This is a genomic window from Geodermatophilus nigrescens (assembly GCF_900129495.1).
Classification (GTDB): Bacteria; Actinomycetota; Actinomycetes; order Mycobacteriales; family Geodermatophilaceae; genus Geodermatophilus; species Geodermatophilus nigrescens.
The window spans coordinates 847,014-957,570 of sequence record NZ_FQVX01000001.1 but is presented as its reverse complement, the minus strand read 5'-3'; the positions used below and the strand labels follow the sequence as shown (position 1 = coordinate 957,570).

General features: G+C 76.0%; 125 protein-coding genes, 1 other RNA gene and 1 pseudogene (2 of these 127 only partly in view). 47 read left to right on the top strand and 80 right to left on the bottom strand.

What is annotated here, in order from left to right:
• The 3 genes from BUE37_RS04770 to BUE37_RS04760 all read right to left on the bottom strand — a co-directional run.
• Positions 1-297, bottom strand: the 5' portion of a protein-coding gene (locus BUE37_RS04770; protein WP_073419571.1) for a DsbA family protein. Its footprint begins 465 nt before the window's first position; the window shows 297 of its 762 coding nt (coding positions 1-297); the start codon lies at positions 295-297; the stop codon falls past the left edge of the window.
• On the bottom strand, positions 290-778 hold the full coding sequence (locus tag BUE37_RS04765) for a MauE/DoxX family redox-associated membrane protein (protein ID WP_073418924.1): 489 nt from the start codon (positions 776-778) through the stop codon (positions 290-292). Before BUE37_RS04765 ends, BUE37_RS04770 begins: the two co-directional genes overlap by 8 nt.
• 114 nt (positions 779-892) lie before the next feature.
• Positions 893-1,456 (bottom strand): YceI family protein, encoded by a 564-nt coding sequence (locus BUE37_RS04760; RefSeq protein ID WP_073418922.1) that lies wholly within the window; start codon positions 1,454-1,456, stop codon positions 893-895.
• Positions 1,457-1,544: 88 nt separating this feature from the next.
• On the opposite strand from BUE37_RS04760, the gene BUE37_RS04755 reads away from it, so the two are divergent.
• The 3 genes from BUE37_RS04755 (at position 1,545) to BUE37_RS04745 (ending at position 4,005) form a co-directional block, all read left to right on the top strand.
• Positions 1,545-2,054 (top strand): MarR family winged helix-turn-helix transcriptional regulator, encoded by a 510-nt coding sequence (locus BUE37_RS04755; RefSeq protein WP_073418921.1) that lies wholly within the window; start codon positions 1,545-1,547, stop codon positions 2,052-2,054.
• An 80-nt stretch (positions 2,055-2,134) separates the two neighbouring features.
• Complete coding sequence (locus BUE37_RS04750) at positions 2,135-3,319, top strand: sensor histidine kinase (protein ID WP_073418919.1); 1,185 nt, start codon at positions 2,135-2,137, stop codon at positions 3,317-3,319.
• The gene (locus BUE37_RS04745; protein ID WP_073418918.1) at positions 3,316-4,005 is read left to right on the top strand and encodes a response regulator transcription factor; all 690 of its coding nucleotides are present in this window, start codon (positions 3,316-3,318) and stop codon (positions 4,003-4,005) included. Before BUE37_RS04750 ends, BUE37_RS04745 begins: the two co-directional genes overlap by 4 nt.
• 18 nt (positions 4,006-4,023) lie before the next feature.
• On the opposite strand, the gene BUE37_RS04740 is transcribed toward BUE37_RS04745, so the two are convergent.
• Together BUE37_RS04740 and BUE37_RS04735 are read right to left on the bottom strand one after the other, a co-directional pair.
• Positions 4,024-4,476 carry a hypothetical protein gene (locus BUE37_RS04740; protein ID WP_073418916.1) on the bottom strand — a complete coding sequence of 151 codons (453 nt, stop codon included), beginning with the start codon at positions 4,474-4,476 and terminating at the stop codon, positions 4,024-4,026.
• Positions 4,467-4,904, bottom strand: coding sequence for a hypothetical protein (locus BUE37_RS04735; RefSeq protein WP_139252816.1), 438 nt, complete (start codon positions 4,902-4,904; stop codon positions 4,467-4,469). The genes BUE37_RS04740 and BUE37_RS04735 overlap by 10 nt, the downstream gene beginning before the upstream one ends.
• A gap of 153 nt (positions 4,905-5,057) precedes the next feature.
• Here BUE37_RS04735 and BUE37_RS04730 point away from each other — a divergent pair, with 153 nt between their 5' ends.
• On the top strand, positions 5,058-5,831 hold the full coding sequence (locus tag BUE37_RS04730; protein WP_245794283.1) for an ABC transporter ATP-binding protein: 774 nt from the start codon (positions 5,058-5,060) through the stop codon (positions 5,829-5,831).
• Between the two features lie 3 nt (positions 5,832-5,834).
• Positions 5,835-8,300: an ABC transporter permease gene (locus BUE37_RS04725; protein WP_073418912.1), complete on the top strand. Its 2,466-nt coding sequence runs from the start codon at positions 5,835-5,837 to the stop codon at positions 8,298-8,300.
• Positions 8,301-8,311: 11 nt separating this feature from the next.
• Here the strand turns inward: BUE37_RS04725 and BUE37_RS04720 are convergent, their stop codons facing one another.
• Genes BUE37_RS04720 through BUE37_RS04710 form a run of 3 tightly spaced genes read right to left on the bottom strand, consistent with a single transcriptional unit; the run spans position 8,312 to position 11,408 of the window.
• Positions 8,312-9,199, bottom strand: coding sequence for an enoyl-CoA hydratase-related protein (locus BUE37_RS04720; RefSeq protein ID WP_073418910.1), 888 nt, complete (start codon positions 9,197-9,199; stop codon positions 8,312-8,314).
• Complete coding sequence (locus tag BUE37_RS04715) at positions 9,196-10,188, bottom strand: acyl-CoA dehydrogenase family protein (RefSeq protein WP_073418908.1); 993 nt, start codon at positions 10,186-10,188, stop codon at positions 9,196-9,198. The genes BUE37_RS04720 and BUE37_RS04715 overlap by 4 nt, the downstream gene beginning before the upstream one ends.
• Entirely contained in the window at positions 10,185-11,408 is a 1,224-nt protein-coding gene (locus BUE37_RS04710) for an acyl-CoA dehydrogenase family protein (protein WP_073418907.1), read from the bottom strand. Before BUE37_RS04710 ends, BUE37_RS04715 begins: the two co-directional genes overlap by 4 nt.
• 119 nt (positions 11,409-11,527) lie before the next feature.
• Between BUE37_RS04710 and BUE37_RS04705 the strand changes: the two genes are divergently transcribed.
• From BUE37_RS04705 to BUE37_RS04685, 5 genes are all read left to right on the top strand, one after another.
• Positions 11,528-12,181 (top strand): TetR/AcrR family transcriptional regulator, encoded by a 654-nt coding sequence (locus BUE37_RS04705; RefSeq protein WP_217651125.1) that lies wholly within the window; start codon positions 11,528-11,530, stop codon positions 12,179-12,181.
• A 34-nt stretch (positions 12,182-12,215) separates the two neighbouring features.
• A complete protein-coding gene (locus BUE37_RS04700; RefSeq protein WP_073418904.1) occupies positions 12,216-13,052 on the top strand; it encodes a class I SAM-dependent methyltransferase in 837 nt (278 codons plus the stop codon).
• A gap of 58 nt (positions 13,053-13,110) precedes the next feature.
• Positions 13,111-14,682 (top strand): long-chain-fatty-acid--CoA ligase, encoded by a 1,572-nt coding sequence (locus BUE37_RS04695; protein ID WP_217651124.1) that lies wholly within the window; start codon positions 13,111-13,113, stop codon positions 14,680-14,682.
• Positions 14,683-14,797: 115 nt separating this feature from the next.
• Positions 14,798-16,543 (top strand): class I adenylate-forming enzyme family protein, encoded by a 1,746-nt coding sequence (locus BUE37_RS04690; RefSeq protein ID WP_073418903.1) that lies wholly within the window; start codon positions 14,798-14,800, stop codon positions 16,541-16,543.
• 66 nt (positions 16,544-16,609) lie between these two features.
• Positions 16,610-17,635 (top strand): potassium channel family protein, encoded by a 1,026-nt coding sequence (locus BUE37_RS04685; RefSeq protein ID WP_245794282.1) that lies wholly within the window; start codon positions 16,610-16,612, stop codon positions 17,633-17,635.
• Between the two features lie 30 nt (positions 17,636-17,665).
• Here the strand turns inward: BUE37_RS04685 and BUE37_RS04680 are convergent, their stop codons facing one another.
• The 8 genes from BUE37_RS04680 to BUE37_RS04650 form a co-directional block, all read right to left on the bottom strand.
• Positions 17,666-18,265 (bottom strand): hypothetical protein, encoded by a 600-nt coding sequence (locus tag BUE37_RS04680; protein ID WP_073418902.1) that lies wholly within the window; start codon positions 18,263-18,265, stop codon positions 17,666-17,668.
• Positions 18,262-19,218 carry a hypothetical protein gene (locus tag BUE37_RS04675; protein ID WP_073418901.1) on the bottom strand — a complete coding sequence of 319 codons (957 nt, stop codon included), beginning with the start codon at positions 19,216-19,218 and terminating at the stop codon, positions 18,262-18,264. Before BUE37_RS04675 ends, BUE37_RS04680 begins: the two co-directional genes overlap by 4 nt.
• Positions 19,215-20,078: an ABC transporter ATP-binding protein gene (locus BUE37_RS04670; RefSeq protein ID WP_073418900.1), complete on the bottom strand. Its 864-nt coding sequence runs from the start codon at positions 20,076-20,078 to the stop codon at positions 19,215-19,217. Before BUE37_RS04670 ends, BUE37_RS04675 begins: the two co-directional genes overlap by 4 nt.
• Complete coding sequence (locus BUE37_RS04665; protein ID WP_073418899.1) at positions 20,075-20,929, bottom strand: zf-HC2 domain-containing protein; 855 nt, start codon at positions 20,927-20,929, stop codon at positions 20,075-20,077. Before BUE37_RS04665 ends, BUE37_RS04670 begins: the two co-directional genes overlap by 4 nt.
• Positions 20,926-21,468, bottom strand: coding sequence for an RNA polymerase sigma factor (locus BUE37_RS04660; RefSeq protein ID WP_073418898.1), 543 nt, complete (start codon positions 21,466-21,468; stop codon positions 20,926-20,928). Before BUE37_RS04660 ends, BUE37_RS04665 begins: the two co-directional genes overlap by 4 nt.
• Before the next feature lie 120 nt (positions 21,469-21,588).
• A complete protein-coding gene (locus BUE37_RS04655) occupies positions 21,589-23,106 on the bottom strand; it encodes an adenylate/guanylate cyclase domain-containing protein (RefSeq protein ID WP_217651123.1) in 1,518 nt (505 codons plus the stop codon).
• 36 nt (positions 23,107-23,142) lie between these two features.
• Positions 23,143-23,319, bottom strand: coding sequence for a hypothetical protein (locus tag BUE37_RS23670; protein WP_175562787.1), 177 nt, complete (start codon positions 23,317-23,319; stop codon positions 23,143-23,145).
• 176 nt (positions 23,320-23,495) lie between these two features.
• Positions 23,496-24,350: an SDR family oxidoreductase gene (locus BUE37_RS04650; protein ID WP_073418897.1), complete on the bottom strand. Its 855-nt coding sequence runs from the start codon at positions 24,348-24,350 to the stop codon at positions 23,496-23,498.
• Positions 24,351-24,437: 87 nt separating this feature from the next.
• Here BUE37_RS04650 and BUE37_RS04645 point away from each other — a divergent pair, with 87 nt between their 5' ends.
• Positions 24,438-24,818: a winged helix-turn-helix transcriptional regulator gene (locus tag BUE37_RS04645; protein ID WP_073418896.1), complete on the top strand. Its 381-nt coding sequence runs from the start codon at positions 24,438-24,440 to the stop codon at positions 24,816-24,818.
• A gap of 15 nt (positions 24,819-24,833) precedes the next feature.
• On the opposite strand, the gene BUE37_RS04640 is transcribed toward BUE37_RS04645, so the two are convergent.
• Complete coding sequence (locus BUE37_RS04640; RefSeq protein WP_217651122.1) at positions 24,834-25,514, bottom strand: TetR/AcrR family transcriptional regulator; 681 nt, start codon at positions 25,512-25,514, stop codon at positions 24,834-24,836.
• Positions 25,515-25,608: 94 nt separating this feature from the next.
• On the opposite strand from BUE37_RS04640, the gene BUE37_RS04635 reads away from it, so the two are divergent.
• Positions 25,609-26,310 carry a DUF4386 domain-containing protein gene (locus tag BUE37_RS04635; RefSeq protein ID WP_073418895.1) on the top strand — a complete coding sequence of 234 codons (702 nt, stop codon included), beginning with the start codon at positions 25,609-25,611 and terminating at the stop codon, positions 26,308-26,310.
• 43 nt (positions 26,311-26,353) lie between these two features.
• On the opposite strand, the gene BUE37_RS04630 is transcribed toward BUE37_RS04635, so the two are convergent.
• Positions 26,354-27,421: an alpha/beta fold hydrolase gene (locus BUE37_RS04630; RefSeq protein ID WP_073418894.1), complete on the bottom strand. Its 1,068-nt coding sequence runs from the start codon at positions 27,419-27,421 to the stop codon at positions 26,354-26,356.
• A 102-nt stretch (positions 27,422-27,523) separates the two neighbouring features.
• On the opposite strand from BUE37_RS04630, the gene BUE37_RS04625 reads away from it, so the two are divergent.
• A complete protein-coding gene (locus BUE37_RS04625) occupies positions 27,524-28,945 on the top strand; it encodes a thioredoxin family protein (protein WP_217651121.1) in 1,422 nt (473 codons plus the stop codon).
• Positions 28,945-29,478: pseudogene (locus BUE37_RS24760) on the top strand (UGSC family (seleno)protein). Before BUE37_RS04625 ends, BUE37_RS24760 begins: the two are co-directional and overlap by 1 nt.
• A 57-nt stretch (positions 29,479-29,535) precedes the next feature.
• On the opposite strand, the gene BUE37_RS04610 reads toward BUE37_RS24760, so the two are convergent.
• Positions 29,536-30,957, bottom strand: a complete 1,422-nt coding sequence (locus BUE37_RS04610) for a tannase/feruloyl esterase family alpha/beta hydrolase (protein WP_083628279.1) — start codon at positions 30,955-30,957, stop codon at positions 29,536-29,538.
• Positions 30,958-31,165: 208 nt separating this feature from the next.
• On the opposite strand from BUE37_RS04610, the gene BUE37_RS04605 reads away from it, so the two are divergent.
• The 4 genes from BUE37_RS04605 to BUE37_RS04590 all read left to right on the top strand — a co-directional run bounded on the left by BUE37_RS04605 (position 31,166) and on the right by BUE37_RS04590 (position 34,423).
• Complete coding sequence (locus tag BUE37_RS04605) at positions 31,166-31,543, top strand: cupin domain-containing protein (protein ID WP_073418887.1); 378 nt, start codon at positions 31,166-31,168, stop codon at positions 31,541-31,543.
• A gap of 141 nt (positions 31,544-31,684) precedes the next feature.
• Positions 31,685-32,623, top strand: a complete 939-nt coding sequence (locus tag BUE37_RS04600; protein ID WP_073418885.1) for a helix-turn-helix domain-containing protein — start codon at positions 31,685-31,687, stop codon at positions 32,621-32,623.
• Between the two features lie 166 nt (positions 32,624-32,789).
• A complete protein-coding gene (locus BUE37_RS04595) occupies positions 32,790-33,506 on the top strand; it encodes an SDR family oxidoreductase (RefSeq protein WP_217651120.1) in 717 nt (238 codons plus the stop codon).
• Complete coding sequence (locus BUE37_RS04590; RefSeq protein ID WP_073418881.1) at positions 33,503-34,423, top strand: SDR family oxidoreductase; 921 nt, start codon at positions 33,503-33,505, stop codon at positions 34,421-34,423. Before BUE37_RS04595 ends, BUE37_RS04590 begins: the two co-directional genes overlap by 4 nt.
• 45 nt (positions 34,424-34,468) lie before the next feature.
• On the opposite strand, the gene ssrA is transcribed toward BUE37_RS04590, so the two are convergent.
• From ssrA to BUE37_RS04505, 17 genes are all read right to left on the bottom strand, one after another.
• Positions 34,469-34,842, bottom strand: a transfer-messenger RNA (tmRNA) gene (gene ssrA / locus BUE37_RS04585).
• A gap of 82 nt (positions 34,843-34,924) precedes the next feature.
• Entirely contained in the window at positions 34,925-36,064 is a 1,140-nt protein-coding gene (locus BUE37_RS04580; protein ID WP_073418879.1) for a magnesium and cobalt transport protein CorA, read from the bottom strand.
• A 253-nt stretch (positions 36,065-36,317) separates the two neighbouring features.
• Entirely contained in the window at positions 36,318-37,922 is a 1,605-nt protein-coding gene (locus tag BUE37_RS04575) for an SLC13 family permease (RefSeq protein ID WP_073418877.1), read from the bottom strand.
• Between the two features lie 45 nt (positions 37,923-37,967).
• Positions 37,968-38,525: a carboxymuconolactone decarboxylase family protein gene (locus BUE37_RS04570; RefSeq protein ID WP_217651119.1), complete on the bottom strand. Its 558-nt coding sequence runs from the start codon at positions 38,523-38,525 to the stop codon at positions 37,968-37,970.
• The gene (locus BUE37_RS04565; RefSeq protein WP_073418875.1) at positions 38,522-39,400 is read right to left on the bottom strand and encodes an SCO6745 family protein; all 879 of its coding nucleotides are present in this window, start codon (positions 39,398-39,400) and stop codon (positions 38,522-38,524) included. The genes BUE37_RS04570 and BUE37_RS04565 overlap by 4 nt, the downstream gene beginning before the upstream one ends.
• 10 nt (positions 39,401-39,410) lie before the next feature.
• Positions 39,411-39,851: a GNAT family N-acetyltransferase gene (locus tag BUE37_RS04560; protein ID WP_175562785.1), complete on the bottom strand. Its 441-nt coding sequence runs from the start codon at positions 39,849-39,851 to the stop codon at positions 39,411-39,413.
• On the bottom strand, positions 39,848-40,873 hold the full coding sequence (locus BUE37_RS04555; protein WP_083628278.1) for a GNAT family N-acetyltransferase: 1,026 nt from the start codon (positions 40,871-40,873) through the stop codon (positions 39,848-39,850). Before BUE37_RS04555 ends, BUE37_RS04560 begins: the two co-directional genes overlap by 4 nt.
• A gap of 11 nt (positions 40,874-40,884) precedes the next feature.
• Entirely contained in the window at positions 40,885-41,292 is a 408-nt protein-coding gene (locus BUE37_RS04550) for a VOC family protein (RefSeq protein WP_217651118.1), read from the bottom strand.
• A gap of 9 nt (positions 41,293-41,301) precedes the next feature.
• Entirely contained in the window at positions 41,302-41,730 is a 429-nt protein-coding gene (locus BUE37_RS04545; protein ID WP_073418873.1) for a GNAT family N-acetyltransferase, read from the bottom strand.
• Positions 41,730-42,623 carry an amidohydrolase family protein gene (locus BUE37_RS04540; protein WP_073418872.1) on the bottom strand — a complete coding sequence of 298 codons (894 nt, stop codon included), beginning with the start codon at positions 42,621-42,623 and terminating at the stop codon, positions 41,730-41,732. Before BUE37_RS04540 ends, BUE37_RS04545 begins: the two co-directional genes overlap by 1 nt.
• A gap of 10 nt (positions 42,624-42,633) precedes the next feature.
• A complete protein-coding gene (locus BUE37_RS04535; RefSeq protein WP_073418871.1) occupies positions 42,634-43,557 on the bottom strand; it encodes an NADP-dependent oxidoreductase in 924 nt (307 codons plus the stop codon).
• Positions 43,554-44,030, bottom strand: a complete 477-nt coding sequence (gene smpB, locus BUE37_RS04530; RefSeq protein WP_073418869.1) for an SsrA-binding protein SmpB — start codon at positions 44,028-44,030, stop codon at positions 43,554-43,556. Before smpB ends, BUE37_RS04535 begins: the two co-directional genes overlap by 4 nt.
• 9 nt (positions 44,031-44,039) lie before the next feature.
• Positions 44,040-45,053 carry an acyl-CoA dehydrogenase gene (locus BUE37_RS04525; RefSeq protein WP_073418867.1) on the bottom strand — a complete coding sequence of 338 codons (1,014 nt, stop codon included), beginning with the start codon at positions 45,051-45,053 and terminating at the stop codon, positions 44,040-44,042.
• 52 nt (positions 45,054-45,105) lie between these two features.
• Positions 45,106-45,990, bottom strand: coding sequence for a permease-like cell division protein FtsX (ftsX, locus tag BUE37_RS04520; RefSeq protein ID WP_073418865.1), 885 nt, complete (start codon positions 45,988-45,990; stop codon positions 45,106-45,108).
• Positions 45,991-46,030: 40 nt separating this feature from the next.
• A complete protein-coding gene (gene ftsE, locus BUE37_RS04515) occupies positions 46,031-46,720 on the bottom strand; it encodes a cell division ATP-binding protein FtsE (RefSeq protein WP_073418863.1) in 690 nt (229 codons plus the stop codon).
• A gap of 138 nt (positions 46,721-46,858) precedes the next feature.
• A complete protein-coding gene (prfB, locus tag BUE37_RS04510) occupies positions 46,859-47,971 on the bottom strand; it encodes a peptide chain release factor 2 (RefSeq protein ID WP_073418861.1) in 1,113 nt (370 codons plus the stop codon).
• A 27-nt stretch (positions 47,972-47,998) separates the two neighbouring features.
• On the bottom strand, positions 47,999-48,412 hold the full coding sequence (locus tag BUE37_RS04505; protein WP_073418859.1) for a hypothetical protein: 414 nt from the start codon (positions 48,410-48,412) through the stop codon (positions 47,999-48,001).
• Between the two features lie 89 nt (positions 48,413-48,501).
• Between BUE37_RS04505 and BUE37_RS04500 the strand changes: the two genes are divergently transcribed.
• A complete protein-coding gene (locus tag BUE37_RS04500; protein ID WP_073418857.1) occupies positions 48,502-48,789 on the top strand; it encodes a DUF6343 family protein in 288 nt (95 codons plus the stop codon).
• Positions 48,790-48,797: 8 nt separating this feature from the next.
• Here the strand turns inward: BUE37_RS04500 and cutA are convergent, their stop codons facing one another.
• Positions 48,798-49,118 (bottom strand): divalent-cation tolerance protein CutA, encoded by a 321-nt coding sequence (gene cutA, locus BUE37_RS04495; RefSeq protein WP_073418855.1) that lies wholly within the window; start codon positions 49,116-49,118, stop codon positions 48,798-48,800.
• Positions 49,119-49,167: 49 nt separating this feature from the next.
• On the opposite strand from cutA, the gene BUE37_RS04490 reads away from it, so the two are divergent.
• Complete coding sequence (locus BUE37_RS04490) at positions 49,168-49,404, top strand: hypothetical protein (RefSeq protein WP_073418853.1); 237 nt, start codon at positions 49,168-49,170, stop codon at positions 49,402-49,404.
• A 49-nt stretch (positions 49,405-49,453) separates the two neighbouring features.
• Here the strand turns inward: BUE37_RS04490 and BUE37_RS04485 are convergent, their stop codons facing one another.
• Complete coding sequence (locus BUE37_RS04485) at positions 49,454-50,491, bottom strand: esterase/lipase family protein (RefSeq protein ID WP_073418835.1); 1,038 nt, start codon at positions 50,489-50,491, stop codon at positions 49,454-49,456.
• 115 nt (positions 50,492-50,606) lie between these two features.
• Here BUE37_RS04485 and BUE37_RS04480 point away from each other — a divergent pair, with 115 nt between their 5' ends.
• The gene (locus BUE37_RS04480) at positions 50,607-51,200 is read left to right on the top strand and encodes a pentapeptide repeat-containing protein (RefSeq protein WP_073418833.1); all 594 of its coding nucleotides are present in this window, start codon (positions 50,607-50,609) and stop codon (positions 51,198-51,200) included.
• 18 nt (positions 51,201-51,218) lie between these two features.
• Here the strand turns inward: BUE37_RS04480 and BUE37_RS04475 are convergent, their stop codons facing one another.
• Positions 51,219-52,034, bottom strand: coding sequence for a trypsin-like serine protease (locus BUE37_RS04475; protein WP_073418831.1), 816 nt, complete (start codon positions 52,032-52,034; stop codon positions 51,219-51,221).
• Between the two features lie 160 nt (positions 52,035-52,194).
• On the opposite strand from BUE37_RS04475, the gene BUE37_RS04470 reads away from it, so the two are divergent.
• From BUE37_RS04470 to BUE37_RS04460, 3 genes are all read left to right on the top strand, one after another.
• Entirely contained in the window at positions 52,195-53,421 is a 1,227-nt protein-coding gene (locus BUE37_RS04470) for a hypothetical protein (RefSeq protein WP_073418829.1), read from the top strand.
• 76 nt (positions 53,422-53,497) lie between these two features.
• A complete protein-coding gene (locus BUE37_RS04465) occupies positions 53,498-53,692 on the top strand; it encodes a hypothetical protein (RefSeq protein ID WP_073418828.1) in 195 nt (64 codons plus the stop codon).
• Positions 53,693-53,758: 66 nt separating this feature from the next.
• Positions 53,759-55,312 (top strand): LCP family protein, encoded by a 1,554-nt coding sequence (locus BUE37_RS04460; RefSeq protein WP_083628274.1) that lies wholly within the window; start codon positions 53,759-53,761, stop codon positions 55,310-55,312.
• Positions 55,313-55,318: 6 nt separating this feature from the next.
• Here BUE37_RS04460 and BUE37_RS04455 read toward each other — a convergent pair whose 3' ends face one another.
• The 8 genes from BUE37_RS04455 to BUE37_RS04420 all read right to left on the bottom strand — a co-directional run bounded on the left by BUE37_RS04455 (position 55,319) and on the right by BUE37_RS04420 (position 60,531).
• Entirely contained in the window at positions 55,319-55,720 is a 402-nt protein-coding gene (locus BUE37_RS04455; protein ID WP_139252815.1) for a hypothetical protein, read from the bottom strand.
• An 83-nt stretch (positions 55,721-55,803) separates the two neighbouring features.
• A complete protein-coding gene (locus BUE37_RS04450; protein WP_073418825.1) occupies positions 55,804-56,280 on the bottom strand; it encodes a hypothetical protein in 477 nt (158 codons plus the stop codon).
• 126 nt (positions 56,281-56,406) lie between these two features.
• Positions 56,407-56,874, bottom strand: a complete 468-nt coding sequence (locus tag BUE37_RS04445; protein WP_073418823.1) for a hypothetical protein — start codon at positions 56,872-56,874, stop codon at positions 56,407-56,409.
• On the bottom strand, positions 56,871-57,269 hold the full coding sequence (locus tag BUE37_RS04440; protein WP_073418821.1) for a TadE/TadG family type IV pilus assembly protein: 399 nt from the start codon (positions 57,267-57,269) through the stop codon (positions 56,871-56,873). The genes BUE37_RS04445 and BUE37_RS04440 overlap by 4 nt, the downstream gene beginning before the upstream one ends.
• Complete coding sequence (locus BUE37_RS04435) at positions 57,262-57,471, bottom strand: hypothetical protein (protein ID WP_073418819.1); 210 nt, start codon at positions 57,469-57,471, stop codon at positions 57,262-57,264. The genes BUE37_RS04440 and BUE37_RS04435 overlap by 8 nt, the downstream gene beginning before the upstream one ends.
• 29 nt (positions 57,472-57,500) lie before the next feature.
• Positions 57,501-58,442: a type II secretion system F family protein gene (locus BUE37_RS04430; protein WP_073418817.1), complete on the bottom strand. Its 942-nt coding sequence runs from the start codon at positions 58,440-58,442 to the stop codon at positions 57,501-57,503.
• Positions 58,439-59,296: a type II secretion system F family protein gene (locus BUE37_RS04425; protein ID WP_073418816.1), complete on the bottom strand. Its 858-nt coding sequence runs from the start codon at positions 59,294-59,296 to the stop codon at positions 58,439-58,441. The genes BUE37_RS04430 and BUE37_RS04425 overlap by 4 nt, the downstream gene beginning before the upstream one ends.
• Entirely contained in the window at positions 59,293-60,531 is a 1,239-nt protein-coding gene (locus BUE37_RS04420) for a TadA family conjugal transfer-associated ATPase (RefSeq protein WP_217651117.1), read from the bottom strand. Before BUE37_RS04420 ends, BUE37_RS04425 begins: the two co-directional genes overlap by 4 nt.
• A 358-nt stretch (positions 60,532-60,889) precedes the next feature.
• On the opposite strand from BUE37_RS04420, the gene BUE37_RS04415 reads away from it, so the two are divergent.
• Positions 60,890-61,741: a hypothetical protein gene (locus tag BUE37_RS04415; RefSeq protein ID WP_073418812.1), complete on the top strand. Its 852-nt coding sequence runs from the start codon at positions 60,890-60,892 to the stop codon at positions 61,739-61,741.
• 18 nt (positions 61,742-61,759) lie between these two features.
• On the opposite strand, the gene BUE37_RS04410 is transcribed toward BUE37_RS04415, so the two are convergent.
• The 4 genes from BUE37_RS04410 to BUE37_RS04395 all read right to left on the bottom strand — a co-directional run bounded on the left by BUE37_RS04410 (position 61,760) and on the right by BUE37_RS04395 (position 67,439).
• The gene (locus tag BUE37_RS04410; protein ID WP_073418810.1) at positions 61,760-64,477 is read right to left on the bottom strand and encodes a putative bifunctional diguanylate cyclase/phosphodiesterase; all 2,718 of its coding nucleotides are present in this window, start codon (positions 64,475-64,477) and stop codon (positions 61,760-61,762) included.
• 75 nt (positions 64,478-64,552) lie between these two features.
• Positions 64,553-66,103: an acetolactate synthase large subunit gene (locus tag BUE37_RS04405; protein ID WP_073418808.1), complete on the bottom strand. Its 1,551-nt coding sequence runs from the start codon at positions 66,101-66,103 to the stop codon at positions 64,553-64,555.
• Complete coding sequence (locus BUE37_RS04400; RefSeq protein ID WP_073418806.1) at positions 66,100-66,420, bottom strand: EthD family reductase; 321 nt, start codon at positions 66,418-66,420, stop codon at positions 66,100-66,102. Before BUE37_RS04400 ends, BUE37_RS04405 begins: the two co-directional genes overlap by 4 nt.
• An 83-nt stretch (positions 66,421-66,503) precedes the next feature.
• Positions 66,504-67,439 carry an NADP-dependent oxidoreductase gene (locus tag BUE37_RS04395; RefSeq protein WP_073418804.1) on the bottom strand — a complete coding sequence of 312 codons (936 nt, stop codon included), beginning with the start codon at positions 67,437-67,439 and terminating at the stop codon, positions 66,504-66,506.
• A 101-nt stretch (positions 67,440-67,540) separates the two neighbouring features.
• On the opposite strand from BUE37_RS04395, the gene BUE37_RS04390 reads away from it, so the two are divergent.
• From BUE37_RS04390 to BUE37_RS04375, 4 genes are all read left to right on the top strand, one after another.
• Positions 67,541-68,044 (top strand): toxin-antitoxin system HicB family antitoxin, encoded by a 504-nt coding sequence (locus tag BUE37_RS04390; RefSeq protein ID WP_073418803.1) that lies wholly within the window; start codon positions 67,541-67,543, stop codon positions 68,042-68,044.
• A 117-nt stretch (positions 68,045-68,161) separates the two neighbouring features.
• On the top strand, positions 68,162-68,953 hold the full coding sequence (locus BUE37_RS04385; RefSeq protein ID WP_073418802.1) for a DUF4097 family beta strand repeat-containing protein: 792 nt from the start codon (positions 68,162-68,164) through the stop codon (positions 68,951-68,953).
• A 12-nt stretch (positions 68,954-68,965) separates the two neighbouring features.
• Positions 68,966-69,901, top strand: coding sequence for an ATP-binding cassette domain-containing protein (locus tag BUE37_RS04380; RefSeq protein ID WP_073418801.1), 936 nt, complete (start codon positions 68,966-68,968; stop codon positions 69,899-69,901).
• Positions 69,898-70,689 (top strand): ABC transporter permease, encoded by a 792-nt coding sequence (locus BUE37_RS04375; protein WP_073418800.1) that lies wholly within the window; start codon positions 69,898-69,900, stop codon positions 70,687-70,689. Before BUE37_RS04380 ends, BUE37_RS04375 begins: the two co-directional genes overlap by 4 nt.
• Positions 70,690-70,741: 52 nt before the next feature.
• Here BUE37_RS04375 and BUE37_RS04370 read toward each other — a convergent pair whose 3' ends face one another.
• From BUE37_RS04370 to BUE37_RS04355, 4 genes are all read right to left on the bottom strand, one after another.
• Complete coding sequence (locus tag BUE37_RS04370) at positions 70,742-71,938, bottom strand: acyl-CoA dehydrogenase family protein (RefSeq protein ID WP_073418799.1); 1,197 nt, start codon at positions 71,936-71,938, stop codon at positions 70,742-70,744.
• A 184-nt stretch (positions 71,939-72,122) separates the two neighbouring features.
• Positions 72,123-73,076 (bottom strand): HpcH/HpaI aldolase/citrate lyase family protein, encoded by a 954-nt coding sequence (locus BUE37_RS04365; RefSeq protein ID WP_073418798.1) that lies wholly within the window; start codon positions 73,074-73,076, stop codon positions 72,123-72,125.
• 63 nt (positions 73,077-73,139) lie between these two features.
• The gene (locus BUE37_RS04360) at positions 73,140-74,075 is read right to left on the bottom strand and encodes a DMT family transporter (protein WP_073418797.1); all 936 of its coding nucleotides are present in this window, start codon (positions 74,073-74,075) and stop codon (positions 73,140-73,142) included.
• Positions 74,072-74,935, bottom strand: a complete 864-nt coding sequence (locus BUE37_RS04355; protein WP_083628455.1) for a PhzF family phenazine biosynthesis protein — start codon at positions 74,933-74,935, stop codon at positions 74,072-74,074. Before BUE37_RS04355 ends, BUE37_RS04360 begins: the two co-directional genes overlap by 4 nt.
• 25 nt (positions 74,936-74,960) lie before the next feature.
• Between BUE37_RS04355 and BUE37_RS04350 the strand changes: the two genes are divergently transcribed.
• The 3 genes from BUE37_RS04350 to BUE37_RS04340 are packed head-to-tail and all read left to right on the top strand — an operon-like array spanning position 74,961 to position 77,249.
• Positions 74,961-76,199 (top strand): magnesium transporter MgtE N-terminal domain-containing protein, encoded by a 1,239-nt coding sequence (locus tag BUE37_RS04350; protein WP_073418796.1) that lies wholly within the window; start codon positions 74,961-74,963, stop codon positions 76,197-76,199.
• Complete coding sequence (locus BUE37_RS04345; RefSeq protein ID WP_073418795.1) at positions 76,192-76,734, top strand: DUF1003 domain-containing protein; 543 nt, start codon at positions 76,192-76,194, stop codon at positions 76,732-76,734. Before BUE37_RS04350 ends, BUE37_RS04345 begins: the two co-directional genes overlap by 8 nt.
• A 38-nt stretch (positions 76,735-76,772) precedes the next feature.
• On the top strand, positions 76,773-77,249 hold the full coding sequence (locus BUE37_RS04340) for a methylated-DNA--[protein]-cysteine S-methyltransferase (RefSeq protein WP_073418794.1): 477 nt from the start codon (positions 76,773-76,775) through the stop codon (positions 77,247-77,249).
• 5 nt (positions 77,250-77,254) lie between these two features.
• Here the strand turns inward: BUE37_RS04340 and BUE37_RS04335 are convergent, their stop codons facing one another.
• The 3 genes from BUE37_RS04335 to BUE37_RS04325 are packed head-to-tail and all read right to left on the bottom strand — an operon-like array spanning position 77,255 to position 78,592.
• Positions 77,255-77,584 (bottom strand): chorismate mutase, encoded by a 330-nt coding sequence (locus BUE37_RS04335; RefSeq protein ID WP_083628271.1) that lies wholly within the window; start codon positions 77,582-77,584, stop codon positions 77,255-77,257.
• Between the two features lies 1 nt (position 77,585).
• Positions 77,586-77,903 (bottom strand): AzlD domain-containing protein, encoded by a 318-nt coding sequence (locus tag BUE37_RS04330; RefSeq protein WP_073418793.1) that lies wholly within the window; start codon positions 77,901-77,903, stop codon positions 77,586-77,588.
• Positions 77,900-78,592: an AzlC family ABC transporter permease gene (locus BUE37_RS04325; protein WP_073418792.1), complete on the bottom strand. Its 693-nt coding sequence runs from the start codon at positions 78,590-78,592 to the stop codon at positions 77,900-77,902. The genes BUE37_RS04330 and BUE37_RS04325 overlap by 4 nt, the downstream gene beginning before the upstream one ends.
• Positions 78,593-78,813: 221 nt before the next feature.
• Here BUE37_RS04325 and BUE37_RS04320 point away from each other — a divergent pair, with 221 nt between their 5' ends.
• On the top strand, positions 78,814-79,974 hold the full coding sequence (locus tag BUE37_RS04320) for an Mrp/NBP35 family ATP-binding protein (RefSeq protein ID WP_073418791.1): 1,161 nt from the start codon (positions 78,814-78,816) through the stop codon (positions 79,972-79,974).
• Positions 79,975-80,028: 54 nt separating this feature from the next.
• On the opposite strand, the gene BUE37_RS24755 is transcribed toward BUE37_RS04320, so the two are convergent.
• From BUE37_RS24755 to sigE, 5 genes are read right to left on the bottom strand one after another with little or no spacing between them, the layout of a single operon-like run.
• Positions 80,029-80,592, bottom strand: a complete 564-nt coding sequence (locus tag BUE37_RS24755; RefSeq protein ID WP_073418790.1) for a mycothiol-dependent nitroreductase Rv2466c family protein — start codon at positions 80,590-80,592, stop codon at positions 80,029-80,031.
• Positions 80,593-80,626: 34 nt separating this feature from the next.
• Positions 80,627-81,004, bottom strand: coding sequence for a twin-arginine translocase TatA/TatE family subunit (locus BUE37_RS04310; protein ID WP_073418789.1), 378 nt, complete (start codon positions 81,002-81,004; stop codon positions 80,627-80,629).
• Positions 81,005-81,058: 54 nt separating this feature from the next.
• On the bottom strand, positions 81,059-82,693 hold the full coding sequence (locus BUE37_RS04305; RefSeq protein ID WP_073418788.1) for a trypsin-like peptidase domain-containing protein: 1,635 nt from the start codon (positions 82,691-82,693) through the stop codon (positions 81,059-81,061).
• Positions 82,694-82,735: 42 nt separating this feature from the next.
• Positions 82,736-83,326 carry an anti-sigma factor family protein gene (locus BUE37_RS04300; RefSeq protein WP_245794281.1) on the bottom strand — a complete coding sequence of 197 codons (591 nt, stop codon included), beginning with the start codon at positions 83,324-83,326 and terminating at the stop codon, positions 82,736-82,738.
• Entirely contained in the window at positions 83,323-83,925 is a 603-nt protein-coding gene (gene sigE, locus BUE37_RS04295; RefSeq protein WP_073418786.1) for an RNA polymerase sigma factor SigE, read from the bottom strand. Before sigE ends, BUE37_RS04300 begins: the two co-directional genes overlap by 4 nt.
• Before the next feature lie 189 nt (positions 83,926-84,114).
• On the opposite strand from sigE, the gene BUE37_RS04290 reads away from it, so the two are divergent.
• A complete protein-coding gene (locus tag BUE37_RS04290) occupies positions 84,115-84,774 on the top strand; it encodes an O-methyltransferase (protein WP_139252814.1) in 660 nt (219 codons plus the stop codon).
• Here BUE37_RS04290 and BUE37_RS04285 read toward each other — a convergent pair.
• Together BUE37_RS04285 and glgC are read right to left on the bottom strand one after the other, a co-directional pair.
• Positions 84,771-85,295, bottom strand: coding sequence for a 2'-5' RNA ligase family protein (locus BUE37_RS04285; protein ID WP_073418785.1), 525 nt, complete (start codon positions 85,293-85,295; stop codon positions 84,771-84,773). The genes BUE37_RS04290 and BUE37_RS04285 overlap by 4 nt on opposite strands.
• Entirely contained in the window at positions 85,292-86,512 is a 1,221-nt protein-coding gene (glgC, locus tag BUE37_RS04280) for a glucose-1-phosphate adenylyltransferase (protein WP_073418784.1), read from the bottom strand. Before glgC ends, BUE37_RS04285 begins: the two co-directional genes overlap by 4 nt.
• Positions 86,513-86,585: 73 nt before the next feature.
• On the opposite strand from glgC, the gene glgA reads away from it, so the two are divergent.
• From glgA to BUE37_RS04255, 5 genes are all read left to right on the top strand, one after another.
• Positions 86,586-87,758, top strand: coding sequence for a glycogen synthase (gene glgA, locus BUE37_RS04275; RefSeq protein WP_073419556.1), 1,173 nt, complete (start codon positions 86,586-86,588; stop codon positions 87,756-87,758).
• A gap of 48 nt (positions 87,759-87,806) precedes the next feature.
• Positions 87,807-88,910, top strand: a complete 1,104-nt coding sequence (locus BUE37_RS04270) for a hypothetical protein (RefSeq protein WP_245794280.1) — start codon at positions 87,807-87,809, stop codon at positions 88,908-88,910.
• 31 nt (positions 88,911-88,941) lie between these two features.
• The gene (locus BUE37_RS04265) at positions 88,942-89,688 is read left to right on the top strand and encodes a GAF domain-containing protein (protein WP_139252813.1); all 747 of its coding nucleotides are present in this window, start codon (positions 88,942-88,944) and stop codon (positions 89,686-89,688) included.
• A 71-nt stretch (positions 89,689-89,759) separates the two neighbouring features.
• On the top strand, positions 89,760-90,875 hold the full coding sequence (locus BUE37_RS04260) for a spore photoproduct lyase family protein (RefSeq protein WP_073418783.1): 1,116 nt from the start codon (positions 89,760-89,762) through the stop codon (positions 90,873-90,875).
• Complete coding sequence (locus tag BUE37_RS04255) at positions 90,875-91,849, top strand: MsnO8 family LLM class oxidoreductase (RefSeq protein WP_073418782.1); 975 nt, start codon at positions 90,875-90,877, stop codon at positions 91,847-91,849. Before BUE37_RS04260 ends, BUE37_RS04255 begins: the two co-directional genes overlap by 1 nt.
• 1 nt (position 91,850) lies before the next feature.
• On the opposite strand, the gene BUE37_RS04250 is transcribed toward BUE37_RS04255, so the two are convergent.
• Both BUE37_RS04250 and BUE37_RS23665 read right to left on the bottom strand, forming a co-directional pair.
• Positions 91,851-92,534 carry a DUF6766 family protein gene (locus tag BUE37_RS04250; RefSeq protein ID WP_073418781.1) on the bottom strand — a complete coding sequence of 228 codons (684 nt, stop codon included), beginning with the start codon at positions 92,532-92,534 and terminating at the stop codon, positions 91,851-91,853.
• A gap of 85 nt (positions 92,535-92,619) precedes the next feature.
• Positions 92,620-92,997: a hypothetical protein gene (locus BUE37_RS23665; RefSeq protein WP_073418780.1), complete on the bottom strand. Its 378-nt coding sequence runs from the start codon at positions 92,995-92,997 to the stop codon at positions 92,620-92,622.
• A gap of 129 nt (positions 92,998-93,126) precedes the next feature.
• On the opposite strand from BUE37_RS23665, the gene BUE37_RS04240 reads away from it, so the two are divergent.
• Both BUE37_RS04240 and BUE37_RS04235 read left to right on the top strand, forming a co-directional pair.
• Complete coding sequence (locus BUE37_RS04240; protein WP_073418779.1) at positions 93,127-94,629, top strand: phytoene desaturase family protein; 1,503 nt, start codon at positions 93,127-93,129, stop codon at positions 94,627-94,629.
• Positions 94,630-94,673: 44 nt separating this feature from the next.
• Complete coding sequence (locus BUE37_RS04235; protein ID WP_073418778.1) at positions 94,674-95,183, top strand: DinB family protein; 510 nt, start codon at positions 94,674-94,676, stop codon at positions 95,181-95,183.
• Positions 95,184-95,186: 3 nt separating this feature from the next.
• On the opposite strand, the gene BUE37_RS04230 is transcribed toward BUE37_RS04235, so the two are convergent.
• The 5 genes from BUE37_RS04230 to BUE37_RS04210 all read right to left on the bottom strand — a co-directional run bounded on the left by BUE37_RS04230 (position 95,187) and on the right by BUE37_RS04210 (position 99,723).
• Positions 95,187-95,804: a DUF4232 domain-containing protein gene (locus BUE37_RS04230; protein ID WP_217651115.1), complete on the bottom strand. Its 618-nt coding sequence runs from the start codon at positions 95,802-95,804 to the stop codon at positions 95,187-95,189.
• Between the two features lies 1 nt (position 95,805).
• Positions 95,806-97,260 carry a hypothetical protein gene (locus BUE37_RS04225; protein ID WP_073418777.1) on the bottom strand — a complete coding sequence of 485 codons (1,455 nt, stop codon included), beginning with the start codon at positions 97,258-97,260 and terminating at the stop codon, positions 95,806-95,808.
• A 7-nt stretch (positions 97,261-97,267) separates the two neighbouring features.
• Positions 97,268-98,785 (bottom strand): leucyl aminopeptidase family protein, encoded by a 1,518-nt coding sequence (locus BUE37_RS04220; RefSeq protein WP_245794279.1) that lies wholly within the window; start codon positions 98,783-98,785, stop codon positions 97,268-97,270.
• Between the two features lie 98 nt (positions 98,786-98,883).
• Positions 98,884-99,051: a DUF3117 domain-containing protein gene (locus tag BUE37_RS04215; protein ID WP_012947303.1), complete on the bottom strand. Its 168-nt coding sequence runs from the start codon at positions 99,049-99,051 to the stop codon at positions 98,884-98,886.
• Positions 99,052-99,168: 117 nt separating this feature from the next.
• A complete protein-coding gene (locus BUE37_RS04210) occupies positions 99,169-99,723 on the bottom strand; it encodes a DNA-3-methyladenine glycosylase I (RefSeq protein WP_245794278.1) in 555 nt (184 codons plus the stop codon).
• 159 nt (positions 99,724-99,882) lie between these two features.
• On the opposite strand from BUE37_RS04210, the gene BUE37_RS24335 reads away from it, so the two are divergent.
• Positions 99,883-101,217, top strand: coding sequence for an HNH endonuclease signature motif containing protein (locus BUE37_RS24335; protein ID WP_083628269.1), 1,335 nt, complete (start codon positions 99,883-99,885; stop codon positions 101,215-101,217).
• 95 nt (positions 101,218-101,312) lie between these two features.
• Here BUE37_RS24335 and BUE37_RS04195 read toward each other — a convergent pair whose 3' ends face one another.
• The gene (locus tag BUE37_RS04195; protein WP_073418774.1) at positions 101,313-102,203 is read right to left on the bottom strand and encodes a DMT family transporter; all 891 of its coding nucleotides are present in this window, start codon (positions 102,201-102,203) and stop codon (positions 101,313-101,315) included.
• 72 nt (positions 102,204-102,275) lie between these two features.
• Between BUE37_RS04195 and BUE37_RS04190 the strand changes: the two genes are divergently transcribed.
• Positions 102,276-102,617, top strand: coding sequence for a hypothetical protein (locus BUE37_RS04190; RefSeq protein WP_073418773.1), 342 nt, complete (start codon positions 102,276-102,278; stop codon positions 102,615-102,617).
• Here the strand turns inward: BUE37_RS04190 and BUE37_RS04185 are convergent.
• On the bottom strand, positions 102,601-103,449 hold the full coding sequence (locus tag BUE37_RS04185) for an ABC transporter permease (protein WP_073418772.1): 849 nt from the start codon (positions 103,447-103,449) through the stop codon (positions 102,601-102,603). The two genes, BUE37_RS04190 and BUE37_RS04185, sit on opposite strands and share 17 nt — an antisense overlap.
• Entirely contained in the window at positions 103,446-104,474 is a 1,029-nt protein-coding gene (locus BUE37_RS04180; protein WP_073418771.1) for an ATP-binding cassette domain-containing protein, read from the bottom strand. The genes BUE37_RS04185 and BUE37_RS04180 overlap by 4 nt, the downstream gene beginning before the upstream one ends.
• A 36-nt stretch (positions 104,475-104,510) precedes the next feature.
• Here BUE37_RS04180 and BUE37_RS04175 point away from each other — a divergent pair, with 36 nt between their 5' ends.
• Positions 104,511-105,146 (top strand): TetR/AcrR family transcriptional regulator C-terminal domain-containing protein, encoded by a 636-nt coding sequence (locus BUE37_RS04175; protein WP_083628267.1) that lies wholly within the window; start codon positions 104,511-104,513, stop codon positions 105,144-105,146.
• Positions 105,147-105,171: 25 nt separating this feature from the next.
• Complete coding sequence (locus BUE37_RS04170; RefSeq protein WP_073418770.1) at positions 105,172-105,804, top strand: LysE family translocator; 633 nt, start codon at positions 105,172-105,174, stop codon at positions 105,802-105,804.
• Here the strand turns inward: BUE37_RS04170 and BUE37_RS24750 are convergent.
• Positions 105,790-106,605 (bottom strand): MerR family transcriptional regulator, encoded by an 816-nt coding sequence (locus BUE37_RS24750; protein WP_073418769.1) that lies wholly within the window; start codon positions 106,603-106,605, stop codon positions 105,790-105,792. The two genes, BUE37_RS04170 and BUE37_RS24750, sit on opposite strands and share 15 nt — an antisense overlap.
• A 108-nt stretch (positions 106,606-106,713) precedes the next feature.
• Here BUE37_RS24750 and BUE37_RS04160 point away from each other — a divergent pair, with 108 nt between their 5' ends.
• Both BUE37_RS04160 and BUE37_RS04155 read left to right on the top strand, forming a co-directional pair.
• Complete coding sequence (locus BUE37_RS04160) at positions 106,714-107,175, top strand: DUF2243 domain-containing protein (protein WP_073418768.1); 462 nt, start codon at positions 106,714-106,716, stop codon at positions 107,173-107,175.
• Positions 107,172-107,894 carry a cytochrome c oxidase assembly protein gene (locus tag BUE37_RS04155; RefSeq protein WP_073418767.1) on the top strand — a complete coding sequence of 241 codons (723 nt, stop codon included), beginning with the start codon at positions 107,172-107,174 and terminating at the stop codon, positions 107,892-107,894. The genes BUE37_RS04160 and BUE37_RS04155 overlap by 4 nt, the downstream gene beginning before the upstream one ends.
• Here BUE37_RS04155 and BUE37_RS04150 read toward each other — a convergent pair.
• The 4 genes in view from BUE37_RS04150 to dapE are tightly spaced (at most 8 nt apart) and all read right to left on the bottom strand, a layout consistent with a single transcriptional unit that may run on beyond the window.
• Positions 107,882-108,346 carry an SRPBCC family protein gene (locus tag BUE37_RS04150; protein ID WP_073418766.1) on the bottom strand — a complete coding sequence of 155 codons (465 nt, stop codon included), beginning with the start codon at positions 108,344-108,346 and terminating at the stop codon, positions 107,882-107,884. The two genes, BUE37_RS04155 and BUE37_RS04150, sit on opposite strands and share 13 nt — an antisense overlap.
• Positions 108,339-108,773, bottom strand: a complete 435-nt coding sequence (locus BUE37_RS04145; protein WP_139252810.1) for a DivIVA domain-containing protein — start codon at positions 108,771-108,773, stop codon at positions 108,339-108,341. Before BUE37_RS04145 ends, BUE37_RS04150 begins: the two co-directional genes overlap by 8 nt.
• 8 nt (positions 108,774-108,781) lie before the next feature.
• Positions 108,782-109,624 carry an LOG family protein gene (locus BUE37_RS04140; protein WP_073418765.1) on the bottom strand — a complete coding sequence of 281 codons (843 nt, stop codon included), beginning with the start codon at positions 109,622-109,624 and terminating at the stop codon, positions 108,782-108,784.
• On the bottom strand, positions 109,621-110,557 hold the 3' portion of the coding sequence (gene dapE, locus BUE37_RS04135) for a succinyl-diaminopimelate desuccinylase (RefSeq protein WP_073418764.1). The gene runs 170 nt beyond the window's last position; only the last 937 of its 1,107 coding nucleotides appear in the window; its start codon lies beyond the right edge, outside the window — the gene reads right to left on this strand; its stop codon occupies positions 109,621-109,623. The genes BUE37_RS04140 and dapE overlap by 4 nt, the downstream gene beginning before the upstream one ends.

The window sequence follows — 110,557 nt, the reverse complement described above, 5'->3', positions numbered from 1 at the left end:
GTAGGGACACAGGGGGTCCTCGTAGACGTCCACGGTCACCGGGGCGTCGTCCGGGCCGAGGGCGACGGCCGTGCCGCCGTCGGTGGTGCCGGCCGGGACGGCGGCGGCCGGGGACGTCTGCGTGCGCTGGGTCTGCACGACCACCACCACGACGACAGCGACCAGGACGAGCACCGCCGCGACGACCCCGCCGACGACGGTGCGCCGGCGCCGGAGCGCGGCCGCCCGCGCCGCCGCCTCCGCGGCCCGCCGTTCCGCGATGCGCCGCCGCGCCGAGGTGCGCCGGGGATCAGACACGGGCGGGCTCCCGGACGCCGGCCGCCGGGCCACCGAGGGCCAGCCGCGACCGTGGCCACCGCGCGAGGGCGAGCGCCACGAGCAGCAGCGCGACGTCGCGGGCCACCTCGGCCGGGTAGCCGGTCTCCCCCGCGGCCACCTCCCCGCCGCCACCGAAGCAACCGCAGTCGATCTGCAGGCCCCGCGCCCAGGCGGAGGCCACCGCGGCGGTGAACACCGCCATCAGCACGGCGGCGGCCAGCGCGGCCGTCCGCAGGAACACCCCGGCCAGCAGCGCGAGGCCGACGGCGACCTCGACCACCGGCAGCCCGAAGGCCACCGGCCCGACGAGCCCCTCGGGCAGCAGCCGGTAGGCGCGGACGGCGCGCACCGCCTCGGCCGGGTCGGGCAGCTTGAGGGCGCCGGCGACGACGAGCACGCCGCCGAGCAGGAGGCGGGCGGCGGTCGACAGCCACGGCTGGGCTCTGCGGACGACGGTCACGTCCCTGTGGTCGCCTCCGGGGCGCCCCTGGTTCCCGGGACGCGCGAGGGCCCCGGACGCGGGGTGCGTCCGGGGCCCCTCGGTCGGGTCCGCCGCGGGTGCGGCGTCCGGGGATCAGGCGGTGCGGAGCACGGCCTCGATCTCGAGCTCGACCTCGATCTTGTCGCCGACGACGACGCCGCCGCCGTCCATCGGCATGTCGATGTCGACGCCGTAGGCCTTGCGGGAGATGGAGGTCTTGGCGCTGAAGCCGGCGCGCGTGCCACCGTAGGCGTCGGGGCCGAAGCCGTTGACCTCGAGGGCCAGGGTGACGGGCTTGGTGATGCCCTTGATGGTCAGGTCGCCCTGGACGGTCCAGTCCTCACCGTCGGCGACGACGCCGGTGGAGCGGAAGGTCATGACGGTGTGGTTGCCGACGTCGAAGAAGTCCGCGGAGCGGATGTGCGCGTCGCGCTGCTCCTGGCGGGTGTCGATCGAGTCCATGTCGATCGTGGCGTTCACGGTGGACTGCGCCGGGTCCTCGGCGGTGACGATCTCGCCGGAGAACTGGGTGAAGTAGCCGCGGACCTTGCTCACCATCATGTGGCGGACCGAGAAGCCGACGGTGGAGTGGCTGGCGTCGATGTCCCAGGTGCCGGCGACGTAGCCGGGGATCTGGACGGCGGTGGTGCTTGTCATTGCTGGCTCCCAGGTGGTTGAGCGTTGTACTTCCGTGCCGCCGGTAGCGTAGTTGAGCGCTTGACTATTCCGCCAGTACCCTGAGGGCATGACGACGCAGGTGTCCCCTCCCGGCGAGGGAGACGTCGAGCACCCCGCGGGCGGGACGCGCTGGCTCGACGCCGAGGAGCAGCGCGCCTGGCGGGCGTGGCTCTACAGCACGCAGCTGCTCAACGACCGGCTCGAGCGCGAGCTCATGCGCGCCACCGGCATCCCGACCGCCTACTACGAGATCCTCGTGCAGCTGTCGGAGACGCCGAGCCGGCAGATGCGCATGAGCGAGCTGGCCGACCGCTGCCTGTCCTCCCGCAGCCGCCTCTCGCACGCGGTGTCGCGGCTCGAGGAGCGCGGTTGGGTGCGCCGCCAGGAGTGTGCCGAGGACGGCCGCGGCCTGCTCGCCGTCCTCACCGACGAGGGCTTCGCCGCCCTGGAGGCAGCCGCGCCGGTGCACGTCGAGGGCGTGCGCACCCACCTGTTCGACCAGCTCACCCCGGAGCAGGTCGAAGCGATGCGCGACCTCGGCGAGACGCTGCTGCGCCACCTCGACCCCTCGCGCTGAGGGTCCGCCCGCGGCACGACACGGGGTCCTCCCGCGGGTGGACGACGGGACGCCCGGCGCTGCCTAGGGTCGGTCCCGACATGGACGGACCCCTGCTCGACCAGTTCGCCGCACGCCTGCGCGACCGGCCCTTCGAGGTCGACGTCGCCCTCGCCTGCCTGGTGGGGCTGGTCACCGTCGTCGCCCCGGCCTCCTCCTACTACGGGTCGGAGGGCGTCGCCTTCGTCCTGGGCCTCGCGCTCGTGGCCCCGCTGGCCTGGCGGCGGCGCGCGCCGGTCGCGGCCGCGGCGGTCGTCACCGTCGCGGGCCTCGCGGAGTTGGTCCTCGGCACCGACTTCCTCGCCGCCAACGTGTCGGCGCTGCTGATGGTCTACGCCCTGGCCGCGTACGCCGAGCGCTGGGCCTCGCGGGCCGGGCTGGCGCTGGGGCTGTTCGGCGCGGTCCTCGCCTCGCTGCGCTGGTACTCGGCGAACTCCAGCGACGCGCTGCTCGTCACGGTGAGCGCGATCGGCGTCTCCGTCGTCGCGGCATGGGCGCTGGGCCGCGTGCGCCGCTCGCGGCTGGGCGAGGTCGCAGGCCTGGCCGAGCGGGCGCGCCTGCTGGAGGTCGAGCGCGAGCAGGAGATGCGGCTGGCCGCCACCGCCGAGCGCGCCCGGATCGCCCGGGAGATGCACGACGTCGTCGCGCACTCCCTGTCGGTCGTGATCGCGCAGGCCGACGGCGGCCGCTACGCCGGGCGCACCGACCCGGAGGCCGCCACCGGCGCGCTGGAGGCCATCGCCGCCACCGGCCGGCAGGCGCTCACCGACATGCGGGCGCTGCTCGGGGTGCTGCGTGAGGGCCCGGGCGAGGAGTACGCGCCGCAGCCCGACGTCGCGGCCGTCCCCGCGCTCGTCGAGGACGTGCGGGCCAGCGGGCTCGACGTCGACCTGCTGGTCGAGGGCGAGCCGCGCCCCATGGCCGCCGGTCCGCAGCTGGCGGCCTACCGGATCGTGCAGGAGTCGCTGACCAACGTGCTCAAGCACGCCGGCCCCAACGGCCGGGCGTGGGTGCGGCTGCACTGGCGGCCGGACTCCCTCGAGCTGTCGGTGCTCGACGACGGGCGGGGCGCGGCCGCCGCCGTGGCGGAGAGCGACGGACGGGGTCAGGGGCTGCGCGGGATGCACGAGCGCGCGCAGCTGCACCGCGGCCGCATGGAGGCCGGCCCGCGGGCCGGCGGCGGGTGGCGCGTGCACGCCGTCCTGCCCCTGGGAGGTGCACGGTGACGATCCGGGTGGCCCTGGTCGACGACCAGCAGATGGTGCGGGCCGGGTTCCGCATGGTGATCGACTCCCAGCCCGACCTCACCGTCGTCGGCGAGGCCGGTGACGGCGCCGCCGCGGTGGCGATGCTGCGCTCGACGCCGGCCGACGTCGTCCTGATGGACGTGCGCATGCCCGGCACCGACGGCATCGAGGCGACCCGCCAGGCGACCGCGCTGCCCGACCCGCCGCGGGTGGTCGTGCTGACCACCTTCGACCTCGACGAGTACGTGGTCGCGGCGATCGGCGCCGGCGCCAGCGGGTTCCTGCTCAAGGACGCCCCGCCCGAGGAGATGCTCGCCGCGGTGCGCACGGTGCACGCCGGTGACTCGGTGATCGCCGCCAGCTCCACCCGGCGGCTGCTGCAGCACGTGGCGCCGATGCTGCGCGGCTCGGCGGCGGCCCCGGCCGGCGGCGGGGGCGCGGAGCTCGGCGAGCTCACCCCCCGCGAGCGCGAGGTGCTCGTGCAGATGGCCCTGGGCGCCACGAACACCGAGATCGCCGGGCGGCTGTTCGTCAGCGAGGCGACGGTGAAGACGCACGTCGGCCGGGTGCTGGCGAAGACCGGCTCGCGCGACCGCGTGCAGGCCGTCGTCCTCGCCTACCGGACCGGCCTGGTCTCCCCCGCCGACCTGCTCCGCGACGCCTGATCTCCCGAGGCAGCACCGTCACGGGCAGTCGCTCGGGTAGCCGCTCCACTCGACGCACCCGCGCGGCGGCTCGGGCTCGGGCGGGTCGGGGGTCACGGCGTCGTGCATCCCGAGGCCGAGGACCAGGCACAGCAGCACGCCGCCGCCGAAGACGGTCGCGGACAGCCCCCGGCGGCGCACCAGTGCGACGGCGAGCCCGATCCAGGGCAGGACCGTCCCCCAGACCGTCGCCAGCCGGGCGTGGCGCTGGGCCTCGGACCGCTCCGCCCAGCCCGTCGGTCGCTCGCCGCCGCCGATCGTCCAGTCCGGGACGGCGTGGTCCACGACCTCGCCCAGCCACTGCAGCCCGTGCCAGGCCGTCGCCACGAGCCAGGCCACGGTGAGCACGGCGAAGAGCAGGTGCTCGGTGCGCGGGCCCGCCCGGCGGCCGGCCTCGTCCCCGGGCCCGTGCAGCGTCCCCGTCACCGGCACCGGGGCTCGCGCGGGCCGTCCACCGGGCAGACGACCAGGCCCACCTCCTGCTCCGGTGCGGCGGGCCGGTCGTCGGGGAGCGCCAGCGCGTAGAGCCCGATACCGGCGGCCATGCCGAGCGCGGCCAGGCCGCCGAACACCGCCGCGACCACCCGCCGCCGCCCGCGCAGGGCCAGCAGCGCCCCGGCCACGGGCAGCACGGCGGCCAGCGCCGTCGCCTGGAGAGCCGCACCCTGCGCGCGACCCCGCCAGACGTCCGCCGCCGGTGTCGCCTCGTCCTGCCAGGCGGCCGCGGGGTCGAACCGGATCGACCCCAGGGCGTCGAGGAGGGACACCGGCACCACGAGCGCCCAGAGCACCCCCACCGCGGCCAGCACGAGGACCGGCCCGAGGCTCGTCCTCGCCCGTCGCCGGTCCGTCCCCTTCACGCGTCCTCCCCGTGTCCGACCGGAGGATGACAGGCCCTCCGCCCGCGGGCGCAGCGGCGCGGCCGCGGGAACCGGTCCCCGCTCCGACGCGGGAGGACGCCGCCGGGCGCGAGGGTCGTCAGCGTCCCCAGAAGCGATCCGCGGAGGTCCGCAGTGTCCGTCCCCGTCATGACCGTCCCCGGCGAGCCGCCGGCGCCGGTGTCGTCCGCCGCCGTCCGCGCCACCGGCCTGACCAAGGTCTACGGCTCCGGTGAGACGGCGGTGCACGCGCTGGCCGGCGTCGACGTCACCTTCGAGCGCGGCGGCTTCACCGCGATCATGGGCCCGTCCGGTTCCGGCAAGTCGACGCTGATGCACTGCCTCGCCGGTCTCGACGCCGCCACCTCCGGGCAGGTGTGGCTGGGCGGCACCGAGCTCACCCGGCTGCGCGACGACCAGCTGACCCGCCTGCGCCGCGAGCGCATCGGCTTCGTCTTCCAGGCGTTCAACCTGCTCCCGGTGCTCGACGCGCGGGAGAACATCGTGCTGCCGATGCAGCTGGCCGGCCGCCGTCCCGACCCGGCCTGGTTCGACGCCGTCGTCGCCCGGCTCGGCCTGCGCGAGCGGCTGCGGCACCGCCCCTCGGAGCTCTCCGGCGGCCAGCAGCAGCGGGTGGCCATCGCCCGGGCGCTGCTCCCCCGCCCCGACGTCGTCTTCGCCGACGAGCCCACCGGCAACCTCGACTCCCGCGCCGGCGCCGAGGTGCTCGACCTGCTGCGCAGCAGCGTCCGCGAGACCGGCCAGACCGTCGTCATGGTCACCCACGACCCCACCGCGGCCTCCTACGCCGACCGCGTGGTGCTGCTCGCCGACGGCCGCCCGGCCGGCGAGATCGACCGGCCCACCGCCGCGTCCGTGCTCGAGGCGCTCCGCGGGCTCGGGGGCTGACCGGTGCTGTCCACCACCCTGGCCGGCCTGCGCGCGCACCTGCCGCGGCTGGTCGCGGCCACGCTCGCGGTCGTCATCGCCACCGCGTTCGTCGCCGCCACGCTCGTGCTCAACGAGACGGCCCGCGCCACGCTGCTGCGGGCCGCCGGCGCCCAGTACGTCGGCGCCGACGCCGTGGTCACCGCCCGCGACGGCGGCTCCCTGGCCGGCGACGTCGCGACCCTCACCGCGCTGCCCGGCGTGGCCGCGGTCGACCCCACCGCCACCGCCGACGTGCAGGCCGCCCTCCCCGGCCGGTCGGCCGCCTACCTGCAGGTCGGCAGCGTCGCCGCCGACCCGGAGCTGCGCTGGCAGCGGGTGACCGCCGGCGCCCTGCCCGACCGTCCCGGCGAGCTCGCCCTGGGCCTGCCGACCGACGCCGAGGTCGGCGACGTCGTCGCGGTGTCCGTGCTCGACCCGGCCACCGGCGACGTCACCGCCACCGCCGAGGCCACCGTCACCGGGCTGGTCGACCTGGCTGGCGACCCGGCCGCGGGTGTGTACGCCCACGGGTACGCCGTGCCCGCCCAGGTGTCCGCCTGGGGCGCCACCGACCCGACGGAGCTGCGCGTCGCCGCGGCACCCGGCACCGACCCCGCCGGCCTGGTGGCGACCGTCGCCGCGGCCCTCGACGGGCGCGACGTCACCGTGAGCACCGGGGAGGAGGCCGCGGCGTCCGCCGTCGCGTACGTGACCGGCAACCGGCTCGCGCTCACCGCCGTCCTGCTGGTGTTCGCCACCGTCGCGGTGCTCGTGGCGGGGCTGGTCATCGCCAACACGCTCGCCGTGCTGGTCGCCCAGCGCACCCGCGACCTCGCGCTGCTGCGCTGCGTGGGCGCCACCTCGCGGCAGGTCCGGCGCAGCGTGCTCGCCGAGGCCGCGGTCACCGGGCTGGTCGCGTCCACGGTGGGGGTCGGCGCCGGCATCGGGCTGGCCGCCGTCGTCTCCGCGCTCGTCGGCACCGACTCCCCGATCCCGCTGGAGGGCGTCACGGTGCCGCTGTACGCCGTCGCCGCGGGGCTCGCCGTCGGCACGCTCACCACGCTGGTCGCGGCGCTCGGCCCGGCCCGGGCGGCCACCCGGGTGGCGCCGCTGGCCGCGCTGCGGCCGGCCGACCCCGCCCCGCTGCGCAGCCGCGGCGGCCTGCTCCGCTTCGCCACCGGCCTCGTGCTGGTGCTCGGCGGGTCGGCGCTCATGGCGCTGGGCGTGGTGATGGCGCAGATCTACCCGGCGCTGGCCGGCGGGGCGGCGAGCTTCCTCGGCGTCGTCCTGCTCGCCCAGCGTGCGGTGCCCCCGGTGGTCGCCGCCGCCGGGCGGGCGCTGGGCCGCGCCGGCGGCCTGCCCGGCCGGCTGGCCGCCGGGAACGCCAGCCGCAACCCGCGCCGGACGGCGGCGACGGCGACCGCGCTGCTCATCGGCGTCACGCTGACCACCGCGATGGTCGTCGGCGCGGCCTCCACCCGGGCGACCGCGCAGGCGGGCCTGGACTCCGCCTACCCGGCCGACGTGGAGATCGGCGCGTACGGCGAGCTGCCGTCGTCGCTGCTGCCGCAGCTGGAGGAGGTCGACGGCGTGGCCGGCGGCACGGCGCTGGCCGGCGCCGACCTGACCGGCCCCGACGGGCAGCCGACCTGGGTCCAGGGCGTGGACCCGGCCGACGCGGGCGCGGTGCTGCGCAGCACCGCCGACCTGCCGCTGCCCGCGCTCGGCGAGGTGGTGCTGCCGCCGTGGGCGGCCGAGGTGTGGTCGGTGCGCGACGGCGACGAGGTGACGCTCACCGCCGGGGCGAACAGCCGCACGCTGACCGCCACCGTCGGCGGGGACGCCAGCACGCCGCTGCTGTACGCGGCCGACCTGCGCGGCCTGGTGCCCGACGCCCCGGCGGCGACGCTGTGGCTGCGGCTGGCCGACGGCGACGGCCAGCGGGACGCCATCGCGGAGGTCACCGAGCTCACCGGCGCGGCCGCCCCCGACGCCTACGTCACCGGCCTGGCCAGCGAGCGCGCCGCGATCGACCAGGTGCTCGACGCGATGCTCCTCGTGGTCACCGGCCTGCTCGGCGTCGCGGTGCTCATCGCCCTGATCGGGGTGGGCAACACGCTGGCGCTGTCGGTGGTCGAGCGGCGGCAGGAGAACGGGCTGCTGCGGGCGCTGGGGCTCACCCGCGGGCAGATGCGCGGGCTGCTGGCGTGGGAGGCGCTGCTCGTGGCCGGCGTCGCGGCGGTGCTCGGTGTGCTGGTCGGCGGGGCGTACGGGCTGATCGGCACCGCGTCGCTGCTCGGCGGGCAGGACGTCGTGGTGGTCGACGTCCCGTGGGTGCAGGTCGGCGGGATCGTCGTCGTCGCGACGGTCGCCGGGCTGCTGGCCAGCGTGCTGCCCGCGCGCCGGGCGGCCCGCACCGCGCCGGTCGCGGCGATCGCGGCGGTCTGAGGCGGACCGGCTCAGACCGGGTCGGTGACGTCGCCGGGGGGCGCGGGCCAGCGCGCCACCCCGGCGACGTCGCCGTCACCGACCGGGGCCCGGAAGTCCGGGGCGCGCTTGTCGAGGAAGGCGGCCACGCCCTCGGCGGCGTCGGGTCCGCCGGCCAGCTCGGCCAGCGCCCGGGACTCCGCGCGGTGCGCGTCCCACGGCGAGGGCTGCCCGAGCATCGACCACAGCAGCTGACGCGCGGCGGCCACCGCGACGCCGGAGGTGTTGCCGGCGATCTCCCGGGCCAGCGCGTAGGCGGTGGGGAGCAGCTCCTCGTCGGGGACGACGCGGGAGACCAGCCGGCCGCGCAGCGCCTCGCCGGCGTCGAACACCCGCCCGGTGGCCACCCACTCCATCGCCTGGCTGATGCCGACCACCCGCGGCAGGAACCACGACGACGCCGCCTCCGGGGTGATCCCGCGGCGGGCGAAGACGAACCCGAAGCGCGCGGACTCCGCGGCGATCCGCACGTCCATCGGCAGCACCATCGTGGCGCCGATCCCCACGGCCGGGCCGTTGACCGCGGCGATCACCGGCTTGCGCAGCGCGGCGAACGGCAGCGAGGCCATGCCGCCCCAGTCGCGCGGGACCCCACCGACGGCGCCGCGGGCCGGGGCGTCCTCCCGCCCCCGGCCGGCGAAGGTGCCCGCGCCCGCCCCGAGGTCGGCGCCGGCGCAGAAGCCCCGCCCCGCACCGGTGACGACGACGACCCGCACCCCCTCGTCGGCATCCGCCGCCGCGGCGGCCCGCGCGAGCTCGACCGCCATCCGCGGCGTGAAGGCGTTGAGCCGCTCGGGGCGGGACAGGGTGATCGTGGCGACGCGGTCGGCGACGTCGTACCGGAGCTGCTCGAACGTCATCCCAGGGCGCCGGCCTCCGCGAGCCGGGCGACCGCGTCGAGGTGCTCGGCGGCGTCGCCCAGCAGCAGCCGGTCGGTCTTGGCGCGGCGCCAGTACAGCTGCGCGTCGTGCTCCCAGGTGAACCCGATCCCGCCGTGCACCTGCACGACCGTCTCCGCGGCCCGCTCGAACACCTCGGCGGCGTAGGCCTTGGCGGCCGCGGCGGCCAGCGGCAGCTCCTCCGGCGCCGAGTCCGCCGCCCACGCCGCCCACCACACCAGCGAGCGCAGCTGGTCCACGCCCACCCAGGCGTCGACGAGCATGTGCTTGACCGCCTGGTAGGAGCCGATGACCCGGCCGAACGCCTCGCGCTGCCGCGCGTACTCCACGCCCATGAGCACCGCGCGGTCGGCGGCGCCGAGGTCCTCGGCGGCCATCACGACGGCGCCCACCCGGCGGGCCCGCGCCCACAGCGCGCCGGCGTCCTCGGCGAGCACGCGGCGGGAGGTCAGCCGCACCCGGGCGAGGCCGCGGGTGGCGTCCAGCGGCCTCCCGGGCACCACCTCGCCCTCCCCCGCGACGAGCGTGTCGCCGTCGAGGGCGAGGAACAGCGTCGCGTCGGCGGCATCGACCGACGGCGCCGAGCCGGTCGGCGGGCCGTCGAGCACGGCGACCGCGGCCGACCCGTCGGCGAGCTGCGCGGCGAGGTCGGGCGCGCCCTCGAGCAGCACCGCGGCGCGCGCGGCGGTGACCAGCGAGGGCCCGGCCAGCACCGCGCCGCCCTGCTCGGCGACGACGGCGAGGTCGAGCACGCTGCCGCCCGCGCCCCCGGCCGACTCGGGCACGGTGATGCCGAGGAAGCCGATGTCGGCGAGCGCCTTGCGGCCGGGTGCGGGGGCGCCGTCGCCGTCGAGCGCGCCGCGCGCGGCCGACAGCGGGACCGAGCCGGTGAAGAACTCGCGGGCGCCGGCGGCGGCGTCGCGCTGGTCGTCGGACAGGTCGAAGTTCACCGGCGGCCTCCGGAGGAGGAGAAGGGGGCGGTCTTGTCGGTGCGCGGCTCGGCGGGCAGGCCCAGCACCCGCTCGCCGAGGATGTTGCGCAGCACCTGGTCGGTGCCCCCGGCGATGGCGATGCCGGGCACGTACGCCTGCGCCTTCTGCCAGGTCTCGTCGCCGTCGGCGGTGGCACCGAGGACGGCGTCGTCGCCGAGCAGCCGGACGCCGGCGTCGGCCACCAGCCGGGCCGCGGCGGTGCCGCCGAGCTTCCCGGCGCTGGCCTCCGGCCCCGGCACGCCGCCCTGCGACAGCGTGGTGAAGCGGCGGTAGCCGGTGTAGCGGGCGGCGAGCGCGGCGACCAGCGCCCGCCCCACCGCCTGGCGGGCCAGCGCCTGCCGCTCGGGGTCCAGGTGCGGCAGCCGGTCGCGGGCGTGCGCGGCCAGCGACTCGGCGGACTGGCCGATGTCGCTGCCGGCGCCGCCGATGGCCACCCGCTCGTTCATCAGGGTGGTGAGCGCGACCCGCCAGCCCTCGCCGGGCTCGCCGAGCCGCTCGGAGTCGGGGATGCGGACGTCGTCGAAGAACACCTCGTTGAAGTCCGCGCCGCCGCTCATCTGGCGGAGCGGCCGCACGGTGACGCCGGGCGCGTGCATGTCGACGACGAACATCGTCAGCCCCGCGTGCTTGGGCCTCTCCGGGTCGGTGCGGGTGAGCAGGATGCCGAAGTCGGAGACGTGGGCGAGCGTCGTCCAGACCTTCTGCCCGTTGACCACCCAGTCCTCGCCGTCGCGGACGGCGGAGGTGCGCAGCGCGGCGAGGTCGGAGCCCGACGCCGGCTCGCTGAACAGCTGGCACCAGACGTCGTCGGCGCGCAGCAGCCGGGCGAGGTAGCGGGAACGCTGGTCGTCGCTGCCGTGCGCGATGACCGTGGGGCCGCACATGCCGATGCCGATGTGGTTGATCAGCGTGGGCACCCGGGCGCGGGCGAGCTCCTGCGCCACGATCGCCTGCTGCACCAGCGTGCCGCCCTGCCCGCCGTACTCGCGCGGCCAGGTCACGCCGACCAGGCCCTCCTCGGCGAGCACGCGCTGGGTGGCGCGCAGGTCGGCCTCCCGGCTGCGCGCGTCGACCGGCTCGCCGGGCGCCACGTGCAGCAGGTCGCCGGCCCGGTCGGCGAGCACGGTGCGCACCCGCTCCCGGTAGGCGGCCTCGTCGGGGGTGTCGTCGAAGTCCACGCCGGTCCTCCGCGTCGTCGGGGTGTGGGTCGGGCGGTCCGGGCGCAGCGTGGCACCGGTCACCCGGAACGGTCAACGGTGACTGTTCGAGGCGGGCGCGGCGGCCTACCCTGCGCCGGGTGACCGCCGATCCCGTGGACAGCGCCGCCGTGCACGGGCCGCGCACCCGCTCCGCGCGGACGGCCGACAGCCGCGCGCTCATCCTCGACGCCGCCGTCGCCTGCCTGGTCGAGGACGGCTACGCCGGCGCCTCGACGCTCGCCGTCCAGGCCCGCGCCGGGGTGTCCCGCGGCCGGCTGCTGCACCACTTCCCGTCCCGCGCCGAGCTGCTGGTGGCCGCGGCGGGGCACCTGTCGACGACGCTGCTCGCCGAGGTGGAGGAGCGCGCCGCGGCGCTCATGGCCGACCAGCCGCCGGGCCAGGAACGGGTCGACCGCGCCATCGACCTCATGTGGGCGACGTTCCAGGAGCCGCCCTTCTGGGCGGCGATGGAGCTGTGGACCGCGGCCCGCACCGACCCCGGGCTGCGCTCGGCGCTGCGGGTGGAGGAGCGGCGGCTGCGCGCGGCGATCCGGCGGGTGGCCGACGGCATCTGGGGGCCGGAGATCGCCGCCGCCCCGCTGTACGCGGAGCTCTGCGAGCTGCTGTTCACGAGCATGCGCGGGGTGGCCTGCGTGTACGCCTTCACCGAGCGGCCGGCGGCCACCGACCCGCACCTGGCGCTGTGGCGGCGGCTCGCCGCGCGGATGCTCCTCGCGCGCCCGGAGGACTGACGCCGGGCGGCCGCGCGGGCCACGATGACCGGGCATGGACGACCGTGCGGCCGCCGCCCCCACCGGCTACGTGCTCGGCGACGACGACCCCGAGATGGCCCGGCTCGACGCCCTCTCCTCGCTCTACGGTCCGGCCACGGGGGCCTGGCTCGACACCGCGGGCCTCGCGCCCGGCATGGCGGTGGCCGACCTCGGCTGCGGCCCGGGCGCGGTCACCCTCGCGATCGCGGACCGCGTCGGCGCGGGCGGGCGGGTGACCGGCGTCGACGCCGCGCGGCGCCCGCTGGAGGTGGCCCGGCGCCGCGCCGCCGGGCGGCCCGGCGTCGCCTTCGTGCAGGCCGACGTCACCACCTGGGAGCCGCCCGGCCCGCTCGACGCGGTGGTCGGCCGGCTGCTCCTGCTGCACCTGCCCGACCCGGTCGCCCTCGTCGCCCGGGCGGCGTCGCTGGTGCGGCCCGGCGGGGTCGTCGCGTTCGCCGACGTCGTCCTGCCCACCCGGGCGGCGCACCCGCCACTGCCGCTGCTGGACGCGTTCAACGGCTGGCTGCTGACGGCGTTCGGCCGGCTCGGCGTCCCCGTCGACGCCGGGCTGCGGCTGACCGCCGTCTACCGCTCGGCCGGCCTGCCCGACCCCGTGCTCACCTGCGGCCAGCCGCTCGAGCGGGGCGGTGGCGCGACGGGCTGGGCCGTCGTGGCCGGCGACGCGGTCAGCCTGCTGCCGGCCTTCGAGCGCACCGGCACGGCGACCGCGGCCGAGGTGGGCGCCGCCGACCTCGGGCGGCGGCTGCGCGCGCAGGCCGCTGCGGCCGACGCCGTGCTGGTCAACCCGCTGCTCGTCGGGGCCGTCGCGAGACGCCCCGGTCAGGGTTGACCGCCGCGTCAGGTCGCCACCAGCATGACGCGGGTCACACCCCGACCGAGGAGGACCCGTGAGCGTGCCGATCCCCACCCTCCAGGGCCGCGGCATGACCGCCGCCGACCAGCTCGCACGCTGGGCCCGCCGGACCCCGGACACGTGGGCGCTGCGCTTCGACGGCGGCGGTCGCACCTACGCCGAGCTGGACGAGCGGGTCACCCGGCTGGCCAACGCGCTGGCCGGCCGCGGGGTGGGCACCGGCGACCGGGTGGCGGTGCTCGGGCTCAACTCGATGGAGGTGTGGGAGGCCTACCTGGCCGGCGTCCGGCTCGGCGCGGTCGTCGTCCCGGTCAACTTCCGGCTGGTCGCCGACGAGGTCGCCTACGTGCTCACCGACTCCGGCGCCACCGCGCTGCTGGTCGACGCCGCCCTCGCCGAGGTGGCCACCAAGGCCCGCGAGCAGGCGCCGGAACTGGCCACGGTCCTCACGCTCGGCGGGGACCTCGAGGACGCCATGGCCGCCGCCTCGCCGGAGCCGCCCGGCGTCGAGGTCGACGAGACCGCGCCCGCGTTCATCATGTACACGTCGGGCACCACCGGCCGCCCCAAGGGCGCCGTGCTCACCCACCGCAACCTGCTCATGCACGTGTTCAGCCAGGTCACCCACCTCGGCTGGGGCGACGACGACCGGGTCGGCGTCCCCGGCGCCCCGCTGTTCCACATCGCGGGCCTCGCCGGCGGGCTGCCGCCGCTGCTGCTCGGCGGCACGCACGTGATCCTCAAGAGCGGCGGGTTCGACCCGGTCGCCACGCTCGACCTCATCGAGCGCGAGCGGGTGAGCAGCATCTTCCTGGTGCCCGCCATGTGGGCCGCCGTCGTCGCGGTGCCCGGCATCGCCGACCGCGACCTCTCCAGCCTGCGGCGCATCTCCTGGGGCGCGGCGCCGGCGTCGACGACGCTGCTGCGCACGATGATCGACACGTTCCCGCAGGCGGAGGTCATCACCGCCTTCGGCCAGACCGAGTGCAGCCCGGTCACCTGCTTCCTGCGCGGCGAGGACTCGGTGCGCAAGATCGGCTCGGTGGGCACCCCGATGCTCAACGTCGAGGTCCGGGTGGTCGACGACGCGATGCAGGACGTCCCGGTGGGCGAGGTGGGCGAGATCGTCTACCGCAGCCCGATGGTGATGGCGGAGTACTGGGGCAAGCCCGAGGCGACGGCGGAGGCGTTCGCCGGCGGCTGGTTCCACTCCGGCGACCTGGTCCGGGAGGACGAGGACGGCTACTACTACGTCGTCGACCGCAAGAAGGACATGATCATCACCGGCGGCGAGAACGTGTACTGCGCCGAGGTCGAGGACGTGCTGGCCGCCCACCCCGGCGTGGCCGAGGTCGCGCTGATCGGCGTCCCCGACGCCCGCTACGGCGAGGCGCCGCTGGCGGTGATCGCGCCGCGGGCCGCCGACGCGCCGCCCACGCCCGAGGAGCTCACCGCCTGGTGCCGCGAGCGGCTGGCCCGCTACAAGCACCCGCGCGAGTACGCGTTCGTGCCCGCGCTGCCGCGCAACCCCAGCGGCAAGGTGCTCAAGACGTCGCTGCGCACCGAGCACCGGGCCGGCTCGCTGGTGAGCGACCCCGCCGTCTGAACCGCTGTGCACCGAGCACCGTCGGAGGGCCTCCGGTCGCTGCACGGCGCACCTCGACAGCCGGTGTGACGTGGGACACGCTGTCGTGGCCCAGGACCCGACAGGGAGGACCCGCATGACCGCCACGCAGTCCGCACCGAGCCCGACGGCCGCCAGCTGGCCGCCCGGGCTGCCGCGCTCGCTCGAGTACCCGTCGGTCCCCGTCGGCTCGATCCTGCGGGCCGCGGTGCGCCGGTGGGGCACGCGCACGGCGTTCGTCGACCACGACGTCGAGCTCTCCTTCGAGGAGCTCGGCGCGCGGGCGGCCGCGGTGGCCAACTGGCTGGCCGACGCCGGGGTGGGCCAAGGCGACGTCGTGGCGGTGCACATCCCGAACTGCCGCCAGTACCCGGCCGTCTACTACGGCGTGATGATGGCCGGCGCCGTCTTCTCCCCCACCAACCCGCTGCTACCGGCCGCCGACCTCGCCGCCCAGCTCTCCGACGCCGGTGCCACCGTGCTCGTCACCTGGGACCAGGTGCTGCCGTTCGTCCGCTCGGCGCTGGCGGCCACGCCGGTGCGCACTGTCGTCGTCACCGGTGAGGCGCACACCCTCGACTTCGCCGCCCGTCTCGAGGGCCTCGAGGACGGCGACGTCGACCTCGCCGACCTGCTCGCCGCCGACCCCACCGACCGGCACCTCGACGCCGGCGTCGACCCCGCCGCCGACCTCGCCCACCTGGCCTACACCGGCGGCACCACCGGGGTGAGCAAGGGCGTGGAGCTGCCGCACCGCAACGTCGTCACCAATGTCCTGCAGTCGGCGTGCTGGACGTCGGGGTCGCTGCCCGAGCTCGACGAGGCCGGCGACGTCACCGTGCGGCAGGTGCTCGGCGAGGACGAGTACCCGATCCGGCTCGGCCAGGCGCGGCTGATCAACCTCACGCCCTGGTTCCACGCGATGGGCGCGATCGGCTACCTCAACGGGATGGTGCTCGGCGGCACCACGACCGTCATCCACATGCGGTTCGACCCGGTGCGGTACGTCGAGGACGCCAAGCGGTACGAGGTCACGAGCATCGGCGGGGCGCCGCCGGTGTTCGTCGCGCTGCTGCAGGTGCCCGGCTTCACCGAGCAGGACTGGTCGCACGTGCGCGGCGTCTCCAGCGGCGCCGCGCCGCTGCCGGTGCCGCTCATCGAGAAGCTGCAGGCCGTCCTGCCCAACGCCGTGATCGGCGAGGGCTACGGCCTCACCGAGGTGACCATGCAGGCCACCGGCAACCCGTCGTTCCGGTCGGGCACCCGCAAGGCCGGGTCGGTCGGCGTCCCGGTGTTCGACACCGAGATCACCATCCGCCCGCTCGGCGGCGGCGAGCCGCTGCCCGTGGGCGAGCGCGGCGAGGTGTGCATCCGCGGGCCGCAGGTCATGCGCGGCTACGCCCATCGGCCCGACGCGACCGCCGAGAGCATTGACCCCGACGGCTGGTTCCACACCGGCGACGTCGGCGTGCTCGACGAGGACGGCTACCTGTCGATCGTCGACCGCACCAAGGACATGCTGCTCTACAAGGGCTACAACGTGTTCCCGCGCGAGCTGGAGGAGGTCCTCTTCGGCGTGCCGGGCGTGGCCGGCGCGGCCGTCGTCGGCCGGCCCGACGAGGCCGCCGGGGAGCTGCCGGTCGCCTACGTCGTGCGCAAGGCCGACGACGCCGGCGCTGCGCTGACCGCCGAGTCGGTGATGGCCGCGGTCAACGACCGGGTCACGCACTACAAGCGGCTGCGCGACGTCGTCTTCATCGACGCCATCCCGGTGTCGGCGGCGGGCAAGGTGCTCAAGCGCGAACTGGCCGCCCGCGAGCGCGAGGCCGCGGCCCAGGGCTGACCCGATCGGGGGCGGTGCGCACCGGCATCCCGGTGGGCGCCGCCCCCGCTCGCTATCGTCCGCGACGTGATCGGCGGACACGGGGCGAACGAGGACCCGCACACCGGGGTGCAGATCGCCCACGAGGAGCCCTCCCCCGTCCGCCAGGTGTGGCAGCGGGTGGTGCTCGCGGCGTTCTTCCTCGCGCTGACCGTGCTCATCGTGTGGCTCGACCGCGACTCCTACCGCGACGGCGACGAGGTCGGCATCTCGCTGCTCGACGCCATCTACTACTCGACGGTCACGCTCTCGACCACCGGCTACGGCGACATCACCCCGATCACCGAGGGCGCCCGCCTGGTCAACATCCTGTTCATCACGCCGCTGCGCGTGCTGTTCCTCATCGTGCTCATCGGGACCACGCTCGAGGCGCTGACGACGCGCTCGCGCGAGGAGTTCCGCATCCGTCGCTGGAGGTCCCGCGTGCGCCAGCACGTCATCGTGTGTGGCTACGGCACCAAGGGCCGCAGCGCCGTCCGCTCGCTGCAGGCCACCGGCACGCCGCTGGAGCACATCGTCATCGTCGACGCCGACCAGCGCGCCATCGACGAGGCCAACTCGATCGGCCTGACCGGCATCGTCGGCGACGCCGGGCGCACCGACGTGCTGCGCCGCGCGCACGTGGAGCGGGCCCGGGCGGTGATCGTGGCGGCCAACCGCGACGACGCCGCGGTGCTCATCACCCTCACCGTGCGCCAGCTCAACCCGACCGTGCCGATCACCACCAGCGTGCGCGAGGAGGAGAACGCGAGCCTGCTGCGCCAGTCCGGCGCCGACACGGTCATCACCACCTCGGCGACGTCGGGCCGGCTGCTGGGCCTGTCCACCGACAGCCCGCGGGTGGTCTCGGTGGTCGAGGACCTGCTCACCGGCGGCCAGGGTCTCGACCTCTCCCAGCGGGTGGTCACCTCCGGCGAGGTGGGCCTGGGCCCGCGCGACCTGCGCGACATCGTGCTGTCGGTGACCCGCGGCGGCCGCACGCTGCGCTTCGACGACCCGCTCATCGGCACGCTGCAGAGCGAGGACGTCCTGGTGGTCGTCCGCAGTCACTGAGCGCGGCCGGGTCGTCCCCTCCCCGCGCGGTCAGGCCGCGCGGTCGCGCGTCGCCCGCGCGAGGACCACCGCGGAGACGGCGAGCGCCCAGGCCACCCGCTCGGCCGTCGAGTCCCAGGGCGGCAGCCCCGTCACCGACGCCGGCAGGAGCGGGACGGCGAGCAGGCCGGCACCGAGGACGGCGGCCGCGGCCGGCGGGCCCGGGACCGCCGCCGCGCTGCGTGCGGCAGCGGCGCCCACGGCGGTCGCGACGGCGGCGAGCGACACCCACAGCAGGACCGGCCCGCGCCCCGGCGCGGCACCGGCGAGGACCGCCTGCACCCACACGCCCGCGAGCGCGGCGGCCGACACTGGCAGGACCAGCAGCAGCCGGGCCGCCAGCCGGCGCCGAGGCCCCACGGGCGCCACCTCGGCCACGGCGGCCGAGGGGTCCTCGCCGGCGACGGCGACGCCGGTGACCAGCACCAGCACGCCGAGCACCAGCAGGAGCCCGTCACCCCCGGGCGGCACGACGGCCATCGCCCCTGCCGTCGCCAGGCCGGCACCGCCCGCCGCCAGGACCGGGCCCCAGGGGAGCACGGTGCCGGTGGCGGCGAGCAGCGCCGGCCAGCGCACGACGGCGGAGCTCACAGGGACCCCATCCACGTGCCCGCTCCGTCGTGCACGAGGAACTGCCCGGCGACGCCCAGCACGACGAGGAGCAGGCCGGCGACGAGCACCGCACGCGTCCGCCGGTCCGGGCCGCTGCGTGCCAGCGCCACCCCGGCGAGGAGCACCACCAGCCCCAGCACGTAGGTCAGGTGCAGGCCGTGGAAGCCGAGGTCGCGGGAGCCGGCGAGGTAGGTCTCCGCGAACGCGCCCGGCGGGTCCACTCCGTCCCACCGGGCCAGCTCCGCCGTCGACGGGTCCCGTCCGAGGTCGGCCGTCACGACCGAGGACCGCGAGACCGCGAAGACCCCGAACGGCGCGGTGAACCAGATCCAGAAGAACACGTACAGGAACGCCCAGCCCACGAAGCCGAGCACGCTGCCGATGGCCCGGGACCGCACCACGCGGGCCATCGCGACGCCCGCCACGAAGGCGCAGGCCACCGCCAGCGGGGCGCCCACCAGCTCCAGGGGCGTCGGGGTGACGGTGCTCGACCACCGGCCCTGCCCGATGCGGACCCCACCCTGGGCGACCACCGCGGTCCATTGCGCCGCCATGAGCACCAGCGCGAGGATCGCGGGCACCCCGGCCGCGGCGAGCAGGCCGAGTGTCCGGTCCCACCGCCGGGCGGGGGTGCTCGTGAACATCTCCGCCGTGGTGGCCGGCCGCTCCCGGAGGGCCGCCCAGTTGCCCACCAGGAAGGCGGCGAGCGCGAGCGGAGCGGCGGCCAGCTCCCAGGTCCCGTAGCCGTCGGTGACCGACCGGCCCTCGGTGAAGGTCCCGTCGGTGCTCACGTACCAGGTGCCCACGGCCGACAGTGCGGCCCCGGCCCAGAGGACCGGGTTGCGCGCGGTGTAGCGCACCTCCGCGCGGGCCATCGCGGCGACGGTGTCCCGTCCGACGACGACGTCGCGGCCGGCGACCGCCGCGGTCACGACGCCACCTGCTCGGCGGCCGTGGAGCCGGTGAGCAGCAGGTACCCGTGCTCCGGCCCGGCCGGCACGAGGGCGGCCCCGGGCGGTGGGGAACCCACGTTGCGGAAGCGGCCCTCCGGAGTGCGCCACGAGACGGCGGCACGTGGGTCGGGCGCCTCGGCGTCCCACACCCGCCCGTCGGCCAGGGCGGCCAGGGCCGTGGTCTCGCCGTGGAAGAGCACCCGGCCGGAGTCGAGGACGACGACGGTGGGACACAACGCGGCGACGTCCTCGGTCAGGTGCGTGGACAGCAGCACCGTCGCGTCGTCGGGCAGCCCGGCCAGGACCTCTCGGAAGCGCAGCCGCTGCTCGGGGTCCAGGCCCACCGTCGGCTCGTCCAGGACCAGCAGGTCCGGGTGGCCGAGCAGCGCCTGGGCCAGCCCCACCCGGCGACGCATCCCACCCGAGAGCGCGCGGATGCGCTGGTGCGCACGGTCCCCGAGGCCGACGGCGTCGAGCACGCGGCGGACCTCCGCGTGCCGGGCCGACCGGTCGGTCATCTCCTTGAGCACCGCGACGTAGTCGACGAAGGAGAAGGCCGTGAAGCCGCTGTAGGCGCCCGACTCCTGCGGCAGGTAGCCCAGCCGCCGCCGGATGGCGAGCCGCCCCGCGGGATCCGCCGGGTCCGCGCCGAGCACCCGCACCGTCCCGGCATCGGGTGACAGCGCGGTCGCCACGATCCGCAGCAGGGTGGTCTTCCCAGCCCCGTTCGGGCCGAGCAGCCCGGTCACACCGGGCCGGAGCTCCAGCGTGACGTCCTGCAGCGCGGTCGTGCCGCGGAAGCGCTTGCCGACGCCGGCGAGCGCGACGGGGAGGGTCATCTCCTGCTCCTGTCCTCGAAGGTGGTGCGGCGGGTGACGGCGGCCAGGGCGGCCAGCACGGCGACGCAGAGCAACGCCGCCTGGCCGGCCGGGCGGAAGGCGAGGGAGCGGTCGAGCACCCCGTCGACCGCGAGGGGGAGGCGCGAGGGGCGCAGCACGTTCCAGGAGACGGCCAGCCACAGCAGCGTCAGGACGGCCGCGACCCGGCGAGGATCGGCACGGGCCGAGAGCGCCAGGGTGAGCGCGCAGAGCGCGAGCGCGGGGGCCAGCCAGAGGGTGGCGGCACGGGAGCCCCCCGGCAGCGCCAGGGCCAGCACCGCGGTGACCGGCAGGGTGACCGCCGCGACGGCCACCGTCCGCAGGAGCAGCAGCCGGAACCGTGGGTACGGCGTCGTGGTGGCCACGTCGCCGGCGAGGTCGTCGACGGCGGCGTAGGCGAGGGCCACCCCGCCCAGGGGCAGCAGCGGCGCGGTCACCACGAACAGGGCCGTCCCCACCGTGCCGGTGCCCAGGTGGGCGGCGAGCAGGGCCAGTGCCAGCAGCGCGGTCCCCGCGGCCCACCAGGCCCGCCGCAGGGCGGGCGCGGCCGCCAGCAGCCGGACCACGTGCGGCGGCAGCACCCGCCCCAGCAGCCCCTCGACCGCGGACGCCGGCTCCCGGTCGACAGCGGAACCCAGTGCGTCCCAGCTGCGCTCGTGCAGGGCCCGTTCCTCCGGCGTGGCACCGGAGGCGGGCACCTCCCGGCAGGCCGCGCACGCGAGGAGGTGCGTCTCGACGGAGGCCGCCGCGGCGTCGGACAGGGCACCGGCGCGGTACCCGGTCCACGTCCTCGCGTCGACGTGCCAGCTCATGGGAGTGCCTCCTGGGTCAGTGCCGCCTGCATCTGGGCGCGCGCCCGGGCCATCCGCGTGCGGACGGTGCCGGGCGGGACCCCCAGCAGCCGGGCCGCCTCGCGGCTGGTCAGTCCGTCCAGGACCACGGCGCGCACGACGGCGCGCAGCTCCGGCGAGAGGCCGTCGACCGCGGAGGCGAGGTCGCCGTGCTCGACGGCGACGAGCACCTCGTCCTCCGCCGACGGCGCGGGGGGCGGGACCAGCAGACGCAGTGGCAGCGGACGACGCGGCCGGACGGCGGCCAGCAACCGGCGGATCCCGATGCCCCACAGCCAGGCGGGGACGTCCCCGGAACCCCGGTAGCCGGTCGGGGTGCGCCAGACCGCGAGGAACGTGTCCTGCAGGACCTCCTCCACCACGCCCGGGTCGCCGCACCGGCGGGCCAGCCGTGCCCGCAGCCAGGGGGCGTGCCGGTCGTACAGCTCGCGCAGCGCCGACCGGTCCCCGTCGGCGACGGCCCGCAGCAGGTCCCCGTCCGAGCGCGGTTCCTGCCTCATGCTGCACCTGTAGCTCCGGAGGCCTCGAGCTGTTCACCGGTCCGGCAGCAGCTCCGGTCCCGGAGTGTCCCGGCGCCGGCGCCCTCCAGGAAGTGCCGGCGCACCGGGGTGCGTGCCTCGTCAGGTCCGGCGCACCCAGGTGCGGGTCGGTTCGCCGCGACCGCGCAGCTCCACCTCCGCGGCGGGCCGCCAGTGCGCGGCCTCGCCGCCGGCCGCCCGCACGACGGCCTCGCTGGCCACCGCCCGGCCCGGGTCGTCCTTGGCGAGCTCGGTGAGCCGCGCTGCCTCGTTCACCGGATCGCCGATCACCGTGTACTCCAGCCGGCTGGCGGTGCCGACCTGTCCGGCCCACACCGGCCCGCACGCCACCCCCACCCCGACGTCGACCTCGCCGGCCGCCCGGACGGCGTCGCAGATCCGCCGGGCCGCCCGCAGCGCGGCGCCCGGCGGGTCGGGGTGGGCGGTGGGCGCGCCGAACACGCACAGCGCCGCGTCGCCCTCGAACTTGTCGACCAGCCCGCCCTCGGCCTCGATCGCCTCGACGACGACGGCGAAGAACCGGTTGAGCAGGCCGACCATCTCCTCCGGGCCGGTGCGCCGCACCAGCGAGGTGGAGCCCGCGATGTCGACGAACAGCGCCGCCACCGTGCGCAGCTCGCCGCCCAGCGACGCACCCTCGGCCAGCGCCCGCGCGGCCACCGGGGTGCCCACGTGCCGGCCGAACAGGTCGCGCAGCCGTTCCCGCTCGGCCAGCCCCGCGGCCATCGTGGCGACGCCCGCCTGCAGCAGCCCGATCTCGCCGGCGTCGTCGACGGTCACCGCGGCCGCGTAGTCGCCGTCCCCCACCCGCTGCACCGCCTCGCGCAGGTCGCGCAGCGGCGCCCCGACGGCGCGGGCGAGCAGCACGGTGGCCAGCCCGCCGACCAGCAGCGCGACGACGGCGAGGAAGACCACCGCGGTGCGCCCGGGGCCGCCGGGGTTGCTCGGGTCGACGAACAGCAGGACCACGCCGAGCAGCGGCACGGCGCTGGTGAGGCTCCAGGTGAGCAGCAGGCGGGGGCGCACGCCGAGGGCGAGCCGCCCCGACGGCGGGTGCGCGGCCAGCGCGCGGGTGGTGACGCCGCGCGCGGCGCGCGCGACGAGCAGGTAGACGACGCCGGCGGTGGCCGCGCCGCCGAGCAGGGTGGCGACGCCGACCCGCAGGCCGACCAGCGGTTCGGGGAAGGTGAGCGCGGCGACGACGCCGACGAGCACCGCACCGAGCAGCCAGACCGAGCCGGCGATCAGCGCGGTGTCCACCGGCAGGCGCAGCGCGGAGGCCGCCTCGGCGGGGGTGGGCGTGCGGCGGGCGACCAGCCAGGCGGTCGTGGCGCGCTGGCGGCGCAGGCCGGCGAGGGTGGCCAGCGGGAGCGCGAGGAGCAGGTAGCCGAGCGCGGCGAGCAGCACCGGCGCGCGGCCGGCGCTCGCCCCGTCGTCGGAGACGCCGAGCAGCAGCAGGGTGACGGTGCCGACGCCGACGAGGTCGGCGACGACGACCAGCGCCACGATGAGCGGGACGGCGACCCGGCCGCTCGGCGCCCAGGCCAGCACGTCGTCGGCCCGCCGGAGGGCGGTGCTGCGCGTGCCGGTCGGGACCACGACCGGCTCAACGACCCCGCGCGGGCGGGGACACGGTCAGACCGGCAGCTCGGCCAGCGCCTCGGCGACGAGACCGTCGGCGAGCACGAGGTCGACCGCGGTGGAGTGCCAGCCGGCCACGAGCAGCAGCGGCCAGGGGCGCTCGTCGTCGGCCGAGGCGGTGGCGGCCACCAGGCCGGCCTGCGCCACGGCGCGGCACGCGATGGGGTTCATGAGGGGGACCTCCTGTCGTCCGTGCACAGGAGATCGGCAGGTGGGTGTGGTCGCTCCAGCCAGGCGGCGCATCTCACCCCTCCGAGGGGGGACGGCGGATCCTGCCGCGCGCGCGGGCGGGCCCTGCGGTAGCGCGCGGCCGCCCGGGGGCTGAGCCCGGGCGGCCGCGTCCGGGCTCAGCCGCGGGCCGCGCGCAGCGCGTCGGCCAGCGGGGTCGCCGGGCGGCCGAGCAGGGCGGCGAGGTCGGCGTCGCCGGTGTCGAGGTCGCCGCGGGCGATCGAGGCGTCGATGCCGGCGACGAAGCCCGCCGTCCCCTCGTCGAGACCGGCGGACCGCAGCGCGGCGGCGTACTCGTCCACCGGCAGGTCGCGGTACGCGACCGGCGTGCCGGTCACCTCGGTGACGGCGGCGGCGAGGTCGGCGAGCGTGACGCCGGGCCCGCCGACCTCGTGGACGCCGCCGTCGCCGTCGGCGAGCAGCGCGGCCGCGGCGGCGACGGCGAAGTCCTCGCGCGCGGCGATCGAGACCCGGCCGTCGCCCGCGGCGCCGAGGACCTCGCCGGTGGCCAGGTACTGGTCGACCTGGGCGGCGTAGTTCTCGGCGTACCAGCTGTTGCGCAGCACCGTCGCCGGGACGCCGGAGCGGGCGAGCACCCCCTCGGTCTCGCGGTGCTCGGGGGCCAGCGGGTTCGTGGACGTGTCGGCGTGCGCGATCGAGGTGTAGACGATCCGCTGCACGCCGGCCGCCGCGGCCGCGTCGATCACGGCGGTGTGCTGGGCGACCCGCTGCCCCGGCTCGCTGCCGGAGACCAGCAGCAGCCGGTCGACGCCGGCCAGCGCGGCGGGCAGCGTGCCCGGCTGCGAGTAGTCGCCGTGGCGGACCTGCACGCCGCGGCCGGCCAGGTCGGCCGCGGCCTCGGGACGGCGGGCGACGGCGACGACGTCGCCCGCCGGCACGCCGCGGTCGAGCAGCTCCTGGACGGCGCGGCGGCCGAGGTGGCCGGTGGCTCCGGTGACGGCGTAGGTGGTCATGCGGGGACTCCTCGATCGGGAACTCGGTCGGGGGCACTAACCAGGAGAAAGTGCCCTCCATTCCGCCGGTGGTCCTACGCTGGCGGCATGAGCGAGCCGGGCCCCTCCCCCGCGCTGGTCGCCGACGTCTTCGCCCGCGACTGCACGTCCCGCTCGGCGTTCGAGGACGTCACCGCCAAGTGGGCGTCGCTGACCCTGATCGCGCTGCACGAGGGTGGGTACCGGTTCAACGCGCTGCGCCGCCGGGTCGACGGCGTGAGCGAGAAGATGCTGTCGCAGACGCTGCAGGCCCTCGAGCGCGACGGCATGGTCAGCCGCGACGTCGTCACCACCATCCCGCCGCGGGTCGAGTACGCGCTCACGCCGCTCGGCGCCCGGGTGGCCGCGCGCCTGCGCGACCTCGCCGACGTGCTCGAGGAGGCCGTGCCCGAGGTCGAGCGGGCCCGGGAGGACCACCGTCCGCGCTGACGCCGGGCGGGCCGCTCAGGCCGAGCGCCAGCCGCGGCCGTGCAGCCGCGCGACGCCGTCGAGCAGCAGGTCCAGGGCGAACTCGAACTCGAACTGCTCGTCGCACCCGCCGCCGACGGCGGACAGGTCCCCGCCGGTCGCCGCGGTGGCGATCTCCAGGACGTGCGGGAAGCGCCGGGCGAACTCCTCGGCCGTCGCCCGCTGCTGCTCCGCGGGAGGCGGCGGCGCCGACGGGTCGGCCGGCGCGTCGAACAGCTCGGGGCTGAACCCCCAGATGCGGTTGCCCAGCGCGTGCATCACGTGGTGGGTCAGGTCGACCGAGAGGCCGCCGCGGCGGAAGGTGCCGACGACGGCGTCCATGTAGCCGAGCACCGCGGGCGTGCGCCGGGTGCGCGACTCGATGGCCCGCCGCGCCCAGGCGTGCCGCAGCACGGCCCGGCGCGCGGACAGCAGCCGCGCCCGGACGGCGTCGGGCCAGTCCAGCGCGGGGTCGGGCGCCTCGAACTCGCCGATGACGGCGTCGACCATCCCGTCGAGCAGCTCGTCCTTGTTCGCCACGTGCTTGTAGAGGGCCATCGGGACGACGCCGAGCACCTGCGCCAGCCCGCGCATGCTCACCGCGTCGAGGCCCGACCCGTCGGCCAGCTCGACGGCGGCCCGCAGCACCCGTTCGCGGGACAGCGGCTCACGCGCCACCCGACCTCCCCTCCTTGACAGGCGTACACCGTACACCTAGCGTCCGCGGCGTTGGTGTACGCCGTACACCACGGAGCAGAGGAGCTGGTCGTCCATGCGGGAGTCCCGCGCAGCCGCCGTCGTCACCGGCGTGTTCTTCCTGGTCGCGGCCGTCGCCGCGGTCGTCGCCCTCGCGCTGTACCAGCCGCTGCTGGGCGACCCGGGCTACGTCCTGGGCCCGGGTGCGGACACCCGGGTGCTGTGGGGGGCGTTCCTCGAGGTGGTGCTCGCCGCCGCCGTCATCGGGACCGCCGTCACGGCCTTCCCGGTGGTCGAGCGGCACGGCCGCGCGCTCGCGCTGGGCTACGTCGCCGGCCGCCTGCTGGAGGCCGCCGTCATCACCGTCGGGATCGTCGCCGTCCTCGCCGTGGTCACGCTGCGCCAGGACGCCGCGGGGACCGACGGCGGTCCGCTCGTGGGCGTCGCGCAGGGCCTGGTCGCGCTGCACGACGCGACGTTCCTCGTCGGCCCCGGCCTCGTCATCGGCGTCAACACGCTGCTGCTCGCCGCGCTCGTGTACCGAGGCCGGCTCGCGCCCCGGCCGGTGGCCGTGCTCGGCCTGGTCGGCGGCCCGCTGGTGACCCTCTCGTCGACGGCCGTCCTCTTCGGCGTCTACGAGCAGGTCTCGGTGTGGGGCATGCTCGGCGCCGTCCCGGTGGCCGCGTGGGAGATCTCGCTGGCGGTGTACCTGATCGCGCGCGGCTTCCGCCGGCCGGCCGCCGTCCTGCCGGCCCGGTCGGAGCTCGTCCCCGCCTGACCCGTGACGGGCGGGCGGCGCCGGGACGCCGCCCGCCCGCGCGTCACACCCGGGCCTCGAGCAGCTCGGTGAGGTTGCGGTCGACCTCGTCGAGGTAGGTCTTCTCGAAGCCGAACAGCCCGAAGTGGCCGGCGATGCTCGGCAGCACGCGCAGCTCGCTCCCCGGGATCAGCGCCTGCTCGGCGGCGCAGTCGCGGACGGGGAAGAACATGTCCTCGTCGATCGGCATGACGAACGTCTTCGCCGTGATCCGGCCCAGCGCCCCGGCGAGGTCGCCGCCGGTGAAGCGGGTGACGTCGCCCCGCTGCCACTTCCAGCCCATGGTGAGCAGGGCGTTGGGGTCCATCGCGAGGAACGTGGCCTGCACGAACCGCTCCTGGAACTCCTCGAACGTCGACCAGGTGACGTCGGGGATCTCGATGGTGCGCCAGTACTCGGTCTTCCAGAACTCCGTGGACAGGCCGAGCACGGCCCAGATGTCGGCGTGCCGGCGCAGGCCGTCGGCGACGTCGGTGTGCGAGCGGTACTCGCCGCCGTTCCAGCCGGGGTCGGAGGTGATGGCGTCCATGAGCGAGCGGGTGAACAGGAAGTCGTGCGGGGTGTTCTGCGCGGTACCGGCGATGGGCGCGGCGCGCAGCACCCGGTCGGGGAAGCGCACCGCCCACTCGTAGGTCTGCTGGGCGCCCATCGACCCGCCGACCACCAGCGCCCACCGCTCGATGCCGAACAGCTCCGCGGCGAGCTGCTGCTGGGCGCGGACGTCGTCGCCGATCCGCACCCGCGGGAAGCGCGACATGGCGATCTCGCCGTCGGTGTTGTGCGGCGAGGTGCACAGCCCGTTGCCGATCTGGTTGACCACGACGATGAACCAGCGGGAGGGGTCCAGCGCCCGGCCGGGGCCGATGTAGGTCTGCTCCCAGGTGGCGTGCGTGCCGCTGAACCAGGTGGGGATGAGGATCGCGTTGTCCTTGGACGGACTGAGCTCGCCGTAGGTGGCGTAGGCCAGCCGCAGGTCGGGGATGCGCCCGCCCTCCTCGAGGTCGAACCCGCCGAGCGCGTGCAGCTGGTAGGCACCCTGCACCTCGGGCGTGTAGAAGGCGTTCTCGATCACGGCGGCTCCCCTCATCTGGGTGACCCGGCTCACTCTGGCCGACCGGGCGGCCGCTGACCAGGGGCGGGTTGACACCCGTGTCAGAGTCGACCGGTGGCACCGGTGCCCGACGGACTCGTGGCGGTCGTCAAGCGCGACTGCCCCACGTGCGCGCTGGTCGAGCCCGTGCTGCAGCAGCTGGCCGGCGCCGGCGCGCTCACCGTCGTCAGCCAGGACGACCCGGGCTTCCCCGCCGGGCTGCCCGTCACCGACGACCGCGAGCTCGAGGTGAGCTGGCGGCTGCGGATCGAGACGGTGCCCACGCTGCTGCGCGTCGACGGCGGCGCCGAGACCGGCCGCGTCGAGGGCTGGCTGCGCAGCGCCTGGGAGACCTTCACCGGCGTCGAGGACCTCGGGCCCGGTCTGCCCGAGCACCGGCCGGGCTGCGGGTCGCGCAGCGTCGAGTGGGGCGTCGAGGAGGAGCTGGCCCGCCGCTACGGCGGCTCGGTGCTCACCGCCCGCCGGGTCGAGCTCGCCGACCTGGAGGACGACGTCGAGGCGGTGTACGCCCGCGGCTGGAGCGACGGCCTGCCCTGCGTGCCGCCCACCGAGGAGCGGGTGCTGCGCATGCTCGGCGGCACGAGCCGGGCGCCGGACGAGGTGGTCGCCGTCGTCCCGCCCGACCTCGTCGAGTGCACGGTGGAGAAGGTCGCGGTCAACGCGGTCCTGGCCGGGTGCCTGCCCGAGCACCTGCCGGTGGTGCTGGCCGCGGTCGAGGCGGCCTGCCGCGACGAGTTCGCGCTGCACGGCGTGCTGGCCACCACCTGGTCGGCGGGGCCGGTGCTGGTGGTGAACGGCCCGGTCACCCGGCGGCTGCGGATGAACTCGGGCATCAACGTGCTCGGCCAGGGCGACCGGGCCAACGCGACCATCGGCCGCGCGCTGCAGCTCGTCGTCCGCAACGTCGGCGGCGGGCGGCCGGGCGAGGTCGACCGCGCCACCCTCGGCAACCCCGGCAAGGTCGGCTGGTGCTTCGCCGAGGCCGACGACGGCCTGCGCCCCTTCCCGCCGCTCGCGGAGTCCCGCGGCGTCCCGGGCTCCGCGCTCACCGTCTTCGCCGGCGCCGGGCTCGTCCCGTTCCTCGACCAGCTCAGCCGGACGCCGGAGTCGCTGGCCCGCACGCTCGCGCTGGTGCTGCGCACCGTCGGGCACCCCAAGGCCGCGCTCGGCATGGACGCCCTCGTCGTCCTCGGCCCCGAGCACGGCCGGGTGTTCCGGGAGGCCGGGTGGGACCGCGAGCGGCTGCTCGCCGAGCTGGAGCCGCTGCTGGTCCTGCAGCCCGACGAGCTGCGGCGCGGCGCCCTCGGCATCGCCGAGGGGATGCCGGACGCGCTGCTCGACCGGCCGCTGCCGAAGTTCCGACCCGGCGGGCTCCTGCTCACCTACGCCGGCGGCCCGGCCGGCATGTTCTCGGCCGTCATCGGCGGCTGGGCCAGCGGCGCGACCGGCAGCACGCCGGTCACCGTCCCGATCGAGGAGGCGTGATGGCACGGGTGCTGCTCGACCCGACGTCGGAGCGGCGGCCGGCGGAGCGCGCGCTGACCGCGCGGCCGGCGTCGCTGGAGGGCCGGACGGTCGGCCTGCTCGACATCTCCAAGAGCCGCGGCGACGTCGTCGTCGAGGAGCTCGAGGCGCTGCTGCGGGCCGACGGCGTGCGCACCCTGCGCTACCGCAAGCCGACGTTCGCCCGGCCGGCGCCGGTGGACCTGCGGCACGAGATCGCCACCCACTGCGAGGTGGTCATCGAGGCACTGGCCGACTAGGGCTCGTGCACGTCGTGCAGTGTGCACGACATCGCCGACCTCGAGGCCCGGGGCGTGGTGGGGGTCTTCCTCGCCTCGTCGGAGTTCGCCGACGCCGCGACCGCCCAGTCGCGCGCGCTCGGCCTGGCGGTGCCGCACGTGCTCGTGCCGCACCCGATCCAGGACCGCACCGACGACGAGCTGCGCCGGCTGGCCCGCGACGCCTACCCCGCGGTGCTGGCCGCGGTCACCGCGGTGGCCCGGCCCGGCGGCTGAGCGGGACACCCGCGGGGGCCCGGGGACGACGTCCCCCGGGCCCCCGCGGAGCCGGCGTCAGCCGAGCGAGCAGGTGTCGAGCAGCAGCGGGTCGGTCCCGGCCCCGGCCGGGCGCGGGACCGTCGTGCTCGCCGGCGGCTGCGCCCCCTCCTCGACCCACGCGGTGAGCGCGTCGAACGCGGTGCGGAAGCAGGGCAGCATCGGCCGCAGGTGCGCCGGGTCGAGCGGCACCAGGCTGTCGACGTGGTTGCCGCCCTCGATGCGGTAGTAGCGGTGCAGCCGGTCCCGGTTCCGGTCGGCGACCATCTCGGCGTAGACGTCGCTGTCGGTGCTGATCGGCAGCAGCGTGTCGAGGGTGCCGTGCAGGGTGAGCAGCGGCTTCTTGATCTTCCCGGTGAGGCTGACCCGGGCCAGCGCGTCGTGCGCGGCCTGGGAGCGCGGGTCGGCGAACCAGGCGTCGTAGCCCGCGTCGCTCGGGCAGGGCGCCAGGATCGCGGGCAGGGTCGTGCCGGCGGTGGCCCCGGGGCAGGCCGGGTCGTACCCCGGGTCGAACTCGGCCCGGTAGGTCTTCTGCGTCAGCCCCCAGTACACCGTCCGGTGGTACTCCCACAGCGGCTCGGACCCGCGGGCGAAGCCGGCGGCGTACATGTCCGCCGCGGTCGCCTGCCCGAGCGTGTACCGCACGGCGGTCGGCAGGTAGGTGAACAGGTTGGGCCCGTCGGGGGTGAACAGGGTGCCCTCCCAGTCGACGCCGCCGTCGTAGAGGTGGGCCCGGTTCTCCAGCTGCCACCGCACCAGGTAGCCGCCGTTGCTGATGCCGGCCATGTAGGTCCGCTCCGGCGCCCGGCCGAGGTGCTCGCGGATGGCGCCCTTGGCCGCGACCGCGAGCTGCGTGACCCGGTCGTGCCACTCCATGACGGCGTCCCCGGGCGCGACGCCGTCCCGGTAGAAGTCGACGCCGTTGTTGCCCTTGTCCGTCGAGGCGTAGGCGAAGCCCTGGGCCAGGACGAAGTCGGAGATCAGGAAGTCCGAGGCGTACTGCTTGCGGGTCCCGGGCGCGCCGCTGACCACGAGGCCGCCGTTCCAGTCGTCCGGGATGCGCAGGACGAACTGGCTGTCGTGGTCCCACCCGTGCAGCGTGTTGGTGGTGGAGGTGTCGGGGAAGTAGCCGTCGACCTGCAGGCCCGGCACCCCGGTCGGGTTCCGCGTGCCCGGCATGTGCAGGCCCGTCCAGTCGGCGGGGTCGGTGTAGCGGCCCGGGGCGGCGGCCTGCAGGCCCGCGGTGGTGAGGTCGGGCAGGCACGCGGTGACGCTGAGCTCGGCGCCCGGGACCTCGACCGTGTCGTCCGCGGCGCACGGCCGGGGCCCGGCGCCCGGGCCGCCCGGGCCGCCCGGAGCGGCCGTGGCCGGGGACGCCTGCAACGCCAGCGCCGCCGCGATGCCGAGGGTGATCAGAGGGACGGTTCTGCGCTGTGTCACGAGGGCTCCTCCGTGCGCGACGATCGGCCGTGGTCCACGTCACATGCTGGGACCGGGCGGGCCACGGCGACAGGTGGCGGGCCCACCGCTCTGGCCGCCCGGGATGTGCTGTGCCCACACCCCCGCCGCACGGGGTGCCGCCCGCCGCCGCGGCGAGGATGATCGGGCGCCGCCGGGACCGCGGTCCCCGAGCCACCGGGAGGAACGGATGAGCGACGACGTGCGGCTGGTGCGCCCGGAGGACCGCTCGGAGGGGCACCCCACACCGGGCATGCACCGCGAGCAGGCAGTGGCGACGGGCGGGCTGTGGGCCGGGCACGTCACCACTGAGGCCGGGGTGACGTCGGGGTGGCACCACCACGGCGACCACGAGTCGACGATCTACGTCGTCTCCGGCGCGCTGCGGATGGAGTTCGGCCCCGGCGGCGAGGAGGTCCTGGAGGCGCGGGCCGGTGACTTCCTGTACGTCGCGCCGCACGCGGTGCACCGCGAGGGCAACCCGGCCGGCGAGCAGTCGGCGATCGTCGTCTTCCGGGCCGGGTCGGGCGAGGCCGTCGTCAACGTCGACGGCCCGTCGCCCGCCTGATCGAGGCAGCGGCTGCCCGGGGCCGCGGCGCGACCCTGGGGGCGGCGGCACCACGCACGTCCGGCCCCGGCCGGGGTTGACTGTGCGCGCGCCCGGAGCCGCACGAGGCCTCCCCCGGGACGGAACCGGGAGGTCCGGCCGATGAGCACCGACGCGGCGCCGGCGACGGGCCTGGACCCGGCCAGCCGGGAGGCCTGGCGGTCGCTGCCGGCCCGGCGCCCGGAGTGGACCAGCCCCGGCTCCTGGAGCACCGTGCTGGTCCGCCGGTACGCCGAGCCCGCGGTGGCCGAGGAGTTCACCACCGCGCCCACCCGCGACAGCCTGCTGGTGGTGCAGCGGTCCGGCGCCTACCGGCTGGAGAGCCGGCGCGGCCGGCGGTGGGTGGGGGCGGACTACCGGCCCGGGGCGATGGGCGTCACCGCTCCCGGCGCCACCTCCACGCTGCGCTGGCGACCGCTCGAGGACGGCGGCCGGCCGGCCAGCACCGTGCAGGTCCACCTGGGCGCGGGGCTGATGGAGGAGGCGTCCCGGTCGCTCGGGGTGGCCTGGGACCCCGCCCGGCACCCCGACGTCCTCGTCCTGGAGCACCCCGGGGTGTTCGCCTCGGCCCGGGCCCTGGCCGCCGCGTCCGAGGGGGGCGCGCCCCGCCTGGCGGGCGAGGCGCTCGCACTCGCCGTCGCCGCCCAGCTGGTCAGTGCGCAGCCGCGCGACGGGCGGACCCTCGCGCCGGCCCCGCGCGGTGTGCGCCCGCTCCCCGACGCCGCCGTCCGGCGGGTCGTCGACCACCTGCACGCGCACCTGGGCCGGGAGGTCGGCCTCGACGAGTGCGCCGCGCTGGTGCACCTGTCGCGGGCGCACTTCCTGCGGGCGTTCACCGCCGCCACCGGCCTGACCCCGCACCGCTACCTCGTCCGGCTGCGGATGGACTCCGCCGCCCGGCTGCTGCGCAGCACCGACCTGCCGGTTCTCGACGTCGCCGTCGCCGTCGGCTACGCGGGCACCAGCCACTTCGCGGAGGCGTTCCGGCGGGACCGCGGCACCTCGCCGTCGGCCTACCGGCGGGCGGTCCGCGGCTCCTGAGCCGGCCCGTTCCGCCCAGCGGCGCACTCCCCGGGACGGAACCGCGCACTCCGCGGGTCACGTGCACCCCGGCGGCCGCCCGACGATGACGGGCGTCCCCACGACGAGGAGTGAGATGAGTCAGAGCACCAGCACAGGGCCGGACCGCACACGTCGCGTGGCGGTGGTGACCGGAGGGTCCGGCGGCATCGGCCGGGCGTGCGCCGAGCGTCTCGGCGCCGACGGCTTCGCCGTCGTCGTGCACTACGCGGGAAACCCGCAGCGGGCGGAGGAGGTCGCGCGGGCCGTCGTCGCCGCGGGCGGCCTCGCGACCACCGCGCAGGCCGACGTCGCCGCCGAGGACCAGGTGGCGGCGGTCTTCACGGCGGCGGAGAGCGAGTTCGGCGGCGTCGACGTCGTCGTCAACACCGCCGGGATCATGCGCCTCGCGCCGCTGGCGCAGGCGGACCTGAAGGAGGGCGGGGAGGTCGACGGCATGGTCCGCACCAACCTCCGCGGCACGCTGGTCGTCTCCGCGGAGGCGCTGCGCCGGCTCCGCGACGGCGGGGCGCTGGTCAACGTGTCGACGTCGGTGACCCGCCTGGCACTCCCGACCTACGCCGCCTACGTGGCGACCAAGGGCGCGGTGGAGGCGATGACCCCGATCCTGGCCAAGGAGGTCGCGGGGCGGGACGTCACCGTCAACACGGTGGCCCCCGGGCCGACGGCGACGCCGCTGTTCCTCGACGGCAAGGACGAGGAGACCATCGCCCGGATGGCGTCGATGAACCCGATGGGCCGCCTCGGCGAGCCCGCGGACATCGCCGAGGTCGTCGCCTTCCTCGCCGGCCCCGGCCGGTGGGTCAACGGCCAGGTCGTCTTCGCCAACGGGGGTGCGGCATGAGCGGGGACCCGAGGGTCGTGCTCGTCTCGGGCGCCTCCAGCGGCTTCGGGCGGATGATCTCCCGCGAGCTCGCCGGCGCCGGGCACACCGTCTACGCCGGCATCCGGGACACCGCCGGGCGCAACGCGCCCGCCGTCGAGGAGGCGCGGGCCGAGGCACGGGACGCCGGGATCGACCTGCGCACGGTCGAACTCGACGTCGGCGACCAGGACAGCACCGACGCGGCGGTCGCGCGGGTGCTGGCCGAGGCGGGGCGGATCGACGTCGTCGTGCACAACGCCGGCCACATGGTCCTCGGGCCGACCGAGGCATTCACCCCGGAGCAGCTGCACGACGTCTTCGACACCAACGCCGTCTCCACCCAGCGCCTCAACCGGGCCGTGCTGCCGCACCTGCGGGCGCAGCGGGACGGGCTGGTGGTGTGGATCGGCTCGACCAGCACGCGCGGCGGCACCCCGCCGTACCTGGCGCCGTACTTCGCGGCGAAGGCGGCCGAGGACTCCCTGGCGGTGTCCTACGCCGCGGAGCTCGCGCGGTTCGGGGTGGACTCGGTGATCGTCGTGCCGGGCTCGTTCACCACGGGCACGAACCACTTCGCGCACGCGGGGAGCCCGCGCGACGAGCAGGTCGCCGCCGCCTACGAGACCGAGTACTCGGGGCTGCTCGACCAGGTCGGCGCCCGGCTCGCGGAGCTCTCGCCGCCCGACGCCGACCCCGCCGAGGTGGCCCGCCAGGTGGCCGCCGTCGTCGGGATGGAGAAGGGCACCCGGCCCTTCCGCGTCCACGTGGACCCCACCGACGACGGCGCCGAGCGCGTCAACCACCTCGGCGACCAGGTGCGGCGGGAGTTCTACGAGCGGATCGGGCTGGAGGACCTGCTCCGCGTCCGGACCGACGGGGCACCCGCCCGCGGCTAGACGCACGAGAGCCCCGGTCGGACACCCGACCGGGGCTCTCGCACGGGGTGGAGGTGGCGGGAATCGAACCCGCGTCCTGCGACGCATCACCAGGGCTTCTCCGAGCGCAGTCCGCTCTGCCTCTGCTCGGCCCTCCCGATCGCACGAACACGTCCAGATGACAGGCCCAGTCGCTGTTTGGTTTCCCGTGGGCGCCCGCGACCGGCGCTCACGGTGAGTCATCTAGCTGATGCCAGGATCCGGGCCGATGACGAACCCGGGCTGACAGAGTCGCCTCGCTACTTAGGCAGCGAGGGCGAACTCGCGCTGACTGGAGTCGGCGCTTGTGTGTTTTCCGACGCGTGGTTAACGAGCTCATCGTCGGCTTCCTCGGCTCGCTTCCCCTGGTCACCCGACCGCAGTCGAGACCATTCACCCCCTGTGTAGTTGTCCACCCATCGTAACCGGGACGGCTCCCGGGTTGTTCCCCCGCCGTCCCGGCGCGTTGGTGGCGCGCCGGCCCTAGATCCAGTCGCGCCGCTTGAACACCGCGTACAGGGTCAGGCTCACGCCCAGCATCAGCACCAGCGCGAACGGGTACCCGAGGTGCCACGACAGCTCGGGCATGTCGTCGAAGTTCATCCCGTAGACCGTGCCCACCAGGGTCGGCGCGAACAGGATGGCCGCCCAGGCGGAGATCTTCTTGACCTCCTCGCCCTGCGCGATCGAGGCCTCGGTGAGCTCGCGGATCTCGTCGTTCTGCCGCTGCGCCACCAGGGTCGCGTTCACGGTGAGGATGTCGCGCAGCTGCAGCCGGAACGCCTCGATGCGCTCGGTCACCTGGGTGACGTGGTCGGCGACGTCGCGCAGGTAGCTGCGCAGCTCCTCGTCGACGCCGTACTTGTCGAAGCCGGCGGTGATCGCGGCGAGGATGCCGGTCAGCGGCTGCGCGGCGCGCTGGAACTCCAGGACCTCCTGCGACAGCTCGTAGATGCGCCGCGAGACGCCCGGGTCCCCGCGGAAGACCTCGGTCTCGATCTCGTCGATGTCGTTGGCCAGGCCCGCGACGACCGGGGAGTACCCGTCGACGACGGCGTCGAGGATCGCGTAGAGCACCGCCTCGCTGCCCCGGCCGAGCAGGTCCGGCTCGCTCTCCAGCCGGCGCCGCACCCGCGCGAGGTCGGGCGACTCGGAGTGCCGGACGGTGATCGCGAACTGCCGGCCGAGGAACAGGTGCAGCTCACCGAACTCGACCTCCTCCGCCGCGTCCAGATAGCGCGCGGCCTTGAGGACGACGAACAGCGTGTCGCCGTAGCGCTCGAACTTGGGCCGCTGGTGGGCCTGGATGGCGTCCTCGACGGCGAGCTCGGGCAGCCCGTACTGCTCGGCGAGCTCCCCCAGCTCGGCGGGCTCGGGCCGGTAGAGGCCGAGCCACACGAGGCGGTCGTCGAAGCCCTCGGTCAGCCAGTCGTGGCTCTCGGCCGCCGACGGCGGGGTCGCGATGCGCCGGCCACCGGCGTAGACGGCGTTGTCGATGAGCCTCGACTGCCGCACCACCGGCGCGGGTGGGGGCGGCGGCGGGACGGGGCGCACCACCGGCGGCCGCGGGCGGCGGCCCAGGGTGGACAGGGCGGTGAGGGGCGCGAGGCGACGGTCGGCCATGACGGGCTCCCGGGAGGACGCTGGGCGGAGGACACAGCAGTGGTCCTCCACGCGGGCACCGGGGCGCGGGGCTGCGCCGGGAGCTAGGCGGGGAGGACCTCGGGACTGGGACTGGGGGGTTCGCTGCGCATGCGCTCGCCCTCCCTCCGTCGACCGGCGCCCGTCGTCGTCCGGGCCGTCGTCCATCGTGACACGCCGCCGGGCGTGCGGGCCCGCCGGAGACGGAGACTTCCCTCTCCGTTCACCCGGAGGATCAGACCTCGAGGACGAGGCCCACCATCACCGGCAGCAGGACGACGATGAGCAGCGCGCCGAGCACGTCGAAGGAGATGCCCGACCGGATCATCTTCGTGATCGGCACGACGCCGGAGCCGTAGACGATGGCGTTCTGCGGCGTGGACACCGGGAGCATGAACCCGAACGACGCCGCGAACGTGGCCGCCAGTGCCGGGACGAACGGGTTGATCCCCGCCGCCACGGCCACCGGGATGATGATCGGCACGACGACGGCGGCCGACGCGGTGTTCGACGTCGTCTCGCTGATGACGATCGCCAGGATGACCGCGAAGACGGTGATCGCGAGGGTGCTGCCGAGGCCGAGGGTGTCGGCGGACGCGTTGCCGATCGTCTCGGCCAGGCCGGTGTCGGCCAGCAGCGAGCCGAAGACGATGCCGGTGCCGAAGAGCAGCACCGTGCCCCAGTCGATCGTGGCGGCGTCGGACCAGCGGAGGGTGAACTCCCGCTTCTTCCAGTCGGTGGGCAGCAGGAACAGCAGCGACGCCCCGAGGATCGCGACGATGCCCTCGTCGATCCGGTCGCTGATCGTCGTGTAGAGCTCGGACTCGGTGCCGGCGGTGAGCGCGATGACGCCGGGGAAGATCCACAGCGCCACGGTGATCCCGAACGCGACCAGCGTGTTCTTCTCCGCGCGGGAGACCGGGCCGAGCTCCGCCCGCTCGGCCTGCACGTACTCGTGGACGCCCTCGATGCGCTTGATCTCCGGCTTGTTGAGCAGCAGCAGGACGGCGGCCAGCGCCACGAACATGAGCGCGCAGATGGGCAGCGCCATGAGCATCCACTGCAGGAAGCCGATCCGCTCCCCCGTCGCCTCCTCGATCAGGCCGCGGCCGATGAGGTTGGGCGGCGTCCCCACGGGGGTGATGAGCCCGCCGACGCTCGCGCCGTAGGCCAGCATCAGCATGAGCGCGACGCCGACCCGCAGCCGGAGCGGGTCGAAGTCGGGCTGCACCAGGCCCTTGTCCTGCAGCAGCTTGGCGATGACGGAGAGGATGCCGAGCGCCGTCGGCAGGAGCATCGCCACGGTGGCGGTGTTGGACACGAACGCCGACAGCAGCGCGGTGATCAGGCCGAAGGCGATGACCAGGCGCGACGTGGAGCCGCCCACCCAGCGCAGCGACAGGATCGCCATGGCGAACCGGCGTGCGACGCCGTGCTTGAGCATCGCGGCGGCGAGGATGAACGCGCCGATGAAGGTGAACACCGTCGTCGACCCGAAGGGCGCCACGGCGTCGTCGGCCGGGACCACCCCGAGGACGACGATCGCCGCCAGCCCGATGAGACCGCCGATCGGGATGGGCACCGGCTCGGTGATCCACAGGACGATGACCCCGAGCAGGATCGCGGCCAGCAGCTGCTGCTGGTCCTCCATGCCGAGCGGCAGCAGCGCGAAGACGACCGTCACGAGCGGGGCGAGGAACAGCCCGACCGTGCGGCGCCCCTTCTCGAAGCGCTCCTCCGCCGGGCTGAGCTGCTGCTCGCCGAGGCTGCGGTAGGTGGCCGAGCCGCGGAACGCGGCGTCGACGTCGGTGCGCTGTGCGGGACGGTCGGTCGTCGTCATGGCAGCTCCCAGCCCGGTGTGATCCACACGATAGGGAGGACGGCGCTACCCGGCGACCTCGCCGTCCGACGGCGGCACGCGCATCGCCACGAGGAACCGCGACACCATGCAGTAGCCGCCGACCAGCACGGTCAGCTCCACGACCTGCCGGTCGTCGAGGTGCTCCCGCACCGCGGCGAACACCGCGTCGGGGACGTCGACGGCGCGGGCGGAGGCGTCGGTGAAGGCGAGGACGGCGGCCTGCGCGGGCGTCCACACCGGCCCGTCGGCGGGCTCGGCGGCGGGGTCGGCGGTGGGCTCGGCGGCGCGCAGCCGGCGCAGGTGACGGTCGGTCAACCCGGCGCGGCGGCCGATCGGCTCGTGGGCGGTCCACTCGAACTCCGCCCCGGTGAGCACGGCGACCCGCAGGACGACGAGCTCGCGCAGGTCGGCGGGCAGCGTGCTGCCGCCGCGCAGGGCGCCGAGCAGCGCGTTCCAGCCCTCGGCCACCGGCGGGCTGTGCAGCAGCAGCCGGTCCAGCACGGTGAGCGTGCCGCCGCGCCGCGCGCGCAGCAGGTCGCCGGTGGGCCCCTCGCCGGACGCCTCGGGCAGCCGGGCGGTCACCGGCCGGCGAAGACGCCGGCCGGGTAGGCGCCGTTGGTCACGAGCGTGCTCGACAGCGCCTTGCCCAGGGCGATCACGCGGGCGGTGCGCTCGGGGCCGAGGTGCGCCCAGGGCGCGGTGGACAGCGCGTCGGTCTCGGTCTCGAGGTCGGCGCGCAGCTGCAGGCCGGCGTCGGTGAGCCGGTCGCCGTCGAGCAGGCCGCGGCCGGCCAGCCGCGCGGCGGCGGCGTCCCACTCCTCGTCGCTCCAGCCGCGGGTGGCCTTGGCCGAGGAGGGCAGGAAGCCGCGGCCGGTGGCGGTGTGGCTGACCAGCGCCTCCAGGCCCGACAGCTCGTGGCGGACGAGGACGGCGACGTGCCCGTCGCCGCGCCACTCGCGCAGCAGCGAGGCGGCGTGCCAGAGCCGGCTCACCGGGTCGGCGGGCCACGCGAGGTCGGCGTGGCCGGCGTAGAGCGGGCGGCCCTCGGCGGTGAGCACGGTGCAGGCCTCGACGAGCAGGTCGCCCAGCTCGCCGACCTCGGGCGCGGCCGCGGCCTCCTCGCCGCCGAGCAGCCGGGTGAGCGAGGCGCGGGCGGCGGCGAACCGGGCGGCCACGACCTGCTCGGGGGTGGCCAGCGTCCACGCCCGCGGGACGTGCCGCGCGACGATCGCCGGGGAGAAGTTGGAGAAGGTCGCCGTCACCACGCCCGGGCCGACGGCGCCCATCGGCGCGGCGCGGCCCGCGAAGTAGACCATCCGCCCCGGCCGCAGCCCGGCCGCCGTCAGGTGCTGGTCGGTCTCCGGCACGAAGTACACGTGGTTGTGCAGGGGCTCGACGGCGCGGTACGCGCGGGCGACGAGGGCGGGGTCGAGGACGGGCTGATCGGCGCTGACCATGCCGGCGACCCTAGGCCGGGGCGGCCGGGCGGCGGAACAGCAGGTAGGCGCCGTCCTCCCCCGCGGGCAGGAAGCCGGCGGCCTCGTACAGCGCCCGAGCCGGGTTGTCGCGGTGCACGCCGAGGCGGACCTCCGCCAGCCCGGCCGCGCGCGCCTGCGCGGCGACCACCTCCAGCAGCCGGCGGCCGTGCCCGCGGCGGCGGTGCGGCGGGAGCACCTGCACGGTGACGACGAGCGCGGCGTCGCCGTCGGGCGTCCACATGACGAACCCGGCCGGCGCGCCGCCGTCCTCGAGCACCGTGGTGCGCGCCAGGTTCTCCCGCCACAGCGCCCGGTTGCGGTCGAGCGCCGCCGTCCAGCCGGCCTCCTGGTCGGGCTCGACGTCGCGGACGTAGGCCCGCTCGGCGTCCTCGACCAGCGGCAGGTCGTCCTCCCGCGCCGGGCGGGTCACCCCGCGGCCGGCGGGACGAGGTACGCCCAGGCGTGGTGGGTGCGGGCCACCCGGAAGCCGACCCGCTCGTAGAGGGCGAAGGCGCCGGTGGTGTTCTCGGTGTCGACGTCGAGGGCGGCCTGCGCGTACCCGGCCTCCTGCGCGGCGGCCAGCGCCGCGGCGATGGTGGCCGAGGCGACGCCGCGGCCGCGGGCGGGCGGCAGCACGCCGATCTGGCCGAAGTGGGCGGTGCGGATGCCGGTGGCGCGGGTGTCGGCCTCGTACTCGTAGGTGAGCACGTAGCCGGCGACGGCGCCGTCGGTGAGCGCGAGCACCGACAGGTCGGGCCGGAACGCCTGCCGGCCGGTGAACCAGTTGCGCCAGGCCTGCTCGTCGCGCTCGGTGGAGCCGTGGTGCTCGGTGAAGGAGGCGTTGTGCGCCCGGCGGACCTCGTCGTCGCGGTCCCAGGTGAAGGGCACGAGGTCCACGCCGGCGGGCGGGGCGACGGCGGGCAGCCCGGTGAGCGGGCGCTCCATCGAGGCGAACAGCCGCTCCACCTCGAAGCCGGCGCGCCGCAGCATCGACTCCAGCGACGTCATCGCCGGCCAGACGGAGGTGACCAGCCGGGCGGGGAGGCCGGGCGGGCCGAACTCGGCGTGCTGCTCGGCGCCGCGGCGCAGCTGCCAGGCCAGCAGCGCCCGGCCGACGCCACGGCCGCGGACGTGGGGGTGCACGCGGCCCTCGGTCCAGATGCGGAAGGCGTCGCGGCCGCCGCGCGGGGCGATCGACGTCGCCCAGGCCACCAGCCGGCCGTCGGCGTCGACGACCGCCCGGCCGTCGCGGGGCAGCTCGACCAGCTCGCGGTCCCACCACTCGGTCAGGTCGGCGGCGTCCTCGTGTTCGCCGGTGTCGTCGACGGCCTCGGCCGCCTCGAGCAGCTCGGCCGCGGCGGGGGCGTCGTCGAGGGTGAGCGGGCGGGCGGTGAGGCCCTCGGGCAGGCCGGTCACGTCGCCGGTCACGTCGGCGGGCAGCAGGTCGGACACGGTGCCCGAGGTTAGGCGGGGTCCTCCGGTCCCGGCGACGCATTTGCGACCCGGACGAACAGGCAGAACGGGTGCCCGGCCGGATCGGCGTAGACCCGCACGATCTCCTGCGGGTCGTCGTACCCGCCGATCCGCCGGGCGCCGGCCTCCTCGGCCAGCGCGCAGGCGGCCTCGAGGTCGTCGACCAGCAGGTCGAGGTGGGTCTGCATCTGCTGGGTGCCCGGCTCCGGCGGCCAGACCGGCGGCACGTGGTCGCGCTCGAGCTGGAAGGACAGGCCGGTGCCGCCGTCCTCGGGACGCAGCGTGGCCCAGTCGTCGGTGTCGTCGCGGACCGGCCAGCCGAGCAGCCGCTGGTAGAAGCGCGCCAGCCCGCGCGGGTCGGGGGTGCCCAGGACGGCGGCGGCGAGTCGGATCGTCACGGACTGCCGCTACCCCGCCGGCGGCGTGGTGAAGACGACCGCCCAGTGCCCGTCGACCACCCGCTCGAGGTCGGGCCGGCGCACCAGCCCGGCGGCCAGCGCGGTGCGCCGCGACCCGGTGTCGTCCACGGTGGTGAAGGCCAGCACCGGCACTCCGTCCCACGCCGACGTCCGCACGCCGGAGAAGCCGACGACCCTCCCCTCGTCCGTCTCGACGGCGGAGTAGCCGAACCCGTGCCGCTCCCAGTGGTCGAGCCACTCCCGCAGGCGGTCCCGGCTGGCCGCGGCGTCGGCGTCCGGGCCGGCCGGGTCGTGCCGGTCGGTCCGCGGGTCGCCGTGGACGGCCCACACCGCGGGGAGGTCGTCGGCCCCGGGACGGCGCAGCAGCAGCGGGCCGATCGCGGTGTCCACCCGCAGGTCGTCCTGCGCGGCGGGCATCAGGCCGGCAGCCCGAACAGGCGGGCGCCGTTGTCGTGCAGCACCGCGCGCAGCCAGTCGTCGCCGAGGCCGAGCCGGGCGAGCGCGGCGAGCTGGTGGGCGTAGGGGTACGGGATCGACGGGAAGTCGCTGCCCAGCAGCACCCTGTCCCGCAGCGCGCCCAGCCGCGGCCGCAGCGCGGGGTCGAACGGCATCAGCCGCTCGGTGAAGTCGGTGGCGAACATCGTGGTGTCCAGGTGCACCCGCTCGTACCGCTCGGCGAGGTCGAGGAACTCCCGGTACTCGGGCATGCCGAGGTGGGCGATCACCAGCTGCAGGCGCGGGTGCCGCTCGAGCAGCCCGGCCATGGGCGCCGGCCCGGTGTGCTCGCCGCGCAGCGGGCCGGAGCCGCAGTGGATGACCACCGGCGTCCCGGTCTCCTCCAGCCGCGCCCACACCGGGTCGAGCAGGGCGTCGCGCGGGTCGAACGAGCCCACCTGCACGTGCACCTTGAACACCCGGACGCCGGCGTCGAGCGCCTCGGCGACGTAGTGCGGCGCCTCCGGCTCGGGGAAGAACGTGGCCGAGCGCAGCACCTGCGGGTGCGTCGCGGCGAAGCCGGCCGACCAGTCGTTGAGCCAGGCCGCCATCCCCGCCTTGTGCGGGTACGGCAGCGTCGGGAAGGCCCGGACGCCGAGCCGCGCCAAGACGGCGAGCCGCTCGTCCTCGGGCAGCGGGTACGCCACCGGCCACTCGGCGCCGTAGTGCGTCCGCGCCGCCTCGAAGTACGCCCACACCTTCGCCTGCACGCGCGGCGGCAGGAAGTGCACGTGGACGTCGACCAGGCCGGGCAGGCCGAGCTCGCGCCAGAACCGCGGGACGTCGTCGTCGTCGACCGGCGGCGGGACGCTCATGCTCCGCTGCTCATCGCAGGGTGACGACGACCTTGCCGCGCACGTGCCCGCCGGCGACCAGGTCGTGGGCCTCGGCGGTGCGCTCCAGCGGGAAGGCCTTGGCGATCGCCACCCGCAGCTGGCCGGCGTCGGCCATCCGGCCGAGCTCCTCGAGGTCGTGCCGCTCGGGCCGGACGAACACATACCGCCCGCCCATCTCGTTGACCGCCGGGTCGACGACGCTCGCGACCCGGGCGACGTCGCGCACCTGCTGCGGCGCGTCGGCGAGCGCGTCGCCGCCGTTGAGGTCGAGGACGGCGTCGACCGGCTCCGACAGCTGCGCGCTGACCGGCCCGGCCGCGTAGTCGAGCACCTCGGCGACGCCGGCGTCGCGGAGGAAGCCGTGGTTGCGCGGGCTCGCGGTGCCGATGACGTGCGCGCCGAGCGCGACGGCGATCTGCACGGCGAAGAACCCGACGCCGCCGGCCGCGCGGTGCACCAGCACCCGGTCGCCCTCGCCGACGTCGAGCGCCTCGGTGAGCGCCTGGTAGGCGGTGAGCCCGGCCAGCGGCAGCGCCCCCGCCTCGGCGAACGACAGCGACTCCGGCTTGCGCGCGAGGCAGCGCTGCGGCGCCGGGACGAGCTCGGCCGCCGTCCCCCACTGGACGTCGTCGCGGCGCAGGTAGCCGAACACCTCGTCGCCGGGCGCGAGGTCGTGGATCGCCGGCCCGACCGCCTCGACCGTCCCGGCGAGGTCCCAGCCGGGCACGATCGGGAACCGGTGCGGGAAGAACCCGGACAGGTGCCCCTCGCGGATGCCGACGTCGACCGGGTTCACGCCCGCGGCGTGCGTGCGGACGAGCACCGTGTCCGGTCCGACGGGCGGCTCGGGGAGGTCGTCGCGCAGCTCCAAGACCTCGGAGCCCCCGAAGCGGTCGTACGCGATGCCCCTCAACGACGTCCCTTCACGTAGCGGCCGAAGGCCTTCTGGATCTCGCGGCGCGAGTCGCGCTCGGCGAGGTCGTGGCGCTTGTCGTAGGACTTCTTGCCCTTGGCCAGCGCGAGCGTGGCCTTGACCTTGCCGTCCTTGAAGTACAGGTCCAGCGGCACGAGCGTCAGGCCGCCCTCGCGGGTCTTGCCGATCAGCTTGTCGATCTCCTCGCGGTGCATGAGCACCTTGCGCTTGCGCCGCGGGGCGTGGTTGGTCCAGGTCCCCTGCGTGTACTCGGGGATGTGCACGTGCTGGAGCCACACCTCGCCGTCGTCGACGGTGGCGAAGCCGTCGACCAGCGACGCCCGGCCGGCGCGGAGGCTCTTCACCTCGGTGCCGGTGAGCACCAGGCCGACCTCGAAGGTGTCGAGGATCGAGTAGTCGTGCCGCGCCTTCTTGTTCTGGGCGATGAACTTGCGCCCCTGTTCCCGCGGCATGTCCCCAGGCTACTGCCGCACCCCGGCGGCCGTGATCTCCCGGCGGAGCTGGGCGACGGTGGGCGCCTGCACCGGCAGGAACGCCGCCTCGCGCACCCGGCGGGCGGTGTCGCTGCCGGCCCGGTAGCCCTCTCCCCCGGCCACCGAGCACTCCAGCCGCACCGCCTCGGCGGCCACGTCCATGGCGGCCAGCCGCAGCCGGGCGAGGTCGCCGGGCCCCAGTCCCACCCGGTCGCCGGCCAGGTCCTCGGTGCGGCGGGCGACGTCGTCGCGCTGGTCGGAGAGGTCCTGGGCGTCGCGCCGCAGGAGCGCGCCGGGCACCAGGTGGGTGTCGACGGCGGCGAGCGCGGCGTCGGCCAGGCCGAGGGCGAGCGCGGTCTGCATGAGCAGCATCGCCGGGCGGCAGGTGCCGAGGAACGCGGCCAGGTCGTCGCTCAGCACCCGGTCCGGCCCGACCGCGACGCCGTCGAGGTGCAGGCCGCCGGTGCCGGTGCCGTTGAGGCCGAGCAGGTCGTAGGGCCCCTCGGGCGTGACGCCGGGGTCGGTGCGGCGGAAGAGCACCACGAGCCGGCCCTCGTCGGACGTGCGCGCCGGGGCGACGACGACGGCGTCGTCGAAGAGGTTCGACGCCCACGCGACCGTGCCGGTGAGCCGCCAGCCGGCGCCGTCGCGGGTGGCGGTGACCGGGATCGTGCCGGTGCCGGCGAGGTCGGCGATCGCCGGCGCGAGCGCGGTCGCGCCGGTCACCTCGGCGGTGCGCAACGCCGCGGACAGGCCGTCGTCGGGCAGCCGGGCGGCGCGCAGGTACTCCACGACCATGCGCTGCGACCAGGCCGAGAAGGCGGTGGCGAGGCTGACCGCGGCCACCTCGCGCACCAGCCGCACGGCGGCCAGCAGCCCCGTCGTCGGGTCCTCGCCGTCGTCGCCGAAGGCGCCCACCGCGCCCAGCCTGTGCAGGGCGGCGCGGACGTCGGCCCGCCCGCTGTCGACGTCGCCTGCCGGGGCCACCTCGTCGGTCGTCATGCCCCGGTCCTACCCCTGCCTCCCGCGCCGCGCGCGCGGGAGGCCGACGATGTCAGAGCCGGACGTAGAGGCGCAGCGTCACGTAGGCGGCGATGCCGGCCAGGCCGACGCCGGCCGCGGCGATGATCGGGCTGATCGTGGCGATCGCGCCCCAGTCGACCGGCGGGATGATCCCGGCCTTGATCGGGCCGGCCAGCGTCTTGTCGACGAACAGCACCTTCGCCAGCACGAGGCCGCCGACGGCGAGCAGCGCACCGATCAGGCCGGCCAGCGCCGCCTCGAGGATGAACGGCAGCTGGGTGTACCAGCGCGAGGCGCCGACCAGCCGCATGATGTTCGTTTCATTGCGCCGGTTGAACGCCGCCAGCTGGATCGTGTTGGAGATCAACAGCAACGCCGCCAGCGCCTGCACCACCGCGACGGCGATGGTGGCGTTGCGGGCGCCGTTGAGCAGGCTGAACAGGCGGTCGAGGAAGTCGCCCTCGTCGCGCACCTGGTCGACGCCGTTCTGCCCGTTCGGGAACTCCGCGGCGATGACCTCGTAGCGCTCGGGGTTCACCAGCTCCACGCGGAAGCTCTCCGGCAGCGCGTCCGGCGGGGTGTTCTCGACCAGCTCGGGCTGCTGGGAGAACTGCTGCCGGAAGCGCTCGTAGGCCTCCTCCTTCGACTCGTAGAGGAAGGTGGCGACCTCCGGCGAGTCGGTCAGCTGGGTCTCGATCGCGGTCCGCTGCTCGTCGGTGACGTCGTCGGCCAGGAAGATGGAGACCTGCACCTTGTCGTAGTAGATCTCCTTCATGTCGGAGATCATCCCGGCGATGAGCAGGCCGGTGCCCATGAGACCGAGCGAGATGGCCGTGGTCAGGATCATCGCGACCGTCATGGTCAGGTTGCGACGCAGCCCGGTGGCCACCTCGGAGAGGACGAAGTTGACGCGCATGGGTTCCCTTGCGTGAGGTGCAGGTCGGGGGTCGGGACCGTCAGCGGCCGACGCCGTAGACGCCGCGCGACTGGTCTCGGGTGATCTGACCCCCGTTGAGCTCGATCACGCGACGGCGCATCGAGTCGACGATGTGGTAGTCGTGGGTGGCCATGATCACCGTGGTGCCGGTGCGGTTGATCCGCTCCAGCAGCAGCATGATCCCCTCGCTGGTCTCCGGGTCGAGGTTGCCGGTGGGCTCGTCGGCGAGCAGCACCAGCGGCCGGTTGACGAACGCGCGGGCGATCGCGACCCGCTGCTGCTCACCACCGGAGAGCTCGTGGGGCAGGCGGGAGGCCTTGCCGTCGAGGCCGACCATCTCCAGCACCTCGGGGACGACGCGCTTGATGGTGCGGTGCGGCTTGTTGATGACCTCGAGGGCGAACGCCACGTTCTCGGCCACCGTGCGGTTGCGCAGCAGGCGGAAGTCCTGGAAGACGCAGCCCATCGTGCGGCGCAGCTTCGGCACCTGCCACTTGCTCATGCCGTTGAGGGTCTTGCCGTTGACCGTCACCGTGCCGCGGGTCGGGTCGTCCTCCTTGAGCAGCAGCCGGAGGAAGGTCGACTTGCCGGAGCCCGAGGAGCCGATCAGGAAGACGAACTCGCCCTTGTCGATCTCCGTCGACACGTCATCGAGGGCCGGCCGAGCGCTGGCCGGGTAGAGCTTGGTGACGTGTTGCAATTCGATCACGAGGGGCCACGGTACCTGCCCGGGACCGCACCATGAGCGGTTCGCGGCGAGACGCACCGGGCGCGTTGCGCGAATCTGCTGCACTACCCCGGAGGTGCGCCCGCCGAACCCCCGCCGACTGTGACGGGGTCGACGGCGTCAGGACGCCGGGACGCTCTCCTGCTGGCGGCGCCAGCGGATGCCGGCCTCGATGAACGAGTCGATGTCGCCATCGAGGACCGCCGTCGTGTTGCCGGTCTCCTGCTCGGTCCGCAGGTCCTTGACCATCTGGTACGGGTGCAGCACGTAGGAGCGCATCTGGTTGCCCCAGCTGGAGCCCTCGCCCTTGAGGGCGTCCATCTCCGCGCGCTGCTCGGCCTGGCGGACCGCGAGCAGCCGCGCCTGCAGCACCCGCAGGGCGGCGGCGCGGTTCTGGATCTGGCTCTTCTCGTTCTGGCAGGACACCACGATGCCGGTCGGCAGGTGGGTGATGCGGACGGCGGAGTCGGTGGTGTTCACGCTCTGCCCGCCGGGGCCCGAGGACCGGAAGACGTCGATGCGGATCTCGTTCTCGGGGATGTCGACGTGGTCGGTCTGCTCGACGACCGGCAGCACCTCGACGCCGGCGAACGACGTCTGCCGGCGGCCCTGGTTGTCGAACGGCGAGATGCGCACCAGCCGGTGGGTGCCCTGCTCGACCGACAGCGTGCCGTAGGCGTAGGGCTGCTTGACGGCGAAGGTGGCCGACTTGATGCCGGCCTCCTCGGCGTAGGAGGTGTCGTAGACCTCGATCGGGTAGCGGTGGCGCTCGGCCCAGCGCAGGTACATCCGCATGAGCATCTCGGCGAAGTCGGCCGCGTCGACGCCGCCGGCCTCCGAGCGGATGGTCACCAGCGCCTCGCGGGAGTCGTACTCGCCGTTGAGCAGCGTGCGGACCTCGAGCTCGTCGATCTCGGTGCGCAGGGCGGCCAGCTCGCGCTCGGCCTCGGCGGCGGTGGCCTCGTCGGACTCCTCCTGCGCCATCTCGTGCAGCACGCCGACGTCGTCGAGCCGGCGGCGCAGCTCCTCGACGCGGCGCAGGTCGCCCTGCAGGTAGGACAGCTTCGAGGTCAGCGCCTGGGCGGCCTCGACGTCGTTCCACAGGTCCGGCGCGGCGGCCTGCTGCTCGAGCTCGGAGACCTCCCGGCGGAGCTTGTCGACGTCGAGGACGGACTCGATGCTGGAGAGGGTCGTGTCGAGTTCGTCGAGGACGACGGAGAAGTCTGCGGCCACGTCGATCCAGGGTAGTGCGCCGCGGGGTCAGCCGGTCGGTTCGCCCATCCAGCCGGGCACGGCGCCGGGCGGGCGCGGGTAGGCGCGCAGCTCCGCGGCGACCGCCCCGGGCGGCAGCGGCGGTCCGGGCGGGGCGGCCTCGGCGTTGAAGATCGGCACCAGCCGGCCGCTGGCCAGGTCGAGGACCATCTCGGTCTGCAGCCAGGTGCCGCGCTCCGGCGTCCACATGGCGCGCTTGAGCTCCTCGGCCGCGCGGCGCACGGCGGCGGGCACGGGCAGCTCCTCCCCCGTGCCCGGCTCGGCGGTGAGCTGGTCGCGGCGGACGTCGCCGACGACGACGGCGCGGTAGCGCAGCCGGGCGGCGCCGGCCGGCGCGGCGGCCCGGAGGGCGGCGCCGAGGTCGCGCAGGACGGCGGTCGAGTCGCGGGCGGGCGGCGTCACCCGGCCATCCTCACCCGGCCGTCCTCACCCGGCCGTCCTCACAGCGGCCGATCCGGGTGGCCGGGGCCGGCACCGGGTACCCCTCTCCCGTGAGCGAGCCGCGGCGGAAGCTGACCCGTGAGGACTACGAGCGGGGCCTGCCCGACCACCACGACCCGACGGCGGGGCTGCTCGGCGCGGCCCCGGCGCAGTCGGCCCTGACCCTGCGGCTGGTGCTGGCGGCGTTCGGCCTGGTCGTGTGCGTGGTGTTCGGGGTCCTGTGGCTGCGCACCGACCTGCCCGCGTGGCCGGCGGTGCTGCTGTTCGTCCTCGGCGCGGTGGCGCTGGTGGACCTGGTCGTCGTCGCCCGGCGGAAGCTGCGCGGCGAACCCGGCTGACCCGCCCGTCAGGGCTCGCGGGTCTCGGCCACCACCCAGCGCAGGTAGTCCTCGTTGCCGCCGGACACCGGCAGCGCGAGGACGCACGGGACGTCGTAGGGGTGCAGCTCCGCGGTGCGCGCGACCAGCTCGGGGACGAGGGCCGCGCGGGTGTGCAGCGCGACGCGCGCCTCCGGCTCGTCGTGCACCGCGCCCTCCCAGCGGTAGACCGAGCGGATCGCGGCGAACTGGTGGCCGCAGGCGGCCAGCCGCTCCTCGACCACGGTGCGCGTGTAACCGGCCAGCCAGCCGGCGTCCGGCCCGGTGACCACCACCTCGACGACGTCCACCCGCCCATCCTGGGTGCGTGCCACGGGCCGCGCCGGGTAGGGGCCGCCCATGAGCGACGACCTGACGATCGAGATCGACAGCGAGACCTACGTGGTCCGGCAGGGCGGCGAGGGGCTGCAGATCGGCCGCCGCAACGGCGACGACGTGGCCTGGCTCGACGACGTCGACCCCGCGCTGCTGCCCGAGGACGCCCGCGCCGCGCTGGCCGAGGGGGACACCGGCAACGAGGCGCTGCGCACCGCGATCGGCGGGATCGTGCAGGCCGAGGTCGAGCGCGGCGGCTGACCCGCGCCGAGGACGGCCGCCGCAGCGGCAGCGGCGGCCGTCCCCCTCCTCAGCGGTACACGTAGGGAGCCAGCGCCGGCTCCTCCGGGACGTCGGGCGCGTTGCCGTCCGAGTCCGTGGCGTAGGCGAGGAACCCGGCGTAGGTGGGCCCGAAGGTGAGCGGGTCGACGCCGGGCTGGAACGGCTGCAGGCAGGTGCCGAGCGGGATGCGCGAGCGCACCGCGGGCCCGTCGTGGGTGAGCGCGTCGAGGGCGATCGCGTAGCCGACCGGGTCGTGGCTGCCGATGGCGAAGTGGTCGGCCGCGTTGGCCGGGCAGACCTCCTGCGTGGCGATGTTGCTGATCGCGCCCTCTCCGGTGCGCAGCGCGGAGCTCGCGATGCCCGGGGTGTTGGGGACGACGACCTCGTCGAGCGCCGTGTAGGCCACCGTGTAGTCGACGCCGGCGAAGGTCTCCGCGCCGCTGTTGAGCGCGGCGAGGAACGCCGAGCCCGCGGCCTGCTGGTGGAAGGCCGGGTTGCAGTCGCCGCAGGTCACCTCCGACAGCGCGGTGCCGTGGTTGGACGGCGAGAGGCCGACGAGGTCGTCGACGAGCGCGCGGGTGTCGGGCCAGAACCGCAGCGCCCAGCGCGGCACCATCCCGCCCTGGCTCCAGCCGACGACGTCGACGTCGCGGCGTGACTGCTGCGCCATCGTGCGGATCGCGTGCACGACGTGCTCGCCGGCCACCTGGATGTCGCCGGTGGCGTCGAAGGGCAGCGTCACGGTGCACCACCGCAGGCCGCGCTGGTCGAAGGCGCGGGCGTAGTTCCAGTCGAAGCCCACGTGCGGGTCCATCGTGGTGCCGGGCACCAGCAGGACCGGGTCCTGCGCGACGCCGCGCAGCGGGCCGTTGCAGTCGAGGCTCGCGTCGAGGGCGTCGCGCGGCACCGACAGCCGCGGCCCGGGCCGGTCGAGCGGCGCGAACGCGCCGGTGTCGGCGGTCGCGGGCGCCGGGGCGGCGCCGGCGGTGCCGCTCCCGAGCAGGACGGCGGCGGTGGCGCCGGTGAGGGCCGCGGTCACGGCGGCCAGCAGTCGGGACCTCGTCATCGCGGGTCGCGTCTCCTCGCGGTCGGGCGCCCGCGTCGTCGCGGGCGCTCGTGCAACACAACGACCGAGTGTGCCTGGGGATGTGCTCCGCGCCACCCGGGCTAGGTTCGCCGGCGTGACCGCCCCGGTGGAGGACGCGACCCTGCGCGGCGAGGACTGGTGGGGCGAGGACCTCTCCGGCCGGTCGTTCGTGCGCTGCACGCTGCTGAACGTCGACCTGTCGGAGACGACGTCGGTGGGCGCCACGTTCGAGGACTGCGCGTTCACCGACTGCCGGCTGTCGGCCGGGCGGCACGAGGCCTCGGCGTTCCGCGGCTGCCGGTTCACCGCGTGCTCGTTCACCACCGCCGAGTTCACCGACTGCGCGGTGCTCGGCAGCGTCTTCTCGTCCTGCTCGCTGCGCCCGCTGCGGGTGAGCGGCGGCGACTGGTCGTTCGTGTCGCTGGTCGACGCCGACCTGCGGGGCACTCAGTTCGCGGGCGTGCGGCTGCGCGAGGCCGACCTCCGTGGCGCCGACCTCAACGGCGCCGCGGTGACGGACTGCGACCTGTCGGCCGCCGCCCTCGACGGCAGCCGCTGGTCGGGTGCCGACCTGCGCGGCAGCGACCTGGCTGCCTTCGACCCGCGGGAGGTGCCCCTCGACGGCGCCCGGATCCGCGCCGAGCAGGCGGTGGTGCTGGCGCAGGCGCTCGGCCTGACGATCGGCTGAGCGCCTGCGCCGCGCCCGCTAGGGCAGCTCGACGTACTCAGCCAGGAACGCCCGGGCGGAGGCCGTGTCGAGGCGGTAGGTGCGGTCGGTGGCCCGGCACATCGCGTCACCGGTGACGGTCAGGCTGACCAGCAGGTGACTGGTCACGCCGCCGAGGAAGTGCGGGCCGCCGGAGTCGCCGTAGCAGGTGCCGCCGTCGCCGGTGGAGGGTTGCATCGACAGGGTGAACCAGGTCTTCTGCAGCGACAGCCCCGTCTGCAGGGCGAAGCGGCGGATGCCCTCGGGGTCGAGCAGCCCGTGCGGGCCACCGGTCTTGTCCTCCCGGACGGCGCCGTAGCCGACCGCGGTGAAGGTCTGGCTGCGGAGGGCCCGCTGACCGAGCTCGTCGAGCAGCCCGGCCTCGGGCAGCTGCGCCGGGGTGATCCCGGCCGGGGCGGACGCCAGCAGCACGACGGCGATGTCGTGGGCGTCGGCACCGCCGCCGGGTGCGCCGAACTCCGGGTGGCTGTGCGCCGTGCCGGCGATCGCGCCGGTGGCGTCAGGCGTGTCCTCGTCGTAGTCGGAGGCGAAGGTGACCCAGATCGGTGCACCCCCGGCCTCGGCCTCGACCGTGCAGTGGGCGGCGGTGAGGAAGACCGTCGGCGCGATCAGGGTGCCGGAACAGATGGCCTCCGGGCCGGGACTGCCCGGGTCGACGTCGACGAGCAGCGCGCCGACCTCGGGATGCCGGTGGCCGTCGGGCTGGCCGAAGGTGATCGCGCCCGCCGGGCTCGCCGTCGCCGTGACGACGGCCGCGGCCAGCGCGGTGGTCAGGAACAGTCGCCGGTGCCTCATGGGGTCCCCCGCTCTCTCGATGGTGGAGCGGAACGGTAGGAACCCGCCGGCCCTCCGGCCAGGGACCTCCGACCCTCGCCGGCGGACGTGCGCGGAGGCCTCCCCTGACCATCCGCGCGCCGCTAGCGTGCCGCGCGCTCCCGTCCCGGATGGAGGACCCGTGACCCGACCGACGGTCGCCTCGCGCCTGCGCGGGCGCGCCGCCCTCGACCCCCGCGACCGCGCCGACGCCAAGCGGGGCGGACCCGACGCCGACCTCACCACCTTCGCGCACGCCCGCGGGCTCGAGCCGCTGGGCAGCCTCAACCCGAGCGGGTACGCCGCGGCGCTGCCGATGGAGCCGGAGCTGCAGTCGAACGTGCTGCGCGGGACGGTCGGCGGCCGCGACGTCGTCCTCTGGCACTGGCGCTTCCCGTGGCCGCTGGACGGCGACGGCCCGGTGGGCCCCTGGACGTTCTACGGCGTGGTGTCGAGGTACCGGTCGAGCGTCTCCTCCTGGTTCACCGGGGACGACGAGGAGCAGTACGTCGGCGTGCCGTGCACCGGCGTGGCCACGCTGACACCGGAGGCCGGACTGCTGCCGGCGTTCACCGTGCGCTGCGGCGCGGGCACCCGGACGGCGTCGCGGCGGGCGGTGCCGCTGGGCTCGACCGGCGCGGTGCTCGACGCGGAGCGGCCGCTGCCGGACGGCGTCGTCGACGCGCTGGCCCGCGGCCCGCTCGCCGCGGTGGTGCGCGCCGGCGCGCGCAACGCCTTCTTCGAGGTGGCGTACCGCTTCGGCACCGTGGTGCTGCGGCGCAACGGCTACGTCACCGGCGAGCACGACCTCGACGGGCTGCTGCGGATGGCCGTCGACGCCGGCGACGCCCTGGCCGCCGCCTGCCGCCCGCTGGCCCGGCCGCAGCCGGCCGAGCAGCCGCTGCCGCCTCCCGGCGCACAACCCCTGCCGCCCGAGCTCGTGCCTCCGGCGGCCCAGGCCGGCGCCCTCGCCGCGCTCGCCGCGCACTTCCGGCTGACGCCGGAGGACCCGCGCGCCTACACCGCCGCCTTCCCGGCCAACCCGGTGCCGGGCACCGCGTTCGCCGTCCTGCGCGGCGCGCTGCCCGGCCTGCCGCCCACCACCCGGCTGGCGCTGCACACCGAGGCGCCGGTGCCGCGGCTCAACACCGGCCGGACGGCGCTGGTGCTCCCCGCCGGCGGCGCCGCGCCGACCCCGCCCGGCGGCGTCCGGCTCGACGTGCCGGGCGCCCGGCTGCGGCTGGCGGTGCACGGCGGACTGTGGACCTGCTCGGTCCTGCGCTGGCGACCGCTGGACCTCGGCGACGTCGACCTGCTGCTCGCCTGCGGCGCCGAGCAGGCCCGCGCGACCGGCGCGCTGCCCGCCTGACCAGGGACCTCCGACCCTCCGGGAGCACCCGCGGCCGCCCTAGCGTGGCGGCACAGGCGCACCCCCGGGAGTCGTCATGACCGCACCCGTCGACCATCCGCCCACCGAGCAGCCGGCCGAGCAGGCTCCGCCGCCCAGCCCTGCGGAAAAGCCCGGCATCGAGGACCGCAGCTGGCTGCTGTTCGCCGCCGTCGTCCTCTTCATCGCGCTCGCCTTCATCGGCATGGTCGTGCTGACCGCCCTCGGCGGCGGCACCACCTACGTGCGCTGAGCCGCCTCCGGCGAGCCGGGTCCCGACGGCACCCACGGGCCGCCGGGCGGCCCTACCCTGCCGCGCGTGAGCGACCGCACCCCGCCCGGCGACCCCTCCGGCCGGCCGCTGCCGCCGCGTCTCGACCCGCGCGCGGGCCGGTCCGCCCGGCACGCGGCGCCGGCCTCCCCGGCGCAGCCGCGGGCCCGCTCGCACCGCGGGGTCGTCGTCGCCCGGGTGGTGGCCGCGCTGCTGTCGGGAGTGCTGCTCGCCGGCAGCGGGTGGGGCTGGTACCTCGGCCAGGTGGCCGAGGCCGGGGTCAACCGCACCGACGCCATCCCCGACGACGGCAACGCCGACTCCGGGGACGCGCCGGAGGCGATGAACCTGCTGCTGGTGGGCAACGACAGCCGCGCGGACCTCACGCCCGAGCAGCTCGCCGAGCTCAGCGCCGGCGTGGACTCCGGCGTCAACACCGACACGATGATCCTGGTGCACCTGCCGGCCGACGGGTCGAGCGCGTCGTTCGTCTCCTTCCCCCGCGACTCCTACGTCGAGATCCCCGGCTACGGCATGGACAAGCTCAACGCGGCCTACGCCTACGGGTACTCGGGGGTCGACGAGTCGGCACCGCTGACCGAGCGGCAGGCCGGCGGCGCGCAGCTGCTCATCCAGACGATCAACGAGCTCAGCGGCCTGCGCATCGACCACTACGCCGAGGTGGACCTGCTCGGCTTCTTCGAGCTGACCAGCGTGATCGGCGGCGTCGAGGTGAACCTCTGCTACGCCGTCGACGACTCGCAGTACTCCGGCGCGGTGTTCCCGGCCGGCGAGCAGACGATCTCCGGCGTCGACGCGCTGCGGTTCGTCCGGCAGCGGCACGGGGTGCGGCCGGACGGCACCGACGCGCTCCCCCGCGGCGACCTCGACCGGATCGTGCGCCAGCAGGTGTTCCTCAGCGGGGTGCTGCGCAAGCTCCTGTCGCAGGACGTGCTGCTCGACCTCGGCACGCAGCGCCGGCTGGTGCAGGCGGCGTCGGAGTCGCTGACCGTCGACCAGGACCTCGACCTGCTCGACCTCGCCGCGCAGATGCAGGGGGTGACGGCGGGCAGCATCGACTTCCAGACCGTGCCGATCGAGAACCCGGACGCCCGGGACGAGAACGGCAGCTCGATCGTGGAGCTCGCCGACGACGCGACGCTGCGCGCGTTCTTCGCGAACCTGTCAGCCGAGCCGGAGGCGCCCGCGTCCGACGCCCCGGCGCCGGACCCGGTGGACCCGTCGGAGGTGCTGGTGGCGGTCTACAACGGCTCGGGCATCGGCGGGGTGGCCGCGTCGGCCACCGCGGCGCTCGAGGCGGCCGGCTTCCCCGTCGTCTCCACCGGCAACGCCGACTCCAGCGACTACGACCGCACGGTGATCCGGCACGCCGCCGGCGACGAGGCGCTCGCCGCCACCCTCGCCGCGCAGGTGCCGGGGGCGGTGACGGAGGTGGCCGACGACGCGACCGCGGGCACCGTGCAGCTCATCCTGGGCGCGGACTTCACCGCGATCGGGCAGCCCACGGAGCCGACGACGCCCGCGCCCGCGGAGGACGCCGACCCCGCCCGCACCGCCGACGACACGAGCTGCATCAACTGACCGCGGTCAGTCGAGCTGCCAGCCGACGAGGGCCTCGGCGAAGGGCGTGAAGAACCAGGCCGCCGCGGCCAGGCACCCCAGGACGACGACGGCGTGGGCACCTGCGACGGTCCACGCCCGGCGCGTACTCGCCCACACCGACGCGAAGCCCGAGGCGAAGGCCACGCACAGGAGCGTGGCCGGCGCGAACGCCATCGACAGGACCCCGAACAGGTGCAGCCAGCCGCCGACGTACGGGACCGTGGCCGGCCACAGGTCCTTGGGGTCGTGGTACCCGATGGCGACGTCGGCCAGGGGGAACCGGTGGAGGCCGTTGACGAAGTAGGGCAGCACGACGAGTACCGCGTAGACGACCACCCCGGCCAGGGCGACGACGCCCAGCCACACCGCTCCTCGCACCGTGGTCACGGCTCAGCCTCCCGTTCCGGACCGGCTCCCGGCAATGGCGAGCGGTGCCCGGCCTCACGGCCGGGACACCGCCGTGCTGGGCACTACGCGGTGAGGATCGCGCACGCCTCCGCCAGGTCGTCGGGCCGCAGGGCGCCGGGGACGTGCACCCATTCGCCCGTGGTCAGGTTGATCTTGAAGACGCCGTTGAAGTCGAACGGCACCTGACCGATGACCGACAGGATCAGGTCACCGTCGGACGTCCGCCGCTCCAGGTCCGCACCGACGTTGCGGAAGCGGATGGTGTTGTCCCCGGCCGTGGCGGTGATGCTCAGGTTGACCGTCGTCAGGACCGTCGGGCCGGTGCCGTCCCTGCCGAAGGTCCGGAAGGTGACGTGACCGACGACGGTGGTCGTGACGTCGACGCCGCACTCCTCGCTCAGGAACTCGTCGGCGAAGGTCTCGTCGACCTGGACCCGCTCGATCGTGGGGGGCGCCGCCAGGGCCGGCGCCGCGAGACCGAGCAGGACAGCACTGGCGCCGACGGTGACGGCGGCCAGGCGTGCGGCGGAGTGGGACATGACGACCTCCCGTGACCCCGGGGCCGGCGGGTCCGGCCCGCAGGGACCGGACTGTGGCCCTCCGGCACGGTTCCGGACGGGAACCCCCGCGTTCCGGACCTGTCGAGCGGCGCGCCGTCGCCCGCCTCAGCGGTCGACGTAGCGGTCGGTCTCGACGACGAACTGCCCGGTCGCGGTGTTGGCGTCGATCCACTCCGGCAGCAGCGGGATCCGCACGGTCACCGTGGCGCAGACGGAGAACTCCTCCCCCGGCGCCAGCGTCGGCGTCCACCCGCCCGCCGAGCGGCAGTCGCCGCCGGCCGGCACGAAGGACAGCCGCACGTCGGTGGCCTCGACCGACTGGTCGGCCACCGCCAGCTGCGCCGCCCGCTCCGCCCGGGCCAGCCCTGAGCCGAGATCCGGCGCGGTGGCCAGCGCCCGGCCGGCCTCCCGCGCGGCCGCCGTCGCGGCGAACACCCCGCGCTGCACCGCCGAGAACCCGGCCACCACGTAGACCAGCGGCACGAACACCACCAGCGCGACGAAGACGAACTCCACCAGCGCCGACCCGCGCTCGCCCTCGACCTGCCCGAGCCGGGCGCGCAGCCACCTCACGGCGCCTCCTCCACCGCCCGGCCGGTGACGTCCAGCGGCAGCAGGTTCCCCAGCCCGGCCAGCAGCGTCGGCACCGCGCCGCGGCAGCGCACGGTCACCAGCACCAGTCCGGTGGCGTCGACCTCCTCCGCCGCGGTGCACACCAGCCCCTCGGCGGTGCCGGCCGACGTCGCCCGGGCCACCGCCTCCAGCGTCCGGCCGGTGGCGGCCGACGCCGGCACGTCGGCGTTCGCCCCGTACCGGGCGCCGTCCTGCGCGCTGGCGGTCACCACGTTGCGCACGTGCACGTAGACGGCCACCTGCAGCACCGCGAGCAGCAGCACGACGACCAGCACCGACACCAGCACGAAGTCGACGACGGCGCTCCCGCGCTCGGGGTCGTCCCGCTCAGCCACCGGCCGTGACGGAGGCGAGCGCGTTCTGCACCACCGCCACGATCGCCTCGCGGAACGGCACGAGGATGGCCAGCACGAGCGCCGCCGTCATCACCGTGATCATCACCCAGCCGGGGACGTCGCCCCGCTCGGGATCACCGCCGCCGCGCAGCCGTGCGGCCAGGGCCGCCGTGAGCGCGAGAAGCCAGGCCAGGGCCCGCATCCGTCGTCCTCCTCCGTTGATACCGGCGCTCAGCGCGCCAGCGAGACGATGCTGATCAGCCCCGGGAACAGGGCGAACAGGACGGTGACCGGCAGCACCAGGAAGACGACCGGCACCATCATGGCGATCTCCTTGCGACCGCCGGCCTCCAGCAGCCGGCGCTTGCCGGCCTCCCGGACGTCGGCGGCCTGGGCGCGCAGCACCTCCGCGAGCGGGGTGCCGCGCTCGATGGCCACGAGCAGGCCGTCGACGAAGCGGGCGAGCGCGTCGACCGACGTCCGGTCGGCCACCTCCTGCAGCGCCTGCACCAGCGGGACGCCGGCGCGCGCCCGGCCGAGCGCCCCGCCGAGCTCGCGGGCCAGCTCGCCGCCCGACAGCCGGGTGACCCGGGCGATGGCCGCCGTCGGGCTCTCCCCCGCCGTCACCGCCAGCGCGAGCAGCTCGGCGACGACGGGGAACTCCGCGAGCAGCAGCTCCTCGCGTCGGCGGACCTGCTGGGTAAGCCACCAGTCGCGGCCGAGCACCCCGCCGAGCAGGCCGGCCAGGCCAAGGAGCGCGACCGACAGCAGGTTGACGCTCCCGGCCACCAGCGCGCCGGTCCCCGCGAGCAGGGCCGCGCCGAGCAGGCCGATCCCGCCCCACACCACCTGCTCGACGCGCAGGTCCTCCACGGTCTGCTCGGCGCCCAGCGCGTCCAGACGACGGCGCACCGCGGACCGGCCGCCGAGCACGCGGTCGACGAACCGGGCGCCGTCGGCCACCAGCGGGCCGAACACCCGGCGGACGGCGACGAGCAGCCCCGGCTCGGTCGCCGTCCCGAGCAGCCGCGACGGCGGCGGGGCGTCGTGCACGTAGGGCGCGAGCCGGTCGACCAGCCGCACCGCGCGGAACGGCGGCGCGAAGGTGACGGCCAGCAGCAGGCCGACGGCGGCCGCGAGCCCGAGCAGCATCCCGGTCAGCGACGCGCTCACTGGAGCACCCGCACGTCCTGCGGCAGCCGCCCGATCCGCAGCATCAGCCGGTAGGCGACCAGGCAGACCGCCCCGCCGCCGACGAGCAGCGCCGTCCCCGCCGGACTGTCGTAGGCGGCCAGCGTCGTCGACTGGGTGGCGAGCAGCAGCAGGACCACCCACGGCGCCCCGACCGCCAGCCGCGCGGCCTGCACCACCCAGCCCTGCCGGGTCTCGAGCTCCGCGCGGGCGCGCGCGTCCTCGCGCAGGAAGGTCGCCAGCGTCCGCAGCACCCGGCCGAGGTCGGAGCCGCCCACCTCGCGGGCCACCCGCAGCGTCTCGACGATGCGGTCGCCCACCGGGTCGGCGAGGTCGGCCTTGAGCCGGTCGAGGCCGTCGCCGAACCGGCCGCTGGAGCGGTGGTCGGCGGCGAACCGCGCGAACGGCGGGCGCAGCACCTCGGGCCCGCGGACGGCGAGCGCCGACAGCGCCTCCGGCAGCGAGAGCCCGGCGCGCACGGCGGACGCCAGGTTGTCGACCACCTCCGGCCACACCTCGCGCAGGTCGGCGCGGCGGCGGGCAGCCAGCCGGCGCACCTGCACGTGCGGGAGCGCGGCCGCGAACACCCCGAAGGCGACGCTGACGCTGACCGTCCCGGTGGTCAGCAGCACGACGACGGTGGCCAGGCCCCCGAGCAGGACCTGCAGCGCGACCAGCTGCGCCGGGTTGATCCCGGTCAGCCCGGCCTCGGCGAGCAGGCGGGCCCGCCGTCCGGGCGGGCGCGGCGTGGCCGGCCGCCCCGGTGCCCGCGGCCCGCTGCGCCAGACGAGCAGCAGCCCGACGCCGAGCAGCAGGCCCAGGAGCGCGCCGGTCACCGGCGGGCCTCCAGCAGCGCGGGCAGGTCGAACCCGGCGGCGGCGAAGCGCTCCGCGTGCGGCGGGAAGCCCTCGGCGCGCACCAGCCGGCCCTCCCGGGTGGTGAAGACGTCGGCCAGCTCGACGACGCCGTCCTCGGCCCGCCCCGGCACCGCGACGACCTCGCGCACCCGCCGCTGACCCGACGCCTCGGTGGCCACGTGCACCACCAGGTCGACGCTGGCGGCCACCGTGGGGACGACGAACGCGTGGCCGATGTTGTCGCCGGCCAGCAGGGGCAGCGTGCACATCTTCACCACCGCCTCGCGGGCGCTGTTGGCGTGCAGCGTGCACATGCCGGGCAGCCCCGAGTTGAGCGCGATGAGCAGGTCGAGGCACTCCTCCTGCCGCACCTCGCCGACGACGATCCGCGAGGGCCGCATCCGCAGCGCCTCCTTGACCAGCCGGCGCAGCGGGATCTCCCCGGCGCCCTCGAGGTTGGGCTGGCGCGTCTGCATGGCGACGACGTCGGGCAGCGGTACCCGGAGCTCGAACACCTCCTCGCAGGTGATCACCCGCTCGCGGGCCGGGATCGCGGCGACCAGGCAGTTGAGCAGCGTCGTCTTGCCTGCCTGGGTGCCGCCCGAGACCAGCACGTTGAGGCCCGAGGCGACGGCGGCCTCGAGGAACCGGGCGGCCTGCGCGGTGAGCGTGCCGGTGGCCACCAGCTCGTCGAGCGAGTGCGCCTGCAGCACGAACTTGCGGATGTTGACCGCCATGTGGTGCCGCGTGATGTCGGGGATGACGACGTGCAGCCGCGAGCCGTCGGGGAGCATCGCGTCGACAAAGGGCTGGCTCATGTCGATGCGCCGGCCCGAGGTGCGCAGCATCCGCTCGACCAGGTCGGCCAGCTCGCCGGCGCCCAGGATCGTCGTCGTCAGCTCCGACCGGCCGCGGCGGGCGACGAACACCCGGCCCGGCTCGTTGACCCAGATCTCCTCGACCTCGGGGTCGTCGAGCCAGCGCTGCAGCGGCCCGTAGCCGGCCACCCGGTCCAGCACGTCGCGCACCACCGAGTCGGCGTCGCCGATCGGCGGCAGCGCCGAGGTCAGCGACCGCTCGGAGTAGTCGGCCACCACGTCGCGCACCAGCACCCGCACCGGCCCGGGGTCGGTGAACGGGTCGAGGCCGCGGCGGCGGATCAGCTCGCGCACCTCGCCGTCGACGACGTCGAGCGCGCTCGTCGCAGTCGGCACGCACACCCCCGTTCCCGGTCCGCCCCCGTGCGGACGCCGGGACCATAGGGAGACGCCGCCGTTCCGCGGCAGGTCGCTCAGCCGATCTGTGGACAGTGCGTGACACCCGCAGGCGCAGACCGCCACCCACCCGGGTGACCGAGGTGCGGGGACACCGTCCGGAGGAGCACGCTCTCGCACGCGCCTGCTGGGGGAAGAGCGCTCTGACGAGCGCGGACGCCCGTATCGGGTGGTGCGGCAGCCTCTGGTCACGAGCCCGTCTCGATGGCACCATCGACTGGCCGCACCCCGCAACACCTGTTGCGGGCAAGGCCAGTTGCATCCCGACACACGGTCGGTCGACCGGGAGGAACCACGCATGTCCGGACCACGGGGGACGGCCGACGCCGTCGAGGCGGCCGACGCGGAGACGCGCGTCCAGGCCTACTGGGAGCGCGTCGTCGGCTCGGGCCGGCCACTCCACTTCCTCGTCACCCACCCGCGCGAGCTCCTCGCCGCCGCCCGCGACACCCGCCGGCTCCCCCGCGTCGACGCCGTCCTCACCGGGGCGCCGGCCGGCGCGCTGATGCGGAAGGAGCTCGAGCGGCGCACCAAGCTCGGGCTGCCGCTCGGCACCACCGGCGTCTGCCACCTCGAGGTGCCCGCCGTCTCCGCCGACTACAGCCTCGGCCGGTCCAAGCAGACGCTGCGCCGCAAGGCCCGCGCCGCCACGAAGCTCGGCGTCACCTGGCGCGTGGTCACCGACACCGCCGAGCAGGCCGAGCTCACCCGCCGGCTCGACGCCCACCTGCCGCAGAAGAAGGACAGCCGCTACCGCCAGGTCGGCTCCGACCACAGCTACATGGTCGGGTCGGGCCTGTGGGCGGTCGCCGAGGACGCCGACGGCGTCCCGCTGGTCGTCGCGGTCACCCCGTACGACGGCGAGTGGGCGATCCTGCGGCTGTTCATCGCCCTCGGCGACGAGCAGAAGCACAGCGACGCGCGCTACCTGCTCACCCAGGGCGTGGTGGAGACGCTGTCCGCGCGCGGCGTGCGACACCTGTTCGACAACCGTGCGCCTCACGAGCTCACCAACGGCCTGCGCCACTTCCAACGGATGCTCGGCTTCGGCCTGGTCCGCGTCCGTCCGGTCGCCGCGGCGCCGGCGCCGGTGCGGGAGCTCCCGGTCCCCGGGGCCCGCACCGACGCCGACCTCGAGCGCGTCGGCTGAGCCGGTGCGCCCGGCCGGTCAGGCCGGGCGTACCGCCTGTCCCACCCGCGAGCGCGGCGCCGGCACCTGCGGCCGGCGCACCGCCGCCTGCTCCAGCAGCAGCGCCTCGGCGTCGGTGCGCTCCAGCGGCTTCGCGAACAGGTAGCCCTGCGCGGTGTCGCAGCAGCCCTCGGCCAGCAGCCGGGCCTGGTGCTCGTGCTCCACTCCCTCGGCCAGCACCTCCAGGCCCAGCGTGCGGCCCAGGTCGATGGTGCCGCGCACGATCGCCGGCAGCGGCTCGCCCTCGGCGATGCCGCTGACGAACGAGCGGTCGATCTTGAGCACGTCCACGGTGAACTGCCGCAGGTGCGCCAGCGACGAGTAGCCGGTGCCGAAGTCGTCCAGCGCCAGCCGCACGCCCAGCGCGCGCAGCGCCGCCAGGCACGCCGCCGCCCGCTCCGGGTCCCCGACCAGGGCCGTCTCGGTCACCTCGAGCACCAGGCACCGCGCGGGCAGGCCGCTCTCGGCCAGCGCCGCGGCGATCGAGGCGACCAGGTCCGGCGAGCCCAGCTGGGTGGCCGACACGTTGACCGCCATCGACAGCTCGCCCGCGCCGGCGTGGTCGCGCAGCCACGCGGCCGCCGTCGCGCACGCCTCCCGCAGCACCCAGGAGCCGATCGCGTCCATCAGCCCGGCGGCCTCGGCCACCGGCACGAACCGGTCGGGGCCGACCGGCCCCAGCCGCGGGCTGTCCCAGCGCAGCAGGGCCTCGAAGCCGGTCACCCGGCGGTCGCCCAGGCCGACGACGGGCTGGTACACCAGCCGGAACTCGCCGCCGTCCAGGGCGCCGCGCAGCTCCTGCTCCAGCTCCCGCGCCTCGCGGGCCTGCGCCCGCATGCACGGCGTGAAGGTCTTCATCCGGTCGCGGCCGTCGAGCTTGGCCGCGTACAGCGCGAGGTCGGCGTCGCCGATGAGCGACTCGGCGCCCACGTCACCGCGGCCCACGGCCACGCCGACGCTGGCGGTCACCGTCACGGGCGCGCCGGCGAGGGTCATCGGGGCGGCGAGGACCTCGCGCACCCGGGCCGCCGTCGCCACGGCCTCGTCGTCGCCGGTCTGCTCCACGAGCACGGCGAACTCGTCGCCGCCGATGCGGGCCACGGTGTCGTCGGCGCGCACCGCGGCGCGCAGCCGGGCCGCCACCTCGCGCAGCAGCGCGTCGCCGGCGGCGTGGCCGAGGCCGTCGTTGACCGCCTTGAAGCCGTCGACGTCGACAGAGACGACCGCGGCCGAGCCCCCGCCGCGCACCGTGCGCCGCAGCGCCTGGCCGACGCGGTCGGCGAACAGCGTGCGGTTGGCCAGGCCGGTGAGCCCGTCGTGCAGCACGGAGTGGGCCAGCGCGTCCTCGGCGCGACGGCGGCCGGTCACGTCGGTGACGTGCACGACGACGCCGCCGACGTCGGGGTCGCCGGAGAGGTCGGTGAGCCGGACGCTGATCCAGCGCTCCTCGCCGCGGTGGCGCACGGGGATCTCCGCGTCGACCACGGCGCCCTCGGCGACCAGGGCCTGCGCGAACAGGTCCGCGGCGAGCTGCGGGTCGACGCCGGCCAGCGCGACGGCGTCGCCGCTGGTGACCAGCCGGGTGGCGGGCGTGCCGAGCAGCGCGGAGAGCGGGGCCGCGTCGTTGAGCAGCCGCCCGTCACGGGCCACCACGAGGACGGCGTCGGAGGAGTGCGCCGTCAGCTTGGCGGCGTGGCGCTCGCGGGAGCGCAGCAGCGCCCGGGCCGCCGCCTCACCTCGCAGCAGCAGGGCGGCTCGCACGAAGACCAGCGAGGTCAGCACCAGCATGCTGGCGAACACGGTGCCCGACGCGTCCACGCCGCCGGTGAGGTCGAGGAACAGCTCCATGCTGGGCGGGACCATCAGCGCGCTCAGGCAGACGACCAGCCGGGCGAGGCCGGAGCGGGACTCCTCCGCGGCGCCGGAGGGCCCGGGCGCGGTCTGCAGGGGCCACGCCGCGACGGCGAGCAGGGCGCTGCCGAGCAGCCAGCCGGAGTCCAGCCACCCGCCGAAGCCCTCGGCGTCGGAGTCGAGCAGGTAGGCGAGGTCGCTGGCCAGCCAGCAGGCGCAGGCCGCGGCCACCGCCAGCGGCGTCCGGTCCCCCTGGCGGCGGGTGGCGAGCAGGCGGACGACGAGGCCGATCAGGGCGGCGTCCATGGCGGGGTAGAGCGCCAAGGTGAGCCGGGTGAGCACCGTCAGCGACTCGTCCCCGACCGTGGCCGCGACCGACAGCTCCCACACGACCACCAGCACGGCCACGAACACGACGAGCGCGTCGATCCAGCCGGCCACCCGCTGGTCGCGGTCGGAGGTGCTGCGCCGGGCGAGGAGCGACAGCCCGGTGGCGAGGGCGACGTAGCTGCCGAGGTAGACCACGTCGGCCGGGCCGGCGTCCGACCCCGACCCGGTCAGCGACACCTGCAGCTGCCAGACGACGTCCGCGACGGCCGACAGCGCGACCCCGACGGCGATGCACACGGCCGCCGGCCGGGAGCCGCCCCGCCGGACCCCCGCCCAGGCCGCGACCACGGTCGCCCCGATGACCGCGAAGTAGATCGCGGTGGCCAGACCGGTGCCGTGGTGGGCGGCCTGCACCCAGAGGAGGAGGGCAGTCACGACGGCGGCGGCGCCGACGGCCCCGCGGCGCAGGAGCGCCGGAGGGACCGTCGGGCCGGGACGGACGCTGATCGTGCTCACGGGGGCTGCATCGGCCCGGAACGGAACTGTCTGGAACGGATGTCCCCCGCCTTCCCCCGAGGGGGTGAGCCGGGGTCAGCCGCCCTGCCGCAGCACCGCCTGCACCAGGTGCGGGCCGGGCTCGCGCAGCGCCATGCGCAGCTGGCCGGCCAGCTCGTCGGTCGTCTCCGCGCGGGTGGCGGGCACGCCCATGCCGGTGGCCAGCGCGACGAAGTCCAGCGCCGGGCCGCCGAGGTCGAGCAGCTGCCCGGCCCGCTCCCCGCCGCCGGTGGCGCCCACCCGCGACAGCTCGCCCTGCAGGATCGCGTAGGACGCGTTGTCGTAGAGCAGCACCGTGACGTCGAGCTGCTCGCGGGCCATCGTCCACAGCGCCTGCAGCGTGTACATGGCGCTGCCGTCGGCCTGCAGCACGAGCACCGGCCGGTCGGGGCAGGCCACGGCCGCGCCGACGGCCATGGGCAGCCCGTCGCCGATCGCCCCGCCGGTCAGCGCCAGCCAGTCGTGCCGCGGCGCCCCGGAGGTCAGCTCGGCGATGCCGATGCCCGAGGTGATCGCCTCGTCCACGACGATCGCCCGCTCCGGCAGCACCGCGCCGACCACCGCGGAGACCCCCCGCGGCGTGAGCCGACCCCCGGGCACCTCCGGGCGGGAGGCCTCCAGCAGCGCCGGCTCGGCGTCGCCGGCCACCTGCGCGGCGAGCTCCTCGAGCGCGGCGACGCCGTCCTCCCCCGGGGCCGACAGCACGTGCACCGTGCAGTCGTCGGGCACCGGGGTGGGCGGCACGCCCGGGTAGGCGAAGAAGTGCACCGGCGACGTCGCCCCGGCCAGCACGAGGTGCCGGGTGCCGGCCAGCGCCTTGATCGCCACCTCCGGCGGGTAGGGCAGCTTGCCGAGGTCGGGCAGGCCGGCGCCGCGCAGCATGCGCGGGGGGAACGTCTCGGCGAGCAGCCTCGCGCCGGTGCCCGCGGCCACCCGCGCGGCGGCCAGCAGCCCGGCCTCGCTCGCGACGACGTCGCCGCCCACGAACAGCACGGTCGGCTCGCCGGCGCCCACCACCCCGGCCACCTCGCCGACGACCGACGCGGCGACCCGCGGGCGCGGGCGGGCCGGCACGGGGGCGGCGACCTCGGCACCCTCGGACCACGAGACGTCGGCGGGCAGCACCAGCGTGGCGATCTGCCCGCGGGCGGCCGCGGCGACGGCGTCCGCGGCGTCGGCGGCGAGGTCGGCCGGCGACAGCGAGCGCCGCACCCAGCCGGACACCGTGCCGGCGAGGGAGTCGATGTCGCTCTCCAGCGGCGCGTCCAGGCGCTTGTGCGAGGTGCCGTGGTCGCCGACGACGTTGACCATCGGCGTCCGGCCGCGGCGGGCGTTGTGCAGGTTGGCCAGCCCGTTGCCCATGCCGGGGCCGAGGTGCAGCAGCGTGGCGGCCGGGCGGCCGGTCATCCGCGCCCAGCCGTCGGCCGCGCCGGTGGCCACCCCCTCGAAGAGGGTGAGGACGCCGCGCATCTGCGGGACGTCGTCGAGGGCGGCGACGAAGTGCATCTCCGACGTGCCGGGGTTGGCGAAGCAGACGTCGACCCCGGCGTCGACGAGCGTCCGGATGAGTGCCTGGGCGCCGTTCACCGGGAGACGTGCAGTTCGGTGACCTCGAAGTGGGTCATCGTGGCGCCGCCGCTGGCGAAGTTGCGCACGTCCTTGGCGCTGGCCCGGCCCTCCTCGGAGGCGAAGGAGGCACCCATCGCCTGCTCGGAGTCGAAGTCGAGCTCCGCGACCAGGTAGGGAGCCGGCTGCGACGGGTCCATCGACGTCGGCTTGCCGGTGGTGAAGCGGACCAGGCCCGGCATCTGCACCGTCAGCGGGACGTGGGTGTCCCGGTAGTGGGCGTCGAACGCCGCCGGGTCCTCCGGCTGCCCGTAGCTGACGACGAGCCTGTGCACCATCTGCGCCACCTCCGCGGTCGGCCCGGGGCACCGCTGCCCCGGGACTCCCCCACCCTGGCAGGGACGGGCGGCTCGGCGCGACCTCAGAAGGTGATCACCAGGCGGCCGCGCACGCCGCCGCGGGCGAGCGCCTCGTGGGCCTCGGGCGCCTCCTCCGGGGCGAAGGTGCGCGCCACGCGGAGGGTGAGCGCGCCGGACTCCACCTGCTCGCGCAGCCGGTCGAGCGCGGCGCCGTTCTCGGCGTAGTCGCGCACCCGGGTCGGGAACACCTCGACCCGGCCCGACCCGTCGCCGCGGTAGCCGCGCACGGTGGTCACCTTCCCGCCGTCGCGGACCGCGGGCAGCACGGCGGCGTCCTGCACCGACCCGTCGGCCAGGCCGTCGACGCCGTCGGGGAACTCCGCCCGGATCCGCTGCGCGACGTCGTCCCCGCGGCGGACGACGACGTCGGCCCCGAGGTCGCGCACGAGCTGCTCGTCGGCCTCGGAGGCGTCGGCGACGACGGTGTGCCCGTCGGCCTTGGCCAGCTGGACGACGTAGCCGCCGAACGCGCCCGCCGCGCCGGTCACCGCCACCACCGACCCCGGTGGCAGCGCCATGTGGTCGAGGGCCAGCCGCGCGGTCAGGGCATTCATGGGCAGGGTGCAGGCGGCGACGGCGTCGGCCCCGGCCGGCACGCGCGCCACCGAGCCCTGCGGGAGGACGAGGTCCTCGCGGTAGCCGCCGTGCGCGCCGGTGGGCACGACGATCGCCATCACGGCGTCGCCCACGGCCACCCGGTCGACGCCGTCGCCGACCTCCACCACCTCGCCGGCGGCGTCCATGCCCGGCACCCACGGCGGCGTCTTCACCGGGTCGCGGCTCGCGTAGGCGCCCTCGCGCAGGTGGGTGTCGGTGGGGCTGACCGCGGTGGCCCGCACGCGCAGCCGCACCTGCCCGGGGCCCAGCGGCTCGTCCGGGACGTCGACGACGGCGAGGGCGCGGGGCCCTCCGAACTCGGTCACCCCGACGGCGCGCATGACCCCGAACGTACGGCCGCCCGGGGCCCCGCGCCGACCCGTGGGAGGTGGTGACGTCACGGTGGTTGCGCGTGACGTCACAATGGTGTCAGGATGACGTCATGGACCTCACGCCGTTCGTCGAGCAGCTCCGCCGGGAGCTCGCGCTGGCCGCCGCACCGGGGGGCGAGGAGGCGCAGGCCCTGGCCGAGCGCCTCGCCGCGCCGCTGGAGTCGTCGGTCCGGCTGGCCCTGCTCAGCGCGCTGTCGGTGGCGGCCGAGGAGGTCACCGCCCAGCTCGCCCCCGGCTCGGTCGACGTGCGGCTGCGCGGCAGCGACATCGGCTTCGCCGTCACCCCTCCCCCGGCGCCCGAGCCGCACGAGCCGGCCGCGGCGGCGGAGCCCGCGCCCGAGGTGGAGGAGGGCGAGACCGTCCGCATCACCCTGCGCCTGCCCGAGCAGCTCAAGGGCCGCGTCGACGAGGCGGCCGCCCGGCTCGGCGTCTCGGTGAACACCTGGCTGGTCCGGGCCGTCGCGAACGCGGTCGAGCCCGCCCCGCGCCCCTCCCCCGACGCCCGGCGCGGCCGCCGCTCCGCCGGCTCGCAGTTCACCGGCTGGGCCCGCTAGCACCGCCCGGCGCACCACCGCACCGCTCCACAGCGCACCGCCCGCACAGCACAGCGCACCGCGACCCCGGCCGACCGGTCCGGGGGCGATCCCCCCTGCCCCGAGGAGGGCGCAGCCATGCCCACGTTCGACACCCCCGGGCCGATCTCGGCCCGCATCGAGGTCGTGTACGGCGCCGTGCACGTCCGCGCCGACGACCGGCACGACACCACCGTCACCGTCCGGCCGCAGAACGCGGCCAGCTCCGCCGACGTCGCCGCCGCCGAGGCCACCCAGGTCACCTTCCGCGACGGCGAGCTGCTGGTGCGGTCGGCCTCCCGGCCCCGCTTGCTGTTCTTCGGCTCGGGCCCGGAGGTCGAGGTCGACGTCGTCCTGCCCGCCGGCTCCTCGCTCGACGTCCGGGTGACCGCCGGCGACGTCACCTGCACCGGCCGGCTCGGCACCGCCGACCTCGAGTGCAAGCACGGCAGCGTCCGGCTCGACCGGGCTGGCCGCCTGCGCGCCCGCAGCTCCAGCGGCACCATCACCGCGGGCGCCGTCGACGGCGAGGTCGAGGCGACCACCTCCTACGGCGACGTCCGCGTCGGCGAGACCGGCGGCCCGGCCCGGCTCGAGACCGGCTACGGCGACGTCACCGTCGACCGCGTCCTCGGGCCGCTCACCGGGAGCACCAAGTACGGCCAGGTGCGGGTCGGCCAGGCCGTCCGCGGCTCCCTGGTGCTCGAGACCGCCTACGGCGAGATCGAGGCCGGGATCCCGGAGGGGACCGCGGCCTGGCTCGACGTCTCCTCCGGCGCCGGCCGCGTCCGCAACCTGCTCACCGAGACCGAGGGACCCGAGGGCGCCGGCGAGACCGTCGAGATCCACGCCCGCACGTCCTACGGCGACGTCCTCGTCCGCCGGGCCTGAGGGGAGGACGACGTGACCGACGCGATCTCCGTCCGCGGGCTGCGCAAGTCCTTCGGCCCGAAGGTCGTCCTCGACGGCCTCGACCTCACCGTGCCCGAGGGCACCGTCCACGCCCTGCTCGGCCCCAACGGCGCCGGCAAGACCACCACCGTCGACGTCCTGTCCACGCTCACCCCCGCCGACGGCGGCGAGGTGCGGGTGGCCGGGCACGACCTCGCCCGGGAGCCCCGCGCGGTGCGGGCCGCGATCGCCCTGACCGGCCAGTTCTCCGCCGTCGACGCCCTGCTCACGGGTGCGGAGAACCTGCGGCTCATGGCCGACCTGCACCACCTCGGCCGGCAGGAGGGCCGCCGGCGGGCGGCCGAGCTCCTCGAGCGGTTCGACCTGGTCGACGCCGCCGGGCAGGTGCCGTCCACGTACTCCGGCGGCATGCGGCGGCGCCTGGACCTCGCCATGGGGCTCATGGGCCGCCCCCGGGTGGTCTTCCTCGACGAGCCGACCACCGGCCTGGACCCGCGCAGCCGCCGGGCCATGTGGGACGCCGTCCGCGGCCTGGTCGCCGACGGCGTCACCATCCTGCTCACCACGCAGTACCTGGAGGAGGCCGACCAGCTCGCCGACCGCATCGGGGTCCTGGACTCCGGCCGGCTGGTGGCCGAGGGCACCGCCGACGAGCTCAAGCGGCTGGTCCCCGGCGGGCACGTGCGCCTGCAGTTCGGCGACGCGGCCACCGTCCGCGCGGCCGCCCGCGTGCTCGGCGTCCCGGCCGCGGACGGCTTGGTGCTCGAGGTGCCCGGCGACGGCGGCGTCGCCGAGCTGCGCGCCCTGCTCGCCCGCCTGGACGACGCCCGCGTGGACGTCGCCGCCCTGACCGTGCACACCCCCGACCTGGACGACGTCTTCCTGGCCCTGACCGGCCGGCCGGCTGCCGAGGAGGTGCCCGCGTGACCACGCTGGCCCTGACCGTGAACGACTCCGCGACGATGCTGCGGCGCAACCTCGTGCGGGCCCTGCGCTACCCCGGGCTCACCGTCATCGTCGCCGCGATGCCGATCGTCTTCCTGTTGCTGTTCGTCTACGTCTTCGGCGGCACGCTCGGCGCCGGGCTGGGCGGCCCCTCGGGCGGGCGGGCCGAGTACGTCGCCTACGTCGTGCCCGGGATCCTCGTGCTGGCGATCACCGGCGGGGCGCAGGGGACGGCGATCGCGATCGCCATGGACATGACCGAGGGGATCATCGCCCGCTTCCGCACCATGTCGATCGCCCGGGCCGCGGTGCTCACCGGGCACGTCGTCGGGGCGGTGCTGCAGACCCTGGTCGGGCTGGCCGTCGTCGTCGCCGTCGCCCTGCTCGTGGGCTTCCGGCCGGACGCGAACCCGGTGGAGTGGCTGGCGGCAGCCGGCCTGCTGACGCTGGTCAGCGTCGCGCTGTCCTGGCTGTCGGTCGCCATGGGCCTGTGGACGAAGACGGTCGAGGCGGCCAGCAACGTCCCGATGCCGCTGATGCTGCTGCCCTTCTTCGGCAGCGGCTTCGTGCCGGTCGAGTCGATGCCGGGGGCGCTGCGCTGGTTCGCCGAGAACCAGCCGTTCACCCCGGTGATCGAGACGCTGCGCGGCCTGCTCACCGGCACTGCGATCGGCTCGAGCGGGTGGGTGGCGGTGGCCTGGTGCGCCGGCATCGCGCTGGTCGGCTACCTGTGGGCGGTCCGCAACTACGAGCGGCGTCCCGCCCGCTGAACGCGCGAGCGGCCCGGGACCCCTCACCGGGTCCCGGACCGCTCTGCGTCCGTCAGCGCTTGAGGCCGTACTCCTTGAGCAGGCCGCGGCTGATGATCGTCTTCTGGATCTCGCTGGTGCCCTCGCCGATGAGCAGGAACGGCGCCTCACGCATGAGCCGCTCGATCTCGTACTCCTTGGAGTAGCCGTACCCGCCGTGGATGCGGAACGACTGCGTGGTCACCTCGGCGCAGTACTCGCTGGCGATCAGCTTGGCCATGCCGGCCTCGACGTCGTTGCGCTGGCCGGCGTCCTTGAGCCGGGCGGCGTTCACCATCATCAGGTGGGCGGCCTCGACCTTGGTGGCCATCTCGGCGAGCTGGAACGCGATCGCCTGGTGCTGCACGATCGGCTTGCCGAAGGTCTCCCGCTGCTGGGCGTACTCGACGGCCAGCTCGAAGGCGCGGATGGAGATGCCGCAGGCGCGGGCGGCGACGTTCACGCGGCCCACCTCGACGCCGTCCATCATCTGCGCGAAGCCGCGGCCGGGCTGCCCACCGAGGATCATGTCCGCGCCGATGCGGTAGCCGTCGAACACCAGCTCGGTGGTGTCGACGCCCTTGTAGCCCATCTTGTCGATCTTGCCGGGGATGGTCAGGCCGGGGGCGACGGTGCCGAAGCCGGCCGGCTTCTCCACCAGGAACGTCGTCAGGTTCTGGTGCGGCTTGTCGGCGCCCAGGTCGGTGCGCACCAGCGCGGCGACCAGGGTGGAGGACCCGCCGTTCGTCAGCCACATCTTCTGGCCGTCGATGACGTAGGAGTCGCCGTCCTGCACGGCCTTGGTGCGGATGCCGGCGACGTCGGAGCCCAGGCCCGGCTCGGACATGGAGAACGCACCGCGGACCTCGCCGGTGGCCATGCGCGGGAGGAAGTGCTCCTTCTGCTCCTGCGTGCCGTGCTGGCGGATCATGTAGGCGACGATGAAGTGCGTGTTGATGACGCCGGAGACGCTCATCCAGCCGCGGGCGATCTCCTCGACCACCAGCGCGTAGGTCAGCAGCGACTCGCCGAGGCCGCCGTACTCCTCGGGGATCATCAGCCCGAAGATGCCGAGCTCCTTGAGCCCGTCGACGATCTCCTGCGGGTAGACGTCGCCGTGCTCGAGCTCCTGCGCGTGCGGGATGATCTCCTTGTCGACGAAGCTGCGGACCGTCGACAGGATCTCGCGCTGGATGTCGGTCAGGTCGGCGGTCTGCGCCAGTCGGGCCACGTCTGCTCCTCGGGGACTCCGGTGTCCGTGTGCTACCGGCGAGTATGGGCGAGCGCCCTGCACCCGTCGCCGTGTCCCCGGTCACCTCTGGGCCGGTCACTTCTGGGCGCGACAGGCACAGGAAGCGATCCCCACGTCTCGGGCCTCATGACGTGGGGATCGCTTCCCATGCCTCGTGAGGTGCTCAGTCCTCGGGCGGGGTGAACGACGACGTGCGGGACATCCCCGCGGCGCGGCCCTTGCCCGCGATGACCAGCGCCATCTTGCGGCTGGCCTCGTCGATCATCTCGTCGCCGAGCATGGCCGAGCCCTTCTTCCCGCCGGCCTCGGACGTGTACCAGTCGTAGGCGTCGAGGATCAGCTCGGCGTGGTCGTAGTCCTCCTGCGACGGCGCGTAGATCTCGTTGGCGGCGTCGATCTGGCCGGGGTGCAGCACCCACTTGCCGTCGAAGCCGAGCACCGCCGAGCGCTTGGCGACCTCGCGGAAGGCGTCGACGTCGCGCACCTGCAGGAAGGGCCCGTCGATGGCCTGCACGCCGCGGGCACGGGCGGCCATGAGGATCTGCATGAGGATGTAGTGGAACGGGTCGCCCGGGTAGTCGGGGTGCAGGGCGCCCACCACCAGGGACTTCATGTTGATGCTGGCCATGAAGTCGGCCGGGCCGAAGATGATCGTCTCGATCCGCGGGCTGGCGAAGGCGATGTCGTTGACGTTGATCAGGCCCTGCGCGGTCTCGATCTGCGCCTCGATGCCGATCCGGCCGACCTCCAGGCCGTTGGCCTTCTCGATCTGCGTGAGCAGGAAGTCCAGCGCCGCGACCTGATGGGCGTCGACGACCTTCGGCAGCATGATGCAGTCCAGGTTCGCCCCGGCGCCCTCGACCACCTCGATGACGTCGCGGTAGGTCCACTCCGTCGTCCAGTCGTTGACCCGGACCGTGCGGATCTTCTCGCCCCAGCCGCCCTCGTTCAGCGCCGCGACGATGTTCTTGCGGGCGCCCGGCTTGGCCAGCGGCGCGCAGGCGTCCTCGAGGTCGAGGAAGACCTGGTCGGCCGGCAGGCCCTTGGCCTTCTCCAGGAAGCGCGGGTTGCTGCCCGGGACGGCGAGGTTGGAACGACGGGATCGGAGCTCGGCCACGGTGCCTCCGCTGATGATCAGGGACTTCGGTCACCGGAGGGTAGCCAGCGCCCTCCGGAGGGCTCAGCCGACCGGCTCGACCGGCGTCTGCGGCCGCCCGGCCCGGATCACCAGCGCCACCCCGGCGACGACGGCGACCATGCCGGGCAGCGCCAGCAGCGGCGGCGTCTGCCCGAGGAGCACCAGGGCGACGAGCAGCGCGCCGGGCACCTCCAGCAGCACGGCCAGCCCGACGACGGTCGGGCCGACGCTGGAGAGCACCAGGTTGAGCAGCGTGTGCCCGAGGATCTGCGCGCACACGGTGATCGCGGCGATCAGCCACCAGTCGCGGGCGCTGAACCCGGCGAGCGGGGTGGTGGTCACCCACGCCGCGACGGCGAGCACCGCGGCGCAGGTGGAGTAGCAGACGACGGAGTAGGCCGACGTCGCGAGCCGGGTGCGGGCCCGGGCGCCGGCGAGCATGTAGCCGCCCGCGCAGATCGCGCCGAGCAGGGCCAGCCCGTCGCCGGCCAGCGCCTCCAGGCTCACCGCGACGTCGACCCCGGCGATCAGCGCGGCCCCCACGACGGCCAGCGCGAGCCCCGCCCACACCTGCGCGGGCAGCCGGACACCGGAGACCCGCGCGGCGAGCGCCGTCCAGATCGGCGTCGTGGTCACCAGCGCCGTGGACGCGGCGACCGTGGTCATCGACAGGCTCGGCAGCCAGGCGGCGAAGTGCGCGGCGAGGAAGAGCCCGGCCACCACCGACGTCGTCAGGTCCCGCGCGCGCAGGCCGGTCAGCGTGGCGCGCTCCCGGCCGAGCAGCACCGGCAGCAGCAGCGCGGCACCCGCGGCGTTGCGCCAGAACGCGATGGCCAGGAACGACGTCGTCACCAGCGCGGTCAGCGGGCCGGAGAACGAGACGCCGACGACGGCGACCGCCATGAGCGCGACGTCTCGGGTGCCGGGGCGGTGCACCGCCCACGGCGAGGGAGCCGCGGTGGCCTGGCCGGAGCTCACGGGACGCGGATGCGGCCGGCCGCCACCGGCACCACCGCGCCGGACACGGTGGCCGACGTCGCCCGCCCGCCCGCGGCGGTGACCGTGCACTCGAGCACCGAGGGCCGGCCCATCGCCTCGCCCTGGCGCACGGTGTAGGACGACGTCCCCTCCGGCGCGACCAGCCCGGCCGCCGTCAGCCACACGCCGAGGCCGAGGGCCGCGGAGCCGGTGGCCGGGTCCTCGCCCCAGCGCAGGTCGCGGGCGAAGACGCGGGCGTACGCGGTGGCGCCGTCCCACGACAGCACCGAGACGCCCTCGCCGGTGCCGAGCCGGTCGAGCCGGGCGGGGTCGGGGACCGCCCGGTCGACGACTCCGGGGTGCACGGCGAGGTAGGCGAAGGGCAGGCCGCAGCCGGCGACCGACGCGGGCGGCCCGGCGACGTCGGCGGCCGACAGGCCCATCGCCTCGGCCAGCGCGCCGGCGTCGGGCCCGTCCTCCAGCGTGGGGCGGCCGCCGGTGAGCGTCGCGCCGTCGCCGGTGACCTCGATCGGCAGCACGCCGGCGCCGCACTCCTGGTGCAGCGTCCCGGCCCCCAGCCGGCCCAGGCGCACCAGCGTGTGCGCGGCGCCGACGCTCGGGTGCCCGGCGAAGGGCAGCTCGGTGTAGGGCGTGAAGATGCGGACCCGGTAGGAGGCGCCGGGCTCCGTGGGCCGACACAGGAACGACGTCTCCGACAGGGCGAACTCGTTCGCCAGCGCCTGGCACTGCGCCGTCGTCAGGTCGTCGGCGTCCAGGACGACGGCGAGCGGGTTGCCCGCGAACGCTCGCGGCGCGAACACGTCGACGACCTCGTACTCGACGCTCACGGGGCTCGCCACGGGCCCGACGGTAGCCTCGGCACCCGTGACCACGGTGAGCAGGGCGTACGTCTCCCGGCTCGCCGGACTGCCCGTCTTCGACCCCAACGGCGACCGGGTCGGGCGGCTGCGCGACGTCGTCGTGGCGCTGCGGGTGGGCACCGCCTGCCCCCGCGCGCTCGGCGTGGTCGTCGAGGTGGTCGCCCGCCGCCGGATCTTCGTGCCGATGGGCCGGGTGACCAGCATCGACCCCGGCGCGGTCGTGCTCGCCTCGGGCACGCTGAACCTCAAGCGCTTCGAGCAGCGGCGCGGCGAGACGCTGGTCCTCGGCGAGCTGCTCGACCGCACGGTCACCCTCCGCGAGTCGCAGCGCCCCGCGACCGTCGTCGACGCGGCGGTCGAGCAGACCCGCACCGGCGAGTGGCAGGTGACCCGGCTCGCCGTGCAGGAGCCGGGCCGGCTCGGCCGGCGGGGGCAGCTGCACCAGCTGGCCTGGGCCGAGGTGGCCGGGCTGGCGCTGCCGGAGACCGGGCAGGGCGCGGAGACGCTCATCGCCACCTACCGCGAGCTCAACGCCGCCGACCTCGCGCACGCCCTGCAGGACCTGCCGGAGAAGCGCCGGCACGAGGTGGCCGAGGCGCTCGACGACCAGCGGCTGGCCGACGTCCTCGGCGAGCTGCCCGAGGCCACCCAGATGGGCATCCTCGCGTCGCTGGCGGAGACACGGGCCGCCGACGTCCTCGAGGAGATGGACCCCGACGACGCCGCCGACCTGCTGTCGGAGCTGTCCAACGTCGACCGCAACCGGCTGCTCGAGCTCATGGAGCCCGACGAGGCCGAGCCGGTGCGCCAGCTGCTGCAGTACTCGGAGGACACCGCCGGCGGCATCATGACCAGCGAGCCGGTGATCCTGGCGCCCGACGCCACGATCGCCGAGGCGCTGGCCCGGGTGCGGGAGCCGGAGCTGACGCCGTCGCTGGCCAGCCAGGTGTACGTGTGCCGGCCGCCGTCGGCTACCCCCACCGGGCGCTACCTCGGGCTGGCGCACATCCAGCGCCTGCTGCGCGAGCCGCCGTCGACCCTGGTCAGCGGCGTGCTCGACGACCTCGAGCCGCTGCGGCCGGAGGCGCCGCTGACCGAGGTCACCCGCTACTTCGCCACCTACAACCTGGTCGCCGCCCCGGTGGTCGACGACCGCGGCCGGCTCGTGGGCGCGGTCAGCGTCGACGACGTCCTCGACCACCTGCTGCCCGAGGACTGGCGCGAGCGGGCCCGCCGTGGCTGACGGCCGCCGGCTCGACGTCCCCCGCGGCTCCGCCCGGAGCCTGGGCAGCTACCTGCGGCTGGACCCCGACGCCGTCGGCCGGTTCGCCGAGGGCATCGCCCGCTTCCTCGGCACCGGCCGGTTCCTCGCCGTCCAGACGATCATCGTGGTCCTCTGGATCGCGCTGAACGTGTTCGCCGTCCGGCTGCGCTGGGACCCCTACCCCTTCATCCTGCTGAACCTGGCCTTCTCCACCCAGGCCGCCTACGCCGCGCCGCTGATCCTGCTGGCCCAGAACCGGCAGGCCGACCGCGACCGCGTGCAGGCCGAGGAGGACCGCGCCCGCGCCGCGCAGACCCGCGCCGACACCGAGTACGTCGCCCGCGAGCTGGCCGCGCTGCGCGTCGCGATCGGCGAGGTGGCCACCCGCGACTTCATCCGCGGCGAGCTCTCCCGGCTGGTCCCCGAGGAGCCGGACGAGGCGGAGAAGAAGGAGAAGAAGCGCCGCAAGCAGGCCGAGCGCGCCGAGCGGGAGCGGCGCGAGTCGGTCGGCTGAGCGCCGGGGCCGTCGTACCCCCGCGGCACACTGCCGGCATGCGCGCGCAGGCGGTGCTGCCCTCGCCGGTCGGGCCGCTGACCGTCGTCGCCGACGACGGGGTGCTCGTCCGCCTGTACCTCTCCCCGCCCGGGCCGGAGGCCGACCTCGGCGCCCGGGACGACGCCGCGCTCGCCGCGGTCACCGGCCAGCTCGGCGAGTACCTCGCGGGCGCACGCGAGGCGTTCGACCTGCCGCTGCGGCCCCTCGGCAGCGGGTTCGAGCTCGCCGTCTGGGACGAGCTGACCCGCATCCCCTACGGCCGGACGACCACCTACGGCGCGGTGGCGCGTGCGGTCGGGCAACCGGGCGGTGCCCAGGCGGTGGGCCTCGCCTGCGGGCGCAACCCGCTGGCGATCGTGGTGCCCTGCCACCGGGTGGTCGGCGCCGACGGCGGCCTGGTCGGCTTCGGCGGCGGGCTGGCCCGCAAGCGCTTCCTGCTCGACCTCGAGCAGCGGGAGGACCGGCTGTTCTGAGCCGGTCAGGGCGCGGCGGGGCCGCCGCCGGGCCCCTCGCCGGGCAGCTCGGCCACCGACAGCTCGAGGTCGACGAACGCCGCGACCATCGCCCGGTACACGCGCTCGGCCACCTCGGGGCTGCCGCCGGAGGCCTCCGCCAGCAGCCGGGCCCGGGCGACGACCTGCTCGACCCGGCCGGGGGCGCGCACCGCGGCGGCGTCGGTCTTGAACCGTGCCGCCGCGCGCACCAGCCGCTCGCGCCGGGCCAGCAGGGCGACGAGCTCCTCGTCGAGCCCGTCGATCGCGGCGCGGACCGCCGTCAGGTCGGGGAGCTCCTCGGGGGACCCCGCCACGTCAGCCTCCGATCACGTGCACCAGCGCGCCGGTGGCCCCGGCGAGCACCAGGACCAGGACGAACGGCGCCCGCAGCGCCAGCGCCACCGCGGCGACGGCGAGCCCGGCCAGCCGCCCGTCGACCACCAGCTCCCGCCCGGAGGTCAGCGCCTGCACGGCGACCAGCGCCGCCAGCAGCGCGGCCGGCACGAAGGTGACCATGCGGGTCACCCACGGGCGCTCCACCCAGGCCGCCGGCACCGACAGCCCGGCCAGCTTGAGCAGGTAGCAGCCGAGCGACCCGACGACGACGACCGTCCACAGCGTCCCGGAGCTCACGCCGCCGCCTCCCGCCGCGGCCGGCCGGCGAGGGCGACCGCGACGACGGCGGCCACCACCTGCACGCCCGCGGGCACGAACGGGGTGAGCGCCAGCGCGACCGCCGCCCCGCCCAGTGCCACCCGCCGCGCGACGGCCGGTTCCTCGGCGCCGGCGCGCAGCCGCGGCCACAGCAGCGCGAGGAAGGCGGCGGGCACGACGGCGTCCAGCGCGGCCTGCGCGGTCTCCCCCAGCGCCGCGGCACCGAGCGCGCCCACCAGCGTGGTGGCGTTCCAGACGACGTAGATCGACGCCCCGCCGGCGAGGAACGCCAGCCGCGCCAGTCCGCGGTCGGGCGCGGCCACCGCCAGCGCCGTCGTCTCGTCGATCACCCAGTGGGCGGTGCCGAGCCGGCGCAGCGGGCCGCGCGGGGCGAGCAGCGGGGCCAGGCGCACGCCGTAGACGGTGTTGCGGGTGCCCAGCAGCAGCGCGCTGCCGATCGCCGCCGCGCCGCTGCCGCCCGCGCCGAGCACGCCGACGAGGGCGAACTGCGAGGCGCCGGTGAACATCAGCAGCGACATGACCAGCGCCTGCCAGGGGTCCAGCCCGGCGGCGTCGGCGGCGGCCCCGAAGGCGACGCCGTAGAGCCCGACGGCGACGCCGAGCCCGACCGCGTCGCGGAGGACGGCCGTGCGGGCGGTTCCGGACACGGGACCGGAGGCTAACGACCCGCCCCGGAGGGGGAAGGGACCCGCCCGGCACGGCGTTGACCAGGGCAGGGCTGCGCGTCGCCAGTGCGCAGCACATCACCCCCGCACCGGGCGGCACCCGGTGCCGATCGCCGTACAGTGACTGTGACCTGCAGTGCCGGTCGCCGCCGCGTACGGCAGACCGCGAACGGGTCCCCCCGTCGAAGGAGACACACGCACCCATGTCCGACACGCTGACCGGCTCGCCGGCGCTCGACGCCGTCAACGCCGCTCTGGCCACCGTCCAGGACCCGGAGATCAACCGTCCCCTGCCCGACCTCGGCATGGTCAAGGACGTGCAGATCGGCGTCGGCGGCGACCCGGGCGCCGTGCGCGTCGAGGTCTACCTCACCGTGGCCGGCTGCCCGATGCGCGAGACGATCACCAACCGGGTCACCACCGCGGTGTCCGCCGTCCCCGGCGTGACCTCGGTGCAGGTGGGCCTCGACGTGATGAGCGACGAGCAGCGCGCCGAGCTGCGCAAGACCGTGCGCGGCACCGACGCCGCCGAGCCGGTCATCCCCTTCGCCCAGCCGAACTCGCTGACCCGCGTCTACGCGGTCGCGTCCGGCAAGGGCGGCGTCGGCAAGTCCAGCGTCACGGTGAACCTGGCCGCCGCGCTCGCGAAGAAGGGCCTGTCGGTCGGCGTCGTGGACGCCGACATCTACGGCCACTCGGTGCCGCGCATGCTCGGCGTCGACGACAAGCCGACGCAGGTCGACAACATGATCATGCCGCCGCAGTCCTACGGCGTGAAGGTCATCTCGATCGGCATGTTCACCCCGGGCAACACCCCGGTGGTGTGGCGCGGGCCGATGCTGCACCGCGCGCTGCAGCAGTTCCTCGCCGACGTGTGGTGGGGCGACCTCGACGTCCTGCTCCTCGACCTCCCGCCGGGCACCGGCGACGTGGCGATCTCCATCGCCCAGCTGCTGCCCAACGCGGAGATCCTCGTGGTGACCACGCCGCAGCTCGCCGCCGCCGAGGTGGCCGAGCGGGCCGGCGCGATCGCCACCCAGACCCACCAGCAGGTGGTCGGGGTCATCGAGAACATGTCGTGGATGGAGCTGCCCGACGGCTCCCGCATGGAGGTCTTCGGCTCCGGCGGCGGCCAGACGGTGTCCGACGCGCTGACCCGCACGCTCGGCGCCCGGGTGCCGCTGCTGGGCCAGGTGCCGCTGGACACCCGGCTGCGTGAGGCCGGCGACGCCGGCGCCCCGATCGTCCTCGCCGAGCCCGAGGCGCCCGCCGCCAAGGCGCTCGGCGCGATCGCCGAGTCGCTCGCCGTCCGCTCCCGCGGGCTGTCGGGCCGGTCGCTGGGGCTCACCCCCGTCCGCCGCTGACGCGCTGACGCACCGGAGGCCCGGTCCCCACCAGGGGGCCGGGCCTCCGTCGTCTCAGGTGCGGGGAGGTCCGGGCGGACGGCCCTTCAGCTCGTGGAAGCCGACGGTGCCGCCGACCAGGACGACGCCGTCCCACAAACGGCCGGCCTCCTCGCCGCGCGGCACCCGCGACAGGACCGGCCCGAATACCGCCACGCGCGGCCGCCCCGGCTCCCGGACGGCGAGGACGGGCGTGCCGACGTGCGTGCCGACCAGGCCGATCCCCTCCGTGTGCGAGGCGCGGACCAGGTCGTCGTGCGCGTCGCCGGTCATGACCTCGGCGAGCTCCGGCGGCAGCCCGGCCCGCTCGAGCAGGTCGCCGGCGTCGGGCCACCTGCCGCGCGTGTGCACCGTCTCGCCCCACGCGCGGTAGAGCCGGATGAGCGCGTCCTGCCCGTGCCGGTCGGCGACGACGGCGCCGGCGACGGCGACGGCGTGGAGGGGCCCTGCCCGGTCGGGGACGGCACGTGGCCGCGGCGCCCACGCGAGGCGCCCTGCGGGGACGGGGGCGCGACCGCGGGGCCGGAGGCTCCCGGTCGGGACCTCGTGGCAGGGCTCCGCGCAGGTCGGGGACGGCACCTGGCCGCGGTGTCGGCCGGTAGGCCGACGACGACTACGTCGCGTCGACGTCGAAGGGCGGCGGGACGGTGCGGTCGACGACGGCCGGCTTCACCAGGCTCGCCGCCGTCGCACCCGCCGCCCCGGCACTCCCCCGGCGCACCGGCGGGGCCGCGTGGTCGTCGTCCTCGAACAGCTGCGCCCGGATGAACGTCTTCGGGTGGTACTTGCGCAGGTCGAGGTCGCGCAGGCCGGCGAGGTCCTCACCGAGGGACTCGTCGACCTGCGCCCGCACCCCGGTCAGCGCGGTGCGGGCCTTCTTCAGGCCGGCCGCGGCGTCCCGGGCGAGGGTGGGCAGCCGCTCGGGACCGAAGATGAAGAGCGCCGCGAGCGCCAGGACGACGATCTCGCCCCAGCCGATCGAGTCGAACACCGTCGCTCCCGTCGCTCCTGCGGTGTACCGGTCCCAGGGTAGCCAGCCGCGGCCTCAGGCCTGGTCGAGCGTCGCCTGCACCGTGGTCGAGGAGTCGTCGCGGACGACCTCGACGGTCACCGTGTCGCCGGGCTCGTGCGAGTCGATGGCGACGACGAGCTCCTCGGAGCTGCCGACGGCCTGGTCGTCGACGGCGATGATGACGTCCTGCTCGCGGATCCCGGCGTCGGCCGCGGCGCTGCCGGGCTCGACGTTGAGGACCAGCGCGCCGTCGCGGGTGCCGTCGGTGACCGACCGGGTGTTCACCCCGAGCGCGGCGTGCACGGCCGCGCCGGTGGAGATGAGCTGCTCGGCGATGTCGCTGGCGGTGTCGATCGGGATGGCGAAGCCGAGGCCGACGCTCCCGCCGCCGAGCGAGGCGATGGCGGTGTTGATGCCGATCACCGCGCCGGTGGCGTCGACGAGCGCACCGCCGGAGTTGCCGGGGTTGATCGGGGCGTCGGTCTGCACGGCGCTGATCACTGCGTTGGTGTCGCTGCCCTCCCCCGCCAGCCGCACGGGCCGGTCGAGGGCGGACACGATGCCGCTGGTGACCGTGCCGGCCAGCCCGAGCGGGGAGCCGATGGCCACCACCGGGTCGCCGACGACGACCGCGTCGGAGCTGCCCAGGGAGGCGGTGACCAGCCCCGGCCGCTCCACCTTGACGACGGCGATGTCGCTGGCCGGGTCGCGGCCGACGATGCGCGCCGCGGAGCCGCTGCCGTCGCTGAACACCGCGCGGATCTCCGCGCCCTCCACGCCGTCGGCGCCGGAGATGACGTGGTTGTTGGTGACGATGTAGCCGTTCTCGCCGTCGATGACCACGCCGGAGCCGGTGGCGCCGGCCTCGCCGATGCGCACCTCGATGGACACGACGGCGGGCGTCACGTCGGCGGCGATGTCGGACACCGAGCCGGGCTCGCGGGTGATGCCCTCGTCGGTGGGGGTGAGCGTGGTGCCGGGCGCGAGCAGCGGCGTCTCGGCGGCCTCGCGGGTGAGCAGGTAGCCCACGCCGCCGCCGATCGCGCCGGCCAGCAGGACGGCGAGCACGAGCAGCGCGGCCACCCGCACCGTCAGGTCGCGCAGCCGCAGCTTCTTCCGGCCCTTCCGGTCGACGACGACCGGGCCCTCCTGCTCGGACTCTTCCTCGAACACCGCCGGACCGGTCAGGCCGGCCGGGGCGTGCGGGTCGCGCCAGGGGTCGCTGCGGGCGTCAGACTTCCACCACGGCCCGGCCGAGGTGCGGCGGCGGCCGGGGCGGCCGCCGGGCGGCTCCTGCAGCCCGCCCTGCCCGGAGGGGGCGCGGAAGGCGCGCAGCACGGCCTCCGGCGGGGGCGGGGGCACCGGCCGCGGCGGCGGGCTGGGCCGGTCGCCGGCGAAGCTGCCGGCGACGGCGGCCGGGCGGCCGAAGGCGGCCTGCTGCGCCGGGCTGGCCGGCGGGGGCGGGGTCACCGCCGGACGGTGGCGCTCCGGCGGGTCGAAGGAGCCCTGCGCGCCGGCCGGGCGGGCGAAGGCCGCGCCGTCGGCCGGGGTCGCGTCGGCCGGGTCAGAGGCACCGGCGCGGGGTGCGGCGGGTGGCGGCGGGAGGACGGCCTCGACGGTGCGGTCGCCGTCGCTGGACCCGGGCTGCCGGGCGTCGGGGGGCGTCACGGGTACAGCGTCCTCTCCGGACCTGGGGTGCGGCTCGGAGGGTCAGGGCGTGGCGGCGGGCGCCGTCGCCTCTCCGGCCGTGGAGCGGGTGAGGGTGCGCACGACCGGGGGCACGACCTCGGTGCGCTCCTCCGGCTGCGAGCCGCCGGCCACCGACGCGGGCGGGTCGGACTGCACCGGGCCGCCGTCGGGCAGGTTGACGGTGAGCACCGCGACACCGATGCCGAGGCCGGCCAGCGTGCCGGCGACCCCGCGGCGCAGCCAGCGCGCCTGGTGCGGCGGCGCCGGGCGCATCGGCGGGTCGTCGAGGGAGACGGTGAACCGGCCGGAGGAGCCGGAGACGGTGAGCTGGCCGGGGCCCGCGCTCAGGGCGCCGAGCCCACCGGCGCCGGGGACCTCGGCGGTGAACGGGATGGCGCACAGCCGGGAGAGCAGGTCACCGGGCACGGCGACGTCGGAGGCGGCGTGCAGGGCCTCCTTGGCCTCGCGCTGGGCCTGCACGAGCATCCGGCACTCGAGGCAGCCGGCCAGGTGCCGCGCGGCGCGGGCGGCCGGCCCGCTGGCCAGCTCGCCGTCGACCAGCGCGGCGATCGCCTCCTGCGCCAGGTGGCTCTCGGGCAGGCTCATGCTCATGCGCCGGCTCCCGGTGCCGTCGCGACCCCGCGCGGGGCCAGGTGGGCGAGCGCCTGGCGCAGCTGCACGCGGCCGCGGTGGATGCGGCTGCGGACGGTGCCGAGCTTGATGCCCAGCGTCGCCGCGATCTCCTCGTAGGTGAGGCCCTCGATGTCGCAGAGGACGACGGCCACGCGGAACTCCGGCGACAGCGCGTCGAGTGCCGCCTGGACCTGCGGGTCGAGGTGGGTGTCGGCGTAGACCTGCTCGGGGCTGGGCGCGGTGCCCGGCAGCCGCTCGGTGTCCTCGGGCAGCGCGTCGAAGCGGATGCGCTGCCGGCGGCGGACCATGTCGAGGAACAGGTTCGTGGTGATGCGGTGCAGCCAGCCCTCGAAGGTGCCCGGCGAGAAGTCCGCCAGCGAGCGGAACACCCGGACGAAGGTCTCCTGGGTCAGGTCCTCGGCGTCCTGCGCGTTGCCCGAGAGGCGGTATGCCAGGCGGTAGACGCGGGCGGAGTGGTCGCGCACGACCTGCTCCCACGTCGGGGCGACCCACACCTCACCGGCGCCGGACGCGGCCGGCTGCGGGTCGGCGGGAGGGGGGACGCTGGCCTCGGACACGCTCCCAGTATCGCGGACGCGCACGCTGCCGACCTCCCCCGGAGAAAGGGGAGGGACGGCGGCACGCTGGGGTGTCACGTCCGGGTCAACGGGCGGGCGCTCCCCCGGTGTTCCCGGCGCCGCACTCTGACAGGTTCCTCACAGGGTCGGGTCCCGGGCCGGTCGCGGCCGGGCCTCTACCCTCGCCCGGTGACGATCGCCTCGGGACCGCCCTCGCAGGGCGGCACCGGTGGCGCCGCGTGGGCCGACCGGTACGCCACCGAGGACCCCGCCCTCACCGCCGCCCGGGCCCGCGTCACCGCGCTCGGCGGCCCGCCGCCGGTGGAGCCGGCCGTCGGCGCCACGCTCGCCGTCCTCGCCGCGGGCAGCAGTGCCCGCGCGGTCGTCTCGATCGGCAGCGGCGGCGGCGTCGCCGGCCTGTGGCTGCTGCGCGGCATGCGCTCCGACGGCGTCCTCACCGTGCTCGACACCGACCCGGAGCAGCTGCGCGCCGCCCGGCGGGCGCTGGCCGACGCAGGCGTGCCGCCCGGGCGCACCCGGATGATCTTCGGGACGCCGGCGGAGGTGCTGCCGCGGCTGTCGCCCGGCGCGTACGACCTCGTCGTCTGCGCCGGCCCGCCCGCCGACTACGCCGGGCACCTCGCCGCCGTCGTCGGGCTGGTGCGTCCCGGCGGGACGCTCGCCTGCCACGGCCTGCTGGCGGGCGACCGGATCGGCGACCGCGCCGCCCGCGACCCGCAGACCGTCGCCTGGCGGGAGCTCGCCCGCACCGTGCGCGAGGACGAGGCGCTGACCTCGGCCGTGCTGCCCGTCGGCGCCGGCCTGCTCGTGGCGGCCCGCCGGGCCTAGCCGACGAGGGCCTGGGCGGCGAAGGGGTGCTCCCCCAGCGGCTCCCACGGGCCGCCGAGGTAGCGCCACAGCCCGAGGCCGCGGGCGGGCACGTCGTACGGGACGAAGGAGGCGGCCAGCCGGTCGCGCAGCCCGCGCGCCACCGCCGGCTCCACCTTGTTCTGCACGGTCACGTGCGGCGAGAGCCGCTGCCGGTCCTGCGGGGTCAGCCACGGGCCGAGCTCCGCGGCCAGGCCCGCGTGCAGCGCGGCCAGCTCCGCCGAGGCCAGCCGGTAGGCCACCCCGCGGCCGAGCAGCTGCAGCCCGGTGACGGCGACGTCGAACGGCGGCCGGTCGGCGGCCCGGTCCAGCGCCGCCTCGACGGCGGGCCGCTCCTCCCCCGGCAGCGCGTGGAACAGCGTCACGTGCGCGGCCAGGTGGTTGCGCTCGCGCGGGAAGTGCTCGGCGCGCAGCCGGTCGAAGCGGGCCTGCGCCTGCTCCTCGAGGAGCAGCGTGACGATCAGCGCCCGGGCGTCGCTCACAGGACCGCGCGAGCACCCTTCCCGAGGACGGTCACGCCGCCGGCGCTGACGTGGTAGTGCTCGCGGTCGGCGCCGGTGTCCACGCCGATGCGCGCCCACGGCGGGACGACGACGTTCTTGTCGAGGATCGCGCGCCGGACGTAGGCGCCCTCGCCGACCACCACGCCGTCCATGAGCACGCTGTCCTCGACCCGGGCGCCGCGGTCGACGCGCACGCCCGGGGAGACCACCGAGTTGTGCACGGAGCCGCCGCCGATGATCGCGCCGGCGCTGACCATCGACTCCTCGGCCCGCCCGCCGAGCACGAACTTCGCCGGCGGCAGCTGCGGCGGGAGCGTGTAGATCGGCCAGCGGTCGTTGTAGAGGTTGAACACCGGCGTGACCGACACCAGGTCCATGTGCGCGTCGAAGTAGGCGTCGATGGTCCCGACGTCGCGCCAGTAGCCGTGGTCGCGCTCGGTGCTGCCCGGGACGATGTTGGTCGAGAAGTCGTAGACGTAGGCGTCCCCGGTGGCGGCCATCATCGGCATGATCGAGCCGCCCATGTCGTGCACCGAGTCGGGGTCCTCGGCGTCGGTGCGCAGGGCCTCGAGCAGCGCGTCGGTGGTGAAGACGTAGTTGCCCATCGAGGCGAAGGACTCCTCCGGGGAGTCCGGCAGGCCGGGCGGGTCGGCGGGCTTCTCGAGGAAGCCGCGCACCTTCCCGTCGGCGTCGGCGTCGATGACGCCGAACCCGGTGGCCTCCTGCCGCGGCACGCGCAGCCCGGCGATGGTGACGCCGGCACCGGTCTGCAGGTGCTGGTCGACCATCTGCCCCGGGTCCATCCGGTAGACGTGGTCGGCGCCGAAGACGACGACGATCTCGGGGCGCTCGTCGTAGATCAGGTTGAGGCTCTGGAAGATCGCGTCGGCGCTGCCGGTGTACCAGCGGGGGCCGAGCCGCTGCTGCGCCGGCACCGGGGTGATGAAGTTGCCCAGCAGGTTCGACATCCGCCACGTCGTGGTGATGTGCCGGTCGAGGCTGTGGCTCTTGTACTGGGTGAGCACGGCGATCTGCCGGATCTCGGCGTTCACCAGGTTGGAGAGCACGAAGTCGATCAGGCGGTAGTTGCCGCCGAACGGGACGGCGGGCTTGGCCCGGTCCGCGGTCAGGGGCGCGAGCCGCTTGCCCTCGCCACCGGCGAGCACGATGCCGAGAACCCGAGGACCGCCACGCATGGGGGGAACCTAGTCGCTGGCCGGGACCGCCGTCGCCCCGCCCGGGTGCTTCCCGCCCCCTAGGGTGACCGCCGTGCGGATCGGCATCGTGACCAGGGAGTGGCCCCCGGACGTCTACGGCGGCGCCGGGGTGCACGTCGAGCACCTCGTGGCGGCGCTGCGGGCGCTGCCCGCGGGGCCCGACGTCGACGTGCACTGCTTCGGCGCCCCGCGGCCGGACGCGGTGGCCTGGCCGGTGCCCCCGGGCCTGGCGCAGGCCAACGGCGCGCTGCAGGCGCTGGGCACCGACGTCGAGATCGCGGCGGGGCTCGCCGGCGTCGACCTCGTGCACAGCCACACCTGGTACGCCAACGGCGCGGGCCTGCTCGCCGGGCTGGTGCACGGCGTCCCGCACGTGGTCACCGCGCACTCCCTCGAGCCGCGCCGCCCGTGGAAGGCCGACCAGCTCGGCGGCGGCTACCGGCTGTCGTCGTGGGTGGAGCGCTCCGCCTACCTGGCCGCGGACGCCGTCGTCGCCGTCAGCCACGGCATGCGCGCCGACGTCCTCGACGCCTATCCCGACCTGGACCCGGCGCGGGTGCACGTCGTCGGCAACGGCGTCGACGCCGAGGCCTACCGGCCCACCCCCGCGCCCGACGTCGTCCGCTCCCTCGGCGTGGACCCCGACCGGCCCTACGCGCTGTTCGTCGGGCGGATCACCCGGCAGAAGGGCGTCGTCCACCTGTTGCGCGCGGCCGAGCAGCTACCGCCCGACGCGGGGCTGGTGCTCTGCGCCGGCGCCCCCGACACCCCGGCGGAGCGGCAGCAGGTCGCCGACGCGGTGGCCGAGCTGCAGGCGCGCCGGCCGGGCGTGGTCTGGATCGAGGCGATGGTGCCCCGCGAGCAGCTCGTGCCGCTGATCACCGGCGCCACGGTGTTCGTCGTGCCGTCGGTCTACGAGCCGCTGGGCATCGTCAACCTCGAGGCGGCCGCGTGCGGGACCGCGGTCGTGGCCAGCGCGGTCGGCGGCATCCCCGAGGTCGTCGCGGACGGCGTGACTGGCCTGCTGGTGCCCTACGACCCCGACGACGTCGCTGCCTTCGAGGCGGGGCTCGCCGCGCGCATCGCCGAGCTGCTGGCCGACCCGGCCCGCGCCGCGGCCATGGGCGCCGCCGGCCGCGAGCGGGTGCTCTCGGAGTTCGGCTGGCCGGCCATCGCCCAGCAGACCGTGCAGGTCTACTCGCAGGTGCTCGCCGCCCGGGGCTGACCCGCCTGCCCGCGGGGCGCGGGTGCCGGGATGGGATCCTGTCCCGTCGTGGCTCCCGACCCGACCCCGACCGCGGCCGCCCCGGAGGGCCCGCGCGACCCGCTGGCCGAGACCGCCCGTCCCGACGTCGTCGTCGGGCTCGTCGCCGCGCCCGGCGCGGCGCTCGAGGTGGCCGACGAGCTCGCCGCCGACCTCGCCGGCGCGCTGCGCGAGCGGCACCCCGACGTCGCCTGGGACGTGCGCGTGGTCGAGGACGGGCTGGTGCAGCCGCCGGCCGACGACGCCGAGATCGTGGCCGCGGCGCGCGGGCGGCTGCTGGTCGAGGAGTGGGACCTCGCCGTCTGCGTCACCGACCTGCCGCTGAGCGTCGACCGGCGCACCGTCGTCGCGCACGCCAGCCCCGTGCACGGCGTCGCGGTGCTCTCGCTGCCGGCGCTGGGCGCGGTGGGCCGCCGGCGACGGGCGCTGCAGACGTCGGTGGGCCTGGTGGCCGCGCTGCTCGGCGACGACGGCGGGGACGACCCCGAGGCGCTGCGCCGGCGGGTGCGCGAGCTGGCCGCCGACACCGACGGCCAGGACGGCGTCGGGTTCACCGCCCGGGTGCTCAGCGGGAACCTGCGGCTGCTGGTCGGCATGGTGCGGGCCAACCGGCCGTGGCGGCTGACCATCTCGCTGTCGCGGGCGCTGACCGCGGCCGTCGCCGCCGGGGTGTTCGCGCTCATCACCCCCGACGTCTGGCTGCTGGCCGACCGCTTCGGCCTGGCCCGGCACCTCACCGTGGGGCTCGGCTCGGTGGTGGCCATCTGCGCGACGCTCGTCGTGGGCGCGGAGCTGTGGGAGCGGGCGCGGTCGCGGCGGGTGCGCAAGCAGGTGGCGCTGTTCAACCTGGCCACCGTGGCCACCGTCGTCATCGGCGTGCTGACCCTCTACGCGGCGCTGTTCCTGCTGGCGCTGGCCGGGTCGCTGCTGCTGGTGCCGCCGGGGCTGTTCGCCGACGGGCTGGGCCACCGGGCCTCCCTCGGTGACTACCTGGAGCTGGCCTGGCTGACGAGCTCGCTGGCCACCGTGGGCGGCGCGCTGGGCGCGGGCCTGGAGTCCGACGAGGCGGTGCGCGACGCGGCCTACACCCACCGCGCCGGCCAGGACGGGTGACGAGACCGGCGGGTCCGGGGGAGGATGGGCTGTGACCATCGCCACACGGTTCGCCGCGGCGCTGCACGAGCAGACCGCCCGCGGGCCGGGCGGGACCGAGCTGCTGCCCGTCCGGCTGGCCCGCGCGGCCGCGGCCACGCTCGGCGTCGACGCCGCCGGGCTGTCGGTCGTCGACGCCGCGGGCGCGAGGATCCCGCTCGGGTCGAGCAGCACCGACGCGGCCTGCGCCGAGCGGCTGCAGTTCACCGTGGGCGCGGGCCCCTGCTGGGAGGCGCAGCGCACGCGGCAGCCGGTGTTCGCCGTCCAGGCCGACCTGCGGCGGCGGTGGGCCCCCTTCGCCGACCTGCTCGCCTCGCAGACGCCGTTCCGCGCCGTGGTCGCCTTCCCGCTGCGGGAGGACCTCGCCGGCGCCGGTGCGCTGGACCTCTACTTCACCGCAGACGCCGCGGTCCCCGCCCTGGACGTGTTCGCCGCGGTTGCAGTGGGCGAGCTGGTCACCGCCGCGCTCACCGAGGCGGCGGTGTGGTCGGACTGGCCGGCCGAGCGCGGGCCGGACTGGCTGCACGGCCCGGAGGCCCGCCGCCGCGCCGCCGTGCTGCGCGCCGCCGGCCGCGCGGCGATGGCGCTGGAGACCGATCCGGCGACGGCGCTGACGCTGCTGCGCGGCACCGCCTGGTCCGGCGGGCGGACCGTCGAGGACGTCGCCGAGGACCTCGAGACCGGGGTGCTGCGGATCGAGGACCTCGCCGCCGGGCCGGTGCAGGGACCTGCCGCCTAGGAGCGGCCCGTGTGACCGTCCCCGCAGGTCAGCGGCGGAATCGTCGTCGCCGGCGGGGTGCTGTACCCCCTGTGACCGCAGCGCCCTCGCCGTCGTCCGTCCCGACCGCCCCCGCGCCCGTCCCCTCCCCCACCCGCCTCCTCGACGTGCGCACGGTCTACGCCGAGCCGGCCGCCCTCGACTCCGCCCGCGGCCGCGACGTGCTCGCCCGCTTCCCCGGCGCCAAGGTGGTCGAGGTGCCCTCGCACTGGCAGATCCCGGAGCTCAACGGCAACGAGGGCAACGTCGAGCGCTGGGTGCGCGTCAAGACCGAGACGCTGGTGCTCGGCGTCAAGAAGTCGCTGTCGGCCCGGCCCAACAGCCGGTCGTCGAACTGGATCGCTCCGTCGACGGCCAACGGCTGCGCCATGGCCTGCGCCTACTGCTACGTGCCGCGGCGCAAGGGCTTCGCCAACCCGATCACCGTGTTCACCAACATCGAGCAGATCACCGGCTACGTACGCCGGCACGTGGCCCGGCAGGGACCCAAGACCGAGGCCGACCAGTGCGACCCGGTCAGCTGGGTCTACGACATCGGCGAGAACAGCGACTGCTCGGTCGACGCGCTGGTCAGCGACAACGTCGCCGACCTAGTCGCCACCTTCCGGGAGCTGCCCACCGCCAAGGCGTCGTTCGCCACCAAGTTCGTCAACCGGGAGCTGCTCGACCTCGATCCGCAGGGCCGCACGCGCATCCGGTTCTCGCTCATGCCCGACGCCGACTCGCGGGTGATCGACGTGCGCACCAGCCGCATCGCCGAGCGCGTCGCCGCCGTCGACGACTTCGTCGAGGCGGGCTACGAGGTGCACCTCAACCTGTCGCCGGTGGTGCTGCGCGAGGGCTGGGAGGCCGACTGGGCGCAGCTGCTGCGCCAGCTCGACGACACCCTCTCCCCCGCGGCGAAGGCGCAGGCGGCGGCCGAGGTGATCATGCTGACCCACAACCGCGACCTGCACGAGGTCAACCTCGGCTGGCACCCCAGGGCCGAGGACCTGCTGTGGCGGCCGGACCTCCAGCAGCCCAAGCGCAGCCAGAACGGTCAGTGGAACGTGCGCTACCGCAACCACGTGAAGCGGGCGGGCGTCGACCGGCTGCAGGAGCTCATCGCCCACCACGCGCCCTGGCTGCGCGTGCGCTACGCGTTCTGATGCACCTGTCCCTGCTCGACCGCTCCCGCACCCGCGCCGGGGAGACCGACGCGGCCGCGGTGCTGGGCACCGTCGAGCGGGCGGTGCGCGCCGAGCGACTCGGCTACCGGCGGTTCTGGGTGGCCGAGCACCACGGCGTCCCGGGGATCGCCGGGGCCGCCCCGGCGGTGCTGCTGGCCGCGGTGGCCGGCCGGACGACGGCGATCCGGCTGGGCTCGGCCGGCGTGATGCTGCCGCACCACCAGCCGCTCGTCGTCGCCGAGCAGTTCGCCACCCTGAGCGCGCTGGCGCCCGGCCGGGTGGACCTCGGGCTCGGCCGCTCCCCCGGCTTCACCCCGCCGGTGCGCCGGGCGCTGCGGGAGACCGAGCGCGACTTCGCCGCCGACCTCGCCGAGCTGCGGGCCCACCTCGACGGGACCGCGGAGATCACGATGCACCCGCGCCCGGCCGCCGACGTGCCGATGTGGGTGCTGGCCACCGGTTCCGGCCTGGAGGTCGCGGCGGCGCTCGGCCTGCCGGTCGTCGTCGGCGGGCCGCTGCTGGGCGTGGCCGGCGACCCGGAGCCCGGCCGGGAGGCGCTGGCCCGCTACCGCCGCACCTACCGCCCCTCGGCGCGGGCACCGGAGCCGGAGGTGGCGATCAGCCTCGACGTGCTGGTCGGCGACACCGCCGCCGAGGCCGCCGACCTGCTGCTGCCCGAGGCGTGGGCGATGGCGCAGGCGCGCACCACCGGCGTCTTCCCGCCGCTGGAGCCGGTGGCCGTGGCGCGGGCGGCGCCGATGACCGCGGTGCAGCGCCGGCACGCCGAACGGACGGCGGCCTCGGCCGTGGCCGGCACCGCGTCCCAGGTGGCCGGCCGGCTCGCCGAGCTGGCCGAGCGCACGGGCGCGAGCGAGCTGGTCGCGGCCGGCAGCACGTTCGACCGGGCGGCGCTGGCCGCCTCCGACGCCGCCCTGGCCGCGCTGCTGGCCTGAGTCAGCCGGTGGCGCCGGTGTCGGGGTGCGCGGCGCCGACCGGCTTGGACTCCGGCGACCCGCGCTGTCGCAGGTAGACGGCGAACACCGCCATCGACCCGACGGCGAGCATCTCCGACTGCCAGTTCTGGAAGGTGCGGTCCCAGAAGTCCGGGCGGCCCAGGTAGCCCACCCAGCTCACCGGGTCGGCGTGCGAGCGCAGCTGGTCGACGTTGTAGGCCGCCCAGCCGGCCACCGACGTGGCCGCCCAGGTGAGCAGGAAGAGTGCGCCGAACACCAGTCCGAGCGACCGGGAGAACACCGCGGTGCGCCAGCCGCCGGCCCCGGCCCAGCGGGGCGAGTCGGCGCGGGCGTGCGCGCCCACCCGCTGCTCCTCGTCGCTCTCGGTGCCGACGGCCTCCAGCTCCTTCGACGCCGGGGAGCCCCGCTGCACCAGCCACACGGTGGCGAAGACGTAGAGGGAGAACTGCAGGTACTCCGACTGCCAGTTCTCCATCACGTCGACGGCGAAGGACGACGAGGTGAGGTAGTGCCCGAGCGAGACCGGCCCGAGCCCCTCGTCCTGCCGCTCCTCGCTGAGCTGGGCGGCCCCGGCGACCGCCTGACCGGCCAGGGTGACCACGAACAGCAGCCCGAACCCGAGGCTCAGCGAGTTCTCCGAGAGGAACCGCCGCACGCCGCTCACCGACCCAGCAGGGCCAGCACCACGCAGTAGGCGGTGCCGCCGAGGACGGTCAGCAGGTAGGCGACGAAGACGATCCGCACGTGCCTCACGAGCCCTCCACCAGGCAGTCGTAGCGGCCGTCACCGCAGGGCCGGCAGCCGGCCGCGGCCACCTCCCAGCCGCCGGGCGTGCGGGTGAGGAAGAGCGTGTCGTCGGCGAGCCGCACCTGCGCCTCGGAGTCCCACACCTGCGCCGACTCGACCTCGCCCGTGCCCAGCGGCAGGTCCTCCAGCGCGACGGGACAGCCGGCCGGCTCCTCGTGCTGCACCGCCTGAAACGCCGCGTCGGTGAGCAGCGCGCACCGGGCGTCGGCGTCCCCGGCCGCGAAGTCCCGGGCGGCCTGCTCGACGTCGGGCAGGTGCACGTCCGAGCACCCGCTCACCAGCAGGACGCCCGCGGTGAGCCAGGCGGACGTCGTGCGCACGGGACCGTCCCTCCGGTCGCGTTCCTGCGTCGTCTCCGCAGGTGGCCGCCATGATCGTCGGCACGCGGGTGCGCCGCCACCGCGGTGATCACCCGTTCGGGGACGACGTCCCCGCACTACGGTGGCGGTGTGGCGCGCGTCGTGGTCGTCGGCGCCGGGCTCGGCGGGCTGGCGGCGGCCGCCCGGCTCGGCGCGCTCGGGCACCGCGTGACCGTCCTGGAGCAGGCCGACGGCGTCGGCGGGAAGCTCGGCTGGTTCGAGCGCGACGGCCACGCCTTCGACACCGGCCCCAGCCTGGTGACGCTGCCCCAGGTGCTGCGCGACCTCTTCGACGCCACCGGCGGCCCGCTGGAGGACGCCGTCGACCTGGTGCGCCTCGACCCCGCGGTGGCCTACCGGTTCGCCGACGGCACGCGGCTGGCCGTCCCCGGGCACCTCGACGACGTCCCCGGCGCGCTGGACGGGGCGCTGGGCGACGGCGCGGGCGGCCAGTGGCGGGCGCTGCTGGACCGCGCCGAGGCCATGTGGGCGATCACCGAGCAGCCCTTCCTGCGCTCGCCGCTGCGCGGGGCCGCCACCCTCGCCCGGCTGGCCCGCGACCCATCCGACGTCGGCACCGTCGCGCCCTGGCAGACGCTGCGCGGCCTGGGCGCCCGCCACCTGCGCGACCCGCGGCTGCGGGTGCTGCTCGACCGGTACGCCACCTACTCCGGCTCCGACCCGCGCCGGGCGCCGGCGGTGCTGGCCACCGTGCCGTGGGTCGAGCAGGCGTTCGGCTCCTGGTACGTGCGCGGCGGCCTGCACCGGCTGGCGGAGGCGGTGGCCGACCGGGCGCGCGAGCGCGGGGCGGACGTCCGCACCGGTACGCCGGTGCGCCGGGTGCTCAGCGACGGCGGCCGGGTGTCCGGGGTGGAGCTGGCCGAGGGCGGGGAGATCACCGCCGACGTCGTGGTCTCCGGCGCCGACGCCACCGCGCTCTACGCCGGGCTGCTGCCGCCCAACCGGCGCACCCGCGCGGTGCGCCGCGGGCTGACCCGCGCGACGCCGTCGCTGTCGGGCTTCGTGCTGCTGCTCGCCCTGCGCGGGCGGACGCCCGGGCTGGCGCACCACACCGTCGCCTTCCCCGCCGACTACGACGCCGAGTTCGACGCGGTCTTCGGCACCGGCCGGCACCGCGGCGTCCCCTGCCCGGTCCCCGACCCGACGGTCTACGTCAGCGCCCCCGACGACCCGACGACCCGGCCCGACGACGACAGCGAGTCCTGGTTCGTGCTCGTCAACGCGCCCCGGCACGACCCCGACGCCGGGGTCGACTGGGACGCGCCGGGCCTGGCCGACCGCTACGCCGGGCGGGTGCTCGAGGTGATGGCGGCGCGTGGCCTCGACGTGCGCGACCGGGTGCGCTGGTGCGTGGCCCGCACGCCGGCCGACCTCGCGCGGGAGACCGGCGCCGTCGGGGGCTCGATCTACGGCACGTCGAGCAACGGCGCCCGCGCGGCCTTCCTGCGGCCGGGCAACGCCGCGCCCGTCCGCGGGCTGTACCTCGTCGGCGGCTCCTCGCACCCGGGCGGCGGGCTGCCGCTGGTCACCCTGTCGGCCGAGATCGTCGCCGGGCTGGTCGGTCCCGCCTGAGCTCGCTGCGCACGCTGTCGGCGGCCGGTGCGAGGCTGCCCGGCGTGCGCACCGACCCGCCGGAGACCGGCGACGAGACGACCCTGCTGTCCGCCTACCTCGCCTACCAGCGCGAGACGGTGCTGCAGAAGACCGAGGGGCTGACCCGCGAGCAGCTGGGGCGCACCCACCCGCCGTCGTCGCTCACCCTGGCCGGGCTGCTGTACCACCTGGCGCTGGTCGAGGAGAGCTGGGCGGTGGAGCGGTTCTCCGGCGGGCCCGAGCTCCCGCCGTGGGACGGGGTCGACTGGGACGCCACCCCCGACTGGGAGTTCGACGCCGCCCTCGGCCTGGAGCCCGACGCGCTGCGCGAGCGCTACCGGGAGGCCGGCCGGCGCACCGACGCCGTGGTGGCGGCCGCGGGCTCCCTCGACGCGTTGTCGGCGGTCCCGCTCCGCAACGGGAACCGCTTCAGCCTGCGCTGGATGCTGCTGCACCTCGTCGAGGAGACGGCGCGGCACGCCGGGCACGCCGACCTGCTGCGGGAGGCGGTCGACGGCATCACCGGCGAGTGAGCCTCAGCGCGCGAGCTCGGTCGCCCAGGCGGCGACCTCGATCCGCCCGGTGGTGCCGGCGTCGACCCACATCGGGAGCACCTGGCCCGGGTCGCCGGGCACCGGGACGACGCGCAGCGCCTGGCCCTCGGTGAGCCCGCCGGCGGTCACCGTCGCCGACCACGACACCCCGGTCACCGCGCTCTCGCCCGGCTGCAGCACCAACGGCGCGGGGCCGGGGTCGATCACCATGTAGCTCGACTCGTGCGCCGTCTCGAACGCCATCGGCCGGCCGTCGGCATCGAGCACCTCGACCGCCGGGTAGCCGGTGACCTCACGCGCGGCGTCCCCGCAGTTGGTCACCGTGACGACGACGGCGCGGTGCCCGAGGCCGGCGTCGACCGGGCCGGCGGTGACCAGCAGACCGAGCGGCGAGCACGTCGGTGTCACCGGCTGCGGCACCGCCGGCGCGTCCTCCGGCTCCGTCGCCGGCGGGGTCGCCGGCGACGGGGACGGCGGGACCCCGAGGCCCGCGGTGTCGGCCGGCCCGCCGGGGGTCCGGAGGGCCAGCGCGACCGCCGTCACCGCGACGACGGCCAGTGCCACCAGCAGCGGGACCAGCCAGGAGGAGCGGGCGCGCACCTCAGCCCCGGGCGGCGCCGAGGCCCAGCACCGCGGCCAGCCCCAGCGCGCTGCGCGGCGCGTAGGCGGTCCGCCACAGCCCGCCGTGGACGGCGGCGTGCGCCTCGTCCTGCCAGGGGTGCTCGTGCCGGGGACCGCCGCCGGTGTGCAGGTCGTGCACCAGCAGGGCGGCCATGAGCACGTTCGACGTCGCCGGCTCGAACACCTCGACGCCGAACCGGTGGGCGCCGGCGTACGCGGCGGCCAGCGCCCGGTTCTTCACCACCGAGCGGGTGCGGGTGGGCGGCGCGACGTTCATCGACACCGTCGTCCCGGCCGCCCGCGCCACCGTGGCCCGCCACCGCTGCAGCCGCTTGGCCAGCGCGTAGTTGGGGCCCTGCTGGGCGACCAGGCTGTCGTTGACGCCGGGGTCGGCGCCGGGCACGTAGGCGCGCTGCAGCAGCCGGCCCGCCGACAGCGTGCGCAGCGGGCGGCCGACCAGCTTGCCCACCCGCGAGCGGCCCGCGTACGCGCGCACCGACTGGGCGACGGCGTCCCCGGGGACGGCGAACACGTCGGTGGGCGTGGCGAGGAAGGCCAGCGCCGTCTCCGGCCGGGCCGCCTGCAGCCGCAGGGTGAGCGCGTCGACGGCGGCGGAGACCCGGACGTTGGTGGCGCCGTCGGCGTAGACGTAGTTGCCGAGCACGAGCTCCCCCGGCAGCCCGGCCAGCCAGTCGGCGACGGCGGGCACCTCGCGCACCAGGTCGGCGCCGGCGCCGCCGGGCAGGTCGCCGTCGGCGGGGACCAGCAGCGTGCCCGCCCCGCGGCGGGCGGTGTCGAGGACGCGGCGCCACAGGTCCGGCCGCGGCAGGTCGACCCCGGCCACGGTGGCGCCCCAGCGCAGCAGCGCGGTCAGCGGGCCCATCTCCGCGCCGGCGCCGAGCACGACGACGGTGCGGCCAGGCAGCGCCAGCCACTCGGGGTGCGCGGCCACGGTGCGCACGGCCTCGGCCGCCGACGGCTCGAGGACGCCGCCCTCGACCCAGGTGTCCAGCCGCCGGGACAGCTCGGCGCCGCGCAGCCGCGACCCGTGGAACGGCAGGCTGAACCCGCGCTCGGCCTCGCCCTCGCCGGTGACCTCCCGGGTGCCCGGGGTGCGCGGAGCCGGCGCGTCGAGCAGGGCCGACAGCGGTCGCTCGCCGTCGTCGCCGGCGACGTGCAGCCGGGTGTGCACGGCGTCGAGCCCGCCGCCGGCGACGGCGCGCGCCGCGTCCGGGGAGGCCAGGCCCGCCTCGACCAGCCGCCGGAAGTGGGTGAGGTACCCGGCGCGCCAGTTGGTCTCCTGCTCGGCGGCGCGGGCGCCCACCGGGTCGACCGGCCGCAGCGCGTCGGCGACCACCGCGCGGCCCACCGCCGCGGTGCTGCGCCGTCCGTCGGGGCCGGCGGGGAAGACGACGCCGGTGTCGTCGGTGCTCATGGGCTCCTCAGTCCGTGGTGACGGGCGGCGGGTCGACCGGCGCCCCGGCCTCCAGCCAGCGCAGCAGGGTGCGGGCGCCGAAGCCGGTGCCGCCCTTGACCACCTCGGCGTCGTCGGAGCCGGCGCGGGCCGGTCCGGCGACGTCGAGGTGCGCCCAGGGCAGGTCGCCGGCGAAGGGCCGCAGGAACAGCGCCGCGGTGGTGCCGCCGGGGTTGCCGGGGGCGTTGGTGGCGTCGGCGACGTCGCTGGCCAGCTGCGGCGCGTACTCCTCGTCCAGCGGCATCCGCCAGACCCGCTCGCCGGCGTGCAGCGCGGCCGTGGACAGCGCGTCGGCCAGGCCGTCGGTGGTGGCGTAGAGGCCGGCGGTGCGCGCGCCGAGCGCGACCTTCATGGCGCCGGTGAGCGTGGCGACGTCGACCAGCGCGGTGGCGCCGAGGTGCAGGCGGGCGTGCGCGAGGCCGTCGGCGAGGACGAGGCGCCCCTCGGCGTCGGTGTTCTGCACCTCGGTGGTGCGCCCGCCGACGTGCCGGATGACGTCGGCCGGCCGGTAGGACGAGCCCGACACCGCGTTCTCGGCGGCCGGGACGACGGCGGTGACCCGCACCGGCAGCTCCAGGCGGGCGGCGGCGTCGACCGCGGCCAGCACCGCCGCTCCCCCGGCCATGTCGGTCTTCATGTCGCGCATGCCGGGGCCGTGCTTGATCTGGATGCCGCCGGTGTCGTAGGTGATGCCCTTGCCGACGAGCACGGGGTGCGGGGCCCCGGCGCCCGGCGGGTCATAGGCGACGACGACGAGCCGCGGCGGGGACGCCGAGCCGCCCCCGACGGCGAGGACCCCGCCGAAGCCGCCCGCGGCGAGCTCCCCGGGGCCGAGCACGGTCACGGTGACGTGCGGCAGGCCGCCGAGCCGGTCGACCGCCTGCTGCGCGAGCCAGGCCGGGTTGCCGGTGTCGGGCGGGGTGTTGACCAGGTCGCGGGCCCAGGCGACGGCGCGGGCGGTGACCTCGCCGGCGCGGGCCGCGTCGGCCACCGCCGGGTCGGCGGCGTCGGTGGCGACGGCGGCCACGGTCGCCAGCCGCGGCGGGTGCGGGCGGGAGGACTCGCGGAACCGGTACCCGGCCAGCAGCGCGGCCTCGACGGCGGCGCGCACCTCGTCGGCGCCGGCGGGGGCGAGCGCGGTGTCCAGCGGCAGCACGAGGCGGCCGGCGCCGTGCTCGGCGAGGGTCTGCGCGCGGCGCACCACGGTGGCGACGAACGAACGCAGGTGCGGCATCGTCCCGTCGCCGGTGCCGACGGCGACGACGCTGCGCGGGCGGCGGCCGGGGACGGGCAGGTTGGTGATGCCGCCGGCCTTCCCGGTGTTGCCGGTGTCGGCGAGCGCGCCGGCGAGCAGCTCGGCCGGGACCGGCGGCGGCGTGCCGGGCGCCGGCGAGGTGAGCCACGGGGGCAGCGCGCCGCCGGCGCCGACCGGGACGGCGAGGACGTCGTCCTCACCGAGGTCCGGCAGCGCCGCGAGCAGCTCCACCCGGGGCAAGGGGGCGGCCCCGGTCGCCGGCGTGCTGCCGGCGGCCGGGGCCGCGTCGTCCTGCGCGGGGCTGCCCGAGGGCAGGCTCGCGGAGACGTTCAGCTGGTCGCGCCCTTCAGGGCCTCGGAGAGCGCCGCGGCCTCGTCGGGCGACAGCTCGACGACCAGGCGGCCGCCGCCCTCGAGCGGCACCCGCATGACCAGGCCGCGCCCCTCCTTGGTGACCTCCAGGGGACCTTCACCCGTGCGCGGCTTCATGGCCGCCATGCGTGCCTCCTTCGCCGGCCACCCGCGGCCCCTCTGCGACGGCGGTGTGGCTGTTCCTCGGTGCGTAGCTCTGTCCCATGATCCCGTATCCCCGCCGCGGTTCCAACACGAGCCCCGTCAGGGGGTCGCCCGGAAGCAGGTCGCGACGTGGTCGTCGACCATGCCGGTGGCCTGCATGAGGGCATAGGCGGTCGTGGGCCCGACGAAGGCGAAGCCCCGGCGCTTGAGCTCCTTGGCCATCGCGACCGACTCCGGGCTGGTGGCCGGCACGTCGGCGAGGGTGGCCGGGCGGGCCCGCGGGCCGGGAGGCGCGAACGACCACAGGAGGTCGGACAGGCCGCCGTCGATCTGCTGGGCGGCGCGGGCGTTGCGGATGGCGGCGGTGACCTTGGCGCGGTTGCGGACGATGCCGGCGTCGGCCATCAGCCGCGCCTCGTCCTCCTCGGTGAAGGCGGCCACCGCGTCGATGGAGAAGCCGGCGAAGGCGGCCCGGAAGGCCGGGCGCTTGCGCAGGATGGTGAGCCACGACAGGCCGGACTGGAACGCCTCGAGGCTGAGCCGCTCGAACAGGGCGTCGTCGCCCCGCAACGGGGTCCCCCACTCCTCGTCGTGGTAGCGCGCGTACTCGGGGGCGCTGTCCCCCCAGGCGCAGCGGACGCGGTCGGGTTCCACGGCGGGGACGCTAGCGGCGGGCAGGGACACGTCGGTCGTCATGGCTCCCGTTGTCCGCTCCGCGCGGTCGGTCCGCAAGCCCCTCCCGAGATCTGTGGACAGGCTCCTGACCTGGGGATACGGGTCGCCGCACCACGCTCGCGGCGGTAGACTCCGTACATGTGTTCGAGTAGGATCGACGCCGGTGACGTCCTCGACGACGTCGCCGCGCTGGTCGCCGAGCGCAACCGGATCGACGCCCGCCTCGCCCGCGCGGTGCGGGCCGCGGAGCTGTCCTCCGCTCCCGAACGCGACGGGCTGACGAGCATGGCGTCGTGGCTGCGCGGGCACTGCCGGCTGTCCGGGCGCGAGGCGTCCCGGCCGGCGCACAACGCCCGCGCGCTGGAGCACCTGCCCGCCCTGGCCGAGGCGCACGACGCCGGGCTGGTGACCACCGCCCAGGTGGCCGTGACCGCGGAGGTGACCACCCCGGAACGGCTCGCCGCCGCCGCAGCGCAGGGCGTGGACCTGGGCGAGATCGACGCCGTCCTCACCGCCGTGGCGATCGAGCAGGAGCACGACGCCCTGGTCGTCGTGGTGAAGCGCTACTGCAACGCGCTCGATCCCGACGGGCCCGAGCCGGACCCGACCGAGGGGCGGCGCATGTCGGTGGTCCGCCACGCCGACGGCACCGTCTCCTTCCACCTGCACCTCGACCCGGTCGGTGCCGAACGCTTCGCCACCGCGGTGGAGGCACACGTGCAGGCCGACCGGCCCGCCGGCGACGACCGCACCCGCGCCCAGCGGCTCGCCGACGGCGCCGTGCAACTCGCCGACACCGCCCTCGCTTCGGGCAGCACCCCGCGGCTGCGCGGGGTCAAGCCGCAGGTCGTGGTGAAGGTCGACGCGGAGGACCTGCACGACCCCGCCTGCCCGGCCGACCACGCCCCGACCGGCCCAGGAGCCGGGACCGACGGCGACGCCCAGGCCGACACCGCGACCGGGATCGACCCGACCTCCGAGCCGGACACCGACACCGACACCGACACCGACACCGACACCGAGTCGAGCAGGACGCCCCCTCTGCCGCGGTGGCGGGGCAGCGCGACCCTCGGGTCCGGCGCCGTGGTCCCCGCGGCCACCGCCCGCTGGCTGGCCTGCGACGGCGCGATCACCCGCGTGGTGCTCGGCCCCGACGGCGTCCCGCTCGACCTGGGCCGGGAGCAGCGGCTGGCCGACCGGCACGTCCGCCGCGCCGCGGAGGTCCGCGACGGTGGCTGCGTGTTCACCGGCTGCGGCGCCCCCACCTGGTGGTGCGACGTCCACCACCTCGTGCACTGGCTCGACGGCGGACCCACCTCGCTGCAGAACTCGGCGCTGCTGTGCGAACGCCACCACACCGAGGTCCACTCCGGCTTCCGCGTGCAACGACAACCGGACGGCCGATGGCACACCTGGCGGCCGGACGGCACCGAGATCACCACCCCGGCACCCCTCAGGGCCGGGGTGGCGTGAGCACCTGACCGACCGCGCTCGTCATGCGCGGGACCAGCGCTGCCCTCGGCACGCTCGGACCGGCCAGCGGCGGCAGCCCGTGCCGCCGAGCGGGCTCAGGGGACGGGCGACTCCACCGCGGCCGTCGCGGGCGCGTTGCGGCGGGTGGCGAGCGCGCAACCCGCCAGCACGAGCGGCAGGCCGACGGCGAGGCCCAGGGTGAAGGGCTCGTCGAGCAGCAGCACACCGGCCAGGACGGCGACGGCCGGGTTGACGAAGGTGATCACCAGCGCGCGCTGCGGGCCGACCTCGCGGATGAGCGCGAAGAACAGCACCAGCGCGAGCGCCGTGCAGACCACCCCGAGGACGACCAGCGAGCCCAGCGCGGGCACCGACGCCGACCCCAGCTGCCCGAGCCGCGGCACCGCGAACGGCGCGTAGACCACCGCGGTGAGCACCAGGGCGATCGCGCTGACCGCCACTCCCGGGACGTCGGCCAGCGCACGGTTGGCGATCAGCGGCGCGGTGCCGTAGCCGACCACCACCGCCACCACCGCGAGCACCGGCAGCAGCGCGATGCCCTCGACGTCGAGCCCGAGCAGCGCCACGATGCCCACGACGCCGAGCCCCATCCCCGCCAGCCGCACCGCGGTGAGCCGCTCCTCCCCGCCGACCAGCCGCGCGGCGACGGCCGCGACGAAGGGCACCGAGGCGACCAGCAGCCCGGTCAGCGAGCTCGACAGCGTCACCTCGGCGTAGGACAGCAGCAGCCAGGGCCCCGTCATCTCCAGCACGGTGAACGCCAGCAGCGGCCGCCAGTGCCGCAGCGCGGGGCGCACCTGCCCGCGGGCCAGGACCAGCGGCAGCAGCACGGCGGCCCCGACGACGCACCGGACGAACACCACGACCACCGGCGACGTCTCCTCGACGGCCACCTTGATCAGCAGGTACGGCACGCCCCAGATGACCGACATCGCCAGGAACAGCACCCACCCGCGACGGCTCACCGCGCCATCCTGCCCGGCCCCCGCGACGGTTCCCGTTGCACGTCCCGCCGCGCCGCCGTGGACTGTCCCGTCATGGACCCCGACGCGCGTTTCGCCTCCCTGGTCGAGGCCCTGGCCACCCGGCCCGGCGTCGGCCCGCCCGGCGCGAGCGGCCGGCGCGGCTTCGGCTCGGCCGCCCTGACGGTGCACGGGTCGATCTTCGCGATGGTCGTCGGCGGGGCGCTGGTGCTGAAGCTCCCCGCCCACCGGGTGGAGGGGCTCGTCACCGCCGGCACCGGGCTGCCGTTCGCCGCGGCCAACGGCACGCCGATGCGCGAGTGGGTGGCCCTCGACCACGGCACGCCCGCGTCCGACCTCGCGCTCGCCGAGGAGGCCATGGCGTTCGTGGCCTCCCGCGCTACTCGGGGCGGCTGAACATCCACGCGGCGACGGCGAGCAGCACCCCGCCGACGCCGGCCACCAGGACGACGTCGAGCCACACCGGCACCGGCCAGCTCCCCCAGTGCAGGGCCACGGAGTCGCCGATCGACGGGTCGACGCGGGAGAGCACCACCCGCCGCACCGCGTCGACGCCGTAGGTGATCGGGTTGGCCAGCGCCAGCGCGTGCAGCCACCCGGGCAGCTGGCCCGAGACCGGGAAGAACGCGCCGGAGAGGAACATCAGCGGCGCGAGCAGGAGCTGCACCCGCGGCATGACGGTCTGGATCTGGTCGACCCGGACGGCGATCACCAGACCCAGCGCGGTGATGGCGAAGGCGACGACGAACAGCAGCCCGACCGTGGCGAGCATCATCACCGGGTCGTAGGGGACGCCGACCAGCCCGGCCAGCGCCAGCAGCACCACCGACTGGAGGGTGGCCACCGTCGCCCCGCCGAGCGCCTTGCCGAGCACGATGCTGGTGCGGCCCACGGGCGCCACGAGCATCTCGCGCAGGAAGCCGAGCTCGCGGTCCCAGACGATCGAGATCGCCGAGAAGACGGCGGTGAACATGACCGAGGTGGCTAGCACGCCGGGGAACAGGAACGTCGAGTAGCCGGCGTCGCCGAAGGTGCCCACCGGCAGGGTGGCGCCCAGGCCCTGCCCCAGCACGAACAGGAACAGCAGCGGCTGGGCGAACGAGGACAGGATCCGGCCGCGGTCGGTGCGGAAGCGCAGCAGGTCGCGGTGCCAGACGACCCGCACGGCGCGCAGCTCGTGACGCAGCCCGCGCCCGCCGAGCCGGACCGGCGCGGTCGTGGCCGTCACCGCCGACCTCCGGCCGGGCCGGCCACCGGGCTCCGCGCGGGCCCACCGGCCGCCGCCTGGCGCTCGGACATCCGCGCGCCGGTGTAGGCGAGGAAGACGTCGTCGAGGGTGGGGCGCGAGACGCTGACCGAGCGCACCGTCAGGCCGAGCTCGAACAGCCGCGGGACGAAGCGCTCGCCGTCGGGGGCGAGCACGACCAGCACGCCGTCCTCGCGGGCGGTCTCGACGCCGAGCCGCTCCCGCACGAGGGCCTCGGCCGCGTCGTCGTCGGCGGTGCGCACCCGCACCCGGTCGGCGCCGACGCTCGCCTTGAGCGCCGACGGGGTGTCCAGCGCGCCGATCCGGCCGGAGTCGACGATCGCGATGCGGTCGCAGCGCTCGGCCTCGTCCATGTAGTGCGTGGTGAGGAAGACGGTGATGTCCTCCTCGGCGCGCAGCCGGTCGACGTAGCCCCACAGACCCGCCCGCGACTCGGGGTCCAGGCCGATCGTCGGCTCGTCGAGGAAGAGCACGCGCGGCGAGTGCAGCAGCCCGCGGGCGATCTCCAGCCGGCGCTTCATGCCGCCGGAGAAGGTGCGGACCAGCGAGCGGCGCCGGTCGGTGAGGCCGACCATCTCCAGGACGGCGTCGATCCGCGGCCCGACCTCGGCCTTCGGCATCCCGTAGATGTCGGCGTGAAACCGCAGGTTCTGCTCGGCGGTGAGGTGCGCGTCGAGCGTCGTCTCCTGGAAGACCAGGCCGATGTGCCGCCGCACCTCCGTGCGGTCGCGGACGACGTCGAAGCCGGCCACCCGTGCGGCGCCCGCCGTGGGCCGCAGCAGCGTGCAGAGGATCTGGATGGTGGTGGACTTGCCCGCCCCGTTCGGGCCGAGGAAGCCGAACAGCTCGCCCGCGCGGACCGACAGGTCGATCCCGCGGACGGCCTCGACGTCGCCAAACGTCTTGACCAGGCCGCTGACCTCCACCGCGGGCGGCCGCCCGGTGCCGGCCTCCCCCGACGGGGTCCCTAACGCCGTTAGAGTCACCCCGGCAGCGTCCTCGAACACCGTTAGAGTGTCAAGGTGCCGATCTCCCGCGACGACGTCGTCCGCGCCGCCGTCGAGGTCCTCGACGAGGAGGGCCTCGCGGGACTGACCCTGCGCGGCGTGGCCGCCCGGCTCGGCGTGAGCGCCCCGACCCTCTACTGGCACGTCAGGGACAAGCGGCACCTGCTCGACCTGGTGGCCGACCGCGTGCTGGCCGACGTCCCGGAGAGCACCCGGGCGCCGCACCCCGGCGAGCCGGTGTGGGAGTGGCTGGCCGAGGCGAGCCGGGTGCGACGGGCGCTGCTGCTGGCCCACCGCGACAGCGTGCAGGTGGTCGCCGGCAACCGGCCGACCGAGGACTCGCTGCCCGGCATCGAGCGCACCCTCGGCGTCCTCGTCGGGGCCGGGCTCGAGCCGGGCGAGGCGGTGCGGGTGCTCACCGCGCTCGGCTCGTTCATCCTCGGCGACGCCCTCGAGACCCAGGCCGACCGTGACCGGCCGCTGGAGGAGCAGCCCGGCGGCGACATGGCGGGGTTCCCCACGGTCGCCGCCGCCGCCCGGACCGCCGGCGGCGACGACGAGCGGTTCGAGGAGGGGCTGGCGCTGTTCGTCGGCGGGCTGCGCGCCCGGCTCGAGGAACGCGCGCGCGGGACCGCGGTCGCCGGGTCCTGACCGGCGCGCTCGGTACCGTCGGCCCGTGGGGTGGTCGGGCTACGGGACCTTCGTGGTCCTCGCCGTCGTGCTGGTGCTCGTGCCCGGCCCGGACGTCGCCGTCGTCCTGCGCAACACCCTCGGCGGCGGGCGGGTCCGCGGCTCGTGGAGCGCGGTCGGCATCACCGTCTCCAACGTCCTGCAGGGCGCCGCGGCCGCGACCGGGCTGGCCGCCCTCGTCGTCCGGGTGGAGCCGCTGTTCCAGGCGATCCGCTGGGCCGGCGTCGCCTACCTGACGTTCCTCGCGCTGCAGGCCTTCCGCTCGGCGGTGCGCGGCCGCTACCCCGACCTCGACGACGGCGGCCCCGCGGCCGGCCGGGCCGCGCTGACCGGCCTGCGCCAGGGCTTCCTCAGCAACGTCACCAACCCGAAGGTGCTCGCCTTCTACCTGGCCGTGCTGCCGCAGTTCCTCGCGCCGGGGACGCCGGTGCCCGTGCTGCTGGCCTACGCGCTCACCCACGCCGCCGTCGGCCTGGTGTGGCTGCTGCTCCTGGTGGCCGGCCTGTCCCGGGCCCGCCGGGTGCTGGCGCGCCGCCCCGTCCGGCGGGCGCTCGACGCGGTCACCGGCTGCGCGCTGCTCGCCTTCGGCGCCCGGCTCGCCGTCTCACGCGGGACCTGACACCGGCCAGGCCACCTCGACGTGCGGCTCGTCGGGGTCGGCGTCGCGCGCGCTCAGGTAGACCTCGGCCGGGCTGCCGGCCCGCTCGAGGCCCCGGGCGTCCACCCACGCGCCGACGGCGTCGTAGGCGCGCAGGATGCCGGGGAACTCCGCCTCCCGCCGCGACAGGCAGGTGACCGCCTCCCGCCCGGCGTGCTGCAGCCGGATCCGCAGGTCGCCGGCCGGCTCGACGGAGCCGGTGAACGGCCGCACCACCTCGACCGGGCCGTCGCCGTCCTCGGTGACCATCCCGTGGTAGACGACGCGCAGCGGCCCGGCCGGCCGCGCGCCGCAGCGTGCGAGGTGCGCGTCGATCTCCTCCCCCGCCCCGGTGATGAACGCGTCGAGCTCGTCGACCGTCAGCCGCCGCTCGGCGGTCAGCACCGTCCGGCCCGGCACCTCGCGCAGGGTCACCTCGCGCACGTCGTCCTCCTCGGTCTCCGCGGTCAGGGCGGTCACCAGGTCCCGGCGCCGCCGCAGGTCCTCCTCCACGCCGTCCCACCAGCGGGCCACGGCCGCCCGGCGGGCGCCCGGCTCGAGGTCGACGACGTCACGCACCCGCGCCAGCGGCATGCCCGCCCGGCGCAGCGCGGCGATCAGCCGGGCCCGGGCCACCTGCGCGACGGCGTAGCCGCGGTGGCCGGTCCACGGGTCGACGGCGTCGGGCACCAGCAGGCCCTGCTCGGCGTAGAGCCGCAGCGCCTTGGCCGACAGCCGGGTGCGGCGCAGGAACTCCCCGGGCCGCAGCAGGTCTCCGCTCACGCCGTCGAGCCTGCGGCATGCCCCAGGGGCCGGGTCCAGTCCGGCCCGCGGTTTCCGCCCCGGCCCGGCCGGGCAGCGCCGGAGCACCTGCGACGACGGGAGGCCCGCGTGGCCGACGCATCCACCCGACCGCCGGCCCGCCGCCGGCTGCTGGTCTCCGGCCTGCTGCTCGGCGCGGGCGTGGCGGGGGCGGTCGACGAGATCGTCTTCCACCAGCTCCTGCACTGGCACCACTTCTACGACCGGGCCAGCGGCGCGGCGGGCCTGGTCTCCGACGGGCTGCTGCACGCCGGCACCTTCTCGGCCGCCGTCGCCGGCATGGCGCTGATGGCCGACGCCCGCCGTCGCGGCCGGTTCCTGCCCCCGCTGTGGTGGGGCGCGCTGCTCACCGGCGCGGGGGCGTTCCAGACCTGGGACGGCCTGGTGCACCACAAGGTGCTGCGGCTGCACCAGGTCCGCTACGGCGTCGACCTGACCGGCTATGACGTCGCGTGGGTGCTGCCCGGCGTCCTCCTGCTCGTCGCCGGCGTCGCGCTGCTGCTGCGCGCCCGGCGGGTGCCCGCGGCGTGACCGCGGTGGTGCTGGCGCTGCTCGCCGCCGGCGCCTACGTCGGCGCCACGTGGCGCTGCCGCAGCCCGTGGCCGCTGGCCCGCACGGCGTCGTGGCTGGCCGGCGTCGCGGCCGCGGCGGTCGCCGTCGCCGGGCCGATGGGCGCGCACGGCGACCTGCGCGCGCACATGGCCGGGCACCTGCTGCTCGGCATGGCCGCGCCGCTGCTGCTGGTGCTGGCGGCGCCGGTGACCCTGGCCCTGCGCGCGCTGCCGCCGGCCGAGGCGCGCCGGCTCGCCCGCCTGCTGCGCACCGCCCCGCTGCGGTGGCTCGCCGACCCGCTGGTCGCCGTCCCGCTCAACGCCGCCGGGCTGTGGCTGCTCTACGGCACGGGGCTGCACGGCGCGCTGGCCCACTCCCCCGTCCTGTCGGCGGGGGTGTCCGCGCACGTGCTGGTGGCCGGCTACCTGGCGACGGCGTCGGTGCTCGCCGTCGACCCCGCCCCGCACCGGCGCGGCGTGGGCGTGCGGGCGCTGGCGCTGGCCGGCGGCGCCGCCGCGCACGACGTCCTCGCGAAGGTGCTCTACGCGCACCCGCCGGCCGGCACCGTCGGCGCCGAGGAGGGCGCGCGGCTGATGTACGACGGCGGGACGGTGCTCACCCTGCTGACCGCCGCCGTGCTCTGGCGGCGCTGGTACACCAGCCGGGAGGCGGTGCGCGCCGCCGCTCAGCCGGCGTAGGTCGCGGCGAACCGGGCGAAGCGGCGCAGCGAGATCCGGAAACCGAGGACGACGGCCGGCTTCACCAGCGGCCAGCCCAGCCGGCCGACGATCCCGAACGGCAGGTGCAGCCGCTCGGTCCACACCAGGTCGGTGCCGGCCGCGGTGGGCGTCAGCTCGAAGATCCCGGGGCCGCGCACGATCCGGCCGGTGTGCTGCACGACCACCCGGCGCGGCGGCTCCCACTCGGTGACCACCATCGTGTCGAGCACGCCGAGGTGCCGGCCGCGCCGCCACGGCAGCGGGACGCCGGTGCGGGCCGCCAGCCGCACGCCGACGCCCTCCTCGGCGGGGGTGACCACCTCGACGTCGGTGGCCGGCATCCAGCGGCCCTGCGACCGCCAGTCGGTGAGCGCCGCCCACACCCGCTCCTGCGGCGCCTCCACCGACACCGGCAGCACCAGCTCAGGCACCGTCGCGCGCTCCCTCGTCCACGGATCCCTCTTCGGCCGCCGCGGCCCCCGCGGATGCGGTCACCGCGGATGCCCCCGCGGTCCCGGCCGGCAGGGTCAGCCCCGGGTCGGTGTCGGCGTCGGCCGCCCGGGCGGGCCGCTCGGCGCGCAGCGCGGCGATCTGCTCGTCGCGCTCCTCGATCACCTGGGCCAGCTGCTCGAGCAGCCAGTCCACCTCGGTCATCCGGTAGCCGCGCACGGCCACCGACACCTGCAGCCCGCGCACGTCCTCCCCCGTCACCGGCCGGTCGTCGGGCAGCTCGACGGGCGAGCGGTCCAGGTCGGCCGGCGGCTGGGTCTCGCCCCGCCCGAGCAGCAGCGAGCCGCCGAGGAACAGCAGCGCCCCGACGACGGCGACCGCGGCGAGCCCGACGAGGAAGGACAGCACCGGCGCCCTCAGCCCTCGACCGGCTCGACCGGACCGGGCAGCGGCGCGCGCATCCCGCCGCCGCCCTCGCCGTTCTGCCGCGCGGTCTCGGCCTCGCGGATCGTCGCCAGGACGACGTCGACGTCGTCGGTGACGGTGAACAGGTCGAGGTCGCCGGCGCTGATCGTGCCCGACTCCAGCAGGGTGCCGCGGATCCAGTCGACCAGCCCGGCCCAGTACTCGGTGCCGAACAGGATCACCGGGAACCGGGTGACCTTGCGGGTCTGCACCAGCGTGAGCGCCTCGAACAGCTCGTCGAGGGTGCCGAAGCCGCCGGGCAGGATGACGAAGGCCTGCGCGTACTTCACGAACATCGTCTTGCGGACGAAGAAGTAGCGGAAGCTGATGCCGAGGTCGACCCACTCGTTGAGCTCCTGCTCGAACGGCAGCTCGATGCCCAGCCCCACCGACAGCCCGCCGGCCTCCGACGCGCCGCGGTTGGCCGCCTCCATGGCACCCGGCCCGCCGCCGGTGATGACCGCGTAGCCGGCCTCCGCCAGCGCCGCGCCGATCTGCACGCCGGCCGCGTAGTGCGGGTGGTCGGGCTTGGTGCGGGCGCTGCCGAAGACGCTGACCGCCTTCGGCAGCTCGGCGAGCAGGCCGAAGCCCTCGACGAACTCGCTCTGGATGCGCAGCACGCGCCACGGGTCGGTGTGCACCCAGTCGGTGGGCCCGCGCCGGTCGAGCAGCCGCTGGTCGGTCGTCGTGCCGGCCCGCTGCGGGTCGGGCTCGCCGCCGCGCAGCACCACCGGGCCGCGGTGCCGCGTCGGGCGGGGCTTCCGGGCGCCCTCGGGCGGGGGGATCGTCGTCATGCGCGTCCTCCGGACAGGTAGGCGGTCAGGGCGTCCTCGGCCGGCTGCAGCCGCTCGACCAGGACGGACTCCTCGCGGGTGTGTGCGAGCTGCGGGTCGCCGGGGCCGTAGTTGACCGCCGGGATGCCCAGGGCGGCGAAGCGGGCGACGTCGGTCCAGCCGAGCTTGGCCCGCGCGGGGCGGCCGACGGCGGCCACGAAGGCCTCGGCGGCGGGCTCGGTCAGGCCGGGCAGCGCCCCGCCGGCGTTGTCGACGACGGTCAGCGTGGCGCCGGCGGCGAGCGCGTCGGCGAACACCTCGCGCACGTGCGCCTCGGCGGCGTCCTCGTCGCGGTCGGGGGCGTAGCGGAAGTTGACCGTCACCCGGCACTCGTCGGGGACGACGTTGCCGGCCACCCCGCCCTCGATCCGCACGGCGTTGAGGCCCTCGCGGTAGGTGCAGCCGTCGATGTCGACCTCGCGCGCCTGGTACGCCGCCAGCGTGGCGAGGACGCCCGCCACCCCGTGGATGGCGTTGACGCCGAGCCAGCTGCGCGCGCTGTGCGCCCGCCGGCCCGTCGTCCCGATCACCGCCCGCAACGTGCCCTGGCAACCGGCCTCGATCTCACCGTCGGTGGGCTCGAGCAGGACGGCGAGGTCGCCGTAGAGCCAGCCCCGGCGCTCGCGCACCACCCGGCCGAGACCGCTCTTGACCGACTCGACCTCCTCGTTGTCGTAGAAGACGAACGTGAGGTCGTACGCGGGCTCAGCCCCGGGGACGCCGAAGCGGCCGGCCAGCCGCAGCATCACCGCGTCGCCGGACTTCATGTCGCTGGTGCCACAGCCGTACAGGCGGTCGCCCTCGAGCCGGCTGGGCACGTTGTCGGCGATCGGCACGGTGTCCAGGTGCCCGGCGAGCACCACGCGGCCCTCGCGGCCCAGGTTCGTGCGGGCG

Excerpts from the sequence above, each read along its gene's own strand:
- BUE37_RS04590 (WP_073418881.1), top strand. The coding sequence starts at position 33,503 with ATGAGCGGGGACCCGAGGGTCGTGCTCGTCTCGGGCGCCTCCAGCGGC.
- BUE37_RS04450 (WP_073418825.1), bottom strand. The coding sequence starts at position 56,280 with ATGTCCCACTCCGCCGCACGCCTGGCCGCCGTCACCGTCGGCGCCAGT.
- BUE37_RS04605 (WP_073418887.1), top strand. The coding sequence starts at position 31,166 with ATGAGCGACGACGTGCGGCTGGTGCGCCCGGAGGACCGCTCGGAGGGG.
- BUE37_RS04490 (WP_073418853.1), top strand. The coding sequence starts at position 49,168 with ATGAGCGACGACCTGACGATCGAGATCGACAGCGAGACCTACGTGGTC.
- BUE37_RS04225 (WP_073418777.1), bottom strand. The coding sequence starts at position 97,260 with ATGAGCACCGACGACACCGGCGTCGTCTTCCCCGCCGGCCCCGACGGA.
- BUE37_RS04565 (WP_073418875.1), bottom strand. The coding sequence starts at position 39,400 with ATGGTCAGCGCCGATCAGCCCGTCCTCGACCCCGCCCTCGTCGCCCGC.
- glgC (WP_073418784.1), bottom strand. The coding sequence starts at position 86,512 with ATGCGTGGCGGTCCTCGGGTTCTCGGCATCGTGCTCGCCGGTGGCGAG.
- smpB (WP_073418869.1), bottom strand. The coding sequence starts at position 44,030 with ATGCCGCGGGAACAGGGGCGCAAGTTCATCGCCCAGAACAAGAAGGCG.
- BUE37_RS04645 (WP_073418896.1), top strand. The coding sequence starts at position 24,438 with ATGAGCGAGCCGGGCCCCTCCCCCGCGCTGGTCGCCGACGTCTTCGCC.
- BUE37_RS04300 (WP_245794281.1), bottom strand. The coding sequence starts at position 83,326 with ATGAGCATGAGCCTGCCCGAGAGCCACCTGGCGCAGGAGGCGATCGCC.
- BUE37_RS23670 (WP_175562787.1), bottom strand. The coding sequence starts at position 23,319 with ATGAACCCCATCGCGTGCCGCGCCGTGGCGCAGGCCGGCCTGGTGGCC.
- BUE37_RS04760 (WP_073418922.1), bottom strand. The coding sequence starts at position 1,456 with ATGACAAGCACCACCGCCGTCCAGATCCCCGGCTACGTCGCCGGCACC.
- BUE37_RS04400 (WP_073418806.1), bottom strand. The coding sequence starts at position 66,420 with ATGGTGCACAGGCTCGTCGTCAGCTACGGGCAGCCGGAGGACCCGGCG.
- BUE37_RS04600 (WP_073418885.1), top strand. The coding sequence starts at position 31,685 with ATGAGCACCGACGCGGCGCCGGCGACGGGCCTGGACCCGGCCAGCCGG.
- ftsX (WP_073418865.1), bottom strand. The coding sequence starts at position 45,990 with ATGCGCGTCAACTTCGTCCTCTCCGAGGTGGCCACCGGGCTGCGTCGC.
- BUE37_RS04690 (WP_073418903.1), top strand. The coding sequence starts at position 14,798 with ATGACCGCCACGCAGTCCGCACCGAGCCCGACGGCCGCCAGCTGGCCG.
- BUE37_RS04340 (WP_073418794.1), top strand. The coding sequence starts at position 76,773 with ATGCGCGCGCAGGCGGTGCTGCCCTCGCCGGTCGGGCCGCTGACCGTC.
- BUE37_RS04475 (WP_073418831.1), bottom strand. The coding sequence starts at position 52,034 with ATGAGGCACCGGCGACTGTTCCTGACCACCGCGCTGGCCGCGGCCGTC.
- BUE37_RS04465 (WP_073418828.1), top strand. The coding sequence starts at position 53,498 with ATGACCGCACCCGTCGACCATCCGCCCACCGAGCAGCCGGCCGAGCAG.
- BUE37_RS04540 (WP_073418872.1), bottom strand. The coding sequence starts at position 42,623 with ATGAGCGTCCCGCCGCCGGTCGACGACGACGACGTCCCGCGGTTCTGG.
- BUE37_RS04545 (WP_073418873.1), bottom strand. The coding sequence starts at position 41,730 with ATGCCCGCCGCGCAGGACGACCTGCGGGTGGACACCGCGATCGGCCCG.
- BUE37_RS04635 (WP_073418895.1), top strand. The coding sequence starts at position 25,609 with ATGCGGGAGTCCCGCGCAGCCGCCGTCGTCACCGGCGTGTTCTTCCTG.
- BUE37_RS04390 (WP_073418803.1), top strand. The coding sequence starts at position 67,541 with ATGGACCTCACGCCGTTCGTCGAGCAGCTCCGCCGGGAGCTCGCGCTG.
- BUE37_RS04215 (WP_012947303.1), bottom strand. The coding sequence starts at position 99,051 with ATGGCGGCCATGAAGCCGCGCACGGGTGAAGGTCCCCTGGAGGTCACC.
- BUE37_RS04580 (WP_073418879.1), bottom strand. The coding sequence starts at position 36,064 with ATGGCCGACCGTCGCCTCGCGCCCCTCACCGCCCTGTCCACCCTGGGC.
- BUE37_RS24335 (WP_083628269.1), top strand. The coding sequence starts at position 99,883 with ATGTGTTCGAGTAGGATCGACGCCGGTGACGTCCTCGACGACGTCGCC.
- BUE37_RS04525 (WP_073418867.1), bottom strand. The coding sequence starts at position 45,053 with ATGACGACCGACGAGGTGGCCCCGGCAGGCGACGTCGACAGCGGGCGG.
- BUE37_RS04665 (WP_073418899.1), bottom strand. The coding sequence starts at position 20,929 with ATGAGCTGGCACGTCGACGCGAGGACGTGGACCGGGTACCGCGCCGGT.
- BUE37_RS04700 (WP_073418904.1), top strand. The coding sequence starts at position 12,216 with ATGGACGACCGTGCGGCCGCCGCCCCCACCGGCTACGTGCTCGGCGAC.
- BUE37_RS04415 (WP_073418812.1), top strand. The coding sequence starts at position 60,890 with ATGTCCGGACCACGGGGGACGGCCGACGCCGTCGAGGCGGCCGACGCG.
- BUE37_RS04670 (WP_073418900.1), bottom strand. The coding sequence starts at position 20,078 with ATGACCCTCCCCGTCGCGCTCGCCGGCGTCGGCAAGCGCTTCCGCGGC.
- BUE37_RS04650 (WP_073418897.1), bottom strand. The coding sequence starts at position 24,350 with ATGACCACCTACGCCGTCACCGGAGCCACCGGCCACCTCGGCCGCCGC.
- BUE37_RS04720 (WP_073418910.1), bottom strand. The coding sequence starts at position 9,199 with ATGACGTTCGAGCAGCTCCGGTACGACGTCGCCGACCGCGTCGCCACG.
- BUE37_RS04750 (WP_073418919.1), top strand. The coding sequence starts at position 2,135 with ATGGACGGACCCCTGCTCGACCAGTTCGCCGCACGCCTGCGCGACCGG.
- BUE37_RS04485 (WP_073418835.1), bottom strand. The coding sequence starts at position 50,491 with ATGACGAGGTCCCGACTGCTGGCCGCCGTGACCGCGGCCCTCACCGGC.
- BUE37_RS04385 (WP_073418802.1), top strand. The coding sequence starts at position 68,162 with ATGCCCACGTTCGACACCCCCGGGCCGATCTCGGCCCGCATCGAGGTC.
- BUE37_RS04435 (WP_073418819.1), bottom strand. The coding sequence starts at position 57,471 with ATGCGGGCCCTGGCCTGGCTTCTCGCGCTCACGGCGGCCCTGGCCGCA.
- BUE37_RS04575 (WP_073418877.1), bottom strand. The coding sequence starts at position 37,922 with ATGACGACGACCGACCGTCCCGCACAGCGCACCGACGTCGACGCCGCG.
- BUE37_RS04190 (WP_073418773.1), top strand. The coding sequence starts at position 102,276 with ATGGACCCCGACGCGCGTTTCGCCTCCCTGGTCGAGGCCCTGGCCACC.
- BUE37_RS04395 (WP_073418804.1), bottom strand. The coding sequence starts at position 67,439 with ATGCGCGCCGTCGGGGTGACCGAGTTCGGAGGGCCCCGCGCCCTCGCC.
- BUE37_RS04320 (WP_073418791.1), top strand. The coding sequence starts at position 78,814 with ATGTCCGACACGCTGACCGGCTCGCCGGCGCTCGACGCCGTCAACGCC.
- BUE37_RS04660 (WP_073418898.1), bottom strand. The coding sequence starts at position 21,468 with ATGAGGCAGGAACCGCGCTCGGACGGGGACCTGCTGCGGGCCGTCGCC.
- BUE37_RS04140 (WP_073418765.1), bottom strand. The coding sequence starts at position 109,624 with ATGACGACGATCCCCCCGCCCGAGGGCGCCCGGAAGCCCCGCCCGACG.
- BUE37_RS04255 (WP_073418782.1), top strand. The coding sequence starts at position 90,875 with ATGCACCTGTCCCTGCTCGACCGCTCCCGCACCCGCGCCGGGGAGACC.
- BUE37_RS04755 (WP_073418921.1), top strand. The coding sequence starts at position 1,545 with ATGACGACGCAGGTGTCCCCTCCCGGCGAGGGAGACGTCGAGCACCCC.